We start from the raw sequence: 115,343 nt of genomic DNA, 5'->3' as shown, positions 1-115,343 counted from the left end.
GGCCGACTTGGCGGAGGCGGGTCTCGTCGCCGTGCACCAGCCGGGCGGCGACGAGACGACCGGCGCCCCGGACGTGACACTGCTCGAAAGGGTGCTCAGTGGACTTCGCAAGCTCTAGCGGCGGGACGGTCTCCGACAACCGTGCCACCACCTCGGCGAAGATCGTGGTGGCGGGTGGCTTCGGCGTGGGCAAGACCACGTTCGTCGGGGCCGTTTCGGAGATCAACCCGCTGCGCACGGAGGCCGTCATGACGTCTGCTTCGGCGGGCATCGACGACCTCACCCACACCGGGGACAAGACGACCACGACGGTCGCCATGGACTTCGGCCGCATCACCCTGGACCAGGACCTGATCCTGTACCTGTTCGGTACGCCCGGCCAGGACCGCTTCTGGTTCATGTGGGACGACCTGGTGCGCGGCGCCATCGGCGCGGTGGTCCTGGTGGACACCCGCCGACTGGCGGACTGCTTCCCGGCGGTGGACTACTTCGAGAACTCGGGTCTTCCCTTCGTGGTCGCCCTCAACGGGTTCGACGGGCAGCAGCCGTACCAGCCGGAAGAGGTGCGCGAGGCGCTGCAGATCGGACCCGACACCCCGATCATCACCACCGACGCGCGGCACCGCGCGGACGCGAAGAGCGCGCTGATCACCTTGGTCGAGCACGCCCTCATGGCGCGCCTCAGGTAGAACCGCACCAGAACGAGAAGCGGCGTACGGCGGTTGTCGTAGCCTCACCGGAGCCGGCTGTGTCCTTTGACACGGCCGGCCCCTGCGTTCATAACGTTTCGGCAGAGGAATCGAGGGAGGCCGACACGCGACGCGGTCGCGCGGTGCCGCTGCGCGCACGAACGGCCCGCCTTTTGCCAGTGCTCGCTCTGTATGACCGTTTTATCTGGGACTTACATCACTCGGATTTCCAGCCTTCCAATGTTTGGAAGAGCGTTGCTCGGCATGCTGGAATGCCTGAACTGCCCAATAGTCAAAGACGTAATCCTTGGTCGATGGCACACCGGGCTCTGAGACACAGCGGCACAACGATGGTGCCGACCGCCGAGAGGTTGTTGGTCGAGTGAGGCGAAGCAAGAGCAGTCCCGAGCCGTCGGCCCGGGGCAACTTCACGCCGCCGCCGCGCACAGCGGCGCCCGCCCCCGTGCCCGGTCCCGAGCCGACGGCCGCACCCGCCAAGAGCGGAGGTCGCCTTTCCCCGCGCAACTGGCGCGTGACGACCAGACTGAACGCGATCCTGCTCATACCCGTGCTGGTCGGCCTGGTCATGGGCGGCTTCCAGGTGAAGAGCTCGATCGACACCTGGAACGAGGCCGAGGACGCGGAGAACACCGCCCGCCTGGTCCAGGCCTCCCTCACCTACGCCAACGCCCTCTACAACGAGCGGGACGTCACCGCGGTCCCGCTGCTGCAGGGCAAGGGCGCGCGCGACCCGGACGTCACCAAGGCTCGCGCCGCGACCGACAAGGCCGCCGACGCCTTCGACGAGGCAGCGCAGAACATGCCGGACAAGCCCGGCCTGAAGCGCCGGATGGAGTTGTTCCGCAAGGCCGAGCCCCAGCTGACCTCGCTGCGCGCCGCGGCGTACACCTCCAAGCTCAAGGGTGTCGCGACCGAGGAGGGCTACGTCACCGTCGCCCACCCCCTGATGGAGTTCGCCAACGACCTCGGTCTCGGAACCGGCAACATCACCAGCTACGGACGTACGGTCTACGCGATCTCGCTGACCAAGTCGGCCCTGTCGCTGGAGCGTTCCATCGGCATGCACCTGCTGGTGAAGCCCGGCCCGACCGACAGCCAGCTCGCCAGCCAGCGCGTGGCCCTCTCCTCCTACGCCTACCTCGAGCGCATCGCCATCGAGGAGTACAGGGGCGGTGGCACCGAGGCCGACGCGGAGAAGCTGGAGCAGACGGCGCAGCGGATCCAGGCCGAGGGCACGGCCATGGCCCGGGAGGCCGAGCAGAGCGATCCGGACTACGTGGCGCCGCCCGCGAAGACGGAGACGATGATCTCCGAGCTGGGCCGGCTCCCCTCCACGGACGCGTCCGCGCGCGCCGACCTCGCCGCCCAGGGCATCACCCCCGCCAACTGGTGGACCGTGAACACCCTCAAGTTCGACGGTTACCGCGAGATCGAGTCCGACCTCACCGACACCGCGGTGAGCGAGGCCTCCCGGATCGCCGACGACGCCCAGCGCGACGCCCTCATCACCGGCGCCGCCGTCGTGGTCGCCCTGCTCGCCGCGTTCATCCTGGCCGGCATGGTGGCCCGCCAGATGAGCCGCTCCATGCGCCAGCTGCGCAACGCCGCCTTCGACGTCGCCGAGCAACGCCTTCCGATGCTGGTCGACCAGCTCTCCCGTACCGACCCCGGCCGGGTCGACGCCAAGGTCGCGCCGATCCCGATCTCCACCACCGACGAGATCGGCGAGGTCGCCCGCGCCTTCGACCAGGTCCACCGCGAGGCCGTCCGGCTCGCCGCCGAACAGGCCCTGCTGCGGGGCAACATCAACGCGATCTTCACCAACCTGTCGCGCCGCAACCAGTCGCTGATCGAGGGCCAGCTGAGCCTGATCACCGACCTCGAGAACAACGAGGCCGACCCGGACCAGCTGGAGAGCCTCTTCCGCCTGGACCACCTGGCCACCCGCATGCGCCGCAACGGCGAGAACCTCCTCGTCCTCGCCGGCGAGGAGCCCGGCCGCCGCTGGGACCAGCCGGTGCCGCTGGTCGACGTGCTGCGCGCCGCCTCCTCCGAGGTGGAGCAGTACGAGCGCATCGAACTGTCCGGCATCCCCGAGGCCGAGATCCACGGCCGCGCGGTGACCGACCTCGTGCACCTGCTCGCCGAGCTCCTGGAGAACGCCACCACGTTCTCCTCGCCCCAGACCAAGGTCCGCGTCACCGCGACCCGTCTCCCCGACGGCCGTGTGATGGTCGAGATCCACGACAAGGGCATCGGCCTCACCGCCGAGGACTTCGCCGACATCAACCACAAGCTGGCCAACCCGCCGACCGTGGACGTCGCGATCTCGCAGCGCATGGGCCTGTTCGTGGTCGGCCGACTGTCCGACCGGCACGGCATCCGGGTCCAGCTGCGCCCCTCGGGCGAGCAGGCCGGCACCACGTCGCTGGTCATGCTGCCCGATGCGATCACCCACGGTGGCGGCGGCGAGCAGCAGGTGGACCGCGACGAGTTCACGGTCTCGCAGATCATCCCGGAGCAGAACCTCCCGGGTGAGGACTTCGGCCGGCAGCCGCTGCGCACCGCCGCGGAGCTGGGCTTCGACGACAGCCGCTACTCCGAGGTCCCGGACGACATCCGCGGCCTGAACCCGGTCGGCCGTTCCCTGATGCGCGAGGAGCGCCGGGCGGCCCTGGAATCCCAGGCACAGCCCGAGCCGACCGCCGCGAACGCCCAGGAGACCCCCGAGGCGCCCGCCTACCCGGACGGGTTCGCCGCCCCGCAGGGCTACGGCGACGGCCAGGGCTACCGCGGCGACGGCCAGGGCTTCGACGGCGGTTACCAGGAGCAGCAGGCCGCCGGGTACGACCAGCAGGCGTACGACAACGGGCAGCAGAGGGCGTACGGGGAGCCGCAGCAGCAGACGTACGGCGAGGGGTTCTACGCGCCGGACGGCGGTCCGGCGCAGAACGACGGTTTCTCGTCCAACGGCGGCTACCCGGACCCCTCCTACGCGGAGCCGGTCCAGGACGGCGGCGCGGCGGCGGGTGCCGCCGACCCCTTCTCGTCCTTCGCCGGACGGCGCCAGGAGGACGACTGGCCGCAGCAGGACGGTTACCGCAACGGTCACCCGGACCAGTACCCTGCTCAGGCCCCGGAGTCGGAAAGTACGCAGGCCGCTGACGCGCGTGAGCAGGACAGCGTAGGCTTCGACCGTCCGGGAACGGCTGCCTCCGACGTCCACGCGCTGACCGACGCCGGCCTTCCCCGCCGCGGATCCACCGCGGGCGGCGCGAACGGCTCGGACGGCGCACGGCGCGTGAACCAGGAGTCGCCGGCTTCCACTCCGGAGGGCGAAAGCGACTGGCGTTCGGCGAACGACGAGCGCTGGCAGCAGGCATCATCGCTCCGGAAGCCCAAGGCGGGCGGAGTGACCTCCTCCGGCCTGCCGCGGCGGGTCCCCAAGGCCAACCTGGTCGAGGGAGCCGCCGAAACCACACCTCAGGGAGGCCCTCAGGTCTCCCGCGCCCCGGAAGACGTCCGGGGCAGGCTGAGCAACCTGCGACGCGGTGTCCAACGGGGCCGCGGCGCGGGCAGTGAAACGAACGGTCAGGGCTTCGGTTCTGACAGCACCTACAACCAGGAGCGTTAGTGTGAGCCCGATGAGCCAGGCGGCACAGAACCTGAACTGGTTGATCACCAACTTCGTGGACAACACCCCGGGGGTGTCCCACACGGTGGTGGTCTCCGCCGACGGACTCCTTCTGGCGATGTCCGAAGGCTTTCCCCGTGACCGCGCCGACCAGCTCGCGGCCGTCGCCTCCGGTCTGACGTCACTGACGGCAGGCGCCTCCCGGATCTTCGAGGGCGGCAGCGTGAACCAGACGGTTGTGGAGATGGAGCGGGGATTCCTGTTCATCATGTCCATTTCCGACGGTTCGTCGCTCGCGGTTCTCGCACATCCGGAGGCGGACATCGGCCTCATTGGGTACGAGATGGCCCTTCTGGTCGACCGGGCCGGTACGGTCCTGACGCCGGACCTTCGGGCGGAGCTCCAAGGGAGCCTTCTCAACTAAAGGACAGACAGTGCGTTTCGGCGTCCCGGGGCCGTAAGGTTTCGGGACGCGGCTCCACAGCGATGGATGCCAGGCACAGTCGGAGGAGGAGAAAGTGGCAACACCCCCAGGCGGTTCATCCGTGGGCGACTGGTCGTACGGTCCTGCGCAGGGCCAGAACGACGGCGTCCAGAGTGGGTACGGCTACCCCTCCGCCCCGCACCACCGGCAGCCGTACGCGCCGCAGGGCCCCGGCCCTTCGCCGTACGACCAGCCGCACGCCCCGCGCATCCAGCCGGTGCAGCCGCAACGCCGAGCACCCGAACCCGCGCCCGCCGGGGCGTCGAACAATCCCCTGGTGCGCCCGTACGCGATGACGGGCGGTCGCACCAGGCCTCGGTACCAGCTCGCCATCGAGGCGCTGGTGCACACCACCGCGCAGCCGCACCAGATGCAGGGCCAGCTGCCCGAGCATCAGCGGATCTGCAACCTCTGCCGGGAGATCAAGTCGGTGGCCGAGATCTCGGCCCTGCTGACCATCCCTCTCGGCGTGGCCAGGATCCTCGTCGCCGACTTGGCGGAGGCGGGACTGGTCGCCATCCATCAGCCCGGCGGCGACGAGAGCGCCGGCGGCCAGCCAGACGTGACACTGCTCGAAAGGGTGCTCAGTGGACTTCGCAAGCTCTAGCGGCGGTCCTTCCCGCTCCACCACCTCGGCGAAGATCGTGGTGGCGGGTGGCTTCGGCGTGGGCAAGACCACGTTCGTCGGGGCCGTTTCGGAGATCAACCCGCTGCGCACGGAGGCCGTCATGACGTCTGCTTCGGCGGGCATCGACGACCTCACCCACACCGGGGACAAGACGACCACGACGGTCGCCATGGACTTCGGCCGCATCACCCTGGACCAGGACCTGATCCTGTACCTGTTCGGTACGCCCGGCCAGGACCGCTTCTGGTTCATGTGGGACGACCTGGTGCGCGGCGCCATCGGCGCGATCGTGCTGGTGGACACCCGGCGTCTCGCCGACTGCTTCCCGGCGGTCGACTACTTCGAGAACTCGGGTCTTCCCTTCGTGATCGCCCTCAACGGCTTCGACGGGCAGCAGCCGTACCAGCCGGACGAGGTCCGGGAGGCGCTGCAGATCGGACCCGACACCCCGATCATCACCACCGACGCGCGGCACCGTGCCGACGCCAAGTCGGCGCTGATCACGCTCGTGGAGCACGCCCTGATGGCCCGCCTCCGCTAGTCGGTCGGCCTGCGGCGGCGTTCCGCGGCCTGCGGGCAGTCGTGTGCTGCCCCCTCCGGGGGAGGCACTGGCGCCGAGTCGCGCGACAGCCTCCTGCGGCCACTGGGCCGCCGGGGGCTGTCGCATGCCGGGTGCGGCAGGTCCATGGCTTGTCGCGCCCACGCGGCGGAGCCGCATGTCGTCACAGCCCCGCGCCCCTTGCGCACATGAAGAGGCCCCTCCTCGGAAGGAGGGGCCTCTTCATGTGCGCGTGAGGTCAGCGCCAGCTGTGCGGGGCCCGGAAGCCCGGTTCGCGTTCCAGACGGCGCCAGCCGGCCCTGGCGCGGCCTCGGTGGACCGGGGCCGCCGGCCGCGCGGCGGCCCTGGCCAGCAGGATCGCCGTGATCGCGGCGACCTCCTCCGGCTCGGCGTGCCCCTTCTCGACACGGATGTCAGGTGTGCTCATGGCTATCGGTCTCCCCGGGAGAGATGGCCGCCGGATCACTGCGGCGGGTTGCCGTGCTTGCGGGAGGGCAGGTCGGCGTGCTTGGTCTGCAGCATCGCCAGCGAACGGATCAGCACCTCACGCGTCTCGGCGGGGTCGATCACGTCGTCGACCAGGCCGCGCTCGGCCGCGTAGTAGGGGTGCATCAGCTCGGACCTGTACTCCTTGACCATGCGGGCGCGCATGGCGTCGGGGTCCTCGGCCTCGGCGATCTGCCGGCGGAAGATGACGTTGGCCGCGCCCTCCGCGCCCATCACCGCGATCTCGTTGGTGGGCCAGGCGTAGGTGAGGTCGGCGCCGATGGACTGGCTGTCCATGACGATGTAGGCGCCGCCGTAGGCCTTGCGCAGGATCAGCGAGATCCGCGGCACGGTGGCGTTGCAGTAGGCGTACAGCAGCTTCGCGCCGTGGCGGATGATGCCGCCGTGCTCCTGGTCGACGCCCGGCAGGAAGCCGGGGACGTCCAGGAAGGTGAGGATCGGGATGTTGAAGGCGTCGCACATCTGGACGAAGCGGGCGGCCTTCTCGGACGCCTCGATGTCCAGCACGCCCGCCAGCGACTGCGGCTGGTTGGCGACGATGCCGACGACCTGGCCGTCCATCCGGGCCAGGGCGCAGATGATGTTGCGCGCCCAGCGCTCGTGGACCTCCAGGTACTCGCCGTCGTCGACGATCTCCTCGATGACCTTGGCCATGTCGTAGGGCCGGTTGCCGTCGGCGGGGACCAGGTCCAGCAGGACCTCGCCGCGGCGCTCCGCCTCGTCGGTGCACTCCACGCGCGGCGGGTTCTCCCGGTTGTTCTGCGGGAGCAGGGAGAGGAGGTAGCGCACCTCGTGGATGCACGTCTCCTCGTCGTCGTAGGCGAAGTGGCACACCCCGGAGGTCTCGGCGTGCACGTCCGCGCCGCCCAGGCCGTTCTGGGTGATCTCCTCGCCGGTGACCGCCTTGACCACGTCCGGACCGGTGATGAACATCTGGGAGGTGTCGCGGACCATGAACACGAAGTCGGTGAGGGCGGGGCTGTAGGCCGCGCCGCCCGCACAGGGACCGAGCATCACGCTGATCTGCGGGATGACGCCGGACGCCCTGGTGTTGCGCTGGAAGATGCCGCCGTACCCGGCCAGGGCCGACACGCCCTCCTGGATGCGGGCGCCGGCGCCGTCGTTCAGCGACACCAGCGGCGCGCCGGCCGCGATGGCCATGTCCATGATCTTGTGGATCTTGGTGGCGTGGGCCTCGCCCAGCGCGCCGCCGAAGATCCGGAAGTCATGGGCGTAGACGAAGACCGTGCGGCCCTCCACCGTGCCCCAGCCGGTGATCACACCGTCCGTGTACGGCTTCTTCTCCTCCAGACCGAACCCGGTGGCCCGGTGCCGGCGCAACTGCTCGACCTCACGGAAGGACCCCGGGTCCAGCAGCAGCTCGATACGCTCCCGCGCGGTCAGCTTGCCCTTGGCGTGCTGCGCCCGGGTCGCCTTCTCGCTCGGGCCGGCCAGTGCCCGGGCACGGATCTCGTGCAGTTCGGCCACGCGTCCGCGCGCATCGGTCGGCTCACCCGGCGCCTCATCCAAAACGGTCATGTAGTGACCTTACGAAGCCCACCCGTAAATGCGAGCCGTTCACTCCTCACAGTCCTCGGGGTGTTTTCCTGGTACCCCTGAACAGAACTTGGGCGACATGCAGCCGTTCCGACTGCTCAGAGGGCATCCGGCTTGTAGGAGTCGCACAAAGAGGCCATCTGAGAGCCGCCTCACATTCATGGGTGGCACGTGCACCCGTTCGGGTCGGTCCGCTCCCTCGGAGCGTAGCGGTGGCGGCGGCCCGCTCCTCCCCGGGGTCTCAGCCGAAGCGGTTCAGGAGCTTGCGGTAGAGGCCGGGGGTGAGGGCGCGCACCCGGGAGGGGAGGGCGAGCCAGGTGGGGATGTAGGTGTCGTCGCGGCTCTGGGAGACGGCGCTCCAGACGGCGGCCGCGACCCGGCCGGGCGAGGTGGGGCGCGGGCGGGAGCGGTGGTACGGCGTGCCGCGGCGGGCGAAGAAGGCCGTCTCGACGGGGCCGGGCACGACGAGCGTCACCCCCACGCCCGTACCCCGCAGTTCCTGCCGGAGCGCCTCGGCGAACGCGGCGAGCCCGGCCTTGGCCGCGGAGTACACCGCCTCCTCCCGTACGCCCACCGAGCCGGCCACCGAGCCGACGAGCACCACCCGGCCGCCGCCGGCCTCCACCATCGCGGGCAGCACCTCCCGCACCAGGTGCAGTGTCGCGTTGAGGTCCAGGAACAGCACCCGGTCGATGTCGGTGTGCGGCATCGTCAGGAACGGTCCCGCCCAGCCGATGCCCGCCACGGCGACCAGCACGTCGATGCGTCCGGCCTCCCGCAGCGCCGCCTGTGCCAGCATCCTCGCCCCGTCCGGCGCGGCGAGGTCGGCGGGCAGCAGGACCGCCGAGGTGCCGGACGCCGTCTCCTCCAGCCGCCGCCGGTCCCGGCCGCTGAGCAGCAGCTGCCAGCCCCCGGCGGCGAAGCGCCGCGCGGTGGCCGCGCCGATGCCCGAGGAGGCGCCGGTGACGAGGGCGACGCGCCGGTCCGTGCGCGGCGGCCCGTGGCCGTGCGCTGCCGCCGGGGCGGAGGCGGCGGCACGGGCGGCGCCGTGTGCGGGGTCCGCCGGGGGGTCGTAGGTGGAACCGGAGCCGGTGGTGGTCACGAGTCGGTCTCCCATGTGCTGTCGCTGCGGGTCCTCGTCATCCAGGACACCCCCGCTCCGGCGCACCCCGCCAGTGCTGGAGTCCGCCCGCCCGGTCCCCTCCGGCCCCGGTCGGCGGGCGGTGTCCGGGCTCCCGGGGCCGGTGCGCCGCGCCGCGGGACCACTCCTGCGGGCCCCGGGATGCGGCCAGGCGGGCGTACGCCGGGGAAGCGGGCGGGCCGGGTCGAGGGGTGCCGCCGGAATCCGCCCCTCGCAGCGGCGCGATCGCGCCATCTTCGCCAGACATATTGAAACTTCAAAGGAACGGGTCTACGGTGGACCTTGTCAGGTTAGTTGAACGTTAAACGTAATCCCTTCGGAGGAACATCATGGGCATCTTCGGCCGCAAGGACGACGAGACCGCCACCGCGACCACCGGCTCCGCGGTGAACCCGGACCTGGCCGCGCTGACCGGCGAGTACACGATCGACCCCGCGCACTCCACGTTCGGCTTCGTCGCCCGGCACGCCATGGTCACCAACGTCAAGGGCAGCTTCCAGGACTTCACCGGCACGCTGCACCTGGACGGCGCCGATCCGTCCAAGTCCACGGCCACCATCGACGTGGTGATGGACAGCATCGAGACGGGCAACGCCGACCGTGACGGTCACCTGAAGAGCGCCGACTTCTTCAAGACGGACGAGTTCCCGACGATGACCTTCCGCACCACCAAGGCGGAGGCCCTCGGCGGCGACGACTACCGCGTCACCGGCGACCTGACCATCCTGGGCACCACCAAGCAGCTCAGCATCGACCTGGAGTTCAACGGCGCCGCGAAGGACCCCTTCGGCAACGAGCGCGTCGGCTTCGAGGGCAAGGCGGAGATCCTGCGCTCCGAGTGGGGCCTGACCTGGAACGCGGCGCTGGAGACGGGCGGCGTCCTGGTCTCCGACAAGATCAAGCTGAACTTCGACATCTCGGCGATCAAGCAGGCGTGAGCCTCGCGGGCCCCTCGGGGCACCCGAGTTCACCACGGTAACGGCCCGGAGCCCGACGGGGCGTCCGGGCCGACGCCTGTCCGGCCGGCCGACACCGGCGTCGAGGAGCGGGCCGCCCGCGCCGGGGCCGCCCGGCACCGAGGCGAAGACCAGGACCACCAGAGACACCGCCCGTCCCCGCTGCCGGGCGAGCCGACGGCCCGGCGCGGTGAACGCGGTGCGCGTCATCCTGCCCTGCCCGAACAGCCGCAGCAGGACGAAAGCCCCGGACAGCGTGAAGAGGCCCGCCGGCCGGCTCACCGCCACGGCTCCCAGCGCCGGCGGAGGAGAACCTGCTCCGTGCCGTTCGCGTCAGAACCCGCCGCCGAAGTCCCCGCCGCCCCCGCCGAAATCGCCGCCGCCGAAGCCGCCTCCGAAGTCTCCGCCGTCGAAGTCCGCGCCGGAGACGTCGCCCCCCTCGTAGCCGCCGAAGTCGCCGTAGCCGGCCCCGTAGGCGGGTCCGGCCATCATGCCGCCGAGCATGGTGCCGACGAGCAGGCCGGGCAGCAGGCCGCCGCCGAAGTAGCCGCCGGCCCAGGGGCCGTACGCGGGACCGGCGTCCCAGTAGGGGCGGCGCCCGTACTCGGTGTCGACCTCGCGGATGACGGGGTCGAGGCCGTCGGCGAGACGGGTCCGGTCGGCCGCGCAGACCGGGACCTCACGCTCGGCACCGCCCGGCGGCGTCCAGACCACGTCGGCGACCGAGGGGCCGTGACGCGGATCGAAGAAGCAGGGCGGACGGCGCTCCGGCAGCGGCCGTCCCTCCCGGCGGGCGGCGAGGGAGGCGAGGGCGAAGCGTCCGTCCTCCACGGCCTGGGTGACGGCCCGGACGTCCTCCGGTTTACGGGCCGCGGCCATGAACGACTTGGACCGCTCGTAGTCGTCCAGCGCGTGCGCGTAGTCCGCGCGCATCGCGTCGTCCGCACCGGGTTCGCCGGGGTGGAAGTCGAGGCGGTCGAGCTCCTCGCCGAACGCGGTGATGTCCTCGTCCACCACCACCCGCAACTTCTCCAGCGCGGCCCGCTGATCCTCCTCGCGGCGGCGCCGGTTGCGGCGGGACACGGCGTAGATGCCCGCGCCGCCGGCCGCCACCAGCGCACCGACGGTGATCAGCCCGCCGACGGGGACCTCGCTCGAACCGTCGCTCCACGAGTTCGGCGCGGAGCCGCCGGTGCTGCGCAGCGCGCTGTCGACGAAGTCGTTCAGCTGGGCCTTGGCGTCCCCGGCGCCCTGCACGGACATCACCAGGTTCCGCACGCCCTGACGGCTGAGCACACCGCTGTCGGCGCGCGCGTCGAACCGGTCGCCGAGGCGGACGCCGTACAGACCGGTGACGCCGGTCTCGGTGCGCAGGTTCTGGAAGAGGTTCTGCGTCGGATAGTCCGCCGGAAGGACCGCCACGAAGACGGGTTCGTCCGCGTCCTCGATCTTGTCGGCGAGCGCCTCGGCGTCGGACTCCGCCAGGATGTCCTGGGCCGCGGGATCGACGTAGACGGGGCTCTCGCGCAGCGCGCGGGCGATCTCCGAGACGTCGGTGGCCGCCTGCGCCCCCGGCGCACCGGCCGTCAGGACCGCCAGTACGGCGGCCACCGGCACGATCAGCAGGCGTACGAGGGTACGCATCGTCGCGTCCTTCATATACTCGAAGCTACCCGAATCCGTCCGTAAACGGACATCGGGGTCGGCAGGGGATCCGGAGACGCCCCTGCCGGGCGGGTCGTACGGGTCCCCTACGCGGCCGGTTCCACGCCTGCCCGCAGCAGCCCGTACGCGTAGGCGTCCTCCAGCGCCTGCCAGGACGCGGCGATGACGTTCTCGGCGACGCCCACCGTCGACCACTCCCCCGCCCCGTCGGACGTGGAGATCAGGACGCGGGTGATGGACTGGGTGCCGTGCTTGCCCTCGAGGATGCGGACCTTGTAGTCGACCAGCTCCAGCTTGGCGAGCTGCGGGTAGATCCTCTCCAGGGCGACGCGCAGGGCGCGGTCCAGGGCGTTGACCGGGCCGTTGCCCTCCGCGGTGGCGACGATGCGCTCGCTCTTGGCCCACAGCTTCACCGTGGCCTCGTTGGCGTGGGTGCCGTCGGGGCGGTCCTCGACGATCGCGCGCCAAGACTCGACGTCGAAGTACTTCAGCGGCCTGCCCTCGGCCTCCGCGCGCAGCAGCAGCTCGAAGGAGGCGTCGGCCGCCTCGTACGTGTAGCCCTTGAGCTCGCGCTCCTTGACCCGCTCGACGACCCGGCCGACCAGTTCGCGGTCGCCGCCGAGGTCGATGCCGAGCTCCTTGCCCTTGAGCTCGATGGAGGCGCGCCCGGCCATGTCGGAGACCAGCATCCGCATGGTGTTGCCGACCTGCTCGGGGTCGATGTGCTGGTAGAGGCCCGGGTCGACCCTGATCGCGGAGGCGTGCAGTCCGGCCTTGTGGGCGAAGGCGGAGACACCGACGTACGGCTGGTGCGTGGACGGGGTGAGGTTGACGACCTCGGCGATGGCGTGCGAGATGCGGGTCATCTCGCGCAGCCGGCCCTCGGGCAGGACCTGCTTGCCGTACTTCAGTTCCAGGGCCGCCACCACCGGGAACAGGTTGGCGTTGCCGACGCGCTCGCCGTAGCCGTTGGCGGTGCACTGGACGTGGGTGGCGCCCGCGTCGACGGCGGCGAGGGTGTTGGCGACCGCGCACCCGGTGTCGTCCTGGGCGTGGATGCCCAACCGGGCGCCGGTGTCGGCGAGCACGGTGGAGACCACGGCCTGGATCTGCGCCGGGAGCATGCCGCCGTTGGTGTCGCACAGGACGACGACGTCGGCGCCGGCCCCGGAGGCGGCGCGGACCACGGCCTTGGCGTACTCGGGGTTGGCGCGGTAGCCGTCGAAGAAGTGCTCGCAGTCGACGAAGACCCGGCGGCCCTGCTCCTTGAGGAAGGAGACCGTGTCGCGGACCATCTCGAGGTTCTCCTCGAGGGTGGTGCGCAGGGCGAGCTCGACATGGCGGTCATGGGACTTCGCGACCAGCGTGATCACCTGCGCGCCGGACTCGAGGAGTGCCCTGACCTGCGGGTCCTTCGCAGCGCTGGTGCCGGCGCGGCGGGTGGCGCCGAAGGCGACCAGCGTCGCGTGCCGGAACTCGATCTCCTGCCGGGCGCGGGCGAAGAACTCGGTGTCCCGCGGGTTCGCGCCGGGCCAGCCGCCCTCGATGAAACCCACGCCGAACTCGTCCAGGTGCCGGGCGATGGCGAGCTTGTCGGCGACCGTGAGGTTGATGCCCTCGCGCTGGGCGCCGTCGCGCAGGGTCGTGTCGAAGACGTGGAACGAGTCGTCGGGCTCGCTGGTTGCGGTCATGGTCTGAAGGCTCCTGAATTGATCTCGGTCTACCGGAATGACCGGTTCCGCCGTTCCCCCATGGTCCCCCACGCCCCGTTCCCCGGCTGTGGGTGGGCCAGGAAACAGAAAAACCTCTCGCGGGTGCGAGAGGTCTGCGCGCGGGTCGAGGACGACGGTGTCCGCCCGTACCGTGTCGTACGTGCGGTCACTGCGGACCGGCGCGCCTGCTGCCAATAATCGTGGCGAACGAGAGCACGGAGGCAGTCTGGCACAGTCCGCCCCCGCGCTCACGGTCCGTCTCAGGATGCGGGCGATGTGTGTTCACCCGCGGGACCCCGGTCTAGCCCAGCCGGTGCATCCAGCCGTGCTTGTCCTCGGCGGTGCCGCGCTGGATGTCGAGGAGGGCCTGGCGCAGCCGGAGGGTGACCTCGCCGGGCTCGCCGCCGCTCTGCCGCCACTCGGCGCCGGTCCGCTTCACCGTGCCGACCGGGGTGATGACCGCCGCCGTACCGCAGGCGAAGACCTCGGTGAGGGCGCCGTTCTCCGAGTCGCGCTGCCACTGCTCGAGGGAGACGCGCTCCTCGACGGCCTCGTAGCCGAGGTCGCGGGCGACGCCCAGCAGGGAGTCACGGGTGACGCCCTCCAGGATGGAGCCGCTGAGGGCGGGGGTGACGATCCTGTCGCCGTAGACGAAGTACAGGTTCATGCCGCCCAGTTCCTCGACCCACTGGTGCTCGACCGCGTCGAGGTAGCAGACCTGGTCGCAGCCCTTGACGGCGGCCTCGGCCTGGGCGAGCAGGGAGGCCGCGTAGTTGCCGCCGGTCTTGGCGTCGCCCATGCCGCCGGGGACGGCGCGGACGCGGTCCTCCGAGACCCAGATGGAGACCGGCTTCACACCGCCCGGGAAGTAGGCGCCGGCCGGGGAGGCGATGACCAGGAACAGGTACTCGTTGGCGGGCTTCACACCCAGCCCGACCTCGGTGGCGATCATGAAGGGGCGCAGGTAGAGGGACTCCTCGCCGCCGTGCGCCGGCACCCATGCCTTGTCCTGCGCGACGAGGGCGTCGCACGCCTCGATGAAGGTCTCGACCGGCAGTTCGGGCATCGCGAGGCGCCTGGCGGAGCGCTGGAAGCGCTCGGCGTTCTTCTCGGGGCGGAAGGTGGCGACGGAACCGTCGGGCTGGCGGTAGGCCTTCAGGCCCTCGAAGATCTCCTGCGCGTAGTGCAGGACGGTGGTCGCGGGGTCGAGGGGGATCGGCGCGTACGGGACGAGCTGGCCGTCGTGCCAGCCGCGGCCCTCGGTCCACTTGATCGTCACCATGTGATCGGTGAAGTGGCGGCCGAACCCGGGATTGGCCAGGATCGCCTCGCGCTCTGCGTCGCTGAGCGGGTGCGCCGAGGGCTTGAGCTCGATCGTGGGCGTCGTCATGAGTGGTTGTCCTTCACCGGTTGTAGTGACGGGCCGCGCACACGCCCGCACGGCCGGTGGCCAGTACTAGGACGTCCGAGCATTCCCTCATTCCGCGGCTCCGCGTCCGATTATCGCCCGGAGGCTGCGGCGGAAGGAACAGGGTGAGTGCGGCCCGGTGGTCGATGGTGGCACCCGGCGGGGACAGGAGGAAGCCGCCGGGTGCGGAGACGACCCGGCGGCTTCGAATGTTTTCGACAGGGCGCGCCGGGTCAGCCGGCTACTCGCGCGGCGAGCGCGTCGCCGATCTGAGAGGTGCTCCGGGCCGGCAGGGCGTCGCGCTCCGCGAGGTCGGCGGAGACGGCGTCCTCGATGCGGGCCGCCTCGGCGTCGTGACCGAGGTGACGCAGCAGGAGGGCGACGGACAGGACCGTGGCGCTGGGGTCGGCCTTGCCCTGGCCGGCGATGTCCGGGGCCGAGCCGTGCACGGGCTCGAACATGGACGGGAACTCGCGGCCCGGGTTGATGTTGCCGGAGGCCGCGACGCCGATGCCGCCGGAGACGGCCGCGGCGAGGTCGGTGATGATGTCGCCGAAGAGGTTGTCGGTGACGATGACGTCGAAGCGGGCCGGGTCGGTGACGAGGTAGATCGTCGCGGCGTCGACGTGGATGTAGTCGGTGGTGACCTCGGGGTACTCCTCGGCCACCTTGTCGAAGACGTTCGTCCACAGGTGGCCGGCGAAGGTCAGCACGTTGTTCTTGTGGACCAGCGTGAGCTTCTTGCGCGGGCGGGCCTGGGCGCGGGCGAAGGCGTCGCGGACCACGCGCTCGACGCCGAAGGCGGTGTTGACGGACACCTCGGTGGCGACCTCGTGCGGCGTGCCCTTGCGGATGGTGCCGCCGTTGCCCGTGTACGGCCCCTCGGTGCCCTCGCGGACCACGACGAAGTCGATCTCCGGCCGGCCGGCGAGCGGAGAGGCCACTCCGGGCTGGAGCTTGCTCGGACGCAGGTTGACGTGGTGGTCGAAGGCGAAGCGGAGCTTGAGCAGGAAGCCGCGCTCGAGGACGCCGGAGGGGACCGACGGGTCGCCGATGGCGCCGAGCAGGATGGCGTCGTGCCGCTTCAGCTCGTCGAGGTCGGCGTCGGTGAGGGTCTCACCGGTGGCGTGGTAGCGCTTGGCGCCGAAGTCGTACTCCTTGGTCTCCAGCTTCACATCCTGCGGGAGGACGGCGGAGAGGACCTTGAGACCTTCGGCCACGACCTCCTGGCCGATGCCGTCACCGGGGATCACTGCGAGATCGATGCTGCGAGACATGCGGGCACCCTACTCCTCGTCCCACGGGATGACATGCGGCGTCCGGCATGCGGACGCCGTCGGAGTGTCAGTGGCCGGTCGAGCCGCCGTTGTCCCTGCGGTCGAGGGCGCGCTGGAGCGCCGCGGCGGCGTTCTTGCGGTCGGATTCGCTGGTGCGGGTGGTGTGACGGACGCGGCGGCGGACGGTCGTCTCGGCCATGGGTCATCGACTCCTTCGGCATACGTGGAGTACGGAAAGGGGGTTGCGAGACACCGGAGGGGGCGGGGAGCGGCGGGCCGCAGGGATTGCCTGCACCGGGCCCGGCTCACGACCGCCGTTCGCTTGATCGAGCGAGTCGTTCGGCTCCTACAAAACTAGAGGAGCGGGCTGCGTCTGTCTGCACAATTACTCGGACTTCCTACTATCTGAGACGGTGGACCGCGTCACACCCTTCCGGTCCGTGCTTTCCCGACAGGACTCAGAGGACGTCGCCGTCCCGCCAGTCGAATACCAGTTCGCCCCCGACGTCGGCCGGCGCCGGCCACACATAGGTGGATCCCTCCTCGTCGGGCAGTCGGACGACGCCGTCGGGGCCGAGCGCGCGGATCCGCCCGCCCCAGGCCCGCCAGCCGCGGGCCGTGTAGAGCGCTGCGCCCTCGTCGCTCGCGGACAGCGCACCGAGGTCGTAGGCCCGCGTGATGACGCCCTCCAGGGCGGCCATGACCGCACCGCCGAGCCCCTGCCGCCGTACGTCGCGCCGGACGGCGACCCCCTCCACGTATCCGACGCGCAGCCAGCGCGTCCGGTACCGCACCCGCCGCATGACGACCGCGCCGTGCGCGGCGAGGCCCCGCTCGTCGTGGACCAGGGCGTGCATGCCGCCCAGCGTGTGGTCCCAGTCCTCGCGGGCGAAGTCGCCGTCGAAGGCGTCGTACAACAGGGAGCGGACAAAGGCCAGTTCGAGGGGGGCGAGGTCGGCGGTGTGGGCGGTGCGAACGGACGCGTCGGTGGTCATGCCCCCAGTATCCGGAGCGGCGGGCCCACGGAGACGGGAACGGGCCGGGTCGACGACCCGGCCCGTTCCCGTGCGGTGAGGTCAGCCCATGTGCGGGTAGCCGTAGTCGGTCGGCGGGACCAGCGTCTCCTTGATGGCGCGGGTCAGCGTCCAGCGCATCAGGTTCTGCGGGGCGCCGGCCTTGTCGTTGGTGCCGGAGGCACGGCCGCCGCCGAAGGGCTGCTGGCCGACGACGGCGCCGGTCGACTTGTCGTTGATGTAGAAGTTGCCGGCCGCGTAGCGCAGCTTCTCCATCGTGTACGCCGCCGCCGCGCGGTCGTTCGCGATGACCGAGCCGGTGAGGGCGTAGTCGGAGACCGACTCCATCTGGGTCAGCATCTCGTCGTACTTCTCGTCCTCGTAGACGTGCACGGCGAGGATCGGACCGAAGTACTCGGTGCGGAACACCTCGTTCTCCGGGTCGGTGCACTCGATGACGGTCGGGCGGACGAACCAGCCGACCGAGTCGTCGTAGGAGCCGCCCGCGACGATCGTGCAGGCCGGGTCCTCCTTGGCACGGTCGATGGCGGCCTTGTTCTTGGCGAAGGACCGCTCGTCGATGACGGCGCCGATGAAGTTCGACAGGTCGGTGACGTCACCCATGGTGATGTAGTCGACCTCGGCCGCGAACTCCTCCTTGAAGCCGGAGTTCCAGATCGACGCCGGGATGTACGCGCGCGAGGTGGCGCTGCACTTCTGGCCCTGGTACTCGAAGGCGCCGCGGGTCAGGGCGGTCTTCAGCACCGCGCGGTCGGCGCTCGGGTGGGCGACGAGGAAGTCCTTGCCGCCGGTCTCGCCGACCAGACGCGGGTAGGTGCGGTACTTCTCGATGTTCTGGCCGACCGTCTTCCACAGGTGCTGGAAGGTCTTGGTCGAACCGGTGAAGTGGATGCCGGCCAGGTCCCGGTGTTCCAGGGCGACCTCGGAGACCTCGATGCCGTCGCCGGTGACGAGGTTGATGACGCCCTTGGGCAGACCGGCCTCCTCCAGCAGCCGCATCAGCAGCACGGCGGCGTGGGTCTGGGTGGGGGACGGCTTCCAGACCACCACGTTGCCCATGAGGGCCGGCGCGGTGGGCAGGTTGGCGGCGATCGCGCTGAAGTTGAACGGCGTGATCGCGTAGACGAAGCCCTCCAGCGGGCGGTGGTCGAGGCGGTTCCACACGCCCGGCGAGTTGGCCGGGGGCTGCTCGGCGAGGATGCCCCGCGCGTAGTGGACGTTGAACCGCCAGAAGTCGACCAGCTCGCAGGGGCTGTCGATCTCCGCCTGCTGGGCGGTCTTGGACTGGCCCAGCATGGTGGAGGCGGCGATGGTCTCGCGCCAGGGTCCTGCCAGCAGCTCGGCGGCGCGCAGGATGATCGCCGCGCGGTCGTCGAAGGCCATCGCGCGCCAAGCGGGCGCGGCGGCGAGGGCCGCGTCGATGGCGTCCCGGGCGTCCTGCTGGGTGGCGTTGGCGTACGTGCCCAGGCGGGCCTTGTGGTTGTGCGGCTGCACGACGTCGAAGCGCTCGCCGCCGCCCATCCGCCGCTCGCCGCCGATGGTGCAGGGGAGGTCGATCGGGTTGTCGGCCAGCTCCTTGAGCTTGGCCTCCAGCCGGGCACGCTCGGGCGTCCCGGGGGCGTAGCCGTGCACCGGCTCGTTGACGGGGGTGGGGACCTGGGTCACAGCGTCCATGGGTGGCGTAACTCCTTGTCGTGAGCGGTGTGGGTCAGCCCTTGGTGATCATGCTGCGCGCGAAGAACCGCAGGTTGGCGGGCTTCTCCGCGAGCCGCCTCATGAAGTAGCCGTACCAGTCGGTGCCGTAGGCCGTGTAGACGCGCATGCGGTGGCCCTCGGCGGCCAGTCGCAGGTGCTCGTCGCCGCGGATGCCGTAGAGCATCTGGAACTCGTACTCGTCGAGCTTGCGTCCGGCGGTGCGGGCCAGTTCCTGGGCGATGGAGATCAGGCGCGGGTCGTGGGACCCGATCATCGGGTAGCCCTCGCCCTCCATCAGCGTCCGCAGGATGCGCACGTACGCCTTGTCGATCTCGTGCTTCTGCTGGTAGGCGACCTCTGCGGGCTCCTTGTAGGCGCCCTTCACCAACCGTACGCGACTGCCGGCCGCGGCGAGGCGGCGCGCGTCCTCCTCGGTGCGGAAGAGGTAGGCCTGGATGACGCAGCCGGTCTGCGGAACGTCCTTCCGCAGCTCCTCGTGGATGGCGAACATCGAGTCCAGGGTGGTGTGGTCCTCGGCGTCCAGCGTGACCGTGGTGCCGATCCCGGCGGCGGCCTCGACGACCGGGCGGACGTTGGCGAGCGCCAGCTCGTGGCCGCCGGGGAGGGCCTGCCCGAACATCGACAGCTTCACCGACATCTCGGCGCGGGCGCCGAGCTCCAGCGGCTTCAGCCGGTCGATCAGCTCCAGGTAGGCGTCCCGCGCGGCGGTGGCCTGCTCGGGGGTGGTGATGTCCTCGCCGACGACGTCCATCGTGAGTTCGAGGCCGTTGCCGGTGAGCTCCCGGACGATCGGCAGGACCTCGTCGACGGTCTCCCCGGGGATGAACCGGTCCACGACCTGTTTGGTCACCGGGGCCGCCGAGATCAGGCGTCGCATCCGGTCGCTGCGCGACGCGGCGAGAATCACGGGACCCAGCACGGGGCACCTCCACAAGCTGCACGAGGCCGTCACCCGACGCTTCGGGTACGGCACGGAGAACCACCGTGAAACCTACGGATGCCCCCGATCGTGGGCCATCGACAGCTGTCACGCATCCGTGCCGCGGATCTCAGACAGATGTATGAAGGTCCTGCGGTTCTGCGGCAGAATGCCCGGGTGACGCCGGAACGCAGGGACGACTACCAGGAGCTGGTGGACGAGATCTCGGAGCTGCTGGGCGCTCCGGCGACCCTGGAGAACCGCGACTTCGAGCTGATCGCCTTCGGGGCGTACGACAGTGAGGGCGATCTCGATCCCTCGGCGCTGGACCCGGTGCGCACCCGCTCGATCCTGACCCGCCGTTCGACGGCCGCCGTCCGCGCCTGGTTCGAGGGCTTCGGCATCACCCGCGCGACCGGTCCGGTCCGCATCCCGCGCACCCCCGAGGCGGGGGTCCACCGGGGACGCGTCTGTCTGCCGGTACGCCATCGGGGGGTCGTCCTCGGGTACGTCTGGCTGCTCGACTACGACCCGGGCCCCTCCGAGCGGCAGCTGGACGCGGCCATGCGGGTGACGGCCCGGATCGGGGCGCTGCTCGCGGACGAGGCGCAGCACGGCGCCGACCTCACGCGGGAGCTGCGGGCGGTGCTGACCGCGGAGCGGGACTGGCAGCGGGAGATGGCCGTCGCCGAGCTGCGCGCCGCCCTCGGCGGCCGCGCCGACGGTCCGCACACGGTGGTCTGTGTCGCCCCCTGGCCCTCCGTCGACCCGGACGACGCCCCGTCGGTCCGTACGGTGCCGGGGGCGACGGCGCTGTGCACCCTGCCGTGGGCGGCCGGAGGCGCCTCCCGCACCCTCGATGCAGGGGGGGACGGGCTGTCCCTGGCCCTGCTGCTGCGGCTGCGCTCGGCGGACGTACTGGCCCCGGCGACGACGGCGGCCTCACGGCTGCTGGAGCGGGCGGGTTCGAGCGGTTCCGGAAGCGGGGGCGGCCCGCCGGCGGCCGCGGGGATCGCCGCGCCCCGCGCGGGTCTCGCCGAACTGGGCGCGGCCTGGGCGGAGGCGTCGGCGTCGGCACGGGCGGCGCTGGCCGAGCCCCGGCTCGGACCGGTCGCCCGGTGGGCGTCGATCGGCCCCTTCCGCCTGCTGACCGCGCTGCCCCGGGGCGCCGCCCGCGATCCCGTCGTCGGCCCCCTGCTCTCCCCCGCGCACGCCGAACTGGCCCGCACCGCCGAGGTCTACCTCGACCTCGCGGGCCAGGCCGGCCGCACGGCGGCCGAGCTGGGCGTCCACCGCCAGACCCTCTACTACCGCCTGTCCCGGATCGAGCAGCTCACCGGCCTGGACCTGGACGACGGCGAGGACCGGCTGCTGCTGCACATGGCGCTCAAGGCCGCGCGTCTGTAGCGGCGGCCTCGATCACCCGGCGGAGACCGGCGGCCAGCTGTCCGCCCTCGGGCGCCGTCTTCGGGTCGAAGGTCCACTGGGCGATGAGGCCCGTCATCAGGGTCACGTAGAACATGCCGACGGTGTCCGCGGTCTCGTCGGACACGTCCTCCTCCCGGCCGCCCAGCAGCAGCGGGACCAGTCCGCGTCCGGCCTCGCGCTGGGCCGCCGCCAGATGGTCGCGGACCTCGGGGAGGCGGTCCCCGAGGGCCAGGACCTCCATGCTGAGCCGCCACACCGAGCCGGGGTCCTTCATGGTGCCGATGATGTTCGACCACACCCGCTCGAACCGCTCCAGGGAACCGGGCTCGGTCTCCTCCACGCCGCCGTCACCGTCGAAGGCGTCCCCCATCCCCTCGATCAGTGAGACGTAGGCACGGGCGAGCAGCTCGTCCTTCGACCCGTAGTGGTAGCCGATGGACGCCAGGTTGGTCCCCGACTCCTTGACGACGTCCCGCGCCGTCGTGCGCACGAAGCCCTTGGCGAGCAGGCAGCGCTTGGCGCCCTCGAGCAGATCCTCACGGTGTCCCATGACACCACCCTACCCGCCCGTCCATACATGCGTCTTATACAAGCGTTCTAGACATACGTATAATACATGCGTACAGTCACCGGCATGACACCGAACCCGACCCGCGCCGGCCGACGCGAGTGGACCGCGCTCGCCGTGCTGATGCTCCCGCTGCTGCTGGTCTCGATGGACGTCTCCGTCCTCTACTTCGCGATCCCCGAGATCAGCGCCGACCTGGAACCGAGCGGCACCCAGCAGCTGTGGATCTTCGACGTCTACGCCTTCGCCGTGGCCGGCCTCCTGATGACCATGGGCTCGGTGGGCGACCGGATCGGCCGCCGCAGGCTGCTGCTGATCGGCGCCGCCGCCTTCGGCGCCGCCTCCCTGCTCGCGGCCTACGCGCACACCGCCGAGACGCTGATCGCGGCCCGCGCGGTCCTCGGCATCGGTGGTGCCACCCTGATGCCCTCCACACTGGCCCTGGTGCGCTCGCTCTTCACGGATCCCGCGCAGCGGGCGAAGGCGATCGCGATCTGGTCCGCCGTGATGACGGCGGGCGTGGCGCTCGGCTCGGTGCTGAGCGGATTGCTGGTGGAGTTCTTCTGGTGGGGCTCGGTCTTCCTGGTGAACCTGCCGGCGATGGCTCTGCTGCTGGCCCTCGGCCCGGTCCTGCTGCCGGAGTCCAGGGATCCCGATCCGGGCCGCTTCGACTGGCCGAGCGTCCCGCTGTCCATGGCCGCCGTGTTGCCGGTCATCTACGGCTTGAAGGAGATCCCGTCCGAGGGATGGAACGTGCGGTACGTCGTGTCGGTCACCGTCGGCCTGCTCTTCGCGGCCCTGTTCGTGTACCGGCAGCGGACGGCCGCCTCCCCGATGATCCCCCCGGTCCTGTTCCGCGGTCGCGGCTTCGGCCCCGCCGCCGTCCTCAACCTGGTCACCATGTTCGGGATGATGGGCTCGGCGTTCTTCACCACGCAGTACATCCAGTCGGTGCTCGACAAGAGCGCTCTGGAGGCGGCCCTGTGGGCGCTGGTGCCGTCGGTTCCCATCGGCTTCGCGGCACCGTTCGCCACCCATCTGGTGCAGAAGGGCGTCAACCGCGCCCATGTGGTGACGGCGGGCTTCGCCACCGCCGCGTGCGGTTACGCGCTGCTGTCGTCCGTGGACACGGACGACCTGGTACTCGTCCTGGTCGCCTGCGGTGTGCTCGCCATGGGCGTCACCGCGGTGATGTCCCAGATCATGGACCTCGCGCTGGGCGCCGCTCCGGTGGAACGGGCGGGCTCCGCCTCCTCCCTGATGGAGACCGGCACCGAGTTCGGCGGGGCGCTGGGCATGGCGTTCCTCGGCTCCGTCGGCACCGCCGTCTACCGGGACGGGGTGCCGGACTCCGCTCCCGCGGCGGCCCACGAGACACTGGGCGGCGCGCTCGCCGTCGCCGAACGTCTGCCGGGGCAGGCGGGAGACGCCCTCGCGGCGGCGGCTCGGGAGGCCTTCACGCGGGGGATGAACGCGGCGGCGATCGCGGGTGCCGCGGTGTTCGCCGGTGCGGCGGTCCTGGCGTCGGCGGCGCTGCGCCGGGTGCGGGTGCGGGAGGAAGCGGACGCGGAAAACGCCGGACGGGCTGACCGGGTCAGCCCGTCCGGCGTGTGAGGACGAGTCCGTTCAGGACGGACGGGGCCCGGGGGGCAGAACCCCCGGTGGCGTCAGACCAGGTTGACCGACCGGGCGGAGGTCGCCCCGATCTCCGCCGACAGCTCGGCCAGGACCCCGGCGGCCACCGTGTCGTCGACGGTCAGCACCGCGAGCGCCTCGCCGCCGACCGTCGCGCGGGCGACCTGCATGCCGGCGATGTTGATGCCGGCCTCGCCGAGGATGCGGCCCACGGTGCCGACGACGCCCGGACGGTCCTCGTAGCGCAGTACGACCATGTGGTCGGCGAGTGCGAGGTCCACGTCGTAGTCGCCGACCGCGACGATCTTCTGGACGTGCTTGGGGCCGGCCAGCGTGCCGGAGACCGAGACCTCCTCGCCGCCGGAGAGGGTGCCGCGCACGGTGACGACGTTGCGGTGGTCGGCCGACTCCGAGCTGGTGGTCAGCCGTACCTCGACACCGCGTTCCTGGGCGAACAGCGGGGCGTTGACGTAGGAGACCGTCTCGTCGACGACGTCCTCGAAGACGCCCTTGAGCGCGGACAGCTCCAGCACCTTCACGTCGTGCTGGGTGATCTCGCCGTACACCTCGACGTCGAGGCGGGCCGCGACCTCACCGGCGAGCGCGGTGAAGATCCGGCCCAGGCGCTCGGCGAGCGGCAGGCCCGGCTTGACGTCCTCGGCGATGACACCGCCCTGCACGTTCACCGCGTCCGGGACCAGCTCGCCGGCGAGGGCGAGGCGCACCGAGCGGGCGACGGCGATGCCGGCCTTCTCCTGCGCCTCGTCGGTGGAGGCGCCGAGGTGCGGGGTGCAGACGACCTGGTCGAACTCGAACAGCGGGGAGTCCGTGCAGGGTTCCTTCGCGTACACGTCGAGGCCGGCGCCGGCGACCCGGCCCTCCTTGAGCGCCGAGTACAGCGCCTCCTCGTCGACGATGCCGCCGCGCGCGGCGTTGACGATGCGCACGCTCGGCTTGACCTTGCGCAGCGCCTCGTCGCCGATGAGGCCGACGGTCTCGGGGGTCTTGGGCAGGTGGACGGTGATGAAGTCGGAGACCTCGAGCAGCTCGTCCAGCGACAGGACCTTGACGCCCATCTGCGCGGCCCGCGCGGGCTGGATGTAGGGGTCGTAGGCGACGACCTTCATGCCGAAGCCGGACATGCGCTGGGCGACCAGCGCACCGATGCGGCCCAGGCCCACGACGCCGAGGGTCTTCTCGGCCAGCTCGACGCCCGTGTACTTGCTGCGCTTCCACTCGCCGTTCTTCAGCGCGGCGTTGGCCTGCGGGATGTGACGGGCGGTGGCGACGATCAGACCGCAGGCGAGCTCGGCGGCGGTCACGATGTTCGAGGTGGGGGCGTTGACGACCATCACGCCGGCCTTGGTGGCGGCGGAGACGTCGACGTTGTCCAGGCCGACGCCGGCGCGGGCGACGACCTTGAGCCTGTTCGCGGCGCCGATCGCCTCGGCGTCGACCTTGGTGGCCGAGCGGATCAGGATCGCGTCCACCTCGGCGATGGCCGGGAGCAGCTCGGCACGGTCCGCACCGTTGCAGTGGCGGATCTCGAAGTCCGGACCGAGTGCGTCGACGGTGGCGGGCGACAGCTCTTCAGCGATGAGTACGACGGGTTTCGAGCTCACGTGAGTCCTCACAAGTCCAATGCGGACGGCCGTCCCGACGGCCGCAGGCGGTGAAGAAGTGCTAGCCGCGTGGAAGACGCACGACGCTGTGGGCCTGACGCGTTTGTTGTGCAGCAGTCTAGTGGCGCGGGGCGGGGCGTCTTGCGCCTCTGCGGATCGATCACCCGGAAGTGGCTGTACGGACTGGCCAACTGGTTCCAGTCCCTCCGGAGGGGTCCGGGGCACAAGCCCCGCGACGGCGCCCGTCACGCACGGCGCCGTCGCGGGGAGCGGGGCTCACGCCTCCTCGTCGACCCAGCTCATGAGCTTGCGCAGCTCCTTGCCGGTGGTCTCCAGCAGGTGCTCGGAGTCCTGCTGCTTGTACTCGTTGTACTTCTTCAGACCGCCGTGGTACTCGTCCATCCAGTTCTTGGCGAAGGTGCCGTCCTGGATCTCGGCGAGGACCTTCTTCATCTCGGCCTTGGTGGCGTCGGTGATGATCCGCGGACCGGTGACGTAGTCGCCCCACTCGGCGGTCTCGGAGATCGACCAGCGCATCTTCTCCAGGCCGCCCTCGTACATGAGGTCCACGATCAGCTTCAGCTCGTGCAGGCACTCGAAGTAGGCGATCTCCGGCTGGTAGCCGGCCTCGGTCAGGGTCTCGAAGCCCGCCTTGACCAGCGCCGCGGTGCCACCGCAGAGGACGGCCTGCTCGCCGAACAGGTCGGTCTCGGTCTCCTCGGTGAAGGTGGTCTTGATGACGCCGGCGCGGGTGCCGCCGATGCCCTTGGCGTACGACAGGGCCAGCGCGAAGGCGTTGCCGCTGGCGTCCTGCTCGACGGCGGCGATGCAGGGAACGCCGCGGCCCTCCTCGTACTGACGGCGCACCAGGTGGCCCGGGCCCTTGGGAGCGACCATGCAGACGTCCACGCCGGCCGGGGGCTTGATGAAGCCGTAGCGGATGTTCAGGCCGTGGCCGAAGAACAGGGCGTCGCCGTCCTTCAGGTTGTCCTTGACGTGCTCCTCGTAGACCTGGGCCTGGATCGGGTCCGGGACGAGGATCATGATGACGTCGGCCTCGGCGGCGGCCTCGGACGGGCTCACCACGCGCAGGCCCTGCTCCTCGGCCTTGGCCTTGGACTTGGAGCCCTCGTGCAGGCCGACGCGGACGTCGACACCCGAGTCACGGAGCGACAGGGCGTGGGCGTGGCCCTGGCTGCCGTAACCGATGACCGCGACCTTGCGGCCCTGGATGATGGACAGGTCGGCGTCGGCGTCGTAGAACAGCTCGGCCACTGGGTTCTCTCCTTGTGTGCAGGTGTTGCGTCCCACCGTATGACGATGGGGGAGGGGGAAGGTTGCGGGTCTCGCGATACGGGCGGCCGGTCGTGTCCCGGCCGCCCGTTTCAGGTGCTACGCCGACCGGTCCAGGGCGCGCAGCGACCGGTCCGTGATGGAGCGGGCGCCGCGTCCGATCGCGATCGTGCCGGACTGGACGAGCTCCTTGATGCCGAACGGCTCCAGCATCTTGAGCATGGCGGACAGCTTGTCGCTGCTGCCGGTGGCCTCGATGGTCACGGCCTCCGGGGAGACGTCCACGGTCTTGGCGCGGAACAGCTGGACGATCTCGACGATCTGGGAGCGCGTCTCGTTGTCGGCACGCACCTTCACCAGGACGAGTTCGCGCTGGACGGCCTGCCCGGGTTCGAGCTCGACGATCTTCAGCACGTTGACGAGTTTGTTGAGCTGCTTGGTGACCTGCTCCAGCGGGAACTCCTCGACGCTCACCACGATGGTGATGCGGGAGATGTCGGGGTGCTCGGTGACGCCGACGGCGAGCGAGTCGATGTTGAAGCCGCGGCGGGAGAACAGGGCGGCGATCCGGGCCAGGATGCCCGGGGTGTTCTCCACCAGGACGGAGAGCGTGTGCTTGGACATGATCTGCTTCCTCTGCTTGAAAGTCCTGACGGCTCTCAGTCGTCTTCGTTGTCGCCGAAGTCGGGGCGGACGTCCCGGGCGGCCATGATCTCGTCGTTGGATGTGCCGGCGGCGACCATCGGCCACACCATCGCGTCCTCGTGGACGATGAAGTCCACGACGACCGGGCGGTCGTTGATCGAGTTCGCCTCCTCGATGACCTTGTCGAGGTCGGCCGGGTCCTCGCAGCGGATCGCGTAGCAGCCCATGGCCTCCGACAGCTTCACGAAGTCGGGGACGCGGGTGCCGGCGCTCTTCTCGGCGGTGTCCGCGCCGGGGCCGGAGTGCAGCACCGTGTTGGAGTACCGCTGGTTGTAGAAGAGGGTCTGCCACTGGCGGACCATCCCGAGGGCGCCGTTGTTGATGATGGCGACCTTGATCGGGATGTTGTTCAGGGCGCAGGTGGTGAGCTCCTGGTTGGTCATCTGGAAGCAGCCGTCGCCGTCGATCGCCCAGACCGCCCGGTCGGGGACGCCGGCCTTGGCTCCCATGGCGGCCGGGACCGCGTAGCCCATCGTCCCGGCGCCGCCGGAGTTCAGCCAGGTGGCGGGCCGGTCGTACTGGATGAAGTGCGAGGCCCACATCTGGTGCTGGCCGACGCCCGCCGCGAAGATCGTGCCCTCGGGCGCCAGCTGCCCGATGCGCTCGATGACCTGCTGCGGGGAGAGCGAGCCGTCCTCGGGCAGGTCGTAGCCGAGCGGGTAGGTCTCGCGCCAGCGGTTCAGGTCCTTCCACCAGGCGGTGCAGTCGCCGCGGTTGCCCTCGGCGTGCTCCTTCTGGACGGCCTGGACGAGGTCGGCGAGGACCTCGCGGGCGTCGCCGACGATCGGCACGTCGGCGGCGCGGTTCTTGCCGATCTCGGCCGGGTCGATGTCGGCGTGGACGATCTTGGCGTACGGGGCGAAGCTGTCCAGCTTGCCGGTGACGCGGTCGTCGAAGCGGGCTCCGAGGGCGACGATCAGGTCGGCCTTCTGCAGCGCGGTGACGGCGGTGACCGAACCGTGCATGCCCGGCATCCCCACGTGCAGCTCGTGGCTGTCGGGGAACGCGCCGAGTCCCATCAGGGTGGTGGTGACGGGAGCTCCGGTGAGTTCGGCGAGGACCTTCAGCTCGGCGGTGGCGCGGGCCTTGAGGACGCCGCCGCCGACGTAGAGGACCGGCCGCTTCGCGGCGGTGATCAGCTTGGCGGCCTCGCGGATCTGCTTGGCGTGCGGCTTGGTGACGGGCCGGTAGCCGGGCAGGTCCATGGTGGGCGGCCAGGAGAAGGTGGTCTTCGCCTGGAGGGCGTCCTTGGCGATGTCGACCAGCACCGGGCCGGGGCGGCCGGTGGAGGCGATGTGGAACGCCTGGGCGATCACCCGGGGGATGTCCTCGGCTTTGGTGACCAGGAAGTTGTGCTTGGTGATCGGCATGGTGATGCCGACGATGTCCGCCTCCTGGAAGGCGTCCGTGCCGATCGCCTTGGAGGCGACCTGGCCGGTGATCGCGACCATCGGCACCGAGTCCATGTGCGCGTCGGCGATCGGGGTGACCAGGTTGGTGGCGCCGGGACCCGAGGTCGCCATGCAGACGCCCACCTTGCCGGTGGCCTGCGCGTAGCCCGTGGCCGCGTGACCGGCGCCCTGCTCGTGCCGGACCAGGACGTGGCGCACCCGGGTGGAGTCCATCAGCGGGTCGTAGGCGGGAAGGATCGCACCGCCCGGAATGCCGAATACCGTGTCGGCGCCGACCTCCTCGAGAGAGCGAATGAGGGACTGTGCGCCCGTGACGTGCTCGACGGGGGCGGACTGTCCTCCGGATCGGGGCCGGGGCTGCGGGTGATGGGCCCCGGTGGCCTGCTCGGTCATCGGCATTCTCTTCTCGATGCTGAGGGTTTTTGCGAAGTTCGTGCGGGTCACGCGTACTGCTGGACAGGTGCCTGTGCAACAAAAAACCCCTCGTGCCGTAAGGCAAGCGAGGGGAGCGCGCCGGGTGGTGAGTCGCTGAGCGGTGGAGGCTCAGCGTCAGCCGACGCGCTTTCCAAGTACGAGAATTCGGGTGCGCATGGCATTGACCCTCCACCCGGCGCGCACCCAGTGTCAAGCGGGTGGGACGGGAGTCTCATTATGTGAGCGTAGTGCCGTACCGCCCTGGAGGACGGCGGTCACTCCGGTGGAGTACACCCCGGAGCCCCCGCCGACGAACACCGGCTCGGCCGGTCCGGGCGGCACCGGGTAGTGCCCGGCGGCCAGCGCCCTGCGCAGCCGGTACTCGTCCAGCGGCCCGGAGAAGGCCTTGCCCTGCCCGTGCGTGCAGCCCATCATGCGCAGGGCCGCGACCTGCTCGGGGAGGTCCACGCCGTCGGCCACGGTCTGCATCCCGAGGTCGGAGGCGATCCGCAGCAGACCGCTGGTGATCTTGTACAGCCGTGCGGACTCCACCACGCCGTCGACCAGGCTCCGGTCGAGCTTCAGTATGTCGACGGGGAGCCGCCGCAAGGCCGTGATCGCCGCGGGACCGCTGCCGAAGCCATCGAGCGCGATCCGGACGCCGATCCGCTTGAGCACGGTCAACCGGCGCTCCAGCTCGTCGAGCGACACCCTGGGGTCGGTGTCGGCCAGTTCGACGACCAGGGAGCCGGACGGCAGCCCGTGCCGGGTCAGCAGGGCCTCGATCGAGCCCAGGGGCAGCGACCGGTCCAGCAGCCGGTGGGCGCTCAGCCGGACGGCCACCGGGACGGGCAGACCGGTCGCGTGCCGTTCGGCGGCCTGCTCGACGGCCTCCTCCAGCACCCAGCGGCCCAGCTCGGCGGTCTTCTCACCGTCCTCTGCCACGCGCAGGAACTCCGCGGGGGTGAACAGCACCCCCTGGGAGGAGCGCCAGCGCGCCTGGGCGCAGACCGAGGTGATCCGGCCGTCCTCCAGGCACACCACCGGCTGGTGCAGCAGGGCGAACTCGCCGTGGTGCAGCGCCGCTCGCAGCCGGGTGGCCAGCTCCGCCTTGCGCACCACGTCCTGCTGCATCTGCGGCTTGTACAGCTCCACACGGCCCTTGCCGGCCGCCTTCGCCCGGTACATGGCGAGGTCGGCGTTGCGCAGCAGTTCGCCCGCGCCGAGGCCGGGTTCGGCGAAGGCCACGCCGATGGAGGCGTTGACCCGGACATCGTTGCCGTCGATGGCGTAGGGCTGGGAGAGGGTCGCTCTCAGGCGGTCGGCGAGCTCCAGGATGTGCCGCTCACGGGCGTCCCGGTCGCGGACGCCGTCCCCGACGATCAGGGCCGCGAACTCGTCGCCGCCCAGCCGGGAGGCGGTGTCGCCCTTGCGGACCGCGTCCTGGAGTCTGCGGGCGGCCTGGACGAGCAGTTCGTCCCCGGCCTGGTGCCCGATGGTGTCGTTGACGCCCTTGAAGCCGTCGAGGTCGATGAAGAGCACCGCCGTGCCCCTGAGGGCGGCCCCGCGGTCCGAGGCCCGGCGGCCGGACAGCGCCTGTTGGACGCGCCGGGTGAACAGTGCGCGGTTGGGCAGGTCGGTGAGCGGATCGTGCTCCGCGTTGTGCTGGAGCTGCGCCTGGAGCCGCACCCTCTCGGTCACGTCACGGCTGTTGAAGATCAGGCCGCCGTAGTGCCGGTTGACGGTCGACTCGACGTTCAGCCAGCCGCCGTCGCCGGAGCGGAAGCGGCACTCGATGCGGGTGGTGGGTTCCTCGACCGGGCTGGCGGCGAGGAAGCGGCGCACCTCGTGCACCACACAGCCCAGGTCCTCGGGGTGGATGAGACCGGCCAGTTCGGTCCCCTCCAACTCCTCCGCGGGCCTGCCGTACACCCCGGCGGCGGCCGGGGAGACGTAGCGGAGGATGCCGCTGGGCGCGGCGATCATGATGACGTCGCTGGAGCCCTGCACCAGGGAGCGGAAGTGGTTCTCCTTCTGCGCCAGTTCCTGGGTGAGGGTGATGTTGTCGAGCAGCATGATGCCCTGGCGCACGACGAGCGCGAGCACCACGGTGCCCCCGGTGAGCAGCACGACGCGGTCGACGCTGCGGCCGCTGAGGACGTTGTAGAGGATCCCCAGGGTGCACACGGCCGCGGCGAGGTACGGCGTGAGCGCGGCGAGGGAGCCGGTGATGGGCCGGGAGAGCGGATGCCGGGTGTGCTCGCCGGGCGGCGGTCCGTGGTGGTGGTCCGGCACGCCGTGCCGCCCGGGCAGGTGCTCGCGGACCACCCGCGTGTGCCCCTCCCGCTCGGGCCGCCCACCGCGGGGCGCGGTCCAGGGGGCGTACGCCAGGAGCAGCGAGCCGGCGAACCAGCCCGCGTCGAGCAGCTGTCCGGAGCGGTAGCCGGCGTGCAGCAGCGGGGAGGTGAACAGGGCGTCGCACATCACGGTCAGCGCGAGCGCGCCGATCGCGGTGTTGACCGCGGACCGGTTGACCGCAGAGCGCCGGAAGTGCAGCGCGAGCACCATGCTGACCAGGGCGATGTCGAGCAGCGGGTACGCCAGGGACAGCGCGGTGCGCGCGACGCCCGGCCCCTCGGCCCGCGCGGCCTGGGCGAGCGCGAGGCTCCACGCGAGGGTGAGCAGGGAACCGCCGATCAGCCAGGCGTCCAGGGCGAGACAGACCCAGCCGGCCTTGTTCGCGGGCCGTTTGGCGAGCACCAGCAGTCCCACGATGGCGGGCGGCGCGAAGCACAGGAAGAACAGGTCGGCGTAGCTGGGGCTGGGTACGGGAAGCCCGAGGACGACCTCGTACCACCCCCAGATCAGATTGCCCAGGGAGGCCATGGACGAGGAGAGGCCGAACATCAGCCAGGCGGGCCGGAAGGGGGTACGGGGGCTGCGGGCGTAGACGAAACAGGACACGGCGGCGGCGCCGGCCGCGGCGCTCAGCCCGAAGTCGCCCATGATCAGCGCGAGGTGCTCCGAGCCCCAGCCGAGCGCGGCGCCGACGGCGTAGGCCGCGCAGACCAGGGCCAGCACGAGTTGGGCGACCGGACCGGGTCGGCGGCCGACGGCCGGCGCACCCGGCAGCGGTGTCGTCGGCGAGGGCTGCTGCCGCGGTGCTCCGTCCAGCGTGGAGGTGGGGGTGGGGGCGCTCACCGGCGCCTCCCGGTCCGCTCCGCTCCCGGGTCGCCCGGCCTCCGGAGCACCGGGTGGTCCTGCCGTCCGCGGCTGCCGCGCGCGGGGCGGCGACGGCCGGGACCGCCATGAGGGCCGCTGTGCCGGGTGCGGTGGCCACCCTCGTGACCACGGCCGCGCGCGGCCGTGCGCCACGGTCGTCGCCGACGGCTCCGCCGCGTCGGATCGCTCGTCCACAGGCCGTGCATCGTCCGTCGCCCCCCTCACTGTCCGCAGTGTCCTGCCCCCGCGCCGTCGGTCAGCGGCGCGGCCCCTGTCGGGACGATACACCAGTGTCGTCACTCAGGGACATAGGTTCTCTACGCTGCGTAACGGCCAATTGATGTATGAGTACCCACCGCGCCCGGATAAACGCGGACGGTGCTCGAAGCGGACTACAGATCTTCCGCTCCCGTCACCAGGATCACGTTGCCGAGCTCCTCCTGGTTCAGGTAACGGCGCAACTGACGGACCAGCAATCGCTCGGCGCGCGGCCGGAAGGCGGAGGTGGGTCCGCCGACGTGCGGACTGATGAGGACGCCCGGCGCCCGCCACAGGGGGTGTTCCGAGGGCAGCGGTTCGGGATCGGTGACGTCGAGGGCCGCGGTGATGCGACCGCTCTCCAGCTCGGTGAGCAGCGCCTTGGTGTCGACGACGCCGCCGCGGGCCACGTTCACCAGCAGGGCGCCGTCCTTCATCCGGGCCAGGAACCCGGCGTCCACGAGGTGCCGGGTGGTCTCGGTCAGCGGTGTGGAGAGGACGACGACGTCCGCCTCCGGGAGCAGGGCGGGCAGTTCGGCGAGCGGATGCACCGGCCCGCGCTCCGTGGTGCGTGCGGAGCGCGCGACGCGCACCACCCGCGCGAGCTCGAACGGAACGAGCCGGTCCTCGATGGCCGCGCCGATCGCGCCGTACCCCACGATGAGCACGTTCTTGTCGGCGAGCGCGGGCCGGAACCCGCCGCGCCACTCCCCCTCGTCCTGTGCCCGCACGAAGTCGGGGATGCCTCGCAGGGAGGCCAGGATCAGCGCGAGCGTGAGCTCGGCGGTGCTGGCCTCGTGCACACCGCGCGCGTTGCACAGCCGTACGCCGGGGGGCAGGTCCTTCAGACCGGGCTCCACGTGGTCGGTGCCGGCCGACAGGGTCTGTACGACGCGGACGGAGCGCATCAGCGGCAGCGGGCGCACACCGACCCCGGCGGGCTTCATGTAGGGCACGACGTAGAAGCCGCAGTCGGCCGGGTCGGCGGGGAACTCCTGGTCACCGTCCCAGAAGAGGTAGCGCGGCCCTTCGGGAAGGCCCTCGATCTCGTCCGGCGGGATGGGAAGCCATACGTCAGCAGTGGTCATGGTCCGGAGGCTAGTTCAGAGGCCGGGAAGGGCGCGGGTTAGGTTGGAGGGCCGGAGAGGGAGGGTCACGACCAGGTGGAGCGCAGGACGATCGGCGCGGGGGCGCTCGCGGTGGGGGCCGTCGGACTCGGGTGCATGCCGATGAGCTGGGCCTACAGCACCTCCCGGCAGCGCGGCGAGGAGTCGCTCAGGACGGTGCACCGGGCGCTGGACGCGGGCTCGACGCTCCTCGACACCGCCGACATGTACGGCCCGTTCACCAACGAGCTGCTGCTCGGGCGGGTGTTGAAGGAGCGGCGCTCCGACGCCTTCGTGTCGACGAAGGTCGGGCTGCTGGTGGGCGATCAGCACATCGTGGCCAACGGTCGTCCCGGGTACGTGAGAAGGGCCTGTGACGCGTCGCTGCGCCGTCTCCAGACCGATGTCATCGACCTCTACCAGCTGCACCGCGCCGACCCGGAGGTCCCGGTCGAGGAGACCTGGGGTGCGATGGCCGAGCTCGTACGGGCGGGAAAGGTGCGGGCGTTGGGGTGGTGCGCGGTGGGGGCTCGCTCGGCGCGGCGGCCGGGGGCGCGGTTGCACGACGCGACGATCCGCCAACTGGAGCGGGTGCAGCAGGTCTTCCCGGTGAGCGCGGTGGAGGCGGAGCTGTCGGTGTGGTCGCCGGAGGCTCTCCGGGCGCTGCTGCCGTGGTGCGCGTCGCGGGGCATCGGGTTCCTGGCGGCGATGCCGCTGGGCAACGGCTTCCTGACCGGGACGCTGACGCCCGGCGTGGGCTTCGAGGCGGACGACCTGCGCGCCCGGCACCCCCGCTTCACGGCCGAGATGATGGCCGCGAACCAGCCGATCGTGGTCGGCCTGCGCCGCGTCGCCCGCCGGCACGGCGAGCACGTCACCCCGGCGCAGGTGGCGCTGGCCTGGGTGCTGAGCCGGGGCCGCCAGGTGATCCCGGTCCCCGGCGCCAAGCGGGAGCGGTGGGTCGTGGAGAACGCGGCCGCGGTGGACCTGCGCCTGACGGAACGCGACCTCGCGGAGATCGCGGAACTGCCCGCCGCACAGGGGTCGTGGGACTGAGCGACGGACCCGCGGCGGCGATCCGGTGGTTCGGGGTTCGGCGATCGGGAACTTCGGGAGCACGAGCGGTGTATGACAGGTAGGACCCCGCCGCGTCGAAGGGACGAGATCGTGCAACGACGAGCCGTGACGGCCGTACTGGCCGCCGCCGCGCTCCTGCTGACCGCCGGCTGCTCCTCCGACGACGGAGGACCGCCGGGCGGAGACGGCAGCGCCTCCCCGACCGGTACGGCGGCGACGTCGTCCTCGTCGCCGGAGGAGAGCGCGGAGGAGACACCGCCCGCGAAGGGCTCGGTGAAGGTGGTCCGCACGGTGGCCACGGGCCTGAGCTCCCCCTGGGGCCTGGCCCCGCTGGCAGACGGCGACCTGCTGGTCTCCTCCCGCGACGAGGCGACGATCACCCGGGTCGACGGGAGGACCGGTGAGAAGACCGAGGTGGGCGAGGTGCCCGGGGTGTCGCCGTCCGGCGAGGGCGGCCTGCTCGGCATCGCCCTCTCCCCCGAGTACGCCTCGGACCGCATGATCTACGCGTACTTCACCTCGGCCTCCGACAATCGCATCGTCCGCATGGTCTACGACGAGGGGAAGCCGGCCGGTGAGCAGCTGGGCGCGCCGGACACGGTCTTCCGGGGCATCCCCAAGGGCGAGATCCACAACGGCGGCCGGATCGCCTTCGGCCCGGACGGGATGCTGTACGCAGGCACGGGCGAGAGCGGCGACACGGGTCTGTCCCAGGACAAGGAGTCCCTGGGCGGCAAGATCCTGCGGCTGACCTCGGAGGGCGAGCCGGCCCCGGGCAATCCGTTCCCCGGCTCCGCGGTGTACTCGTACGGCCACCGCAATGTGCAGGGCCTGGCGTGGGACGGCAGGCAGCGGCTGTTCGCCTCGGAGTTCGGCCAGAGCACCTGGGACGAGCTGAACGCGATCGAGCCGGGCGACAACTACGGCTGGCCGGAGGCGGAGGGCGAGTCGGACGACGGCGGTTTCCACGACCCGGTCGACCAGTGGAGCACGGACGAGGCCTCCCCCAGCGGCATCGCTCACGCCCAGGGCTCGATCTGGATGGCGGGCCTGCAGGGCCGGCGGCTGTGGCGCATACCGCTGAAGGGCACGGAGACCTCGGCGGACCCGCAGGCCTTCCTGGAGGACGACTACGGCCGGCTGCGCACGGTGGCGGCGGCGGGCGGCGACAAGCTGTGGCTGGTCACCAGCAACACGGACGGACGCGGCAACCCGGAGGAGGTGGACGACCGGATCCTGGAGCTGGAGGTGAGCTAGCCGCTCATTCCGCCTCGGTCTCCTCCCCCGGCGCCGTCGGCGGGCGTACGGTGACCTTCCCGGAGGCGAGGTCTATCGGTCCTCGTCCGGGGTCGGCGTCGCCGACGTCCTCCCGAGTCAGTTCCAGTCGGTTCTGCTCGTCGCGGGTGTGTTTACGGCCGGGGGCGAACAGTTCCTCGAAGGCGTTGAACACCGCTCCCCTTCCCGAGGGCGAATGGGTCGTACGCCTATTGTCCCGCCGCCGGCCGTGCACCCGTCTCCGTCGCGAACAGACCGAGCCGATGCGCCACCGCCGCCGCCTCTCCCCGTCCGGAGACGCCCAGCTTGGCGAGGATGTTGGAGACGTGGACGCTGGCCGTCTTCGGGGAGATGAACAGCTCCTCGGCGATACGGCGGTTGGTGCGGCCGGCGGTCACCAGGCGCAGCACGTCGCGCTCCCGGCTGGTGAGGCCGAGCGCGTCGGCCGGATCCGCGGAGGCCCGGTCGCGGGTGACGGGGACCAGTGCGAGCCGGGCGCGCTGCGCCAGCAGGCCGGCGGACCGGGCCAGCGGTGCGGCGCCGAGGTGGTCGGCGGCGGCGGTCACCAGCCTCAGCAGTTCCGTGGCGCGGGCGCGCTCGTCGTCGCCCGCTCCGGTGACGAGCAGCGCTTCGGCGAGCCGGAACCGGACGCGTGCGAGGTCATAGGGCCGTCCCAGTGGCTCGACCGCCGCGACGACCGCGGACCACTCGTCCGGTGCGGGCCTGCCCTCGGCGCGCAGCAGCTCGGCGCGCAGCCACAGGTCGTACGTCTTCCATACGGGTACGCCGGTCGCCAGCGTCCTGGCCGCCGTGCGGATCCGGTCCAGGATCTCCGGGCGGCCGGGCTCGGTCGCCGGGTCGCCGTGGGCGTCGGCCTCCGCGGTGGTGACGGCGAGCAACAGGGGCCAGCCGTAGCGCTGGGTGCCGGGCGGGAGTCCGGTGTCGAGCACGGCGAGCAGTTCGGCGCGGGCGTCGGCCAGGCGGCCCTCCGCGGCGGCGATGCCGACGGCGACCCACTTCATGGGGAGGGCGTACTGCGGCATCGGGTCGTGGGTGCCGAAGAAGGTGCGGGCGTCGGCGAGCCGGCGGGCCGCCTCGGCCATGTCCCCCCGGTCGTACGCGAGGTACGCCAGACGCATCGAGCCCCCGGCGCGGGGCTTGGCGCTCTGCTCGAAACGCTGGGCGTTGGCCGCGGCGCGGGCCGCCTCGTCCCAGCGGCCGAGCGAGTGGAGGGACTCGGCGAGGTTGCCCCACACCCAGCCCTCGGAGTCCAGCAGTCCGAGCCTGCGGGTGACGTGGACGCCTTCGTGGAGGAGTGCCGCGGCCTCCTCGGAGCGGCCGACGCCTTCGAGGACGGACGGGAGGTTCACATGGGCGCGGGCCACCACCATGTCCACACCCAGTTCGGTCGCCCTGTCCTTGACCTCGTACATCTCGGCGAGTCCGGTGTCGATGTCACCGGCGTCGACCATGAGGCCGCCGAGGGTGAGCCGGGCGTTGAGCTCGATGTCGTGGGCGCCGACCATACGGGCGTACTCGACGGCGCGTTCGGCGGCGGCCATGGCCTCCGGGCCGGGTTCGTGCAGCATGGACCAGCTGGCGGCGGAGGCGAGGACCTCGGCGTGCACCTCGGACGGGGGCAGTCCGCGCACCAGGTCCTGTGCGGTGCCGAGTTCGGCCCAGCCGTCGCCTCGGGCGAGGGCCTGGGTGAGCCGGGAACGCTGCACCCAGAACCAGGCGGCGCGCAGGGGGTCCGGGTCCTCGTCGAGGAGGCGCAGCGCCCGCTTGGTGATCTTCATCGAGCGTTCGCGTTCCCCGCAGAGGCGGCCGGCGACGGCGGCCTCGGCCATCAGGTCGAGATAGCGCAGCGGCGTCGTCCCGGGGTCACAGCCACTGGGGGTGCCCCCACGCCCTTCAGGCAGTGGGGGAGGAGGGTAGACCTCGGCGTGGTCGAGGGGGCGCAGGGTGTCCCGTACGGCGTCGGGGACGGCGTCCCACAGCTCCATCGCCCGCTCCAGCAGGCCCAGTTGTTCGGAGTAGGCGTGGCGTCGGCGGGCCTCGACGGAGGCGTCGAGGACGGCGGGCAGGGCCTTGGCCGCGTCGTGGGCGTGGTACCAGTAGCTGGCCAGGCGGGTCACCCGCTCGTCGGCGGGGACGAGGGTGGGGTCGGCTTCCAGGGCCTCGGCGTAGCGGCGGTTGAGGCGGGAGCGTTCGCCGGGCAGTAGATCGTCGCTGACGGCCTCGCGGACCAGGGAGTGGCGGAAGCGGTAGCCGTCGCGGTCGGGGGCGGGGGCGAGGATGCTGGCGTTGACGCCGGCCCGCAGGGCCTCGATGAGGTCGTCCTCGGTGAGCCGGGCGACGGCGGCCAGCAGCCGGTCCTCGACGGTGGAGCCGCCTTCGGCGACGATCCGGGCGACCCGCTGGGCGCTCTCCGGCAGCCCTTCGACCCGGACCAGGAGGAGGTCGCGCAGGGAGTCGGTGAGGCCGGTACAGCAGCCCTCGTCGGCGGCGACGGCGAGTTCCTCGACGAAGAAGGCGTTTCCGTCGGAGCGTTCGAAGATGTCGTCGACGCGGTCGGGGTCGGGTTCGCGGGCGAGGATGCCGGCGATCTGCCGGTGGACCTCCTCACGGTTGAAGCGGCCGAGTTCGACGCGCTGGACCGTGCGGAGCCGGTCGAGCTCGGCGAGAAGGGGGCGCAGGGGGTGGCGGCGGTGGATGTCGTCGGAGCGGTAGGTGGCGAGGACGACGAGACGGCCGGTGCGCAGGGTGCGGAACAGGTAGGCGAGCAGGTGGCGGGTGGAGGCGTCGGCCCAGTGCAGGTCCTCCAGGGCGAGGACGACGGTGTGGTCGGTGGCGACGCGCTCCAGCAGACGGGCGGTGAGCTCGAAGAGGCGGGCCACGCCCTGTTCGTCGCGGCGGGCCTCACGGGCGGCGGCGGTGCCGATCTCGGGGAGCAGACGGGCGAGCTCCTCCTCCTGCCCGGAGGCGGCGGCGGCGAGCTGGTCGGGCAGCTCGCGGCGGAGTTGGCGCAGGGCGGTGGAGAAGGGGGCGAAGGGGAGGCCGTCGGCGCCGATCTCCACGCAGCCGCCGAGGGCGACGATCGCGCCGCGGCGGCGGGCGGCGGCGGCGAACTCCTCCACGAGGCGGGTTTTCCCCACGCCTGCCTCGCCCCCGACGAGCAGTGCCTGGGGCTCGGCGGCGGCGCGGGCGAGGGCGGTGTTCAGCGTGTCGAGTTCGGTGCTGCGGCCCACGAACACGGGACTGACGGACTTGGTCTCCACGCGCCTGAGCATCGCATGACCTTCCGTCAACGGGTCACCGGTTTTCGTCATGGGGCGGGACGAGCCCGCGGACGGGCGCCTGCGGGGCGCCTCCCGGGCCTTTGAGGCGCTGGGGGAGGCACGACCGCCCGCGGAAACGGCGGCACGTGGCGGACCTCGGGTACGGGCGGGCGGCGGCCGACCCCCGTGCGGCCGCCGCCCGGGGTGAGGTTCATGCGGCTCGGGCGAGACGGATCCGGTGGCGGGGATGGCTCTCGGACTCGGCGCCCCGTTCAGCGGCTTCGCGGCGCACGGAACGGCGGAGGCGCAGGGCCGCCCGGACCTGGCGCTCGTGCTCCGCGCTGCGGAGGAGGTCGTCGTGACGGAGCTGATGGAGTGCGTGCTCGGACATGGGGCGCTCCCTCGGAGGAGTCGGTGTCGGCCATCGCGTTTCGCGATGCCTCCACCTTCGTCTCCAAGGCGGGCCCACCACATCGGGAGGGTTCCGTATCTTGCGGCCGGTCCGGGGCCTTAGAAGGTACTCAGGCCTCCTAAGGCCTCGGTCGCCGTGCCCCCAGCGCCGCCGCGCCGACGACCGCGAGGACCGTGGCCGCCGGACGCGTGTGCCGCGCGTTCGGCCGACGGGTCAGCGGACCGGCGGGCAGCACGTCGGCGACCACCGCCGGCGCGACCGGGCTCATCAGCGGGCCCCCCGGGAAGAACGCGCTCGTCGTGGCCCGCGGCCGCGGCCCGCTCGGTCCCTGCCGCACCATCGCCCTCGGCGGCCCCGACGGGGGTCGCCGTGCCCATCGGCCGCGCTCGCCCCGGTGCCGAGGCCCGCCCATTGACACCACCCCACCCCGCTGTCTACAAATGAGAACGCCGACTACATATGGGGATGGCATTCATGGTTCGGACCTCAGAGCGGATCGTCTGCGCCACCGCCGTCCCCGTGGCCTTCCGGGACCGTCCCTTGCTGGACACGGCCGGCGCCGGTGAGGTCTGCGGCGGCACGGTGCACCCGGAGCGGCTGCGGCGCGCCCCCGACGAACCGGTCGGCAGGGACGTGTGGAGCCTCGACGAGCCGATCGCCAGCACCACCCGCGCGCCGGACGTGCCGGCACCACGGGCGGCGACGGCACGTCCGGCATGGTCACGGGCGGCACCACCGAGGAGGCGCTCCACGAGGCGCTCGTCCCCGGCGCGGGCGCCGCGCCGGACGGGTGGGGGTCAGGACCGCCCGGCGCACCGGGCCGGCCCCCTTCCACGACCTGCCGAACGCCCTGATGGCCCCGCACGACCCGGGCCGCGCGGCCCGTGCCGGTTCTCCCTTCCCCGGCCCCTGGCCCCACCGCTCCCGTCCCTCACCCAGAGTAGGAAGCCACCCATGCTCGAAGGCGTTCTCTTCTTCCCCGTCACCCCGTTCACCGCGACCGGCGACGTCGACCTCGACGCCCTGCGCCGGCACGTCGCGGCCCGGGTCGACGCCGGCCCGGGCGGAGTCTTCGTCGCCTGCGGCACCGGCGAGTTCCACGCCCTGGACCACGAGGAGTACACCGCCGTCGTCCGCACCGCGGTCGAGGCGGTGGGCGGGCGCGTCCCGGTGTACGCCGGGGCCGGCGGCGCCGTCGGCCAGGCTCGCCGGCTCGCACGGGTGGCAGCTCGGGCCGGTGCGGACGGTCTGCTGCTCATGCCGCCCTACCTGGTCGAGGCTCCTGCCGACGGGCTCGTCGCCTACACCCGCGCCGTGGCCGGCGAGACCGCCCTGCCGCTGATCGTCTACAACCGGGCGAACGCCCGCTTCGACGAGCGCTCGGCGGCCGAGGTCGCCCGGCTGCCCCACGTGGTGGGCCTCAAGGACGGCACCGGTGACCTCGACCTGCTCGCACGGATCGTCCCCGCCGTACGGGAGGCGCTCGACGGGACCGGCAAGGAGTTCCAGTTCTTCAACGGCATGCCCACGGCCGAGGCGAGCCAGCTCGCGTACCGGGCACTGGGCGTGGAGCTGTACTCGTCGGCCGCCTTCGCCTTCGCCCCCGACGTCTCCCTCGCCTTCCACCGCGCGGTGGAGGAGGGCGACCGGAAGCGGGTCGACGCGCTGCAGCGCGCCTTCTTCCACCCCCTGGCCCGGCTGCGCAAGCGGGTCCCGGGGTACGCGGTGTCGCTGGTGAAGGCCGGGGTCACTCTGGAGGGCCTGGAGGCCGGACCGGTCCGCCCGCCGCTGACGTCCCTCACCGCGTCCGAGACCGAGGAGCTGGCGGCCATCATCGCCGAGGCGCGCGCCGTACTCGCCTCCTGAGCCCTCTGAACCCGCGCAGGGGTCCTCCGGGCCGCCCGGAGGACCCCTGCGGCACCGTACGGACGCCGTCCGAGAGTCCGCTCAACGGTTCAGCGGTCGTCCTGCGCCGCGCGCCACTCCGGGGCGAGCACGGACCACACCTCCAGATCGTGGCGCACCCCGTGGTGGAGGTGGGCCTCGCGGCGGACGCCGTCCCGGGTCATGCCGAGCCGGCGGGCGACGTCGATGCTCGGCCCGTTGCCGGCCGCCGCGACCCATTCGACCCGGTGGATGCCGCGCCGCTCGACCGCCCAGTCGATGAGCACCCGCATGGCGCGGGTGACGAGCCCGCGCCCGGTGGCGGCGGGCTCCAGCCAGCAGCCCACCTCGCAGCTGCCGTTCGCGGCGTCGAAGTTCAGGGTGAGCACCCCGCCCACGAGCGTGCCGTCCAGCCACAACCCGTGCAGCGAGGCCGTGTCGGCGGCGCGCCGGTCGGCGTACCGCTGGAGCACCTCCCGGGCGCCTGCCACGTCCGTGGCCTTGGCGCCGAAGGGGACGTACCGGTTGATGAACTCCCGGCCCCGGTCCAGATGGGCCAGGAACTCCTCGGCGTGCCAGGGCTCCAGGGGGCGCAGTTCCGCTCCGTCGTCACCCAGTGGTATCGCGTACATCCCGCTGCTGCCCCTTCCCGGCCAGCACGTCCGCCGCCTCGGCGTCCGTGGCGGCGGCCAGCTTCTCATGGGCGGCACGGACCTCGGGCGGTTCGATGCTGACGCGCGGCATGATCCGGTCCAGCGAACGCGGCAGCCACCAGTTGGCACCGCCGAGGAGGTGCATGAGGGCGGGCACGAGCAGGGTGCGCAGGACGAAGGCGTCGAGGGCGACGGCCACGGCGAGCGCGATGCCGAACATGGCGATCACCCGGTCGCCGGTGAGGACGAAGGCGAGGAAGACCGAGATCATGATCACGGCGGCGGAGTTGATCACCCGGCTGGTCTCGGCGAGGCCGACCCGGACGGCGCGCCGGTTGTCGCCGGTCTCCAGCCATTCCTCGTACATCCGGCTCACCAGGAAGACCTGGTAGTCCATGGAGAGCCCGAAGAGCACGGAGACCATGATCACGGGCAGGAAGGGCTCGATCGGGCCTCCCGTGCCCAGGCCCAGCACGTCGCTGCCCCAGCCCCACTGGAAGATCGCGACGACGACGCCGAACGTGGCGGCGACGGCGGCCACGTTCATCAGCGCGGCCTTGAGCGGGATGGCGAGCGAGCGGAAGCCCACCAGGAGCAGCAGACAGCCCAGTCCGATCACGACACCGACGAAGAGGGGCAGCTTGTCGACGATGACGTCGGCGAAGTCGTCGTACCCGGCCGTCACGCCGCCGACGTGCACGTCGAGCGAGGTGCCCGACTCGGCCCGCGGCAGCACGTCCTCGCGCAGCCGGTCGACCAGGTCGCTGGTCTGCTTCGACTGCGGGGACGACTCCGGTACGACGGTGAGGTACGCGGTGTCGCCACCCGTGCCGTAGGTCGCGGGCGACGCCGACGCGACGCCCTCGGTGGCGCGCAGGGTGGTGTCGAGGTTGTCCAGGGCGAGCCGGTCCTGAGCGCCGTCGACGTGGGTGACGAGGGTGAGGGGGCCGTTCACACCGGGTCCGAAGCCGTCGGCGAGGAGGTCGTAGGCCTGGCGGGTGGTGGACGTCCTGGGGTCGTTGCCCTGGTCGGAGGTGCCCAGGTGGAGGGAGAGGGTGGGCAGCGCGAGGACCGCCATGACGACGACCGCGACCGCGCCGAGCAGCTTGGGGTGGCGCTCCACGAACGCCGACCAGCGGGCGGCGAACCCGGTCGGCACCTCCGGCTCTGGCCCGTGCTCCGCCAGCCGGCGCCGCTCCCGGCGGCTGAGCGCGCGCGTGCCGATGAGCGACAGCAGGGCGGGCAGCAGGGTGACGGAGGCGGCGACGGTCAGGACGACGGTGAGCGAGGCCGCTATGGCGACGCCGTTGAGGAAGTTCAGCCGGAGGATCAGCATGCCCAGCAGGGCGATGCAGACGGTGGCGCCCGCGAAGACGACCGCCCGTCCGGTGGTGGCGACGGCGTTGACGGCGGCCTCGGGGACGGTGAGGCCGCGCTTCAGTCCGCGCCGGTGCCGGGTCACGATGAACAGCGCGTAGTCGATGCCGACGCCGAGCCCGATCAGCGTGCCGAGCATGGGGGCGAAGTCGGCGACGGTCATGACGTGCCCGAGGAGCCCGATCCCGGCGTAGGCGGTGCCGACGCCGACCAGGGCGGTGGCTATGGGAAGCAGCGAGGCGGCGAGCGAGCCGAAGGCGAGGAACAGGACGACGGCGGCGACCAGCACGCCGACGATCTCGGCGGTGTGTCCGCCGGCGGCATCGCCGAGCTCGACGGCGCTGCCGCTCAGCTCGACCTGGAGTCCGTCGGTCTGAGCGGACCTGGCCGTCTCCACCACGGCGGCGGCCTCGCCCGCGTCGATGTCCTTGGCCTGGTCGTCGAAGGTGACCGTGGCGTAGGCGGTGCGGCCGTCCGCGCTGATCCGGCCGGCGCCCTGGTCGTCGTACGGACCGCTCACGGCGGCCACGCCGGGCAGGTCACCGATCCGTTCCAGGGTGCGGGTCATGGTCTGCTCGACGCCGGTGTCCCGGACGCTGCCGGACGAGGTGTGCCAGACCACGTTGTCGCTGTCGCCGCCGCCGAGGGCCGGGAAGCCCTCCTGCAGCAGCTGGGTGGCCCGCCCTGACTCGGTGCCGGGCACCTGGTAGTCGTTCGAGTAGGCGGAACCGGCGGCGAAGGCGCCGGCGGAGACCCCGCCGAGGGCGAGGAGCCAGAGCAGGACGGTGATCAGACGGCGTTGGACACACCAGCGTGCGAGGGCTGCCACGAATGTGCTCCCGTGGTGACTCGGTGTGGATCTTTGACCGGGAGCAGTCGAACGTGAACCGAACAGCCCGCAAAGAACGCATGAGCAATGCAGTGACCACTCTTGCAGGCATGAATGATCGTTTGTCGCTTTCGTGTACTAATTCACATTTCACGGACCGCTCGGTCGAACCGGTTCCCGACGCCATGACCATGACCCCCGCGACCAGCGGCACCGGCGCTCCGCGGGCCCGGCGCGCCTCCCGCGCGGCGCCTTCCGCCCGAGCGTCCGGGGCGTTTCGGAATCGACGCGTCCGCTCATGGCGCGCGAGCGTGGCGTCCGCGGACCGGAAATCCGGATGCGGGGACGCGGGGACGGCTGCTAGCGTCCGCCGGTCCGACGTTCCGCGGCAGTCCGCCGCCGGCCGAAGCAGGTGCTTTGATGCTTGTCCGCCCGATCTCCGACGCGCCCCCTTCCCTCTTCACGGCCCCGAGGAGCCCGTTCACCGATGTCGGACATCACACCGAACACCCCGCACGACGACCTCGCTAGCCGCCTGACCCTGCCCCGGTACCCCCGCAGCAGCGCCTACGACGCCCGCTGGACCATCGACAACGGGATGGGCCCGCACGCCCTGTGGCTGCTGGAGTGGCTCGCCCCGGCCCTCGGCCTCGACACCCTGCGCCCCGGCGCACGCGTGCTCGACCTGGGCTGCGGACGCGCCATGACGTCGGTCTTCCTGGCCAGGGAGTACGACGTCCAGGTCACCGCGGCCGATCTGTGGATCAAGCCGGACGACAACGCGCGCCGGATCGCCGAGGCGGGCGTCGCCGACCGGGTCCTCCCGGTCCTCGCCGAAGCGCACGACCTGCCCTTCGGGGAGGAGAGCTTCGACGCGATCGTCTCCGTCGACGCGTACCAGTACTTCGGTACCGACGACCTGTACCTGCCGACGCTGACCCGCCTGCTGAAGCCCGGCGGGCGGATCGGGGTCGTCGTCCCGGCGCTGACCGGGGAGATCGAGGGCACCGAACCGCCGGAGCACCTGAAGCCCTTCTGGGACCCCGCGTTCTGGTGCTTCCACAGCCCCGCCTGGTGGCGCCGCCACTGGACCCGCAGCGGGGCCGTGGAGGTCGAGACGGCCGACTGGCTGGAGGACGGCTGGCGGGAGTGGCTGCTCTGGTGCGACGTCGTCCACGAGGAGAGCACGGAGGAGTTCCACGTGCGGACGAGCCGGGAGTGCGCGGAGATGCTCCGCGCGGACCGGGGCCGCACGCTGGGCTTCACACGCGTGGTGGGCCGCCGTCCCTGACCGCGTGACCGCATGGAGGAGGGGGCGCATCGGACCCGATGCGCCCCCTCCCGCACTCTTCGGCGATCAGCCCTCGGCGACGCCCAGCTTCTCCAGGATCAGCTCCTTGACGCGGGCCGCGTCCGCCTGTCCGCGCGTGGCCTTCATGACCGCGCCGACCAGGGCGCCGGCCGCGGCCACCTTGCCACCGCGGATCTTGTCCGCGATGCCCGGGTTGCCGGCGATGGCCTCGTCGACGGCGGTGCCCAGGGCGCCCTCGTCGGAGACGACCTTCAGACCGCGCTGGTCGACCACCTCGTCCGGGGTGCCCTCACCGGCGAGTACGCCCTCGATGACCTGGCGGGCCAGCTTGTCGTTCAGATCGCCCTTGACGACCAGCTCGGCCACCCGGGCCACCTGCTCCGGGGTGATCGCCAGTTCGTCCAGCGCCGTGCCGGACTCGTTGGCGGCGCGGGCCAGCTCGCCCATCCACCACTTGCGGGCGGAGGCCGCGTCGGCGCCGGCGTCGATCGTGGCGACGATCGGGTCCAGCGCACCGGCGTTGAGGATGGACTGCATGTCCGTGGCGGAGATCCCCCACTCCTCGCGGAGCCGGTTACGGCGCACCAGCGGCAGCTCGGGCAGCTGGGAGCGGATCTCCTCGACCCACTCACGCGGGGGCGCCACGGGCACCAGGTCGGGCTCCGGGAAGTACCGGTAGTCCTCGGCCTCCTCCTTCACGCGGCCCGAGGTCGTGGACCCCGTGTCCTCGTGGAAGTGGCGGGTCTCCTGGACGATCGTGCCGCCGCCGCTCAGCACGGCGGCGTGCCGCTGGATCTCGAAGCGGGCCGCGCGCTCCACGGACCGCAGCGAGTTGACGTTCTTCGTCTCCGAGCGGGTGCCGAACTTCTCGGTGCCGTGGGGGCGCAGCGACAGGTTGACGTCGCAGCGCATCTGCCCCATCTCCATGCGGGCCTCGGACACGCCGAGCGCCCGGATGAGCTCGCGCAGCTCACGGACGTAGGCCCGCGCGACCTCTGGGGCACGCTCGCCCGCCCCCTCGATCGGCTTGGTGACGATCTCGATCAGCGGGATGCCGGCGCGGTTGTAGTCCAGCAGCGAGTGGGACGCGCCGTGGATGCGGCCGGTGGCGCCGCCGACGTGCGTCGACTTGCCGGTGTCCTCCTCCATGTGGGCGCGCTCGATCCGCACCCGGAAGGTCTCCCCGTCCTCCAGCTGCACGTCGAGGTAGCCGTCGAAGGCGATCGGCTCGTCGTACTGGGAGGTCTGGAAGTTCTTCGGCATGTCCGGATAGAAGTAGTTCTTCCGGGCGAAGCGGCACCACTCGGCGATCTCGCAGTTCAGCGCGAGACCGATCTTGATCGCCGACTCGACGCCGGTCGCGTTGACGACCGGGAGCGCGCCGGGCATGCCGAGGCAGACGGGGCAGGTCTGGGTGTTCGGGTCGGCGCCGAGCGCCGTCGAGCAGCCGCAGAACATCTTGGTGGCGGTGCCGAGTTCGACATGGACCTCTAGGCCCATGACGGGGTCGTACGACGCCAGCGCGTCCTCGTACGACACCAGGTCAGTCGTGGTGGTCACGGTGAAACTTCCCTCTCAGCCCAGCAGGACGTCGTCGTCGCCGAGGCTCTTCAGCTCGCGGTAGAGGATGGCGAGGTTGGTGACGACCGCGGCGCCGGTGACGACGGCGTCGAGCAGCCGCAGCGTGTCGTTCTCGCCACGCGCCTTCTTGATCTGCTTGTACACACCGACGGCGCCGAACGCCGAGGTGGCCATGGAGACGTACAGACCGGACTTGGACTTCTTGAATCCCTTGGCCTTGGACAGTGCGCTCACAGCGACGGTGCCTCCTCGATCAGCGGGTGGCCCCACTTTTCCACGAAGGCGGCCTCGACGGCGGCGCCGACCTTGTAGAGCCGGTCGTCCTTCATGGCGGGGGCGATGATCTGCAGACCCACCGGCAGGTTGTCCTCCGGGGCGAGGCCGCAGGGCAGCGACATGGCCGCGTTGCCGGCCAGGTTGGTGGGGATGGTGCACAGGTCGGCGAGGTACATCGCCATCGGGTCGTCGGCGCGCTCACCGATCGGGAAGGCGGTGGTCGGGGTCGTCGGGGAGACGATCACGTCGACCTGCTCGAACGCCCGCTCGAACTCCTGCTTGATGAGGGTGCGGACCTTCTGGGCGCTGCCGTAGTACGCGTCGTAGTAGCCGGAGCTGAGCGCGTACGTGCCGAGCATGATGCGACGCTTGACCTCGTCGCCGAAGCCGGCCTCACGGGTCAGCGAGGTGACCTCCTCGGCGGAGCGCGTGCCGTCGTCGCCGGCCCGCAGGCCGTAGCGCAGGCCGTCGAAGCGGGCGAGGTTGGAGGAGCACTCGGAGGGCGCGATCAGGTAGTACGCGGAGAGCGCCAGGTCGAAGGAGGGGCAGTCCAGCTCGACGACCTCGGCGCCCAGCTCCTTGAGCAGCTCGACGGACTCGTCGAACCGCTGGACGACACCGGCCTGGTACCCCTCGCCGCGGAACTGCTTGACGACGCCGACGCGCATGCCGGCGACGCTGCCGTTGCGGGCGGCCTCGACGACCGGCGGGACCGGGGCGTCGATGGAGGTGGAGTCCATCGGGTCGTGCCCGGCGATCACCTCGTGCAGCAGGGCCGCGTCCAGGACCGTGCGGGCGCAGGGGCCGCCCTGGTCCAGGGAGCTGGAGAAGGCGACCATGCCGTACCGGGAGACGGCGCCGTACGTCGGCTTCACCCCGACGGTGCCGGTGACGGCGGCCGGCTGGCGGATGGAGCCGCCGGTGTCGGTGCCGATGGCGAGCGGGGCCTGGAAGGAGGCGAGCGCGGCGGAGGAACCGCCGCCGGACCCGCCCGGGATCCTGGTCAGGTCCCACGGGTTGCCGGTCGGCCCGTAGGCGCTGTTCTCGGTGCTGGACCCCATGGCGAACTCGTCCATGTTGGTCTTGCCCAGGATGACGACGTCGGCGGCCTTCAGCCGCTTGGTGAGCGTCGCGTCGTACGGCGGGATCCAGCCCTCGAGGATCTTGGAACCGACGGTGGTCGGGATGCCCTCGGTGGTGAAGATGTCCTTGAGCGCGAGCGGGACGCCGGCCAGCGGGCCGAGCTTCTCGCCGCGGGCCCGCTTCTCGTCGACGGCGCGCGCCTGGGCGAGGGCGCCCTCGCGGTCGACGTGCAGGAAGGCGTGCACCTTCTCGTCGACGGCCTCGATCCGGGCCAGGTGCGCCTCGGTGACCTCCACGGCCGTGAGCTCACCGGAGGCGATCTTCTCGGCGGTCTCGGCGGCGGTGAGCCTGATGATGTGATCGCTCATGGCGGGTTACTCCTCCCCCAGGATCTGCGGCACCTTGAAACGCTGCTGCTCCTGGGCCGGGGCGCCGGAGAGCGCCTGCTCGGGGGTGAGCGAGGGACGGACCTCGTCCGCGCGCATGACGTTCGTCAGCGGGAGCGGGTGCGAGGTCGGCGGTACGTCTTGGTCGGCGACCTCGCTGACGCGGGCGACCGCGCCGATGATGTCGTCGAGCTGGCCCGCGAAGTGGTCGAGCTCTTCGGGCTTCAGCTCCAGACGCGCCAGCCGGGCGAGGTGGGCGACCTCCTCGCGCGTAATGCCAGGCATGCAGCGATCCTCTGGGGTGAGTGTGTGTGGTTTGGGGCCAATCCTATGGGGCGGCGGGCCGTGCCCGTGAAACCCTTTCCGGGGACCCGCCCTGTCGGACGCCGTGCGGCGTTTCCCCACCCGTGGCGGAAGGACGGGCAGCGCCCCTCGCTGCCGCCCAGTGGGGTGGCTTCGCAGCCCGGCTCCTCACTGAGTGCCCCGCGTGGGTGTGGGCCGGAAAGTGTTCGCGCGGCCCGGCGCTTGCGAGGTGCCGTCGCGCCCACCCGTGCCGCCCTGGGGGCACCTCCCAGGCCCTTGAGGCACTGGGGGAGGCACGACTGCCCGCGGCCGACGCCACATGCGACTGCCGGCGGGAACGGCTGACGCGGTATGCGACTGCAGGCGGGAGCGGCTGACGCGGTATGCGACTGCCGGCGGGAGCGGCGGTACGGGCTGCCGGCGGAGGGCGGGGGTGACGGGCTGCCGGCGGAGGGCGGGGGCGACGGCGGGCGGCCGCGTACGGCGCGGAGGGGTCGGGGCGGGGGTGGCCGCCCGCAGTGGCCGGCGCGTCCGCGCCCCGGCCTCACCGGGAGACCTCATCGCGCCGGTCCGAGGACGGACACCCCCGACGCGGCCCGACCCGCCCACCGGCATCAGGCGCTGCGCCCGCCCCCACCGGACCGAACGCGGCGCCGCAGGCATCCCACCCGCCCGGCGCGGACTACTCGTCGGCCGTGGTCGTCGCGGCCGGGAGCGCGGCGGCCGGACGCTGCCACCCCCGGGAACCGCGGGCCAGCAGCCAGGCCGTCGTCTCCTCGGGCGGCATCGCCGCGGCCACCAGCCAGCCCTGCACCGCGTCGCAGCGGAGATCGCGCAGCCGCTCCCACGTCTCGTCGTCCTCCACCCCCTCGGCGACGACGAGCAGCCCCAGGGAGTGCGCCAGATCGATGGTGCAGCGCACGATCTCCGCGTCCTCGGCGTCCAGGGCCAGCCGGGCCACGAACGACCGGTCGATCTTCAGCTCGCTCACCGGCAGCCGCCGCAGATGCACCAACGACGAGTACCCCGTGCCGAAGTCGTCCAGCGACATCTTCACCCCGTGCCCGGTCAACGCGTTCAGCGTGTCGGCCGCACGCTGCGGATCCTCCAGCAGCACGTGCTCGGTGATCTCCAACTGCAGCGCCCCCGCCGGCACCCCGTGCCGGGCCAGCCGCGCCGCCACGGAGCCCGCGAAACCGGGCGTGTGCACATCGCGCGGGGACACGTTCACGGCGACCGGCACGAACAGCCCCTGGGCACGCCACTGCGCGACCTGCCCCAGCGCGGTCTCCAGCACGTACTCGGTGAGGTGCGGCATCAGCCCGGACGACTCGGCGATCGCTATGAACTCGTCCGGCGGCACCTTCCCCCGCTCCGGATGCACCCACCGCACCAGCGCCTCGAGCCCCGCGACCTGTCCGTCGAAGCGGACCTTCGGCTGGTAGTGCAGCTGCACCTCACGGGCGTCCAGCGCCCGCCGCAGATCCCCCAGCAGCCCCAGCCGGTCAGGGGTGTTGGAGTCCCGCTTGGACTCGTACGCCTCGACCCCCGTGCGGTCCCGCTTGGCCTGGTACATCGCCACGTCCGCCCGCCGCAACAGCCCCTCCGCGTCGTCCGCGTGGTCGGGAAAGACGGCGACCCCCGCACTCGCCTCCAGGACGAGGGTGAGCCCGTCGAGGTCGAGCGGGGAGCTGAGGGCGGCGACGAGGGAGCGGGCGACGCGGGTGGCGGACGTCGTGGAGTCGGCGACGGGCAGTAAGACGGCGAACTCGTCACCGCCGAGCCGCGCGGCCTCCGCCCCGCGCGGCAGGGCGAGTCTGAGCCGGTCGGCTATCTGCAGCAGCAGCCTGTCACCGGCGAGATGACCGAGGGTGTCGTTGACCGACCGGAACCGGTCCAGGTCGATCAGCATGAGCGCGGCACGGGCGTCGATCCGCTCGGCGTCGTCCAGCGCGGTCCAGATGCGTTCCAGCAGCCACTGCCGGTTGGGCAGTCCGGTCAGCGGGTCGCGCAACTGCTCCTCGGCCCGCGCACGGGCTATCCACAGGGTGGAGTCGAGGGCGATCAGCGGAATGGAGAAGAGCGGCAGCAGCACCGGCTCGGCGACCGCGACCACGCACACCAGGGGCGCTATGCCGAGCAGGGCGACCGCGACGAGCCCCTGCCTGACCAGGGCGGTGCGGGCCACGGTGGGCAGCCCCGCGCGCGGGGTGTGCAGATACCAGAGCAGCGTGCGCGTGACCACGAGATACGTGACGGCGACCAGCACCACACCCGGCGCGGTGTACAGCGTCCAGGTGTCCGGGGTCGACGGCGACTCGACGGACGGCACCCGGCCGAACGCGGCCAGCACCAGCGCGCCGGCGCCGATGCCGAGCAGGTCCACCGCACCGTGCAGCACGCCCTGCCGCCAGCGGCCCCGCCGGGCCACGCCGACCAGCACGACGACCGTGAGGCTGACCATCCCGGCCGGGAGCCAGCCGTACAGCAGCAGTACCGCGAGGGTGAGGGCGGCGCCGGAACCCGTGCCGCCCCACCACCGGGAGCGGCCCAGCATCACCAGATGGCCGACGATGATTCCGGTCAGCACGGCCAGGGACCAGCCGACGGCCCCGGACGGGAAGAGCGCGTGCCCTCCGGTGAACGCCCGCAGGAAGCCGACGCCCAGCACGAACCCGGCGGCGGCGACGACCGCCGTGGGCAACGCGGGCCAGGAGGGGTGCCGTTCCGCGTCCGACTCGGACAGCTCGGCCAGCCCGGGACCGTGCCCGGGGGCCGGCTGCCCGGCACCGCGCAGGTCCGCACCGCGCGCACCCGTCCCGCGCGCGTCCGCGGTACGCGCCCCGGCAGCCCCCGGCGCGCCCGGTCGCCCCGCGGGCCGCCCGTCCTCACGGCCGCGCCGCCATGCGGCCGTCACACGACGCAGACGCGGCCGTGAGCCCGGGGCGGCGCTCTCGGTCGGTTCCATTCCCGTCCCTCTCCCAGCCGGCGGTGCCCACGCCACGCGGCCCGATGCCCGACGACCCTCAGCGGCTCCGCGGTGGAAAGCCCTTACCCCCGACCCTTCGCGGGTACGGGGTCGCCCCGACCGCAGCTGGGCACGGCAGGCGCACATCTCAACAGTAGGCCGCACGGGGCCTGTACGGGCACCGGTCGCCGACGGTTGCCCGAATGCGCCCCAGCCACCCGTATGCATCTGGTATGCGCCGATCGGGCGGTCTTCAACCGCTATTCCTCGGCCGAAAGAGCGACCTCCGCCGCTGCCTCCGGGCCCTGTTCGAGGAGGACGGTGAAGCCGTCCTCGTTCAGAACCGGCACCTTGAGCTGCATCGCCTTGTCATATTTCGTCCCGGGGCTGTCCCCCACGACGACGAACGACGTCTTCTTGGAGACGGATCCGGTCACCTTCGCCCCCCGGCTCTGCAGCGCCTCCTTCGCGGCGTCCCGGGTGAAGCCCTCCAGGGTCCCGGTCACCACGACGGTGAGCCCTTCCAGCGGACGCGGTCCCTCGTCCTCCCCCGACCCCTCCTCCTCCATCCGTACGCCGGCCGCCTTCCACTTGCGGATGATCTCGCGGTGCCAGTCCTCGGCGAACCACTCCTTCACGGAGGCGGCGATGATGTCGCCGACCCCCGCGGTCTCCGCCAGCTCCTTCTCGGTGGCCTGCTCGATGCGGTCGACGGAGCGGAACTCACGGGCCAGCGCCTCCGCCGCGACCGGCCCGACATGACGGATCGACAGACCGGTCAGCACGCGCGCCAGCGGACGGTCCTTGGCCGCCGCGATGTTCGCCAGCATCGCGACCGCGTTCTTCCTCGGCTCGCCCTCCTGGTTGGCGAAGACGGTGGCGATCTTCTCCTCGCCGGTCTTCGGGTCCCGTTTGGGCAGCCCGCTGTCCTGGTCGAGGACGTACGCCTTGATGGGCAGCAGCTGCTCGACGGTGAGGTCGAACAGATCGCCCTCGTCCCGCAGCGGCGGGTCCTTCGGCTCCAGCGGCCCGGTCAGCGCCGTCGCGGCGACATAGCCGAAGTGCTCGATGTCCAGCGCCTTGCGCCCGGCCAGGTAGAACAGCCGCTCCCGCAACTGGGCGGGGCACGTGCGGGCGTTGGGACAGCGCAGGTCGACGTCGCCCTCCTTCATCGGCCTGAGCGGCGTACCGCACTCGGGGCACTCGGCCGGCATCACGAACTCCCGCTCGCTGCCGTCCCGCAGGTCGGCGACCGGGCCGAGGATCTCGGGGATGACGTCACCGGCCTTGCGCAGCACCACCGTGTCGCCGATGAGGACGCCCTTGGCCTTGACCACGTCCTGGTTGTGCAGCGTGGCGAACTCGACCTCGGACCCGGCCACCGTGACCGGTTCGACCTGGGCGTACGGCGTGACCCTGCCCGTACGGCCCACGCCCACACGGATGTTGATCAGCTTGGTGTTGACCTCCTCGGGCGCGTACTTGTACGCGATGGCCCAGCGCGGGGCGCGCGAGGTGGTGCCGAGGCGGCCCTGGAGCGGGATCTCGTCGAGCTTGACGACGACGCCGTCGATCTCGTGCGCCACGGAGTGCCGGTTCTCGCCGTAGTGGGCGATGAACTCCCGTACGCCTTCCAGGCCGCCGACCACCCTGTTGTGCGGGGAGGTCGGAAGCCCCCAGGTCCTCAGCAGGTCGTAGCCCTGGGAGAGACGGGTCATGCCCTTGTAGCCCTCCAGGACGCCGATGCCGTGCACCACCATGTGCAGCGGGCGGGTGGCGGTGACCCGTGGGTCCTTCTGCCGCAGCGAACCGGCTGCCGCGTTGCGCGGGTTGGCGAACGGCTTGTCACCGGCCGCGTTCAACCGCGCGTTGAGCTCCTGGAACTTCTCCATCGGGAAGTAGACCTCGCCGCGGATCTCCACGACGTCGGGCACCTCGTCGCCCTTCAGCCGGTCCGGGATCTCGGCGATGGTGCGCACGTTGGGCGTGATGTCCTCACCGGTGCGGCCGTCGCCGCGGGTCGCCGCGCGGACCAGCCGGCCCTTCTCGTAGGTGAGGTTGACGGCGAGGCCGTCGACCTTCAGCTCGCACAGGAAGTGGTACTTCTGCGTGCCCAGTTCCCGGTGGATGCGGTCCGCCCAGGCGGCGAGGTCGTCGTCGTTGAAGGTGTTGTCGAGGGAGAGCATGCGCGAGCGGTGCTCGACGGAGGTGAACTCCGTCTCGTACGCCCCGGCGACCTTCTGGGTCGGCGAGTCCGGTGTGCGCAGCTCCGGGTGCTCCTCCTCCAGCGCCTCCAACTCGCGCAGCAGCCGGTCGAAGTCGGCGTCGCTGATGACGGGGGCGTCGTTCACGTAGTACCGGAAGCGGTGCTCCTCGATCTGCTCAGCGAGCCTGGCGTGCTTCTCCCGTGCCTCGGCGGGCACGCTCGTCGTCTCCGCTTGCTTGTCGCCGGCCACCGTGTGTCCTCCCGTTACTCTGGGTTGTCCGCGAGTGATCTCGCCGCCCGGACGCAGTGGGCGAGGGCCCTGCGCGCGTACTCCGGGGAAGCCCCCGCGAGTCCGCACGCCGGGGTGAGCGTGACCGCTTCCGGGAGGAGTCCCGGCCGCAGCCCCAGCCTGCGCCAGAGCGTCCTGACCCCCATGACGCTACCGCCCGGGTCCGACAACGGGCCGTCCGCGCCCGGGACGACACCGGCGAAGAGCCTGGTCCCGCTCTCCACCGCTTCCCCGATCACCTCGTCGTCACGCTCGGTGAGGAGGGAGAAGTCGAAGGAGACCGCCCCCGCGCCCGCCCGGCGCAGCAGGGCGAACGGGACGTCCGGCGCGCACGAGTGGACCACGACGGGCCCGCCGTCGTGCGTCCCGACGACGTCCCGCAGCGTGGCCTCGACGATCTGCCGGTCCACCGCGCGGTGGGTGCGGTAACCGCTGGCGGTCCTCACCTGTCCGCGCAGCACGGCGGTGAGGGAGGGCTCGTCGAGCTGCAGGACGAGCTGCGCGCCGGGGACGCGCCGCCGGACCTCGGCGAGGTGCAGGCGCAGCCCCTCGGCGAGCGAGGCGGCGAGGTCGCGGCAGGCGCCGGGATCGGAGAGGGCGGCCTCGCCGTTCCTCAGTTCCAGGGCGGCGGCGAGCGTCCACGGGCCGACCGCCTGGACCTTCAGCGGGCCCTGGTACTCCTGGGTGAACTCCTCCAGCGCGTCGAGGTCCTCGCGGAGCCAGGAACGGGCGCGCCTGGTGTCGCGGCCGGGGCGGTCGCCGAGGCGCCAGCCGCTGGGCTCGACGCGGGCGTAGAGCTCGACGAGCAGGCCGGCGGTGCGGCCGATCATGTCCGCGCCGGGGCCGCGGGCGGGGAGTTCGGGGAGGTGGGGGAAGGTCTCGAAGCTGCCGGTGACCGTTTTGGCGGCCTCGCGGGCGTCCCCGCCCGGCATGGAGCCGATGCCGGTGGCGGGGCCGAAACTGAACTGGCTGTTTTCGCTCACCCGTAGAGCGTACGGAGGTTTTCCGCCCCCGCCGCCCCCACCCGTCCCGCACGGGGGAACTCCGCCCCGGGCCCCCGCCCCTCGAACGCCGGAAGGGCCGGAGGACGCCGGGCGGGCGGGAGGGCGCGGGCGGGGTGCGACTACCGTCCCGGCCGGACCGTCAGGTCGTTGATCTCCGCGTCGGTCGGCAGGTCCAGGGCCGTCAGGATCGTCGTGGCGACCGACTCGGGGTCGATCCACCTGGCCGGGTCGTACTCCTTGCCCTCCTGCTGGTGGACCTTGGCCTGCATGGGGCTGGCCGTGCGGCCGGGGTAGACCGAGGTGACGCGCACCCCGCCCGCGTGCTCCTCGTGGCGCAGGGAGTCGGCGAGGGCCTTCAGGCCGTGCTTGGAGGCGGCATAGGCGGACCAGTCGGCGTGGGCGCTCAGGCCGGCGCCGGAGTTGACGAAGATCACATGGCCCCGGCTCGCGCGGAGCTGGGGCAGGAAGTGGCGGGTCAGCTCGGCGGGGGCGATCAGGTTGACGTTGAGCTGGTGCCGCCAGGTCTTCGGGGTCAGCTCGCCGACCGGACCGAGGTCGACCACGCCGGCGACGTGGAGGAGGGAGTCCACCCGGTCCGGGAGCGACTGGTGGGAGAAGGCCCAGGAGAGCTTGTCCGGGTCCGCCAGGTCGCCGACGAGGGTACGGGCGCCGGGGAAAGCGGCCGCCAGCTCCTTCGCCCGGCCCGCGTCGCGCGCGTGCAGGACGAGTTCGTCCCCGCGCTCGTGCAGGCGGCGGGCGACGGCCGCGCCGATGCCGGAACCCGCTCCGGTGATCACATGTGTAGCCATGCCCGCCATGCTCGCATCACCGGGCGCTCACTCCACGCCCAGGCTCTCCTCCAGATGGGCCAGCGCGCCCACCGGCTCCTCGGCGAAGAACACCAGGTCGGTCAGCGGGCGGGGCAGGAAGCCCTCGTCCTCCATGCGGCGGAACTGCTCCTTGAGGCCGTCGTAGAAGCCCGCGGTGTTGAGCAGGACCACCGGCTTCTCGGTGTGCCCGTGCTTCTTCAGCTCCAGGATCTCGGTCGCCTCGTCGAGGGTGCCGGTGCCGCCGACCATGACGACGACCGCGTCGGCCCTCTCCAGCAGCAACCGCTTGCGCTCGGCGAGGTCGCGCGCGATCACCATCTCGTCGACGCCGTCGCGGGCCTTCGCCGCGAGGAACTCCACGGAGACGCCGCAGAGCCGGCCGCCCGCCTCCTCCACGCCGTCGGCGACGACCTTCATCAGGCCGGTGTCCGAACCGCCCCATACGAGCGTGTGACCGCCCTTGCCGAGCAGCCGCCCGAACTCCCGCGCGGGGCGTGTGTAGCGTTCGTCGAGGTCGGCGGCGGAGAGAAAGACACAGATGTTCACGGGCCCACCGTACGGGCCCGGTCGGACATCGCGGTCAGCCGCATCTTCGACTGCCGGTGCGGCAGCCTCTCCCAGTCGTCCATGAACCGGGCGGCGAGGCCGTGGCCGGCGGCCAGTTCCACCAGCGTCTGGGTCCGGTAGTAGAAGTCCTCGTGCAGCACCTGGTGCTCCTCGCCCTCCGTGCGGTCGAAGGTGAAGTCGAAGAACCCGCCGGGCGCGAGCACCCTCCCGACGTGCGCGAAGCACTCCTCGATGACGTGCCGGGGCGAGTGCGAGAAGACGCTGTGCGCGTGGACGACGTCGAAGTGCCCGCCGGGCAGGAAGTCGAGGGTGAGGTCGTCCACGAGGGCGAGGTACGGCATCTTGGCCTGGAGCCCGTCGCGCACGAGGGTGTCCTGGGCGGCGAGCAGGATGTGCGGCGAGATGTCGATGCCGTAGTAGTGGCCGGGTTCCAGGTGGTCGATGAAGAGGCGCCCCGCGCGGAGGTTGCCGCAGCCGATCTCCAGCATCCGGTGGTGCGGCTCCAGGCCGTGCCGCAGCAGGTAGTCGAACTGCATCCGGCCGACGCGCGCCCACTGCTCGCGCGAGGGGTTGTGGCCGACCGCCGCCTCGGCGCTGCGGGCCGCGTCGGAGGCCATCACCGCGCGGTAGTAGGCGACGTGGTCGTGGCTGCGCAGCCGCAGCCAGGTGTCGCGCAGCGCGCGCCGTGCGTGGGCGGGGACGCGCCGCGGGTGGCGCAGGGCGTAGCCGGCCCGGTGGCCGAGGGTGCCGCGGTTTCGGCCGGTGTCCTTGGCTCCCATGGGTCCTCCTCCAGGTCCTCCTCGGGAAGAAGTCCGCTCCAGAGTGCGCTGTACCCGTGGAGTCGGCTACCCGAGGAGGACGATCGTGACCGCAGGCCACCGCATCACCATCGAGGCCAGTGACCGGCGCGTGCGCGTGGTGCACGGCGGGCAGGTGCTGGCGGAGAGCGAAGGGGCACTGCTGCTGAAGGAGACGGGCTGTCCCGACCGGTACTACATCCCGCCGGCGGACGTCCGGCTCGACCTGCTGACCCCCTCCGGGACGCACACGCACTGCCCCTTCAAGGGCACCGCGTCCTACTGGTCGCTGCCGGACGCGGCGGATCTGGTCTGGGCGTACCCGGAGCCGAAGCCGGACGTCGCGCGGATCAAGGACCACCTCTGCTTCTATGAGGTGGAAGTCGGCTGATCAGGTAAACGGGTAGTGATGGGCGAACGCGCCGCCCGCCTCACCGGCGAATGCCGTGCCGTGCGGCAGTCTGGGGTGACATGGACAAGAACACCTCTTCGCGTGACGGCACCCTTCTGGCGTACGAGAGCGCCGGGCGGGGCGCCACGATCGTCCTCGTCAGCGGCGCGATGTCGACGGGCGGCACGGTGGCCCCGCTGGCGGCCCGCCTCTCGGAGGGGTTCCGGGTGGTCGTGTACGACCGCCGGGGCCGGGGCGGCAGCGGGGACACGGCGCCGTACGCGGTGGAGCGCGAGGTCGAGGACCTGGCGGCGCTGATCGGGGCGGTGGGCGGCGAGGCCGCGCTGTACGGCGTCTCCTCGGGCGGCGCGCTGGCGCTCAGGGCGGCGGCGAGCGGACTCCCGGTGCGCCGCGTCGCCGTGTACGAGACGCCGTACGCGATGTCGTCCGACGCACTGGAGGAACGCGCGCGGTACACCGAGCGGCTGACCGCGGCGCTCGCCGAGGGGCGGCGCGGGGACGCGGTGGAGCTCTTCCTGCGGCTGACCGGGCTCGGCGAGGAGGTCATCGGGAGCGCGCGGCAGTCACCGATGTGGGCCGGGATGGAGTCGATGGCGCCGAGCCTCGCCTACGACGACGCCGTGATGGGCGACGGGAGCGTGCCGCGCGAGCTGCTGGCGTCGATCCGGGTGCCGGTGCTGTCGATCGCGGGCGACGCGAGCCCTGCGTGGATGCGCGAGGCCGCGCGGGCGATCGCGGAGTCCGTCCCCCGGGGCGCGTACCGCACCCTGGGGGGCCAGACCCACATGGTGGAGCCGGACGTCCTGGCGCCGGTCCTGGCGGAGTTCTTCGCCCGGTGAGCGCCCCGCCGGGTCCGCGGGGGGCGCCGTCAGGCCACGCCGGCCGTCGCCCGCACGGTGGACGCGATCGTCGCCGAGCCGACCACGCGGGTGCCGTCGTACAGGACGATCGCCTGGCCGGGGGCGACGCCGCGGACCGGCTCGGTGAACGACACCTCGAGGGATCCGTCGACGAGTTCCGCCGTCACCCCGGTCTCGCCGCCGTGGGCGCGCAGCTGGGCCGTGTAGGCGCCGGGACCGGTGGGTGCGGCGCCGCACCAGCGGGGCTTGATCGCGGTGAGGGCGGTGACGTCGAGGGCCGCCGCGGGGCCGACGGTGACGGTGTTGGTCACCGGGGAGATGTCGAGGACGTAGCGGGGCTTGCCGTCGGGGGCGGGGGTGCCGATCCGCAGGCCCTTGCGCTGGCCGATGGTGAAGCCGTACGCGCCCTCGTGGGTGCCGACCTTGGCGCCGGACTCGTCGACGATGTCGCCCTCGGCCCTGCCGAGGCGGCCGGCGAGGAAGCCCTGGGTGTCGCCGTCGGCGATGAAGCAGATGTCGTGCGAGTCGGGCTTCTTGGCGACGGCGAGTCCGCGCCGCTCGGCCTCCGCGCGGATCTCCTCCTTGGTGGTGACCGTGTCGCCGAGGGGGAACATGGCGTGGGCGAGCTGGCGGTCGTCGAGCACGCCGAGGACGTAGCTCTGGTCCTTGGCCATGTCGGAGGCGCGGTGCAGTTCGCGGGTGCCGTCCTCGCGCAGGATCACCTTGGCGTAGTGGCCGGTGCAGACCGCGTCGAAGCCGAGCGCCAGCGCCTTGTCCAGCAGGGCGGCGAACTTGATCTTCTCGTTGCAGCGCAGGCACGGGTTGGGGGTGCGGCCGGCCTCGTACTCGGCGACGAAGTCCTCGACGACGTCCTCGCGGAAGCGGTCGGCGAGGTCCCACACGTAGAACGGGATGCCGATGACGTCGGCGGCGCGGCGGGCGTCGCGCGAGTCCTCGATGGTGCAGCAGCCCCGCGCGCCGGTACGGAACGACTGCGGGTTCGCGGAGAGCGCGAGGTGGACGCCGGTCACGTCGTGGCCCGCTTCGGCCGCGCGGGCGGCGGCGACGGCGGAGTCGACTCCGCCGGACATGGCGGCCAGGACGCGGAGGGGGCGGGAGCGCTGCGAGGTGTCAGTCATAACCCCTCCAGGGTACGGGGCCCGGGAACCACGGGCGCCGGGTATCCGTTCACGATCATGTGGGGACAAGAGGAGCATCCAAGGACGGGGACCGGCGCATCGGGCGGCGGGCCCTGATCGTGGGCGGGGCGGCGGCAGCGGCGGGCACGGCGGTGCTGGCGCGGGACGAGCTGGCGCGGCTGTGGTGGCGCGTGCCCGGGATCGAGAAACCGCGTGAGCAGGGCGCCGTCGACTACGCGGGCGCCCGCTGGGTGGCGGCCTCGGACGCCAACTGGCGGCGCGCGGACCGGCCGGACGACTTCGGCGTCGACATGGTGATCGTCCATGTCACCCAGGGCAGCTTCGACAGTGCGGTGCGGGCGTTCCAGAACCCGGAGCACAAGGCCGCCTCGCACTACATCGTGGGCCAGGACGGTCGCGTCGCCCAGATGATCCGCGAGCTGGACGTGGCGTACCACGCGGGCAACCGCGACTACAACGAGCGCAGTGTCGGCATCGAGCACGAGGGCTTCGTGGACCGCCCCGAGGACTTCACGGACGAGATGTACGAGGCCTCGGCCCGCCTCACGGCCCGCATATGCGCCCGCTACGACATACCCGTCGACCGCGACCACGTCATCGGCCACGTCGAGGTCCCGGGCACGGACCACACCGACCCGGGCCCGCACTGGGACTGGGACCGCTACATGGAGCTGGTCCGGCGGGCCCGCACGGAGCAGGCCCGGCCCAGCCCCTCGGGCTCCCCTTCGGCCGCGAAGGGCTAGCTCAGTCCGGCCGCGCGGGCCCGTTCCACCGCAGGGCCGATGGCCTTGGCCACGGCCTCCACGTCGGCCTCCGTGGAGGTGTGGCCCAGGGAGAAGCGCAGGGTGCCGCGGGCGAGATCGGGATCCACCCCGGTGGCCAGGAGGACGTGGCTGGGCTGGGCGACGCCGGCGGTGCAGGCGGAGCCGGTGGAGCACTCGATGCCCTGGGCGTCCAGGAGGAGCAGCAGGGAGTCGCCCTCGCAGCCGGGGAAGGTGAAGTGCGCGTTGGCCGGAAGACGCCCCCCGGGGGCGGGGTCGCCGCCGAGGACGGCGTCCGGTACGGCCTCGCGGACCGCGGCGACCAGGTCGTCGCGCAGCCTCCCGATCTCGCGGGCGAACCGCTCCTGCTGCTCGGCGGCGAGCCGTCCGGCCGTCGCGAAGGCGGCGATGGCGGGGACGTCGAGGGTGCCGGAGCGGACGTGGCGTTCCTGGCCGCCGCCGTGCAGGACGGGCACGGGGGTGTGTTCGCGGCCCAGGAGCAGCGCGCCGATGCCGTACGGACCACCGATCTTGTGACCGGACACGGCCATCGCGGCGAGCCCCGACGCGGCGAAGTCCACCGGGACCTGCCCGAAGGCCTGGACCGCGTCGGAGTGCAGCGGCACACCGAACTCGGCGGCGGCCTCGGCGAGTCCGCGGACCGGCAGGATCGTCCCGATCTCGTTGTTGGCCCACATGACGGTGGCGAGGGCGACGTCGTCGGGGTTGCGGGCGATGGCCTCGCGCAGGGCGTCCGGATGGACCCGGCCGTGGGGGTCGACCGGCAGGTACTCGATGGTGGCGCCCTCGTGTTCGCCGAGCCAGTGGACGGCGTCGAGGACGGCGTGGTGTTCGACGGGGCTGGCGAGGACCCGGGTGCGGGCCGGGTCCGCGTCGCGGCGGGACCAGTACAGGCCCTTCACCGCGAGGTTGTCGGCCTCGGTTCCGCCGGAGGTGAAGACGATCTCGCTGGGCCGGGCGCCGAGCGCCTCGGCGAGGGCTTCGCGGGCCTCCTCGACGGTGCGCCGGGCGCGGCGGCCGGCCGCGTGGAGGGAGGAGGCGTTGCCGGTGACGCCCAGGTGCGCGGCGAGTGCCTCGACTGCCTCCGGAAGCATCGGGGTGGTCGCGGCGTGGTCGAGGTAAGCCATGGTGGGGCCGATTCTACGGGGCCCCGTGCGGCGACCACGGAGCGCGGTCGGCCGGGATGCGCCGCCCGCTCGGAAGCCCGACGGGAGCATGTCGTCCGCCTGCACGAGTCCGAGGTGCGGAGCGGGACGGGAGGGGTGGGGGTGGGGTTTGTCTCGCCCCCGCCGCCCCTGCCCGTCCCGTACCCGGGGGCGCCGCCCCCGGACCCCCGCTCCTCAGGCGCCGGAGGGGCTGATTCCTACAGGCGGGCCCGTGCCAGCTGTCGGGACTGGGCCACCAGGCGGTCGGCGCTGTCCCAGACCTCGGCGTCCTCCTCCAGGAAGCCGCCGGCGAGGTTGCGGGTGGTGATCGAGACGCGCAGCGGGCCCGGAGCCGGACGGCAGCGGACGTGGACGGTCAGCTCCACCGTCGGGACCCAGCCGGACAGGCCCAGCTCGAAGGCGGTTGGCGGCAGGGCGTCCACCGCGAGGAGCAGCGAGAGCGGGTCGGGGTCCCGGCCGTCGGCGAGGCCGAACCAGGCCCGCATCTCCCCCTTGCCGGAGGGCTGTCCGAGCGCCCATCCCAGGGTCGAGGGGTCCAGCTTGAGCATCAGGCGCTCGGTGATGGCGGAACTGCCGTCGACCGGGGTGGGAGCGTCTTCGGGCCCGAAGCACTGCTCCATCGGCGGTATCGCGGGCGGTTCGGCCGTCGTACGGACGTCGTCGGGAAGGGAGTCCAGGTCTCCGTAGGAGGCGAGGACGCGGATGCGCTCCACCTCCCGGCCCTCCCCGTCGACCTGGAAGAGGGAGGCCTGGCCGGTCGACAGCGTCCGTCCGGTGCGCACGGTCTGGGTACGGACGACCGCCGGGCCCGGCCGGGAGGCGGTCAGGTAGTGCGCGGAGACGGTGAACGGGTCGGCGTGCGGCAGGGCGTCCGCGAGCGCGCGGCCGAGGACGGCCAGCAGGTAGCCGCCGTTGACGGCGTTGATGATCGTCCAGCCGGCGGAGAGGTCGATGTCGTAGACGCCGGGCGCACGCGGGGTGAGTGCGGTGTCGCGGTCGAACTCACTGGCGCCGATGGCGGCCCGGGTGGACTGGGCGGAGGCTGCTTCTGGCATGGCTGAACAGTACAAGAAGACAATACTAAGCGGTAGCTTTGTTCGTGCGTCCCGAGGGGCTACTCCTCCTGGACCGTCGAACGGCGGTGCCACGCGCGGGGAGCCCGCCAGTGGTAGCGCATCGCGAGCAGCCGCAGCACGAAGGCCGTGACCACGGCGAGGCCGCTGGTCCCCGCGTTCAGCACGTCGTAGCGGATGCACAGCGCGGTCAGGGCGGCGCCGACGACGGCCGGGACGGCGTACAGGTCGCGGTCCCAGCGCAGCAGCGACGGCACCTCGTTGGCGAGCACGTCGCGCAGCACACCGCCGCCGACCGCGGTGGCCAGACCCAGACAGGCGGAGGCGGTCAGGCCGAGGCCGTGGTCGTACGCCTTGGTCGTGCCGACGACGCAGAACAGACCGAGGCCGGCCGCGTCGAACACGTTGACACCGGCCTGGATGCGCTCCACGTGCGGGTGGAGGAAGAACACCAGGACCGTGGCGAGCAGCGGGGTGACGAAGTACCCCAGGTCCGTGAAGGCGGCGGGCGGTACGGCGCCGATGACCAGGTCGCGGAAGAGTCCGCCGCCGAGCGCGGTGACCTCGGCGAGCACGGCGATGCCGAAGACGTCGAAGTTCTTGCGGACGGCCAGCAGGGCGCCGGAGATCGCGAAGACGAAGATGCCGATCAGGTCGAGCGTGTGCAGGACGGACGGACTGAACAGTTGCTGGAGCACCCCCACATTCTCACCCAGCAAGAACCCCTCGCCTTGCAAACCAAGGCGAGGGGTGGTGTGAACTTGCTGTCCGCAAACCGTTCAGCGGGCCTTACGGGCCCCGGGAAGGGCGGCGGTCCGTCAGCCGGTCTTGTCCTGCTCCTTGTCGGACGCGTCCGGTCCCGCGGCCTCGGGGTCCTTCGCGACGGCGTCGGCCGTCCGGTCGCCCGGGGCCTCGGCCGAGGGCACCTTCTCCTTGACCGCCGCGGCGTCCGGCTTGGTCGTCGAGTCGGCCGGCAGGAGCGCGGCGGGAACCTTCGCCTCGTCCTCGGTCCGCTCGGCCACCGCGCCTTCGCCCTCCGTGACGGCCTCGATGCCGGTGGGCCGGGTCAGCGCCAGCTTCCCCGACGCGATGTCCTCGGCGAAGTGGCAGGCCACCCGGTGACCGTCGCCGAGGTCCCGCAGCTGCGGCCGCTCCGTCGCGCACCGCTCGGCCTGGGCCCAGGGGCAGCGCGTGTGGAAGCGGCAGCCGCTGGGCGGGTTGGCCGGGGAGGGCAGGTCGCCGGTGAGCAGGATGCGCTCGCGCCTGTCCTCCACCTCCGGGTCCGGCACCGGCACGGCCGACATCAGGGCCTTGGTGTAGGGGTGCTTCGGCTCGGCGTACAGCGTGTCGCTCGGCGCCTCCTCGACCAGCGCCCCCAGGTACATCACGCCGATCGTGTCGGAGATGTGCCGGACTACCGCGAGGTCGTGGGCGATCACCACGTAGGTCAGGCCGAGTTCCTCCTGGAGCTCGTCCAGCAGGTTGATGACCTGGGCCTGGACCGACACGTCGAGCGCGGAGACCGGCTCGTCGCAGATGATCACGTCCGGTTCGAGGACCAGCGCGCGGGCGATGCCGATGCGCTGGCGCTGGCCGCCGGAGAACTCGTGCGGGTAGCGGGAGAGCGCGTTGGAGGGCAGACCGACCTTGTCCAGGATCGCCTTGATCTTCTCCCGGCGCTCCTCCTGGTCCTTGCCGATGCCGTGGGCGATCATGCCCTCGGACAGGATGGACTCGATGTTCTGCCGGGGGTTGAGCGAGCCCAGCGGGTCCTGGAAGACCATCTGGAGCCGGCGCCGGAAGCGGCGCATCTCCTCGCCGGGCAGCTTCGCCAGGTCGGTGCCGTCGAGGACGACGGAGCCCTCGGTGATGTCCACCAGCCGCAGCACCGACCGCCCGAGGGTGGTCTTGCCGCAGCCGGACTCGCCGACCAGACCGTAGGTCTCGCCGGCCTCGACCTTCAGGGAGACCCCGTCCACGGCGTAGACGTGACCGACCGTGCGGTCGACGAAGACGCCCTTCTTGATGGGGAAGTGGACCTTGACGCCGTCCAGTTCGAGCAGGCTCATGCGGTGACCTCCTCGGCCTTCGCGTCGTCGAGTACGGGGTTGACGCACCGCACCTGGTGACCGGCCGCGCGCGGCTCGGTGAGTTCCGGGGTGCCGGTCAGGCAGCCCATCTCGTACCGGTCGCAGCGGGGCGCGAAGGCGCAGCCGTCGGCCCAGGCGATGCGGTCGTTGATGGAGCCCCGGATGGGCTTGAGGGGCTCGCCCCGGGGAGCGTCCAGACGCGGGATGGAGCCCAGCAGTCCGTGCGCGTAGGGGTGGGTCGGGTGGGCGAACAGCTCGCGGCGCCCGGCGGACTCCACGGTCTTGCCCGCGTAGAGCACGTTGACCTGGTCGCAGAGGCCGGCGACCACGCCGAGGTCGTGGGTGATCATCAGCAGGGCGGTGCCCTCCTGGTCCACGAGCTCCTTGAGCAGCTCCAGGATCTGCGCCTGGATGGTCACGTCGAGGGCCGTGGTGGGCTCGTCGGCGATGAGCATGCGCGGGGCGCAGGCCACCGCCATGGCGATCAGCGCGCGCTGGCGCATGCCGCCGGAGAGCTGGTGCGGGTACTCCTTGAGCCGCCGGGTCGGGTCGGGGATGCCGACCCGGTCCAGCAGGTGGGCGGCCTCCTTGCGGGCGGCCTCGCCCTTGAGCCCGCGGTGGCGCTCCAGGATCTCGGTGACCTGCACGCCGATCGGCACGACCGGGTTGAGCGAGGACAGCGGGTCCTGGAAGATCATCGCCATTTCGCTGCCGCGCAGGTCGCGGCGGGCGGACGGGCTCATCGTGAACAGGTCCGTGCCGTCGAACTCGGCACGGCCGCCGATGGTGACGCCCTTGCTCGGGAGCAGGCCCATCAGGGCCAGGGAGGTGACGGACTTTCCGCAGCCGGACTCGCCGACCAGGCCCACGACCTGGCCCTGGTCGACCTCGAAGGAGACGCCGTCGACCGCCCGGGACTCCTTGCGGCCGCGGCCGCCGAAGGTGATGGTCAGTTCGTCGACAGTGAGCAGAGACATGGTGGTTCAGCCCCTCAGCTTCGGGTCGAGGGCTTCCCGCATGGCCTCGCCGAGGAGGGTGAAGCCGAGGGCGGTGATGATGATGCCGACGGCGGGATAGACCGCCATCATCGGCGCGTTGTCGAAGAACCGCTGCGCCTGGGTGAGCATGACGCCCCACTCGGGAATGGCCGGGTCGGGGTTGCCGAGGCCCAGGTAGGACAGGGCGGCCGCCTCGATGATCGCGGTGGCCAGGGAGAGCGTGGCCTGCACGATCACCGGGCTGAGCGAGTTGGGGATGATCTGCGAGAGGACGATGCGCCGCTTGCGCACACCGAGGGACCTGGCCGCGAGCACGTACTCCGCGCTGCCCTGGGCCAGCATGGAGCCGCGCAGCAGCCGGGCGAACACCGGGATCTGCACCACACCCACGGCGATCATCACGGTGGTCAGCGACTGACCCATGACCGCGGCGATGGACACCGCCAGCAGCAGCGAGGGCATCGCCAGCATGATGTCGATGAAGCGCATGATGACGGAGTCGATCCGCCTGCCGGTGTCGCCGCCGAGGGTGGCGAAGGCGCCGGCGAGGCCGCCGATCACGAAGCCGATGATCAGACCGATCATCGTGGCGACGACGCCGACGAGCAGCGTCTGGCGGGCGCCCACCAGCATGCGGGAGAACATGTCCCGGCCGAGGTGGTCGAGGCCGAACCAGTTCTCACCGCGCATGCCGACGAACTCGCCCCGGTTGGGGAAGACCTCGCCGCGCCAGGTCTGGGCGGTCGGGGAGTGCGGGGCGATGAAGGGCCCGATGATCGCGAGGACGACGAACAGGGCGATGACGACCGCGCCGATGATCGCCATCTTGCTGCGCTTGAGGCGTCGGAACGCCTCCCGCCACAGGCTGGCGCCGGTGCTGGTCTCCTTGGTCGCGGCCAGCTCGGCGAGGCGCTGGATCTTGTCGGTCTTGGTGGCGACGCTCATTAGTGCACCCGCACTCTCGGGTCGATGAGGCTGTACGCCAGGTCCACCAGCAAGTTGATCAGGACGTATATCAGCGCGATGAACATGATGAACCCGACGAGCACGGGATAGTCACGGCCGTCGATGGCGGTCCGGATGAAGGAGCCGATGCCGCCGAAGGAGAACACGGACTCGGTCAGGACCGCGCCGGACAGCAGGGAGCCCGTGAGCAGGCCGACCGCGGTCACCACGGGGAGCATCGCGTTGCGCAGCACGTGCCGGCTCCGGATGACGCTCCGCTTGAGGCCCTTGGCCTCGGCGGTGCGGACGTAGTCCTCGTCCTGCACCTCGAGAACGCTGGCGCGGGTCATGCGCACGATGACCGCGAGCGGGATGGAGGCCAGGGCGATGGAGGGCAGGACCAGGTGCGTGATCGCGTCCCAGGAGGCGTCGAACTCCCCGGTGAGAATGCCGTCCAGGACGGCGAAGCCGGTCACGTCCGTGGCGTTGATGCCGGTGTCCTGGCGTCCGTAGCTGGGGAAGATGCCGAGCTGGACGGCGAAGACCTGCTTGAGGATCAGAGCCAGGAAGAAGACCGGGATGCAGATGCCGACGAGCGATCCGGAGACCGCGCTGACGTCGAGCCAGCCGCCGCGGTTGCGGGCCGCGAAGTAGCCGAGCGGGACGCCGACGGCCACGGCGATGAGGATCGCGAGGAGGGAGAGCTCCACGGTCGCGGGGAAGCGCAGGACGAACTCGTCCCACACCGGCTGTCCGGTCTGGGTGGAGGTGCCCAGGTCGAGTTCGGCGATGCGCTTCAGGAAACGCCAGTACTGGACGTAGACGGGCTGGTCCAGCCCGAGCGCGCGGTTGATGCGCGCCACTTCGGCCTCGGTGGCCTTCTCCCCCAGGATCGCTGAGGCGGGTCCACCGGGCAGACGGTCGAGCCACAGGAAGAGCAGAACCGACAGGCCGAGCAGCGTGGGTATGAGCTGGAGCAGTCTTCGTACGACGAGACGCAGCACCCCGCATGCCCCTTTCTTACGTGATGTCTTACATGAATGGACCCGCCCGGCCGCCGAGTTGCGACGACCGGGCGGACCCCCCGTTTTGGTTTCCTACCGCTGCTCGCCTACTTGAAGGAGGTCTGGGCGAAGACTTCCTGCGTCAGCGGGGAGACGTCCGGCGGGTTCACGTTCTTGGCGAAGGCGATGGCCGGCGGGGAGGACGAGATCGGGACACCCGGGAGGTAGTCCATGATGATCTCGTTGGCCTTCTCGTACGCGGCGGTGCGCTCGTCGGCCTTGCCCAGCTTCGAGCCGGCGTTCACGGCGTCGAAGACCTTCTTGTCCTTGAAGCCCCACTGCTTGTCGTACCCGGCGAACCAGGTGCCGATGAAGTTGTAGCCGTCGTTGAAGTCACCGGTCCAGCCGAGCATGTGCAGGGCGCAGGAGCCGGCCTCGGTGGCGTCCAGGTAGTCCGGGGCCCACTTCATGGCCTTGGCCTTGACGGTGATGCCGGCCTTCTCCAGGTCGGCCTTCATCAGCTCGAACAGGTCCTGCGGGGCGGGCATGTACGGACGGGTGACCTCGGTCGGGTAGCAGAACTCGATCTGGAGCTTCTCCTCACCGGCCTTCTTGAGGAGTCCCTTGGCCGCGGCGGTGTCGTACGGGTACTTCTTGGCGTTCTTGGAGTAGCCCGCGATGGTGTCCGGCATGAACTGGTCGGCGACCTTGCCGCCCTCGGGCAGCTGGGTCTTGACCAGGTTCTCCTTGTCGATCGCCTGCGCGATCGCCTGGCGGACTTCCTTCTTCTTGAGGGCCGGGTTCGCCGACTGGCTCATGCCCACGTAGAAGAGGTTGAAGACGCCACGGGTCGGGACGACGTAGCCCTGGTCCTCGAGGGTCTTGACGTCGGCCGGGGCGACGAGGTCGTAGCCGTCGATGTCACCGGCCTGGAGCGCCTGGCGGCGGCCCTCTTCGGTGTCGATGGTGCGGAAGACCAGGTTCTTGATCTTCGCCTTCTCGCCCCAGTAGTCGTCGAAGCGCTCAAGGGTGACTTCCTTGTTGCCCTTGTTCCACTTCGTGATCCTGTACGGGCCGGTACCGGCGACCTTGCCGGCCTTCTGGCTGTACTCGGGGTACGTGATGGCGTCGCCCTTGGCGGTCGCCTTCTCCTTCGCGTACTCCTTGAGGGCCTTCGGCGAGTGGATCGCCAGGGCCTGGAGGGAGAAGCCGCCGGGGAGGTTGGCGGAGGGCTTCTTGACCTCGATGACGGCGGTGCTCTCGTCCTTCGCGGTGCAGGACTTGTAGTTCGACTCGGGCGTCTCCGGGTCCTCGTTCTTCGCGAACCCGTCCATGATGGCCTGCCAGTAGTAGGAGACCGCGCTGGACTGGTAGGTGCCCGTCCAGTTGAACCAGTGGTCGTAGTTGGCGCAGACGGCCGCGGCGTTGAGCGTCTCGCCGTCGTGGAACTTCACGCCCTTGCGGAGGTTGAAGGTCCAGACGGTGCCCTGGTCGTTGCTCGACCAGGTCTCGGCGAGGCCGCCGACCAGCTTGGTGCCGCCGGACTCGTGCTCGAGCAGGGCCTCGAACGCCTGGCGCGTCACACGGAAGGTTTCACCGTCGCTCGCGAGGGCAGGGTCCAGGGAACCAGGGTCAGCCGCACCGGCGAACACGAAGGTGTCCTTGTCACCGCTGCTTTCGTTGTCAGCGTCCCGTTCGCTGGAGCAGCCCGTGGCGATCAAACCGACCGCCACCGCGGCCGTGATCGCCCGAGCGGCTCGGGACTTGAATATGCGCATACTGGGGCCACTCCGGGTCCGCTATGTGGATGCATCTTGACCGGCCGAACACTACAGACGTTCACAGTCGGTCAGGAACAGTCCGGATAGCGGTGATACCTACCTGAGATCTGAACAGTTGACATAAGGGACGGTTCAGGCGTCCCTCCGTCAAGATTTAACCTGGCGGACACAGAAGTGCCGTTCCGACGGCCGCCCAGGTGGCGCCGGTTCGCGTGAAGAACGGGTGAAACCGCAGGTGACAGGCGGTCAGCGGGCTGTCGCTGAGTGCGCATGGCCGAAAATCTGGCGCGAAGTCAGCGGTGCGCGGCGAACACGGGCGGACGCATCGGTTCCGGCTCGCCCTCCCCGTCCACGTGCCGGACGGTCACGCTCCGTCACCGCGTCGGCGTCCGGGCCGGTCAGCCCCGGTGCGCGGGCGGGTAGCCGTAGGCCGCCGCGGGGGACGGCACGGCGCCGTGGGCCTCGCGGTCGTAGAACGGGCGGGAGTTGACGCGCAGCCACATCACGACCGGGTCGTGCTCGTCGGACATCACGACGGTCGACACGGGCAGTCCGTCCGGGACCGCGCCGAGGGACTGCTGCATCATCGCGCGCACGGCGTCCACGGCGGGCGGGGAGGTGTCGTACACGTCCAGACCGATGGCGAGGTACGGGGCGCCCAGCGCGGGCTGCACCCAGGCGCGGCGCAGGGTGCGGACGGCCGGGGTGCGGTGGGCGTTCTGCGCGAGGAGGGCGTAGAACTGAGGGATCTCGATGGCCGGTTCGGACAGCCGCAGCGGTCCGGCGGGCTGGCGGTCCAGGCCGCCGGCGATCCGGCGCAGGTCCGGCCAGGGGATGCCGACGCCGCCGCCGGGGGCGTGCGGATTGAGCCAGAGCCCGTAGTGGCCGGGGTAGAGCGCACGGGCCACCTCGAGGCCGTCGACCACCTCGTACGACCGGTTCCAGCCGCTGGCGGAGAGCTCCTGGGCGGAGGTGACGCAGGGCGCGTAGCCGAGGCCGTCGACCTCCATGTTCCCGTACTGGGCGTCCGGGGAGCCGGCCTGGCCGTGCCAGAGCAGCATCCAGACCTGGCCGGAGGCGGGGGTCGCGAGGGCGCGCAGCAACGCCTCGTACGCGTCGTAACGCCCGGGCGTCACCTGGCGCAGCATGTGCTCGACCTGTCCGGTCGCCGCGGTGCCAGCGCTCACTTGTATCGCCCCTCCGTACCTCGCCAGCGGATGAACCTAGCTTAAGCCGACACCGTGCAGCAGGCTGCTGTACGGCGAGCGCGGATGGGCCGGGGCTTCGCGCCGTCCGGCGGGTGCGGGTTCGTCGTGGCTTGTCGCGCCCGCGCGGCGGAGCCGCACGTCGATGCAGTCCCGCGCCCCCGGGGGGTTACCGCCGGCGTTCGTAGAAGGGGTTGACCCTGGTGCGGAGCCAGTCGCCGACCGGGTCCTGGGCCAGGTCCAGGACGATGAGGTTGACCGGCCAGGGAGCGGAGGTCCGGCCGAGGGCCCGGCCCAGGGCGTTCAGCGGGAGGGTGCGGGCGTCGTCCTCCCACCTGGAGAGTTCCACGCCGACGAAGAGGACCGGGTCGGCCGTCTCGATCGCGGCGAGACAGCGGCGGGCGGTGGTCACCACGCCGAGGGCGTCGAACTCCGCCGAGGCGGCGGCGAGGAAGTCCAGCGGGTCGTCCTGCCAGTCGGGCTCGAACAGCCGGACCCGGCCGCCGGACGCCGGGCCGTCCAGCGGGCTGCGTCCGGCCCGGCACAGTTCGGCGACGGCGGGCGGCGGCAGCGGGATGCCGACCACGCCGCCGGGGTTCACCGCGATCCCGGCCTGCGGCGGCAGACCGCGGGCGAACTCCACGGCGGGCGCGACCGTGTACGACAGGTGGGAGCCGACGACCTGGCGGAACTGCTCCTCGGAACTGAAGACGGGGACGTAGGCCTGGCCGTCGAGCTCCAGGGTGGGCAGGTCCAGCGGTCCGCTGTCCGGGCCGCCGCCGTTCGGCAGCGGGACCCAGACGAAGCTGCGGCCCAGCACCTCGACGATCCTGCCGCCCGCTGAGGGGACGCCCAGGGAGGCGGAGAGCACCTCCTCCAGCTCGTTGCCGGGCCATCCGCCGTGCGGGTGGGGGTGCGCCTGCGCCGGGAAGTCCGCCGGGAAGTCCATCTGCCTACCGCCTGCTGCCTGGAACACTGCTGTGGCTGGAAAGGCTATCCGGTCAGCCCGTGAAGCCGACCCGGCGCAGTGTGTCCGCCGCGTCCCGGTCGATCAGGACCGCCGAACCGCAGCCGGCCGGCAGGGCGCCCCGCTCCACCGCGCGCAGCAGCCGCTCGCTCGCCGCGCGGTGGCGCAGGAACGCGTAGCGGGAGACGCCGCGCCCGCGTTCGCGCTGGCCGTCCAGGGCCTGCTGCGGGGTGACGTCGAGCAGCAGCAGATGCAGGCTCGCGCCCCGGCGGCGGGCCTCGCGGGCCAGCCAGCGGCGTACCCAGGCCTGCGTACCGCAGTCGTGCACGACGACCGGTCCCCCGGCCCGCAGCACGCGGCGCAGCCCGGCGTAGTGGGCGAGGCGGACCAGCGGGCGGTAGACCGCGTACGGCAGGAGGCGCGGCACGCGGCGGTCCCAGCGGTCCCGGGTGTCCTGGGAGTCGACGCGGGTGCCGCGCACCGTGCGCCGCATCAGCGTGGACTTGCCGCTGCCGGGCAGCCCGGTGACCACGACGAGGTCCCGGGGCCCGAAGAGCAGGGCGCGCGGGCTGCGGCCGGCCCGCGCGCGCAGATCGCGGACGACGGGCGCCGGCAGCGCGCCGCGGGCCTGTCGGGCCCGGGCGGCCGGCTGCGGAGGCAGCGTGACGCCCGTGGCGGCGGCGCACGCCGTGGTCCTGTTCACCGTGATCGTCCTCCCCTGGGGCCGGGTACGAGTACCGATCCCCGCCGAGTGTAAAGAGAAGGTAATGCCGGGTGTCCGTCGTTTCCGTCCGTTTTCTGGAACAGGCGTGTCACAGCTCCCTGTGACAGTGCCCGCACACCCTGTGCATCCCCTGGGAAGGGTCCCCCTGCCGCGCCTCCGCGATGCGTGCAATGATGTGCGCGCCAACTGCATACCGGCCGTTTGAATCCGCGCGGGAGAGTCCCCGGCACCGTTTGCCGCCGGGGCGCCGAAGGAGCAAGTCCCTCCCTTGAATCTCTCAGGCCCCGTTACCGCGCGGGCGAGGCACATCTGAAAAGCGGGCCGCCGAAGGGCATCAAGCAGTGCTCCGGCGGCTCCACCCAAGGTGCAAGCCAGGACCGTCCCCGCGTGGGCGTCGTGGCGAACCTCTCAGGTTCCGATGACAGATGGGGAGGAACGTCCTCGCCCTCCCTCACGCTCGAACGAACTCGCGCGGGAGGGACCCCCATCGCCCTGGGAGACCGACCGATGAGCAGTACCGAACCCCGCCGGACCGCGCTCGACGCCCTGCACCGTTCGCTCGGCGCGACGATGACCGACTTCGCCGGCTGGGACATGCCCCTGCGCTACGGCTCCGAGCGCGACGAGCACAACGCCGTGCGCACGAAGGCCGGCCTCTTCGACCTCTCGCACATGGGCGAGATCACGGTCGTCGGCCCGGGGGCCGCCGCGCTCCTCGACTTCGCCCTGGTCGGCAACATCGGGAGCGTCAAGCCCGGCCGCGCCCGCTACACGATGATCTGCCGCGAGGACGGCGGCATCCTGGACGACCTGATCGTCTACCGGCTGGACGACACCGCGTACCTGGTGGTCGCCAACGCCTCCAACGCCCAGGTGGTCCTGGACGCCCTGCGGGAGCGCTCGGCCGGCTTCGACGCCGAGGTCCGCGACGACCGCGACGCGTACGCGCTGCTCGCCGTGCAGGGCCCCGAGTCCCCGGCGATCCTCGCGTCGCTCACCGACGCCGACCTGGACGGCCTGAAGTACTACGCCGGTCTGCCCGGCACGGTCGCCGGCGTCCCCGCGCTCATCGCCCGTACCGGCTACACCGGCGAGGACGGCTTCGAGCTGTTCGTGAAGCCCGAGCACGCGGTGGAGCTGTGGCAGGCGCTGACCAAGGCCGGCGAGGGCGCGGGCCTGGTCCCGTGCGGGCTGTCCTGCCGGGACACGCTGCGCCTGGAGGCGGGCATGCCGCTGTACGGGAACGAGCTGAGCACCGCCCTCACGCCCTTCGACGCCGGTCTCGGCCGGGTGGTGAAGTTCGAGAAGGAGGGCGACTTCGTGGGCCGCGCGGCGTTGGCCGAGGCCGCCGAGCGGGCCGCCGCGCAGCCGCCCCGCGTCCTGGTCGGCCTGGTCGCCGAGGGCCGCCGGATCCCGCGCGCCGGGTACGCGGTCGTGGCCGGCGGCGAGGTGGTCGGCGAGGTCACCTCCGGCGCCCCCTCCCCCACCCTGGGCAGGCCGATCGCCATGGCGTACGTCGACCCGGCGCACGCGGCGCCCGGCGCCGAGGGCGTCGGCGTGGACATCCGCGGCAGCCACGAGCCGCACGAGGTCGTGGCGCTGCCGTTCTACAAGCGGCGGAAGTGACACCGTCGGCAGACGGCTCCCCGCACGTGAGCTGAGCAGGTCGTGCCCGCTCACGGGCGCCGTACGCAGTCCCCTCAGTCATCCGCAGTCCCCCCGTACAGGAGAATCCAGGCCATGAGCAACCCCACGCAGCTGCGTTACAGCAAGGAGCACGAGTGGCTGTCGGCCGCCGAGGACGGCGTGTCGACGGTCGGCATCACGGAGCACGCGGCCAACGCGCTCGGCGACGTGGTCTTCGTCCAGCTCCCCGAGGTCGGTGACAGCGTGACCGCGGGCGAGACCTGCGGCGAGCTGGAGTCGACCAAGTCGGTCAGCGATCTGTACTCCCCGGTCAGCGGTGAGATCACCGAGGTCAACGAGGACGTGGTGAACGACCCGTCGCTGGTGAACTCGGCCCCCTTCGAGGGCGGCTGGCTGTTCAAGGTGCGGGTCACCGACGAGCCCGCCGACCTGCTGACCGCCGCCGAGTACGACGCCGAGATCGCCGGCTGAGGAGCCTGTAGCCGCATGTCCGTTCTGAACACGCCCCTGCACGAGCTCGACCCGGCGGTGGCCGCCGCGGTCGACGCCGAGCTGCACCGCCAGCAGTCCACCCTCGAGATGATCGCCTCGGAGAACTTCGCCCCGGTCGCGGTCATGGAGGCCCAGGGCTCGGTCCTCACCAACAAGTACGCCGAGGGCTACCCCGGCCGCCGCTACTACGGCGGCTGCGAGCACGTCGACGTGATCGAGCAGATCGCCATCGACCGGGTCAAGGAGCTCTTCGGCGCCGAGCACGCCAACGTGCAGCCGCACTCGGGCGCGCAGGCCAACGCCGCCGCGATGTTCGCGCTGCTCAAGCCCGGTGACACGATCATGGGTCTGAACCTCGCGCACGGCGGGCACCTGACCCACGGCATGAAGATCAACTTCTCCGGCAAGCTCTACGACGTGGTCGCGTACCACGTCGGCGACGACGGCCGGGTCGACATGGCCGAGGTCGAGCGGCTGGCCAAGGAGAGCAGGCCGAAGCTGATCGTCGCCGGCTGGTCGGCGTACCCGCGTCAGCTGGACTTCGCCGCGTTCCGCCGGATCGCGGACGAGGTCGGCGCGTACCTGATGGTCGACATGGCGCACTTCGCCGGTCTGGTGGCCGCGGGCCTGCACCCGAACCCGGTGCCGCACGCCCACGTCGTGACGACCACCACGCACAAGACCCTCGGCGGTCCGCGCGGCGGTGTGATCCTGTCCACGGCCGAGCTGGCCAAGAAGATCAACTCCGCGGTCTTCCCGGGCCAGCAGGGCGGTCCGCTGGAGCACGTGGTCGCCGCCAAGGCGGTCGCGTTCAAGGTGTGCGCCTCCGAGGAGTTCAAGGAGCGCCAGCGCCGTACCCTGGAGGGCGCCCGCATCCTGGCCGAGCGGCTGGTCGAGGACGACGTGAAGGCCGTGGGCGTGGACGTGCTGTCCGGCGGCACGGACGTGCACCTGGTCCTGGTCGACCTGCGGAACTCGGAGCTGGACGGACAGCAGGCCGAGGACCGGCTGCACGAGGTCGGCATCACGGTCAACCGCAACGCGATCCCGAACGACCCGCGTCCGCCGATGGTCACCTCGGGTCTGCGCATCGGCACGCCGGCCCTGGCCACCCGCGGCTTCACCGCCGAGGACTTCACCGAGGTCGCGGACGTGATCGCCGAGGCGCTGAAGCCGTCCTTCGACGTGGAGGCGCTCCGGGCCCGGGTCACGGCACTCGCCGCGAAGCACCCGCTGTACCCCGGTCTGCAGTAATTTCGTACGCTTTCACCCGTACGGACATCAGGGGCATCGCGCACACTGGGTCAGTGGGCGCGGTGCCCCGCACCATGCACCCCGCACGAACGTTTCCTCTTCGGTGAACCACCCCCTTCCCCGGCGGACAGCGTCGTCCGCCGAACCCTTAGGAGTCCTCCCGTGGCCATCTCGGTCTTCGATCTGTTCTCGATCGGCATCGGCCCCTCCAGCTCGCACACGGTCGGCCCGATGCGGGCGGCCCGGATGTTCGCCCGGCGGCTGCGCAACGAGGACCTGCTGGACTCCGTCGCCTCGGTCCGGGCCGAGCTGTACGGCTCCCTGGGCGCCACCGGTCACGGCCACGGCACGCCCAAGGCGGTGCTGCTGGGCCTGGAGGGCGACTCGCCCCGCACGGTGGACGTGGAGTCGGCCGACGAACGGGTGGAGAAGATCAAGGACGGCGGCCGGATCCGGCTGCTCGGCGAGCACGAGATCGCGTTCTCCTTCGACGACGACCTGGTGCTGCACCGCCGCAAGACGCTCCCGTACCACGCCAACGGCATGGCCCTGTGGGCGTACGACGCCTCCGGCGCGGAGCTGCTGACCAAGACGTACTACTCGGTGGGCGGCGGTTTCGTCGTCGACGAGGACGCGGTGGGCGCGGACCGCATCGTGCTGGACGACACGGTCCTGAAGTACCCCTTCCGCACCGGCGACGAGCTGCTGCGCCTCACCGGGGAGACCGGCCTGTCGATCTCCGCGCTGATGCTGGAGAACGAGCGCGCCTGGCGGAGCGAGGAGGAGATCCGCGAGGGGCTGCTGGAGATCTGGCGCGTGATGAGGGCCTGCGTGGACCGGGGCATGTCCCGCGAGGGCATCCTGCCGGGCGGTCTGAAGGTGCGCCGCCGCGCCGCGAACACCGCGCGCAAGCTGCGCTCGGAGGGCGATCCGCAGGCGCTCGCCATGGAGTGGATCACCCTGTACGCCATGGCCGTGAACGAGGAGAACGCGGCCGGCGGCCGGGTCGTCACGGCGCCCACGAACGGCGCGGCGGGCATCATCCCGGCCGTCCTGCACTACTACATGAACTTCGTCCCCGGCGCCGACGAGGAGGGCGTGGTCCGCTTCCTGCTGGCGGCCGGCGCGATCGGCATGCTCTTCAAGGAGAACGCCTCCATCTCCGGCGCCGAGGTCGGCTGCCAGGGCGAGGTCGGCTCCGCCTGCTCGATGGCGGCGGGCGCCCTCGCGGAGGTGCTGGGCGGCTCCCCCGAGCAGGTGGAGAACGCGGCCGAGATCGGCATGGAGCACAACCTCGGCCTGACCTGCGACCCCGTCGGCGGCCTGGTCCAGATCCCGTGCATCGAGCGCAACGGCATGGCCGCGGTGAAGGCGGTCACGGCGGCCCGGATGGCGATGCGCGGCGACGGCTCGCACAAGGTGTCCCTGGACAAGGTCATCAAGACGATGAAGGAGACCGGCGCGGACATGTCGGTCAAGTACAAGGAGACGGCCCGGGGCGGGCTCGCGGTGAACATCATCGAGTGCTGAGGGACCAGGCCCCGGCCGGCACGTCCGCACCCGGTCGCCGGCGGGACCGGGCCGGCCCCCCGCCGTGGACGTCCACGACGGCGCCCCTCCTGGCGGAAGGCGCCCGTCCGGTCGACGGTGACCGCCGAAGCCGTCGGGCAGTCCGCACCACACGGTCCTGCCCTGCGCGTTCCGCGTCACGCCCCGGCGCGCGGTCACGGTGTCGAGACCACGCCGCGGGGCGTGATCCCTCGCCACAACGCCGCCCTGCACGTGTCGCTCCGAGGAACGGGAGCATCTCGGCTTCCCTGTTCACACTCCGCTCCTTTGAGCGCGTGAGTTGCATCCGCCCGCCGGATGCTCACTCTTCTCGGCGGAGTGAGGGGTCATGAGCCCTCGGCGAGATCGACGTGCCGGGCGTGAAGTCCGGCAGGGTGAGGGCCGAGTGGGCCGGGCGTCCCTCGGCGGAGGGGAGGGCGCCGAGTCCGCGCAGCCTGTCGTTGCGTTCCTCCAGGGCCCGGGGGGTGGCCGGGAAGAGCGTGGCGCCGCCCTTGCCGACCAGCCCCTGGTTCAGGGTCACGAACGCGCGGGTGCCGTGCTCGTAGGCGGCGAAGCCCGTGGTGTGGTCCCGGTGGGCCAGGGAGCCGGCGAGCATGTAGGCGCCGACGAGGGCGAGGCTGGTGCCCTGTCCGGTGAGGAACGAGGGCGCGTACGCGGCGTCGCCCACCAGTGCGGCCCGGCCGCTGGACCAGCGGGGCATACGGATCTGGCCGACCGCGTCGAAGAACAGGTCGTCCGCGTCGCGCAGGGCGGCCAGCATCCCCGGGACCTCCCATCCCGCGTCGGCGAAGACCGAGGCGACCAGGTCCCGTTGGGCTTCCGGGTCGCGGAACGCGTGCCACGGGGGGTCCCGGCGGGCGAAGTCCAGGAAGGCGTGCACGTCGCCGTCGTCCCCCACGGCGTAGAGCGCCGCGGCCCTGCCCGGAGCGTTCCACATCACGGTCTCGTGGGAGAGACCGAGGGTGTTGGGCATGGTGAACACGGCGAAGCAGTGGCCGAGGTAGTGGTGGAACCGCTCCTCGGGGCCGAACAGCGCCTCCCGGGTGGACGAGTGCAGACCGTCCGCGCCGAACACCATGTCGAACGTGCGTCGGCCGCCCCCGTGGAAGGTGACGTCGACCCCGTGGCCGGACTGCTCGAGGGTGTCGGCGGAGTCGTCGAACACGAACTCCACGTCGTCACGGACCGCCGCGTACAGGGCGTCGGCCAGATCACCGCGCCGCACCTCCAGGTCCCGCCCCGTGACACCGCCGGTGACGTGGTGCGGGTGGAGCGAGGCCACTTCGTCGCCGTCGCCCTCGAGGAAGGTCAGTCGGCGCAGGTCGATGTGCGCGTCCCGCAGCCGCGGCAGGACGCCCATCCTGCGGACGACGTCCAGTGCGGTGCCGCGCACGTCGACGGGGTAGCCACCGCCACGGAGCGTGGGCGCCCTCTCGACCACCGTGACCGCGTATCCGTGGCGGTTCAGCCAGAACGCCAGGGCGCAGCCCGCGACACCGGCCCCCGATATCAGGACCTCGCGCCTCGGCGCGGTACGGGCGCCCGTCGGTCGGTCGGTGCGGTTCATCCGGTGACTCCTTTGCGCAGGGTGCGGGTGACGAGGAGGGCCGACGCCGTGACGGCGCCGGCCATGACGAAGCCGGTGACGTAGGCCGATTCGGCCGCGACGTCCGACCCGGAAGGAGTTCCGGCGGTGAGGAGCGCGCCACCGAGCTGCCCGCCCACGGCGTAGCCGAGCACGCGCGTCACCAGGATCAGGCCGGTGGCGATGCCGGTATCGCCCTGGTCGGCGGAGGTGGCGGTGCTGGTCATCATCGCCGTGACGCACAGGCCGTTGGCCAGCGCGATCAGCGCCTTGCCGACGACGAGGTGCCAGACCTCGGTGTGCACGGCCGCCAGGGTGAGCAGGGAGGCGGCCATGAGGACGACTCCGGCGGTGACCACGGCACGCGGGCCGAAACGCCGGTCCCCGATCCCGCCGAGCGGCCCGGCCAGCGACGCGGCCACGGCGCCGGGCAGCAGGTAGAGGCCGATCTCGGTGGCGCCGGCGCCGAATCCGTACCCGTCGCCGGTCTCGTCGAACAACTGCGGAACGAGGTAGACCGCCATCGAGGTACCGGCGCAGATCACGAACGTCAGCACGCACGCCTTCCACATCGCGGGCCGTGCCAGCATGCGCAGGTCGATCATCGGTGCGGCCGCGCGCCGTTCGACGGCCACCCAGCCGGTGACGAAGGCGGCCAGGACCAGGACGAGGGCGCAGAGCACGAGCGGCTGCGAGGCGAGGTCGGGCGCCAGTGCGAGGGCGAGCATGAGCGTGACCAGCGTCCCGCTCAACAGGAGCAGGCCGGGCCAGTCGATCCCGGCGTCGCCCGGCCGGCCCGGTGGGTCGTCCGGCATCAGCCGGTTCACCAGCAGGGTGGCCCCGGCGACCGCGATCGTCGGCAGCGCGAACATCCAGTGCCGGGAGAGCTGCTCCGCCACGGGGCCGGCCGACAGCATGCCCACCATCCCGCCCCCGACGAACAGTCCGCCGACCGTCCCGATGGCCACCTTGGACTCACCCGCGGAAAGGTGCGCGCGCACCACGACGAACGACAGGGGCAGCGCGCCCACCATCACCCCCTGCAGTACCTGGCCGAGCAGCAGCACGGGCAGGTTCGGCGCCAGGGCGGACACCAGGCCCCCGGCGCAGACCACCGCCATCAGCCGGACCAGGACCCGTTTGCCGCCGTAGCGGTCGCCGAACCTGCCCGCCAGCGGTGTGACGAGCGCGCCGGTGACGAGGAGCACGATGCTCAGCAACGCCCCTTCGGCCGGACTCATGTCCAGCTCGCGTTGCAGGAGCGGGAGCGTCGGCGTCACCACCGACTCCAGGGCGCCGGTGGAGAGTGCCAGGAGGCCGAGAGCCCCGACAGCGGCCTTCCCGCGGGCCACCACCGAAGGAGCCTGGGTTGCGGTCATGAACGTCCCTTTCTTCGTTGCCGGGTGGGTGGGGGGAGCCGGTGCGGTGCCGGCTCCCGCTTCCTGGGGACGCGCTACGGCCTGCGGCGCAGCGCCGCTCGCGCCGGCAGGGTGACCGCGAGCAGTGCCAGGCCGACGCCCGCGGCCGCGAAGGAGCCGTAGAGCAGCGGGGGCACGTGGGGGGACTCGCCCGTCAGGCCGCGCACCATCGGGATCAGCGTGATCATGGCGATGGCCGTGCCCAGGGCCACGCCCGCCACCGACACCAGCAGGCTCTCCCAGCCGAGCATGCGCAGCACCTGGCGGCGGGTGGAGCCGACGAGGCGGAGCACGGCCAGTTCGCGGCGGCGTTCCAGGACCGTCATCACCAGGGTGTTGACGGCGGCGACGGCGGCGAAGCCGCCCAGGACGGCGGCCATCGTGTGGTTGGCCCAGGCGCCGAGTTCGCGGTCCGCGTTCCGCGCGACGGTGTGGTCCGAGACGTCGGTGACCTCGCCGAGCGCGGCGAGCGGCCCGGCGTCGCCGCCGCGTACCAGCAGCGTGCTGTCGAACTCCGACGTGACGTGCCCGGCCAGGAACGCGCGGTCCGTGGTCACCGCGGGCAGGCCCAGACCGCGGCCGTAGACCGCGACGACTTCCGGGCGGGCCCTCGTGCCGTCGGGGAGGTACAGCGGCAGCTCGTCGCCGACCTCGACCTTCGCCGCGGTGGCGAGGATCGCGTCGACGGCGATGCGGTCCGCGCCCACGCGGTCCAGGCTGCCGCCGCGCACGTCCAGGTCCTGCACCTCGGCGAGCCGGGCGCCGGAGCCCGAGATGCCCTGGACCGCCGCCGCCTGCAACGACGTCTCGCCGCCGCCCTCGACGGGCACCAGCACCTGTGTGTCGAGCAGGCCCACGGCCGCCTCGACGCCGGGGGTGCGGGCGGCCCGGTCGACGGCGCCGGTGGGCAGACCCGCCGGGTGGGTGACGACGTGGTCCGCCGTGAGGCCGTCGCGCAGCTGTGCCGCGGCGACGTGGCTCTCGCTCGTGTGCAGGAAGACGAGCGTCGAGGCGAAGGCCATGGCGAGGACGATCGGGGTGATCGCGGAGGCCGTCCTGCGGGCGTTGGCCCGGGAGTTGGCGGCGGCCAGCGACGCCGGGGCGCCGCCGCCGCGCAGCAGCAGGCCGAAGAGGGCCGCGCACGACCGGGCCAGCAGCGGGCCGAGCAGCGCGACGGCGAGCATGAAGAGCATGACGACGCCGAGGGAGGCGTTGGCCGCGTCGGCACCGGCGGCGGAGGAGGCGACACCGGCGAGCACCGAGCCGCCGACGACGGCGCCCAGCCCGAGGGCGATGCGGACGACGCCCGGACGCAGCCGCTCCACCGAGGCCTCGGCGAGCGCCTGACCCGGCTTGATCCTCGCCGGCCTGCGCCCGGCGGCCCAGCCGGCGACGAGCGCCGTGAGCAGCCCGAGCCCGACGGCGGCGAGCAACGGAATGCCCGAGACGTGCAGTTCGACCGCCTGCGGGACGGCCCCGCGGTCCTTCAACTGCCCGAACCACCAGCTCGCCAGCCCGATCCCCGGCAGGGAGCCGAGCAGCCCGGCGGGGGGCGCGACCAGCAGCGCCTCGGCGGCGACCGCTCGGCGGATCTGCCGCGGGGTGGCGCCGACGGCGCGCAGCAGGGCGAACTCGCGGCTGCGCTGGCCGACGGAGAGGGCGACCGTGCCGGCCGTGGTGAGGACGGCGACCAGGGTGGCGATCCCGCCGAAGGAACCGCCGAGCCCGAAGAGCGTCTCCCGGGCGTACGCCAGGCCGCGGTCCTCGACCTCGCCGCGGTCGTCCCCGGTGAGCACCCGCGCGCCGGAGCCGGCGAGGGACTTCTCGACGGCGGCGGCGAGGGCGCCGGTGTCGACGCCGTCCTCGGCCATGACGGCGATGGCGTCGGCCCTGCCGGGATGCCCGGCCAGCACGGGTGCCTCGGCGTCGGCGAACCAGGCCGTGGCCGTGCCACCGGCCGCCGCGGCGTCCCCCGCCCCGGCTCCGGCCAGCCCGGACACCCGGAAGTCCGCGCGTCCTGCGGCCGTCTCGAGCGCGACGGCGTCGCCGACGCCGGCCTTCGCGGTACGGGCCGCGGCGGCGTCGAGCACGACCTCGCCCGCGCCCGGCGCGGCGCCCGCGGACAGCGCGGTGCCGGTGAGGACGTGCGCGCCCCAGCCGTGGCCGGTGAGCGCGCCGTCACCCCGCCGGACCGGGAAGGTGAAGTCCGGCACCGCGGCCGCGGCGCCCGGCGCCCGGGCGGCCTTCGCCGCGAGGCCCGCGTCCACGCGGGCGGTGTCCGGCAGCGGGTACGCGGTCTCCTCGGGGCCGTCGACGGTGTCGGCGACGAGTCGCGCGGACTGGTCGGCCGCCGCGACGACCGGCGCCTTCGCGTACCGCTCCGGCGGCACCGAGGCGCGGACCCCGGTCTCCAGCAGGACGCCGCAGGCCGTGACGATCAGCGCGGACATCATCAGTGCGACGAACGTGCCGACGAACGAGGCGGGTTTGAAGCGTACGGCCGCGCGGGCGAGGCCGTTCGGGGCGAGGCTCCTCATGCCGCGACCCCCGCCGTCGCGCCCGTGCGGCCGGTGAGCAACGCCATCCGCTCCGCGATCCGCTCCGCCGAACCGCGCTCCAGGTCGTCGGCGAAGGCGCCGTCGGCGAGGAACAGCACGCGGTCGGCCCAGGTGGCCGCGGTCGGGTCGTGGGTGACCATGACGACGGTGGCGCCGAGGGTGTCCACCGCGTGCCGGAGCAGGCCCAGTACCTCGGCGGCGGTTCCGGTGTCGAGGGCTCCGGTGGGCTCGTCCGCGAACACCACGTCGGGGCCGGTGACCAGGGCGCGGGCGACGGCCACGCGCTGCTGCTGGCCGCCGGAGAGCTCGCCGGGCCGGCGCCGCGCCTTGTCGGCGAGGCCGACCTGCGCGAGGACCCGGGCCGCACGGCCGCGGTCCTGGCGCTGCCCGGCGAGGCGCAGGGGCAGCAGGACGTTCTGCTCCACGGTCAGCGACGGCAGCAGGTTGAACGCCTGGAAGACGAAGCCGAGACGGTTGCGGCGGAGCTCGGTGAGCTCGTTCTCGCTCATGCCGGTGATCTCCGTGCCGCCGAGCCGTACGGATCCCGCCGACGGCCGGTCGAGCCCGGCGGCGCACTGCAGGAAGGTGGACTTGCCGGACCCGGACGGGCCCATGACCGCGGTGAACGTGCCGCGCGGAAGGGCGAGGTCGACGCCCGCGAGGGCCTGCACGGCGCCCGCGCCGCGGCCGTACCGTCTCCGGACACCCCGCAGTTCGACGGCGGGACCGGGTGTGGCGCCCGGCGCCTCCGGCCGTTCTTCCGTCTTCTGCCGCTTGCCGCTGCGTAGCCTCATGGTCCGCCCTCTCGCGTCGCTCTCCTGCCGATGGGGGGAGAGTGCGGGGACGGCTGCACACCGGGCGTCATACCCGGGAGCCAAGGTGGAGGTGCTACCGCGGTAGGGGGTGGAGGAGGGCAGGCCCTCCGCCGGGGGATCCCGTCCGGGGCCGCGGACGGCGGCCCGGGCCCGAGCCGCAAACGGACCGGTCCGGCTGCCGCCGCCGCGGCGCGCACGGGGCCTCGCTCCGTCACCCCCTGTGCCGTGCCCCGGCAGGGCAGTCGCCTTCCCGGGCGAGGGGGCGGCCCGCCCAGCGCTCCCGCCCGGGACCCCGGGGCGGCGGCACCCGGCCCGCGCGGGCACGGCGGGGAGCGGGGCCTCGCTCCGTCACCCCCTGTGCCGTGCCCCGGCAGGGCAGTCGCCTTCCCGGGCGAGGGGGCGGCCCGCCGAGCGCTCCCGCCCGGGACCCCGGGGCGGCGGCACCCGGCCCGCGCGGGCACGGCGGGGAGCGGGGCCTCGCTCCGTCGCCGCGCTGTGCCGAGGGGGGCGGGTGCGGGGCCGGTGAGAGTGCCAGCCGTGCCGTTCGGGACGTGGAGGGGGCCGCTCCCGGTGCCGTGCGCGGCTCGGGGGCGTCCTACTCGCCGGGGGCCACCAGCCCCGATTCGTACGCGAAGACCACCGCCTGGGCGCGGTCGCGCAGGTCGAGCTTGGTGAGGACGCGGCTCACGTGCGTCTTCACCGTCTGCTCGGCCAGCACCAGCGCCGCCGCGATCTCCGCGTTGGACCGGCCGCGGGCCACCAGGGTGAGGACCTCGGTCTCACGCTCCGTCAGGGCCTTGAGCCGCAGCGCGGGCCTGCCCCGGCCGGCGGGACGCTGCCGGGCGAAGTCCGCGATGAGGCGGCGCGTCACGGAAGGGGCGAGCAGCGCGTCGCCCGAGGCGACGACGCGTACCGCCGTGATGAGGTCGGCCGGCGGCGCGTCCTTCAGCAGGAAGCCGCTCGCGCCGGCCCGCAGCGCCTCGTAGACGTAGTCGTCGACGTCGAACGTGGTGAGCATCAGCACGCGCGGCAGGTGCGTCACGTCCTTCGGGGGCGCGAGGATGCGGCGCGCGGCCTCGAGGCCGTCCATCTCGGGCATGCGGACGTCCATCAGCACGACGTCGGGACGGGTGCGCCGGCTCAGCTCGACGCCCTGCGCGCCGTCGGGGGCCTCGCCCACCACGTCGATGTCGCTCTGGGCGGCCAGCAGCGCGGCGAAGCCGGCCCGCACCATGGCCTGGTCGTCGACGATGATGACGCGCGTCGTCACGTGAAGTTCCTTTCGGTGAAGGGGAGTCGGGCGGCCACCCGGAAGCCGCCGTCCGGCAGCGGCCCCACGTCGAGGGTGCCGCCGGCGAGCCGCACCCGCTCGCGCATGCCGACGAGGCCGTGCCCGGTGCCGCCCTCCTCGAGCGGCGCGGCGGGCGGCTCGGGCGGCGGCCCGTTGACGACGAGGACGGTGAGCCGCGCGCCGTCCTCCTCGTCGGCGGACTCCGACACCGACACCTGGGTCGGGGCGCCCGGCGCGTGCCGTACGACGTTCGCGAGGGCCTCCTGGACGATGCGGTACGCGGAGAGGCCCACCGCCTCGGGCACACGGGCGTCGCAGGGGGTGAACTCCACCGGCATGCCCGCCCGCACCGTCGCCTCCACCAGCTGCCCGATCCGTGTCAGGCCCGGCTGGGGCGCGAGCTCGCCGCCCGCCTCCTCGTTGCGCAGCACGCCGAGGAGCCGTCGCATCTCGCCGAGCGACTCGCGCGCGGTCGCCGCGATGGACGTGAACTCCTCCCGCACGTCCGGCGGCAGCCCGTCGAGGCGGTACGCCGCGGTGTCCGCCTGGACCGTGATGACGGACATGTGGTGCGCCACCACGTCGTGCAGCTCGCGTGCGATGCGGGCGCGTTCCTCCAGCAGCGTCCGCCGGCCGCGCTCGGCCTCGCTGATCGTCTCCTGCTCGGCCAGCCTGCGCTGGGCCTCGTACCGCTCGCGGAGCGCGGCGGCGAGCAGGAGCGCGACGCCGCTGAGGATGGTGAGCAGCAGCTCCCTGGCGCTCGTGCCGTGGGGTGCGACGAACCCCACCAGGCCGGTGTTCGCGCCCGCCGTCGCCAGCCACACCAGCAGCAGCGTCCGGCGCCGCTCGCGCAGGCCGAGGGCGAGGCAGAGGCCGAGGTACCCGACGATCCCCATGGGCGGGAACGGCCACAGCAGCCGTTCCTCGAAGTCGACGGTGAGCAGGGCGAGCGCCCCGGCCACGTCCGCGGCGAAGACCACGCACCAGGCCCGCAGCGGGCGGACGACGGCGAGCAACAGGGGCGCCGCCTGGGCGACGGCCAGCGCGCTCGCGACGCCGCCGTTCAGGCCGTAGTCGGCGGTGAGCACCTGGATGGTGGTGGGCAGCAGGGCGACGCTCAGCACGAACGCCACGCCCCACGGCAGCAGCCGTACCCACCGGCGTGAAGCCCCCGCGAGCAGCGCGCGCGGGGGCTTCTCCTCCACCGGTGTCATGGGCCCCAGCTTAGACACGGCGGGACGGTGTCAGGAGGCGTGCGCCGGGACGGCCGCGGTGGCGGTCGTCTCCGCGAGCCGGTCGGGCTCCAGCACGGTGCCCGCGGGGCCGGCCGGGTTGACGTACAGCGCGTGGCCGGCCGGCAGGCGGTCCAGGAGGGCCGGGACGGTGACGCGTTCGAAGGCGAAGGCGCCCACACTGTCGAGGTGGGGCGCGGCGGTGAAGACCGGGACGACGAGCCTGCCGCCCTCCACCGCGGCGGTCACCGGGGAGCCGTCCGGCAGGGTCAGCACCGCCACCTCGGCGGTGGCCAGGGCGCGCAGGGCGTCCTCGACCGGCCCGTAACCGGTGACCGCGAGCTGGAGGGCGTGGTCGACGTCGTCGGTGGGCTCGGGCCAGCCGAGCGCTTCCGGGGAGGGCCGGTACGCCTCGTTGTCCTCCCACTCCTCGATCTCGCCGGTCGTTCCCGTGCGCCAGCGGCCGACCACGACCCGGTCCGGCGGCACGCCCTCGCCGTCCCAGCCGGGGTCGATCATGCTGATCCAGTGGTCCGGCGCGAGCCGTGCGGCCTCGACGATGTCATCGGGGGGTGTGGGCGTCACCGTCCCGCCGCGCTCGGTCGTCCCGTTCATCCGCGTGCACTCTCCCTGACGTCCATGACGGTCACTCCTCGCTCCACTCGTCCACCGGTCCGAGGATCTCCCGGAACCGGGCGGCGAGGCGCTCGACCGTCCGGGGGTCCGTTCCTTCCGCCGCCAGCAGGCCGGCGAGGCGGCGCACCGCGTCGCGGTACGCCTCCGCGGCGTACCGCCAGTCCGCGAGCACGGAGTCCGCATCACCCGGCAGGAGCAGCCCGAGGGCCGTCTCCCACGTCCGGGCGGCGTCGGGGCCCGGGGTCGCGGCCTCGAAGTCCGTGAGGGCCGAGCGCCAGATGCGGCGCGACACCGCGGCCGCGACGGCGTCGAGGGCGTCCGGCCACGGGCCGGGGCGGGCCAGCAGCAGCCTCACCTGGTCGAGCGGCGCCAGTCCGCTGCCCCGGACGCCTCCGCCGAGCTGTGCCTCGACGTCCATTCCGGGGGTGATGCCGATGCCCGCGTCCCTCAGTTCGGCCAGGGTGACGAGCTCGGCGCCGGTGAACCCCGGCGGGTTGCCGGGCAGGTCCTCCTCGCTCACCTGACCGGCGATCCACCGGCGCCGGTCCGCCTCGGACGGCGGCGCCTGCAGCGGGGCGGCGCCGCCGACCGTGATGACGTCGGGGGCGGGTCCGGAGGGCTGAGGCACGGGTCCGGACTCGGGCGCGGGCGGACTGGTCTGCGACCAGTGGGCTCCCGTGTCGTCCTGGGGTGAGGTCAGCACGAGGAGGCTCTCGTTCACCGCCGGCCGCCGGTCGAGGAGCCGGAGGGGGCGCGTCGGCAGCCACACCGTCCGGGCGGCCCCCGTCCGCGCGGCGACCGCCTCGGCCAGGCCGGCGGCCCCCGTCCCCGCTCCGACGGGGACGACCGTGACGTCCCGGTCCAGTTGCGCCAGGACGGGGTCGTGGGAGAGCAGTTCGGCGATCTCGTCGTAGGGCACCGGGCGGGTGGCGCCGTCCGGCCAGGGCATGTCGACCTGTCCCGGGGTGGTGCCGGTCATGTCCAGTACGTATGCGCCGGGATGGGCGCCCTTCGCGGTGTCCCTCCGGTACCAGGGCGCCAGGGCCCCGCGGCTGTTGCCCAGGCCGCCGTCGGGTGAGATCACGTACCGGTCCGCCCACACGCGACCCGGGGCGGGCTTCCCCGTCCAACTGCGGCCGGTCTTCGCCCCGTTCACGGAGGTGATGAGGGTGCGGTCGTCCAGCGCGCCGTGGCGTTCGAGGTCGTACGCGGCGAGCGCGGTGGGGTCGTAGGCGTCGCGGCCGAGGGCCGCCGCCGTGGCAGCCGTCCGGAGGAGTTCCGTCCGCAGGACCTCGTCCCGCGGGTCCTCGCCGGTGGGCAGGTGGAGCGCCTTCGCCGTCAGGGCATCGGGGTCGGGGTGGTTCTCCACGCTCTCCACGGCCTTGACCGTGGCCCACAGCGCGTGCTGCCGGTCGGTCGCGGTGACGGGGGCCGACGTGCGCAGTCCCAGCACCTGGCGGGTCCACCGCTCCGGATCGTGCCGGCCGATCAGTTCGCGGGCCCGGTCCACGGAGGGCAGGGGGACGAAGTCCGGCAGCGCGGACTCCGGGTGGGTGGACAGGTGGGCCGACGCGGCGTCGAGCATCGTCCGTACGGCGTCGGGGTCCGGCGGCGCGGGCCGGGTGCCGGGGGCGGTCGTCAGGCCGTGGTGCGCGCGGGTGACCCGGTCGAGCAGGTCGAGCGTCAGCTCCCCGTACTCCCGCAGGTTCCCGTCCCCGCGGCGCATGACCTCCAGGGCGCCGATGCCGCGCAGCAGTCGGCGGTACGTGCCGGCCGGGTCGTCCCCGTCCTTCTCCACGTCGACGCCGAACGTCATGCGCAGGGCGCGGACCAGCCGCAGTGCCGTCTCCCGGGCCGTGGCCGGGGTGAAGTCCGGGGAGGTCTCCAGGCCGGCCTGCGCGGCCAGGGTGTCGAGTTCCTCGGGGAGCGGTTCGGGGCGCAGCCTCGCCATGTCCACCGGGTCGTTCGCCGGGGTGGCGCCGATGCCGTGGTCGTACAGCTTTCCCTGCTTTCCCTTCACGTAACGGCTCAGGTGCTCCCTGTCCGGGGCGTAGACGTCGCGCCGTGTCACGTTGGAGACGTCCTGGGCCGCCGACGAGACGGCGAGCGGGTCGGGGACGAACGGGCGGCTCCGCTTCAGGGCGGCGGCGGTGTACCCCTCCGGTCCGCTCCCCCAGCAGGACAGGAACACGATGGGGGTGTCCCGGTCCAGCCGGGACACGCTGGGGCGCCGCCGGAGGTAGCCGCCGGTCTCCGTGCCCCGGACCGGAACGTTGTTCTGGAGCATGTTCTCGACCATGAGGGTCTGCCCCGGCAGGCCGTGGACGAGGAAGAAGTAGGGCTTGCGGCCCTTCCACGGCACCGGCCGGGGCTTCCCGACCGGCTCGCCGGTGACCGGGTCGTAGACGGACCACTCCGTCGACCGGACCAGGTCCTGGAGCCACGACTCGCGCCGGAGCAGGTCGGCGCCGTCGACCACCGCGCGGCCGACGGGCCGGCCCTCGTCGGTGAGGGTGACCGACTTGACGTCCGCGTCCCGGAGTGTCCTCCCGTCGATCGTGCGCAGGACGCCTTCGCCGGGTTCCGGCCGTCCCTCGTCCGGACCCAGGTCGTCGGGGTCGCTGGCGATCCACTCGCCCATCGGCTCGCCCATCAGGTCGTCCGCCGACTCGCCCATCGACTCGTCGCCGAGGGCCCGGTCGTCGGTCACCTCGATGCGGTGCCGGCCGGTGCCGGGGTGCGGCTTCAGGGCGACCTCGCCGCTGTGCGACCACAGCGTCCTGCCCGACCGGGCCGCGGCCCTGCGCGGCAGGTCCAGTCCCATGTCGCCGGCGTTCGGCGAGACGAGCACCACCTCGGCGGCGTCCTCACGGCCCGCCAGTTCCCCGTCCTGCGCCAGCAGTTCGGCGAACTCCTCCGGCGACAGCCGCCACCGCTTGCTGCCGTCCGGCAGGGACAGCCTGACCTTGGTGTGGTCGCCGTCCTTCGTCCCGATCACGTACGGGAGGGGAGCACCGGGCGGGCGTGCCCACGGTGACGGCCGGGGGTCCCGGTCGGCGCCGTCCACCACGTCGTACGAGGAGACGTCCAGGTCCTGGGCGGGCCGGCCCGTCCAGTTGCGGCCCAGTGGGGTGCCGTCGGGTGCGGTCAGGCGGGTGGCGTCGGACAGCAGGCCCTGCTTGCCGAGGTGGTACGCGGTCAGTGACGCCGTGCTGGTCGCCCGGCCGGCGGCCATCGCCTCGGCCGTCAGCTCGTACAGCCGGCGCACGCGGTGCGACAGGTCGTCGACGTCGAAGCGCACCGGGACGGGAGCGGTGTCCGTGGACTCGCCGTCCACGTCGCTGTCCGAGTCGTCGTCCGAGTCGCTGTCCGAGTCGGGGTCGTCCCCGGGGTTGTCGTCGAGGTGCAGGAGGTTCCCGGCGAGCCGGTCCGGGCCGGTGAAGTAGTCCGGTCGGCCGAAGTCCTCCGGGCTCAGTTCCGCCAGCCGGGCGACGGCCTCCGACAGGGGGGAGCGGTCGACCGTGACGACCGCCTGCCGCCGTGCCGCCCGTCCGGTGGCGCCGTCGACCGGGCCGACGGAGCCGATGTCCCGGCCGCCGCTCTCCGTGACGACCGTGAAGTCCTCGGCCCGGACCGTGCCGCCGCGTACCTCCGCGACGTCGCGCACGGCCTGCTCGTTGAGCTCCAGCTGACGCCGGATCTCGTCGAGGAGGAGGTCGCGCACGGCCTCCGCCCGCTGCCGGCCGACCGTCCCGGCGTGCTCGACGGCCTCACCGGACAGCGCGAAGCGCGGGCCGTTGCTGTAGCCGGTGACCGTGATCGTGGGGAGGCGGAGACCTGCCCTGAGGTCCCGCAGGCCGGACAGCACGATCCGCTCGGCCAGTTCGGCGAGCCGCCGGCGCTGGTCCGGGTCGGTGATGTCCCGGTGGCGGTGCTCGAAGACGACCCGGGACGGGGACGGGGGAGGCGCCGGGGCGGGTCCGTCGTCGTCCGGCACCGCCACGCCCCCGGCCTCGTCGACGAGGCCGGGGCCGGTGTCCGGCAGCGCTCCCGGGCCCGCCTGCCCCGACACCCCGTCCGCCGGGGCCAGGGTGACGGTGGAGACCGGCGGCGCGGCGGCGGCGGTGGGTCCCACGGCGTCGGAGGGCGACAGCCGGCCGGCGCGTGCGGCGTGCAGGAGGTGTGCCAGGGAGCCGGCGGTCAGCGACCGGTCCCAGCCCTGCCGGGCGGCGTACCGGCCGACGATGTGCCGGAGGCCGCCCCAGGTGAGCAGGCCGGGGTCGGTGTTGCCGGCCGCCTGGAACCGCAGCCTCTCGAGGGCGCCGAAGCCCTCGATCAGCTCGTGGAACTCCTCCTCGCGGGCCGGGTCGGAGTCGATGCGCACGCCGTGGGTCTGACGCAGGGCCCGCACCCAGTGCCGGGCGCGGTCCGCGCGGTCCGGCAGCCGGTCGGGCAGTCCGCCCAGGTCGGCGAGCGCGCCGAGGGCGACGGTCCTGGGCTCGGGGAGGAACTCCTCGATGTGACCCACGGGGTTGTCGGGGTCGTCGTCCAGGACCAGGCGCGGCGGCAGGCCGCCCTCGGCCTCGCTCGGCGAGATCTGCCGGTCCACGGTGAAGACGGTGCGGCGGGTCTCGTTGGCCACGTACTGGGCGGAGGAGGGATGGGCGAGCAGGTCCTGGTCGGCGCGCGTCATGGACATCTCGCAGATCAGCAACCACACCGGCTGCTCGGGAGGCAGTGCCCGCAGGCTCCTGCGCCGTGCCAGCATCCGGCCCAGCTGCCGGGGGTGGACCGCCTGGTTGGCGCGGGTGCTGCGGCGGGGCACGGTCGTGCGTCCGCTGTCGCCGTGGCCGACGAAGACGTAGGAGTCGGCCAGGCCGCGCGGCAGGGGCAGCAGGCCGCCCTGCCGCCCGGCGTACACACCGGGCAGTCCTTCCACTTCGTTGGTGTAGTGCTGGATGGCGGACACCACCCGCAGGGCCTCCTCCCGCATCGCCATGTCGTGCGCGTCGAGGAACGCCCGCCCGGTCAGCGTCTGCCCGTCGACCGTGACCAGCGGGTACGAGTGGATGTCGGCGTCGGGGAAGACGGTGCCGTTCGCGGCCCTGACGGTGGCCGCCGGGTCGTCCGGGACCAGTCCCGGGTCGGCGGGGACCCAGGTCCCGACCGGATCGCTCCCGGGGGTCGGCGCGGCCAGGACCGGCACCCGACGGCCGTCCGGAGCCCTTTCGAGTCGCAGGTCGCCGTAGGTGAACCAGACGCGGGCGCCGGTGCGGTCGGCGATCACCCGGGCGAGGGCCTCGTTGCGGCCGTCCTCCTCCCCGATCAGGAGCACCACGGGCTCGTTCGGCCGCCGCTCGGGGTCGTGCAGCACCAGTTCGGCGAACTCCGCGTCCGACACCGGTCGTCCGTCCGCCACCACCGCTCCCTCGGCGTTCCGTTCGGCCACCAGCGCGTGGGCGGCGGGTCCCCAGGGCGCGGGGTGGACGCCCCGGGAATCGGCGACCATGTTCAGGTGCAGCTGGACACCGGAACGTCCGGTCCAGTTCCTGCCGTGCGGCGTGCCGTCGTCCCCGCTGAGCACGGACTGCTCCGGGTGACCCTGCCGGGTCAGCCCGTAGGCGGCGATGGCGTCCAGGCTGCCGCTCCGGCCCCGGCGATGGGCACTGCTCACGAGGGTGAGGGCTTCGTAGTGCCGGGCCGCGTCCACCGGTTCGTCCGGCGCCAGATGCAACAACATCCGGGTGATGCCGTCGAGGTCCAGGCCGGCGCCGAAGCGGGGGTGCCCGGCGCGCACCACCTCGATCACGCGCAGTGAGTTGAACAGCCCGTTGCGCAGCTCCGGCGGGAGCGGCTGGGAGCCGAAGGTGGCGTCGACGAGTGCCCACAGTTCCTGAAGACGCTGCTGGGCCGCATTGTCGGCGGGCGGCGGTGCGGCGGCGGACCGCGCCGCCGGCAGCGGAGTGGGGTGCGGCAGCGGCAGCGGCAGCGGCGCGGGGGTGTGCGGCTGCGGCGCGTGCGCGCCGGCGGTGCCGTCCCACAGGGCGCGGACGGCCACGTAGGCGTCGCCGCCGTCGCCCGGGCCGCCCTCGGCGACGTCCCACAGCGCACGGGCACGGGCCAGCGCCTCGTTCTCGACGTCGGTGGCCTCGACGGGGTTGACGTCCGCGGGACGCACTCCGCGGGGACGGGCGGGTGCGGCGCTGCGCGGGTGGCGGGGCCGGGGCGGGGGGCCCTCGCCGTACAGCCGGCGCAGCAGGGGGTACAGGTCCGGCTGGTGCGCGCGCACCCACTCCGGGCCGTCGTTGTTGCGCGGCAGTCCGGTGTACGGGTCGGTCCCGCCGTTGGCCCTGAGGTAGACGTTGGTGAGCTGGGCGAAGAACTCGCGCTCGTCGCGGCTGCTGTAGTTGGGGGCGCTGCGACGGCCGTCGGCGTCGTGGCCGTGGAGGGGGCCGTCGGGCCAGGAGCCCGCCTCGCCGGCCCGCGCGGTGGCCCGGTAGGCGTCGGTGACGCGCTGCCGGTCGTCGGGGTCCAGGCCGTGGAGGTGCACGACGTGGGCGACCTCGTGCACGGTGGTCGAGTAGCCGTCGGCCTGGGCGGACTCACCGTCGGGGACCGTGGTGCGCTCACCCAGCAGGTTCTCCTCGGTGACGGCCGCGCTGCGCAGGCCGGCGCCGCGGACGGTCTCCCAGGGACGGCCGTCGTCGGTGACGCCGCCCCGCAGGTGGCGGAAGGCGTCCAGGGACGTCATGGCCTCGCTCCTGGGCACCACCACGACCCGCGAACCGCCCTTGAGCAGCCGGGCCGCGACGTCGGGGTCCTGCAGCAGCCGTGCGACCTGGGCACGGGCCCGGTCGCCGGCGGAGACGGGCTGCTCGACCCCGTCGGGCACCTGCGTCATGAGGCGCGCCACGACCGAGGCGAACTCGGCCGGGGTGATCCCGGTCGGGGTGATCCCGGTCGGGGTGATCCCGGTCGGGGTGATCCCGGTCGGGGTGACCCTGGCGCGCAGGGCGTCCACGAGCGCGGGGTCGGAGGCCAGCCGCTCACGGTGCGCGGGCGGCAGCGACGCCAGAGCCGCGTCGCGGTCGGCGGCGGACAGGCCGGGCAGCCGGGCGGCGAGCGCCCGGACCGGGTCCGCGGTCACCTCCGGGCGGACCCGCAGCCCGTCGGCGAGCGCGGTCAGCTCGGCGCTCAGCGCGGACAGGTCGGCGTCGGTGACGCCGAGGGCGCTCCAGGTCTCCTCGTGGCGGGCGAGGGCCTCGGGGTCCCGGGCGGCGGAGTCGAGCAGTTCGCTGAGCCGTACGGCGAGGGAGCCGGCGCCGGCGGGCCGCGCGGCGCGGTAGGCGTCCTCGCGCGCGAGGACCGGCGTGACCGTGCGGGGGTCGTCGGCGGGGGTGCGGTGCAGCGCCCACAGCAGGTCGAGGAGGTCGCGGCCGCGCAGCTCCGGGTCGGTGCCGACGGCCAGGGCGAGGGCGGCGTCGGCCAGGGAGTCCGCGGGAGCCGGCACGGTGAAGCCGTCGGCCGTGACCGTGCCGGAGGCGGGCCGGTCCACCGCCGTGACCGTGATGCCGACGCCGTTCACCGACAGGCCGAGGACCCGGCCGCCGTCCGTGCCGGGCAGGACCCGTACCGACGCCCCGGGCATCTCCCGCTCCAGCGCCGCGCGGATCCCGTCGACGGCGGGCAGGGTGGCCGCGGGCAGCTGGAACTCCACGGCGCCCAGCGGCCGGGGCTGGCCGAACTGCACCCGGCCGCGGGCCGCTCCGGCCAGCACCACCGGGTGGCCGAGGCCGTGCAGCACGGCGCCGACCCGGCGCGCGACGTCCAGCTTGCCGGTGTCGTCACCGGACGGCGTGCCCGGTGGGTCCGAGGGGGCCGGGACGCTCCGGCCGGCCGGAGTGGCGGTGGGCGCCGACGGCGGGGGCGGTGCGGGTGCCGTCGGCGGGGCCGGGGGCGGTGCGGGGACGGGCGCGGCCGTCTTCACCTGGTCGGTCCGGACGGCGACGCCCAGCCGGGCGCTGAACAGGGCCGCCACGTTGGTCAGCCAGTCGGCGGCCTCCGCCGCGTCCAGACCCGGGCGGACCGACTCGCTCATGTAACGGCCCGACTTGTCGTTCACCACCCAGGAACGCAGCTTCTCGTTCCAGCGGAACTCGCCGGACACCCGGCTGCGGCCCGGCAGCGTCCGGCCGGCCGTCTCCCCTCCGTCGTCGACGAAACCGGCGGCGATGCCGGTGTGGCCCAGCCCGTCCAGCGTCCCGCGCAGCGCCTGGGCCGTCAGACCGGGGTCCTTCTCCCTCATCCCCGCCAGCAGCGCGTCGAACTGCTCGGGCGTGATGATGCCGCTCAGGTGCTCCGTGCCCAGGATCACCCGCCCGTCATCGGTGACCGTGTACAGCCACACCGCGTCGCGGTTGCCGGTGATCAGCAGGTCGGGATCGACCTCGTCCAACGGCACCCACAGGGGGTTGAGCCGTACGTCGCCGTCCTGGTCGCGTTCCTCGTCCTTGATCCGCTTCGGGAGGACCGGGTCGCCGAACCGGTCGCGGGCTGCGGCGTCGCTGCCGTCGTAGTGGTCGACGCCGTTGTAGTAGACCTCCGTCTGCCGCGTGGCGTTGTCGGGACCGGCACCGCTGATCCGTCGGGGGCCCGTCGGGAAGGACCGCACCACGTCGACCCGAAGGTCGAACGCGTGCGCGGCGAGGGGCAGGAAGGCCTCCCCCTCCGGCGTACCCCAGCTGTCCTCCCAGCGGACGACGGCGTCCAGGAGCGCGGGCAGTTCCGTGTCGTCCAGCGGTGCGGTGCTCTGCGTGTAGGCGGTGGTGAGCAGCCGGCCCAGTGCGGTGTCGTCGAGGTCGCGGGGCGCCGGCAGCAGGCCGTGCTGCCCGAGGTGCTCGAACAGCCGGCGCGGACCCAGGTCCTCGGCCTCCGCCTCCAGTACGGTCCGGGCGTCCTGCGGGGAGACGCCCGGGGCGGCGGGGCCCGACGCCATGCGGGCGTCGACGTACCGCCTCAGCAGATCGGCGGGGTCGAGGGCCTCGGGGACGGGGACCTGCCGGACGCCGTGGTGAGCGAGGAGGGAGAGCATCCCGGCCCGGTTCATTCCCCGGACCCGTGCGGCGAAGGCGTCGGCGGCGGTCTGCCGGAACTGGCCGACGATCTGCGGATGCAGCCGCCCCGCGCTGCGGCGCACGTAGTCCTCGAGGTAGGACCGCATGGCACGGAGCGCGGTCCGCGACGGGCCGTCCACGGTGCCGGACCCGGCCTGCCGGCGCAGGTCGGCGCGGACCGCGTCGGGGTCCCCGAGCCAGTCGTACGCGGCGCGGTCGGTGGTGGCGAGGCCGGACAGACGGCTGCGGAGGTGCACGGGGTCGCCGGCCATGAGGGAGTACAGGAGGCACTCGCCCGTGCCGGGCACCGGCACCCGGCGGCCCGGCGCCCGACCGCTGTCACCCTTCGACCCGGCGCCCTTCTCGCCGTCCCCTTGGGGCGGCTCCGGCTTCGGTTCCGGCTCCGGTTCCGGCTTCGGTTCCGGCTCCGGCTCCGGCTCCGGCTCTGGCTTCGGGTCCGGGTCCGGCTTCGGCTCTGGCTTCGGTTCCGGCTCCGGCTCTGGCTTCGGTTCCGGCTTCGGCTCCGACTCCGGGATCGGGCTGGTCGGCAGGGCCGGTCGGTAGTGGCGGTCGTCGAGGCTCAGGACCACGTGGGCGCCGGAGTGGGGGGAGGTGCCGACGAGTGCCTGGAGATCGCCGGCGCCCGCCGGGTCCCCGGGAGCGAAGTCCTGGAAGGTGCCGTCGCTCCCGACCACCGTGACGCGCACGCCGAAGGTGCGGGCGGCGAGCAGCGGGAGCAGGTCCGCCGCACCGTGGTTCCAGCCGGCCTCCGACGGGGCGTCGCCCCGGCGGAGGAGCTGGGTGATCGCCAGATTGGCCCTCACCTCGGGGGGCAGGTCGGCGATGTGCGGGATCAGACCGCCGAGGCCGTCGAACTCACGGCGCGCGGGGGTGTCCGTCCCGAGGTCCAGGCCCGCCGCGGCGATCTCCTCCGCGCTGAAGGCGTCGGTGTGGTCGGGTGTGACGGCCGCCAGCAGGTCCTCGTCGGCGTGGTCGGTGAGCCAGGAGGCCATCCTCCGGCGCAGGTCGGACATCGCCCCCGGATCGGTGAGGTCGATGCCCTGCGCGGCCAGCAGTCCCGGGGCGACGTGTTCGAGGCCCTGGGCGAGTGCGCGGAAGAAGGCGTCGCCGTCCCTCGGCACGTCCTGGAGCGTGTACGTCTCGCTCGTGGGGGACGTGAGGACGGTGCCCGGTCCCTCGGCCCTCCTGGTGTAGCGGGGCGGGGCCGGTGGCTTGGCCGCGGGCGCCTTGGGCGGGGCCTGGTAGGTCACCTCGGGCGGCTCGGCGAGACCGTCGAGCTCCTCGCGGCCCTCCGCGGTGGCCGCGAGCCGGTGCCAGCGGGTGAGCTGGTCCGCCCCGGACCGCACCCGGTGGTACTCCGCCGCGGCCTTCTCCGCCGCGTCCCTGAGCGCGTCCAGCTCGGCGCGCCGGGCGTCGAAGGCGTCGCGTGCCGCGTCCCGGCGGGCGGTGGCCTCGTCGAGGTCCCGGCCGGGCGCCCGCGCGGACAGCAGGACCGCGTCCAGCCGCGCGTCGGCCGCCGCCTTCTCGGTGCGCGCGGTCTCCAGCCGCAGATCGGCCGCCTCCCGCAGTTTCCCTGCGGCCTCCCGCGCGGCGGCCAGGCGGGCCAGGGCGGCGTCCTCCTCCTCCCGCAGGACCTCCGCCCAGCCGTCGTGCTCGGGTGCAAAGCCGTACGCGTTCTCGGTGAACGCGTCGACCTCTGCCTGTGCGGCGGCCACGGACCGGTCCGCGAGGCCGTGGTCGCGGCGCGCGTCGCTCTCGGCCTGCCGCAGGGCGGTCTCCGCGGCGTCGACACCGGCCCGGGCCAGGTCGACCGGGCGCGTGGCCGCGCGGGCGATCCCGGCGGCCTTGTCGAGGGCGGCCTGCGCGGCGTCGAGGTCCGCGCGCAGCCCACCGGAGGCGCGCCGCTTCTTCCAGTAGGCCTTGTCGGCGTCGACCCACGCCTTGCTCGCCTTCCCGACCGCGTCCCACGCCTTCGAGACGCGTTCGGGGAAGTTCGCGTCGGTGATGATCCGCAGGTCGCGGGCGACGTCCTCCCGGATCCAGGTGACGACGTACGCTTCGGTCCTCATCGCCTGCGGACCCGATCTGTCCTTGGCGAGAGTCCAGCCCCGGACCCAGTTCGCGAGCTTCGAGTCCACGATGCCCCGGTGCACGTCGCCGACGCCGATCCAGGTGGCCGGGACGGCGAAGAGGAAGGACCGGCCCGTCGCGGGCTTGAGGTTGCGCGAGGTCAGGTGGTCGTCCCCGACCGGCATGCCGTCGCCGTCGAGGTCGTTGGGGCCGGGACCGAAGGCTCCGATCTGGTTGAGTCCGGCGTCGGGAGAGTTGTACAGGAAGCCGCCGCCGAAGCCCGAGGACTGGCTGTGCTCGACGGACGAAGACGTGCCGGCGTTGTCCCCGTACCGTCTGAGCACCTCCAGCTTCTTGCCGTCGGCGACCGTCAGCAGCCGCGCGCGGCTGAAGTCGGGCGCCGAGCGCAGTGACAGCTGTCCGGTGTCGGTGCCCAGGAGGGACTTCTCGGTCAGTCCCGCCACCTGGTAGCCGCCCGGCTCGGTGGTGCGCGGGAAGAACGCCGTGACCGCCGTGGAGCTGGTGCCGTCCTCCAGCGCCTGCGCCGAGCCGGTGCCGAGGCGGGTCAGCCCGGTCTCCCTGGTCCTGCGGAGGAGTTCGGTGAGGGCGGTGGCGCCGGAGCCGTCCTCGGCCTCCAGCCTCTGGAGGGGGAAGCCGACGTCGTACGCCTTCGTGAGGAGGAGCTCGCCGGCCGTGCGGATGTTCTCGATGCCGATGATCCCGCGGGGGTGCATGCCGTTCTCGGGGAAGGTGAACGGCCGTACGACGCCGTCCCCGTCCCGGACCTCCAGTTCCTCCACCGCCCGGGAAAGGGGTATCGGCCGGGGCGGACCGGCCAGGGCGGGGTCGGCCGCCGGGTCGGGCGCGGGCAGCAGCCGACCGGACCCCTCGTCCTCCCGCGACCGCACCGGTTCCATCAGGCTGAGCGGCACGTGCTCGCGCAGCTCGCCGACGTCGCCCTCCTCGACGATGCGCAGCCGGCCCCGGAAGCGGGCGAGGGCCGTGGACTTCGCCTCCGCCGGCTTCGTCCCGGCCGGTGCGCCGGTGTTCGGGGTGTCGTCGGCCTCCAGGGTGATGCGCATCCGGTACGGGGTGACGATCTCCGCGTGCGGTTCGGTGGACGCCGCCCGGTAGATCGTGACGGTGGTGACCGTGTGACTGGACGAGACCGTCTTCCGGCTCGAGCCGCCTTCGGTGTACGTGGGTCCGGAGGCCGGGACCTGCGCGTTGCCGGTGTACACCATCTGGCCGGTCATCAGGCCCATGTCCGCCCCGGAGGAGGACTCCGAGTTCTGCTGGGCGGTCTCGATGGCCCGCCGGTTCTCCTCCAGCTCCGCGCTGTGGTCGAGTCCCTCGAACACGGGTGTCCCGGGGATCAGCTCGACGCGCGCCCGCACCTGCCGGCTGCCGATCCGGATGCTGTCCCAGCCCCAGCCTCCGGCCTTGACCAGCGTCGACGGGGCGGTGGTCGTCATCTCCCCCTTCAGCGCCCGCGTGGCGCGGGCCGTCACCAGCTGCCGGATCCGCTCCCGGCTCTCGTCGTCGAGCCCCAGTTTCCCGATCCGCCTGTCGAACGCGAGCAGTGCGTCGGTGGGGTCCAGCGGGTTCACCGCGTACGTGCCGAAGGCGGTGCCGCGCATCCAGGGCTGCGGCGCCCAGAGCTGGTCCGTGTAGCGGGGGACGTCGCCCATGCCGTCGTCGATCAGCCCCATCCGGTGGGCGCTCTTCTCCGGCAGGTGCCCCAGCAGTCCGCCCTGGCTGGTCAGTTCGGTCCCCGCCGCTCCGGCGAGGAGGTTCGGCACGAAGGTCCTGGCCGCCGCGGCCGTTCCGGTCCGGCCCGTGCCCAGCCGGCTGGTGAACAGCGCGAACCAGTGCTGCACGTCGCCGGCCACCAGCACCTGGTGGGTGAACCCCTTGCGGTTCATGTCCGCGACGACCGTGCGCACGACGCTGCGGCTCTGCGTGTGGGACGTCGACACGGGGTTGGCGACGAGGCCGTACGCGCCCATGAGGCCGTGGCCCGGGTTCTGGGCGACGGAGTAGACGAGCTGGCCGCCGAAGACGAAGCTGGTGCTGTTGCTGACCTTGCCGGCCGCCTGCCGGGTCCCGCCGAGCGTCATCTCGGTGTCCATGGACATCGACGGGGTGAGGGCCCGCAGGTTCCCGGCCGCCGTGGCGTACCGGAAGGTGCCCCACAGTTCGCCGTACGGCCCCTTGCCCAGCAGGCCGCTGCCCACTAGGCCCAGTGGCCCCGAGCTCTGGTCGAAGCCCGACGCCAGGGACTGGGGGGTGAAGGAGCGGACGATCGCCTCCCGGGTGGCGGCGCCCTCCTTCATCAGCTGCCAGGCGTTGCCCGACGCCTCCCCCAGGACCCGGTCCACCTCCGCGAGGAGTGCGGGTGACACCACCATGTTCACGATGACGAACGGGTGCTGCCGGAAGTCCCTGAACTGTTCCGTCCCGCGGTCGGCGAGCCGGCCGGCGGGCCGGCCCGCACCGGGGTCCGCGGGCAGCACGAGGTCGCCCTTGGCCAGGGCGAGGGCCCGCCTGGTGGCCATGTGCGTGGGGGCGGGCTCGTCGGACAGGTAGGGGTTGAGCGCCCCGTCCGCGTGCGGGTCCGCGTCGGGGGTGTGCTGGACGGGAACGCCGATGAGCACCTGCCCGGTCCTCGGACCGCCGCCCCGCAGGTGGCCCAGCGGCGTCCGGCCGAAGAGCACATTGACCGGCTCGTCCAGGACCGCCAGGCCCGGCAGCCCGAGGCCGAGAGCGCGGAGCATGCCGCGGGGCCGCCAGTAGCCGCTCATGGCCGCGGCGAGGGACAGGTCGTAGCGGTACAGGTGGGTGGGCTGGTTGCTCACCGACATCGGCTCGTTGGTGACGGTCGAGCCGAAGCCGGTCTCCGTCTCCCACTGCCAGCCCCCGCGTGCGCCCAGGGTCAGCCCGAGCGTGTTCCGGGGCAGGCCCGCGAGGTCGTCGACGTTGTTGTCACGGCCCGAGAACGTGCCCTCGAAGCCCAGTTCCAGGCCTCGTTTCGCGCTCGCCTGGCCGTCGATCCGGTCGACGCCCTGGGCGCTGAAGCGTATGCCCTCGCTGTCGTCCCTGCCCTCGTAGCGCCGTCCGGTCAGCGTTCCGTGGACCAGGACGGTGTAGTAGGTCTGTCCGGCGGTGCCGGGGTCGGTGAGTCTGATCGGCAGGCCGACCGTGGTCAGCCCCTCCAGGGTCGCGGTGACGTTCTGCTGGGACAGCACGCCGAGGATCTGCAGGGTGTTCTGGAGCGCGATCCGGTACTTGACGGGGTCGGTCCACCGGGGCGGCATGGGCAGGCTCTGGGCCGCCTGGAGCACCCGGTCGGGATCGCGTTCGAGCATCTCGCCCAGGCGGGCGCGCCAGCCCTTCGGCAGGTTCGGCGGCAGCAGCTGGTCGAGGGGCACCACCAGGCCTTGGCGCAGGTTCGAGATGGCGTCGACCAGGCCGTCGGCGAACGCGTCCAGCAGGGTACGGCCGATGCCGTCCGCCGCGTCCGGTGTGACACGGGTGCGCCGGCCGTCGTCGAAGGCGAACTCCTTCACCCGGTGCATGCCCAGGGTGCGCGGCCGGTCCACGGTCAGGTAGGCGGGCACGAACGGCGGGGCGACGCCGTGGCGCAGGGCGAACGTGGTCCCGTCGTCCCATCCGGCCAGCCGCCGCGCCTCGGAGCTGGTCATCCGGTCCAGGCTCCAGGTGAGGAAGCGCGTCGGCGGTGTGCTGTCACCGGACCGTCGCACCCGCACCGACTTCATGACCAGGTAGAGGGCGGTCTTGGGGCCCTTCACCTGTCCGGCGGACTTCAGGGTGCCGGCCGCGCCGAGCCCCATCGACCAGGTCTTCGCGAACGAGGCCTGGAGGGTCGGTCCGAACTGGAGCCGCAGGTCGAAGGGGGCCGTGCCGGGGTCGTGGAAGTTGAAGGCGGGCCCGGCGACGGCCTGCAGCAGCAGGCTCCTGCCGTGGGCCCGGCTCCGTTCGCTGCGGACCGTCGAGGTGTTGATGTCCCGCATCTCGGCCTGGTCGGTCTCCCCGACGAGCACCGCCGACATCGGGATCAGTTCCTCCACCACGAAGGTGCCCAGCGGTGACTTCTTCTTGTCGTCGGCGAACAGCTGCGGGGTGGTGATGCGGCCGCGCGCCATCGTGCCGCCGTGCCGCTGGAAGCTGTCGCCGGAGAAGAAGCTGTCCAGCTCGGTGTAGGCCGAACTGCCGGGCAGGGCTCCGATCCGGGCGGCCGCCCAGTCGCGGATCGCCGCGACGGGGCCGAAGCCCTCGATGCGGACGAAGCGGTACTGGGAGTCGCGGTCCAGGGTCATCGTCCGGGGGATTCGGCCCGGCTCCGGGATCTTGGTCACGCTGTCGGGCAGGCGCACGCGGAGACCGTTGCGGATGCCGAAGGCGAACCGGACGGGCGGGACCGGTTCGGTCCCGGTGTCGGTGTTGCTCTTGGTCTTGTCCGTACGGGTGTCGGTGCCCGTGATGTCCTGTCCGGCGGCGTCCGTGACGCGCATCTCGTAGTGGATGTCGTCCAGGTACGCCCGCGACTTGTCCAGCGTGCGGGTCTCCATCTGGTTCATGCGCTGGTCGGTGAGGGTGTAGCCGACCTTGTCGATGAAGCCGAACCGCACGGCGATCCGGCCGAAGCCGCCGAACGCCGCGCTGCCCGCCGGGCCGATCGGCCCGCCGAGCCCGTACTGGGAGTTGGCCTGCATGTTCTTGGTCAGTCCGAAGAGCGCGGCCGCCCGGTGCATGCTGTCGATCTTCGTCGAGTCGCCGACGCCGTCGTCGAACGGGGTCCAGTTGCCGTAGTGGCGCGCCCTGACCCACAGGACGCGCTTCTTCCCGTCCGCGTTGACGTACGGGAAGGGGCGTCCCTTGCCGTCCGCCAGCGTCTTCGGCTTGTCCCGGAGCGTCTGCCGGACGTCGTCCAGCAGTCGTGCGCCGTCCTCGGGCCGGGCCTCCGGCCGGATCCCCAGTTCGCGGCCGATGGCGTCCAGGGCCTGCTCGTAGCCCCGCAGGACGACCGTGCTCTGGCCGAACGTGCTCGGGTTGGCGAGGAGTTGTTCGAGCTCGGCGGGGGTCAGGTCGGACGGCAGCAGCGACCGGAGGTCGTCGACGTACGCGGGCATCCGCCTGCCGTCCTCGAACCGGGCCGGGGTGCGGCGTACCGGCGGGGGCTCCATGGCGGGGTCGAGGCGCGGGGCGTTCGGAGACGGCGGATCCGGCTCCGGGGGCGGCGGCGGGCCGGGAGGAGTGCCGGTTCCGTCCCCGGTCGTGGCCGTGGTGGGTGACAGGCGGGTGTCCGCCGGGGACGCGGGGGCCTGCCGGACGGCCGACCAGTCGTCGGCCTGCTGGCGCCGGCCGTCCGCCTTGGGAAGCAGGGAGAGGACGTGCGGCTTCGACGGGTCGCTCTGGGCGAGCAGGCCCACGGGCCCCGGTGAGGTCCACACCCCGCGGCCGGTCCCGGCGCCGACGAGGGCCCGCCGGTCGGTGGCCTGCGGGTCTGTCGGGGCCTGGGTCGCGGTCGTGGAGGCGAGGACGATGTCGGCCGTGCGCGGGAAGTCGTTCAGCGCCGGGTCCACCGCGAGCAGTTCGGCGACCTCCTCGTAGGGGACCGCGACGCGGAGTCCGCCGGGCAGCTCCATGGTGAGGTGGTCCGGCCCGGCCTCGCCCCGCACCAGGTACGGGGCGGGCTTTGCGGTGTCGGTGGTCCACGGCATCTTCGCCTGGCGCAGCGGACGGTGGCCGCCGTCCGGGGTCGTCGCCATGACGAGGGCGGACTTGACGTCCACCGCCGCGCCCGGGGGACCCGGTGTCCAGCTCCGGCCGGCCGGGGCGCCCGAGCCGTCGAACAGCAGGGTGTCCGGCATGAGGGCGCCCAGGGTCTCCAGGTGGAACGCGCCCAGCGCGACCGGGTCGTCCACGTCGACGCCGAAGGCCGCCGCCTGCGCCACCAGGTCCAGGAGGTCGGGCAGCCGGGACGGGTCGGGCCGGCCCAGGTGCAGCACCCTGCCGGTGAGGGCGACCGGGTCGGGCGTCCTGCTCTCCCACTCCAGGGCCTTCACGGTCGCCCAGAAGAACCGGGCCCGCTCGGGCGCCCCGATGAGCAGCTGGTCCGGGTCGAGCCCCAGGAACCGGGCCGCCTCTTCGTTCACCTCCTCGTCCGTGAGGCCGTCCAGTCCTTCGGCCACGGTGGTCACGTGCGGCAGGGTCACGAAGTCGGTGAGCACCGCGTCGGGGTCCCGGCGCACGGCGTCGGCGGCCCTGGCCAGCAGGTCCCGGTAGGCGTCGGGCCCCAACGCGCCGTCCGGGTCGCCGTGCTCCGTCGCCCGGATCTCGCGGGCCGCGCGCTCGAACAGGTCCAGGCTGAACGGAATGGCGTCGCGCAGCACCGGGTCGGCGGCGCGCATGGACTCCAGCGCGCCGATGCCCGCGAGGAGCTCGCCGTAGCGGCTGTCGTCCTCGATCGCCACCCCGAACGTCTGCCGCAGCGCGCGCACCAGCCGCATCGTCCGCTCGCGGACCTCCTCCGAAGCCGGTCCCACCGGGTCGGGGTGCAGGCCCGCCGCGCGGGCGCGGTCGTCGAGCGCGGCGTCGCCGGGCTCCGGCCGGTGCTCCACCCACTTCCCGCGCCGGCCCCGCGAATCCATGACGATGTAGTGGGAGACCCGGCCGTCCTTCTCGAACTTGAAGCCGATCTCCTGGGTGGCGCTGTAGACGGTCCGGCCGGCCTCGTTGGCGACGTGCTGGCTCTGGCTGATGTCGGCCAGCGGGTCGGGGACGAACGTGTCCGTGACCAGCTTGCGCACGCGGTTGATGCTCGGCGGTGTCGCGGTGAAGCAGCCCTGCATCACGATGGCGTGGTCCTTGGGGAGCCGCGCCACGCTCGGACGGCGCCTGAGCATGCCGCCCACCGCCCGGTCCCGTCTCTGGTGGCGGGGGTTCGCCCGGGTCGGCAGCGCCGTCCCTCCGGGATAGCTGTGCGCGGCGAAGACGTACACCGGCTTGCCGGCGAACGGGACGGGCTCGTCGTCCTTGGTCCAGGTCCCGTCCTGCCGGTTGATGTGGTAGAGCTCGGTCGCCGTCGTCGTGTGCCGGATCCCCCGCAGCAGCCGCACGCGTTCGCCGTCCTGGAACACGGCCCTGCCGATCGGTCCCTGGTCGGTGACGATGGTGTGGGACTGCAGGTCCTGTTCCCAGAAGGGGGCGCGGGCGGACTCCGCGGGGTCGGGCAGCAGGCCGGGGGAGCTGCGGATCCAGTCGGTGCGGTCACTGCCCCGGCCGCTCCGCAGGGGCACGACGTACGGGTGGGAGGCGTTCCCGTCCGGACCTTCGGCGACGTCCACGACCCCGTTGGCCGCCCAGACGTCCCTGCCGATCCGGTCCGCCGCCCGCCGCGGCAGCTCCAGGCCGCCCCCGCCGGCGTCGGAGACGAGCAGCAGCACCGGCACGTCCGCCGGGAGTCCGCTCAGCTCGGCGTCCAGAGCGAGCAGTTCGGCGAACACGTCGAGGGGCACCTCGCGCGGGGCGCCGTCGTGGCCACGGACGACGATCTGGTCACGGTCGCCGTCCGCCCGTACGACGTAGGGGTCCGGGCCGCCGGGCCGGTGCCAGGGCGCGGTCCCCACGTCGTCGCGTGACAGGCCGCCGTCGGCCCGGGGCCCGGTCCTTCCGGTACGGGTGAGGTCCAGGTCGTCGAGCCCGTCCCTGCCCCGGGTCCAGTCGCGGCCGCGGGGGCGCCCGTCGAGGCCGGTGGTCAGGGCGTGGGTGGGCGACAGCACGCCCTGGCGCTGGAGGTGGAGCGCGGCGAGGGCGGCCAGACCGCCCGCCTCCCGTGCCTCCGGTGCCGTGGCCAGCCCCAGCAGTCGGCTGCGCTGCACGTTGCTCACCGGGTCGGCGGGGTGCAGGAGCAGCACCCGGCGGGCCACGGCGTCCAGGTCGAGCGGGCCGAAGTCCAGCAGGGGGTCGGTCCTGCGGAGCCGGTCGAGGCGCGCGAGCCCGTCGCGGATGTCCGGGTACAGGGGGCTCGACATGACGTCGGGGCCGTAGACGTCCGCCAGCAGTTCCCGGTGCCGGGCCTCCTCCGGGGTCGGCTCCTTCGCCCGGTCCCCGTCCGTGTCGTCGTCCTGGTGGTCCGCCAACGGGGTGTCGAAGCCGTCCAGCACACCGTCCAGGCTCGGCAACGAAGTGTCGAGGCCCTCCAACACGCCGTCCAGGCTCGGCAACGGAGTGTCGAGGCCCCCGGCCGGTCCGGGATCGAGAAGGTCGGCGAGGGCGGCGGGCGGCTCGGACGGGACCTCGCTCCCGTGACGGTCCGCGAAGGTGACGTCGTCCACTCCGGTGTCGCCGGGCGCGGTGGGGTCGCCGGGCCGCACGGCCGCCCAGTCGGCCGCCGGGGGACGCCCCGGCGCGCTGAGCAGGACGGAGGGGACGTACGGCCGTGACGGCCCGGTCGGGGCCAGGCCCACACTGCCCTGCGAGGCCCATACGGTACGGCCGGTCCCGGCACTGACGACGGCCCGCGGATCGGTGTCCGGGGTGCCGCCGCCGGTCGGCCCGGTGGGCGCCGCAGGGGCTGCCCTCGGGACGGCCAGGACGATGTCCGTGGTGTCCTCCGGGCGGGTGTTGAGCACCGGGTCGCGGGCCAGCAGCTCGGCGACCTCGTCGTAGGGGACCCGGGCGCGGAAGCCGCCGGGCAGGGCCATGAGGAGGTGGTCCCGGCCGCCGCCCGCCCACACCAGGTAGGCCGGCGTTCTGCCGGGAGCGCTCCACGGCGGGCTCTCCTGGCCCACGGCCTGGTAGCCGCCGCCCGGTTGCGGGGCGGCGACGACGACACGGTCGGTGAGCGTGGTCGTGGCCGCGTCGGGCGGGGCCGGGGACCAGCGCCGTCCGGTCGGCACGCCGTTCAGGTCGAGCAGCTGGGTCTGCGGCGCGAGGGCGCCCAGGGTCTCCAGGTGGAACGCGCCCAGCTCGGTCGGGTTGTCCACGTCGGCGCCGACCGCCGCCGCCTGTGCGACCAGGCGGAGCAACTCGGGCCGCCGGGCCGGGTCGGGCCCGTCCAGGTGCAGGACCCTGCCGGTGAGGGCGTCCGGGTCGGGGGTCCGGCTCTCCCACTCCAGGGCCTTGACCGTCGCCCAGAGCAGCCGGGCCCGCTCGGGCTCCCCGACGGCCGCGGGGCCGTCGTCCAGACGCAGGACGCGGGCGGTCTCGGTGTCCAGCTCCTGGTCCGTCAGGCCGCCAAGACGCTGTGCGGCGGCGGTGACGTGGGGCAGGGTGACGAAGTCGGAGAGCACGATGCCCGGCTGTCGGCGTACGGCGTCGGCGGCGTCGGTGAGCAGGCCCCGGTAGGCGTCGGGGCCGGTGTCACCCGGCCGGCCCGCGTGGGCCGCGCGTTCGAACAGGTCCATGGAGAACGGGCCGAGGTCGCGCAGGACCGGGTCGGCCGCCCGCATGGTCTCCAGCGCTCCGATCCCGGCGAGGAGGTCGCCGTACCGGCTGTCGTCCTCGATCGCCGCGCCGAAGGCCAGCCGCAGCGCGCGCACCAGCCGCAGGGTCCGTTCGCGGGTGGCGTCCGTGACGGGCTGCTCGGGGTCCGTGTGCAGGCCGGCCGCACGGGCGCGGTCGTCGAGCAGGTCGCCGACGGGTTCCGGCCGGTGCTCCACCCACTTCCCGCGCCGCCCCCGCGAGTCCGTGTAGATGCGGTGGACGAACTTCCCGTCCGGCAGCGTCGCGAAGCTGACCATGTGGGTGCCGCCGTACGCCGTGCGTCCGGTCTCGTTGGCAACGTGCTGGCTCTCGCTGACGACCGCCAGCGGGTCGGGGACGAAGGTGTCGTCGATGCCCCTGCGGGTGCGGACCACACCCGGCGGCTTGGCGCTCGAGCACGCCTCCATCAGCACGGCGTGGTCCTTGGGGAGCTGGGCCAGGCTCGGACGCCGTCTGAGCATCCGGCCGGTCTCCCGCTGGTGGGTGTGGTGCCTCGGGTCCGTCGTGGTCGGCACCCGGGTCGCGCCCGGCCGGGCGTGGCCGCTGAAGACGTACGTCGGCTTGCCGGCGAACGGTACCGGCTCGTCGTCCTTGACCGTCTCCTTGGTGACCGGGTTGTAGTGCCACAGCTCCGACGACTGAGTCGCGAGCTTCAGCACCGCGATCCGGCGCGGGGCCTCGGCGTCCTCGAACACGCCTCTGCCGATGGTCATGCCCCCGTCGCCGACGACGCTGTGCGACAGCATCTCGCGCTCCCACTCCGGCGCGTCCTCGCGCTCCGCCGGGTCGAGCACCTGGCCGGGGGTGCTGCGGATCCAGTCGGCGCGCGGCAGCCCCTCCCCGAAGAGCAGGGAGACGACGTACGGCCGCGACGGGTCCTGCTGCGGGGACACCTTCACGGTGCCGTTGGCCGACCAGACGTCCCTGCCGATCCGGTCCGCCGCCTGACGCGGCAGGTCCAGGCCGCGGGAACCGGCGCCGGGGACCAGCAGCACCACGGGGGTGCCCGGGGGCAGCGCCGCGAGCCGGGGGTCGCGGGCCAGCAGTTCGGCGAACACGTCGATCGGCACCTGGCGCGGGGCGCCGTCGTGGCCGCGCACGACGATCCGCCGGTGGTCGCCCTCCGCCATGACGACGTACGGCTCCGGCTCACCGGGCCGGTGCCAGGGCGCGGGCTGCACGTCGCCGCGGCCCAGGGTGCCGTCGGGCTGCCGGACCACCTTCCCCACCTCGGTGAGGTCGAGGGCGGGGATCGTGGCGTTCGTCCAGTTGCGGCCCCACACGCCGCCGTCGTCGGCGGTCAGCGCCTGGGTGGGGGACAGCACGCCGCGGAGTTCCAGGTGGAAGGCGGCCAGGGCGGCCAGGCTGCCCGCCGACTCCACCTCCGGGGCCATCGCCACCCGGAACAGTTCGCCGCGCTGCGCGTCGGTCACCGGGTGGGCGGGGTCCAGGAGCAGCACCTGGCGGGTCAGGGCGTCCAGGTCGAGCGGGCCGCCGCGGAGCGCGGGGACGGCCTGCCGGAGCTGGTCGAGGTGCGCGAGGGTGTCGCGGAGGGCGGGGTGGAGGGGGCTCGTCCCGATCGCGGGACCGAACACGTCCGCCAGCAGCCGGTCGTACAGCGCCTCGGTGGCCGGGTCCGCCCCGGGCTCGGAACCGAACTCGGATTCGGACGCGTCCCGGCCCTCCTCCCAGTCCATGATCATGTCGATCGAGTCCGGGGAGCCGGGCGCGGAGGACTCCCCGGTCGGGATCCCGTCCGGCGCCCGGGAGCTGAGCGGCGTCTCGTCGACGGCGACGGGCTGGGCGGGCGGCACCTCGCGGGAGACGACCGGGGCGGGCTCCACCGTGGAGCCGGCGGTGGCCGGCGGTTCCTCGGACTCGGTCCGCACCGGCCGGTAGGGCTCCGGGTCGTCGGACGTGGTCCGGGTCTCGACCTTCGGCACCGCGGAGGACGGGCGGGACTGCCCGGACTCCTCGGGCGCAGGGGTACGGACGTCGTCCGGGGCGAGCGGGTCCGGGGTCGACGACTCGGCGGTGACCGCCGGGTCGCCGGACGGTGTGGTCTGGGGCCGCGACTGCGGAGTGGCGTTCGGCGCGGCGTGGCCCGGGGACGTGGTGGCCGACGGGGTGGGCGCGGTGGGGGTCGCGAGGGGCGCCTGTGCGTTCGGCTGCGGCTGTTGCCGTTGTCCGTCGGAGGTGAACCGGGTCGTGCCGTCGTCCGTCGACCGCTGTCGCTCGGTCCCGTCCGGCGTGAAGCCGCTGCCGCCCGTCCGGGCCGACGGCAGGTCCGGGGCGGAGGAGCCGACGGTGGCGGGCCTGTCGACCGGCAGGGTGTTCTCCGTGCCGGCGGTCCAGTCGGTCCCCGGGGTCCTGGTCACCGACGGGTTGAGGGCGGAGAAGACGGTGTCGGTGTCCGGGGCGTCCACGGAGGAGTCCCGGTAGGGGTCCTCGTAAGTGCTCGGCGAGGGAGTGGAGTACGACGGCTTGACCGCGCCCGCCGCTCCCGGGAGGCCGTACGCGCCGGCATCGTTGCCGACACCGTGGACCGTGCCGTGGTCCGGGAGGGACGAGGAGGAGGACACGGAGGAGACCGACGAGACGTCGCTGGTGTCGCTGAAGACCGACGCGGTGTCGCTGACGTCGCCGACGGAGGAGACGGAGTCGTCGCCGTACGTGTCGTCGTAGGTGCTCCGGTACGCGCCGCTGCTCGTGTACGGGGCGTCGTACGCGCCGCTGGACGTGTACGGGGCGTCGTACGTGCCGCTGGACGTGTCGTCGTGGAGGTCCTGGTACGTGTTTCCGCCGTCGTACGCGTCGTCGTACCGGTTCTCGTACTCGTACCGGTCGTCGCTCGCGCCCGTGCCGCCGTTCCCGCTGCCGCCGCCCGGCAGATCGTTGACGTCGCCGGAGCCGAAGCCGTTGTTCTGGAAGTAGTTCTTGTAGACGAACTTCCCGCCGAACTCCGCCCCGGTGGAGGCCGCTTCGAAGATCAGGCCGCTGAGGCCGGCGCTCAGGAACGTACCGGGGTTGAGGGTGAACGTGCCCAGGAAGATCAGGCCGGTGAAGGCCTCGGCGAAGGTCTCCGCCTGTCCCTCGTTGATGAAGCTGAACGGGAGCTCGGAGGCCTCCTTCCAGAAGTTGTTGTTCTTGAAGTACTTGTTGATGAACCTGCCGCCGACCTCGCCGAAGATGCCTCCGAAGAGTCCCGCGAACGCGCCGGCGACCGTCGACTGGCCGATGTCCTCCCAGTCGAACTTGGTGCGCCGGCGCTCCGGGTCGTCCGGCGCGGTCATGGAGATCAGCTGCGAGGCGAACGCGACGAACGCCTCCTGGATCGCCTCCAGCAGCACCGACAGCGGCGTGGGGATGGCGCGTCCCAGCCGCTGGAGGATCAGCAGGATGGTGAGCGCGGTGCGCGCCTTCTGGATGGCGATCTCGGTGAGCGACGTACCGCCGGTGAAGACCGCCAGCGCGGCGATCAGTGCCAGCTCGATGTTCATCAGGATGAACTCGATGAGGATCTGGTACTTCGCCTCGGACAGCTTGATGGAGCGGTTCACCTGCTGGGCGCCCAGGTCCCGGAGTTCGTCGGAGAACTTCTGCAGGTGGTTCTGGCCGTTGTCGTCGACGAAGAGCTTCATCGCGGCGATGAACTCTCCGGCGATCCGCGGGGGGAGCGAGTTCCCGGCGGTGGAGATCGCTCCCTTCATCGCGTCGGAGAGGTCCCTGACGTCGTCCGCCAGCCGTTTGTAGGGGTTACGGCTGTCGAAGCCCCGGTCCTCGTTGCCGGTGGCGACGTTCGCGCCCACGTAGACCTCGATGAACTCCCGCAGCCCCGGCGGGAACATGATGGCCATTCAGCGCCTGTTCTCGCTCTCCGAGCCGTGCGTCTCGATGTCCTCCACCGCCTGGACCTGCGGCCGCTGCACGTGGTCGGCCTCCGCGGCGACCGCGTCGACCAGGGCCATGAACCCGCCGGTGATGGACAGGACGGTGTCCCTCACCTGCTCCTGTTCCCGCCGGACCTGCTCGCCGACCGCGTTGGCGAACTCGTCGTCGCCGCCCTCGTCGCCCCACCAGCCCGCGTACTCGGCGCAGCCGGTCTCGAACCGGGGCAGCATCTCGTCGCCGTAGCGCACGGCGTCGGCGAGGTGCCGGGAACCCTGCAGGATCGCCTGGATGTCGGCGGAGTAGTTGCCGGCCATGATCACGCGCCCCCCTGTCGTCCCCGTCGTCCGTCGTCCGCGGCGCGGGCCGCCCCGGGCGGGGCCGCGGCTTCCTCGTCGTCCTCGACGATCTCGTCGCGGAGCCTGCTCATCGCCGTGGGCCCCTTCGCCACGGCGGTCTCGCTGAGCAGCGAGCCGAAGACCGAACCCCAGTCGACGCCCATCCGGTCCGGGGCGGCGCCGCGCGCGGTCATCCGGGTGAGCGGGTCGAGCACGTCGACGACCCGGCGGGCCATCTCGGCCCGCGCCGTGTTCGCGGCCTCCAGCACCGCCGCGGAGAGCTGGGCGGCGGCCATGGTCCGGTACTTGCCGTCGAGGAACTCCAGACTGGTCAGCTCCCCCTTCGCGCCGACGGACACCCGCACCGAGCGGTCCGCCGAACGCGCGGTGGCCGACGCCGCGTCCAGTTCGGCCCGTGCCGAGGCCGCGGCCTCCTCCGCCGCCTTGAGGTGGGCCATCGCCTGGGCCACCCGGTCCTCCATCGGCTGACTCATCCCGTTCCCCTTCCCCTCAGCGTCCCAGGGCCTGCGGCGCGCCGCCCTCGTCGGTGCCCCAGACGTCCTCGTCCTCGGCCAGCCATGTGGTCCGTTCCCGGTCCCCGCTCTCCGTCTGCGGCCTGTCCCCCGCTCCGCCCATGCCTCCCATGGGCGGCATGAAGGGCGTGCTGCTGCTGGTCTGCGTGGTCCTGGGGACGACGCGGTGCTCCTCGTCGTCGACGGTCTGCGCGGCGACGGCCGCCCGGCCGGAACGGCCGACCGAGGGTTCGATGACCGTCCTGGTGCGCTCGCCCGAGCTGCCGCCGGCCTCACCGCCGGCGCCGCGCATCATCGGCGGGTACATCCCCGGTGAGCCCGAACCCGTGCCGGTGCCGTCGGCGGAGGCGCCCGCCAGGGCGCCGCTGCCCTGCGGACGCCCGAGCGCCGAGGAGAGGTCGTCCTGGTTGTAGAGGTTGTCGTTGAACGCGGAGGAATAGGCGGAACCGGCGGAGCCCGGGGAGCCGACCCCGTTGTAGGCGGAGAGGTCGGGGGGCTGGGGGAGGTCGGCGATGCGCTGTCGGATCAGCTCGTCGATGTTCTTCTGATCGGCGTTGATCCGGTCGTACTCGGCCTGGATGTCGCGCATGCGCCGGTCGTACTCGGACTTGGCGTCCTTGCGCGCCTGCTCGGCCTCGGTGCGCGCCTCTTCCCGTTCCGCCTGGGCGTCGGCCTTCACCCGGTCGTACTCGCGCCTGGCCTCGGCCTCGGCGGCGTCCGCCCGTTCGACTGCCTCCCGTTCGGCGGCGTCGATCTCCGCGATGCGCCGGTCGTACTCCTCGCGGGCCTCCTTCTCGTCGGTGCCGGCGGCGATCTCCCGCTCGTACTCCCGGCGTGCCTCGGCGCGTTCCTGCTCGGCGTCCTGGCGCGCCTGGTCCCGCTGCTCCTGGGCCTCGGCCTTCTCCCGCTCGTACTCCCGGCGTGCCTCCGCCTCCTGGCGGTCGGCCTCCTGGAGGGCGGCGTCGCGCTCGGCGCGGGCCTCGGCCTTCTGCTGCTCGTAGTCGGCCTGCGCCTCGGCCTTGGCGTTCTCGGCGTCCAGCCGGGCCTGCTGCTTCTCCTGCAGGGCCTCGCGGCGGGCTTCCTCCTGCTGGGCCTCCGCCCTGGACTGCGCGTCGGCCTGTTCCCGCTTGGCGGCTTCCCGCTCGGCGTCGGCCTCCGCCTTCGCGGCTTCCTGCTCGCGCTCCGCCTCGGCCCGGGCGGCCGCCTGTTCCCGCTTCGCCTCGGCCTGCGCGGCTTCCTGTTCCGCCTTGGCCTCGGCCTTCTCCTGCTCGGCCGCCGCCTTGGCCGCCTCCTGCTCGGCCTTCGCCTCGGCCCGCGCGGCCTCCTGCTCGGCCTTGGCCTCGGCCTTCTCCTGCTCGGCCGCCGCCTTGGCCGCCTCCTGCTCGGCCTTCGCCTCGGCCCGCGCGGCCTCCTGCTCGGCCTTGGCCTCCGCCTTCTCCTGCTCGGCCGCCGCCTTGGCCGCCTCCTGCTCTCGCTTGGCCTCGGCCTTCGCGGCCTCCTGCTCGGCCTTGGCCTCCGCCTTCTCCTTCGCCGCCTCTTCCTTGGCGGCCTCCTGCTCGGCCTTGGCCTCGGCTCGGTCGGCTTCGGCCTGGGCCGCGGCCCGTTCCCGTTCCTTCTTCGCCTCGTCCTGCGCCTTCTGGTTCTGCGCGAGGACGAACGCCTGTTGCTCGGCGGCCGCCTGCTTGGCTTCCGCCTTCTCCTTCTGGGCCTCTTCCTTGGCGGCGGCCTGCTCGGCCTTGGCTTCGGCCTTCTCCTTCTCCGCCGCCGCCTTCGCCGCCTCCTGCTCGGCCTTGGCCTCCGCCTTCTCCTTCTCCGCCGCCGCCTTGGCCTCGGCCTTCTCCTTCTCGGCCTCCGCCCTGGCGGCTTCCTGCTGGGCCTTGGCCTCCGCCTTCTCGCGGTCCCGCTCGGCCTTGGCCTCGGCCTTCTCCTTATCGGCCTCCGCCTTCTCGCGGTCCCGCTCGGCCTTGGCCTCGGCCTTCTCCTTCTCGGCCGCCGCCTTCGCCTCGGCCTTCTCCTTCTCCGCCGCCGCCTTGGCCTCGGCCTTCTCCTTATCGGCCTCCGCCTTCTCGCGGTCCCGCTCGGCCTTGGCCTCGGCCTTCTCCTTCTCGGCCGCCGCCTTCGCCTCGGCCTTCTCCTTCTCCGCCGCCGCCTTGGCGGCGGCCGCTTCGGCCTCCGCCTTCTTCTTCTCGGCGGCGGCCTCTTCCTTGGCGGAGATCTCGGAGAGGGAACGGTCGTCCTTGTCGGTG

At 72.6% G+C, this 115,343-nt stretch carries 77 protein-coding genes and 2 riboswitches (2 of these 79 cut by a window edge); of the genes, 20 read left to right on the top strand and 57 right to left on the bottom strand.

Annotated features, from left to right (window positions below; all coding sequences use genetic code 11):
- The 6 genes from ACZ8ZB_RS24245 to ACZ8ZB_RS24220 all read left to right on the top strand — a co-directional run.
- Window positions 1-118, top strand: the final stretch of a protein-coding gene (locus tag ACZ8ZB_RS24245; protein WP_004924977.1) for a DUF742 domain-containing protein. It extends 278 nt beyond the left edge of the window; only the last 118 of its 396 coding nucleotides appear in the window; its start codon lies beyond the left edge, outside the window; the stop codon is at window positions 116-118.
- Complete coding sequence (locus ACZ8ZB_RS24240) at window positions 99-689, top strand: GTP-binding protein (protein WP_468432429.1); 591 nt, start codon at window positions 99-101, stop codon at window positions 687-689. The genes ACZ8ZB_RS24245 and ACZ8ZB_RS24240 overlap by 20 nt, the downstream gene beginning before the upstream one ends.
- A gap of 382 nt (window positions 690-1,071) precedes the next feature.
- Window positions 1,072-4,344 carry a nitrate- and nitrite sensing domain-containing protein gene (locus tag ACZ8ZB_RS24235; protein ID WP_470739753.1) on the top strand — a complete coding sequence of 1,091 codons (3,273 nt, stop codon included), beginning with the start codon at window positions 1,072-1,074 and terminating at the stop codon, window positions 4,342-4,344.
- A 10-nt stretch (window positions 4,345-4,354) separates the two neighbouring features.
- On the top strand, window positions 4,355-4,768 hold the full coding sequence (locus ACZ8ZB_RS24230; RefSeq protein ID WP_004983065.1) for a roadblock/LC7 domain-containing protein: 414 nt from the start codon (window positions 4,355-4,357) through the stop codon (window positions 4,766-4,768).
- 94 nt (window positions 4,769-4,862) lie between these two features.
- Window positions 4,863-5,435 carry a DUF742 domain-containing protein gene (locus ACZ8ZB_RS24225; RefSeq protein WP_470739752.1) on the top strand — a complete coding sequence of 191 codons (573 nt, stop codon included), beginning with the start codon at window positions 4,863-4,865 and terminating at the stop codon, window positions 5,433-5,435.
- The gene (locus ACZ8ZB_RS24220; RefSeq protein ID WP_030216560.1) at window positions 5,416-5,997 is read left to right on the top strand and encodes a GTP-binding protein; all 582 of its coding nucleotides are present in this window, start codon (window positions 5,416-5,418) and stop codon (window positions 5,995-5,997) included. The genes ACZ8ZB_RS24225 and ACZ8ZB_RS24220 overlap by 20 nt, the downstream gene beginning before the upstream one ends.
- A 256-nt stretch (window positions 5,998-6,253) precedes the next feature.
- Here ACZ8ZB_RS24220 and ACZ8ZB_RS24215 read toward each other — a convergent pair whose 3' ends face one another.
- The 3 genes from ACZ8ZB_RS24215 to ACZ8ZB_RS24205 all read right to left on the bottom strand — a co-directional run bounded on the left by ACZ8ZB_RS24215 (window position 6,254) and on the right by ACZ8ZB_RS24205 (window position 9,181).
- A complete protein-coding gene (locus ACZ8ZB_RS24215) occupies window positions 6,254-6,442 on the bottom strand; it encodes an acyl-CoA carboxylase epsilon subunit (RefSeq protein WP_470739751.1) in 189 nt (62 codons plus the stop codon).
- Window positions 6,443-6,477: 35 nt separating this feature from the next.
- Window positions 6,478-8,061, bottom strand: coding sequence for an acyl-CoA carboxylase subunit beta (locus tag ACZ8ZB_RS24210; protein ID WP_470739750.1), 1,584 nt, complete (start codon window positions 8,059-8,061; stop codon window positions 6,478-6,480).
- 259 nt (window positions 8,062-8,320) lie between these two features.
- A complete protein-coding gene (locus ACZ8ZB_RS24205) occupies window positions 8,321-9,181 on the bottom strand; it encodes an SDR family NAD(P)-dependent oxidoreductase (protein WP_470741569.1) in 861 nt (286 codons plus the stop codon).
- Between the two features lie 368 nt (window positions 9,182-9,549).
- Here ACZ8ZB_RS24205 and ACZ8ZB_RS24200 point away from each other — a divergent pair, with 368 nt between their 5' ends.
- Window positions 9,550-10,158, top strand: coding sequence for a YceI family protein (locus ACZ8ZB_RS24200; RefSeq protein ID WP_470739749.1), 609 nt, complete (start codon window positions 9,550-9,552; stop codon window positions 10,156-10,158).
- Window positions 10,159-10,509: 351 nt separating this feature from the next.
- Here ACZ8ZB_RS24200 and ACZ8ZB_RS24195 read toward each other — a convergent pair whose 3' ends face one another.
- From ACZ8ZB_RS24195 to ACZ8ZB_RS24160, 8 genes are all read right to left on the bottom strand, one after another.
- The gene (locus ACZ8ZB_RS24195) at window positions 10,510-11,835 is read right to left on the bottom strand and encodes a hypothetical protein (protein WP_470739748.1); all 1,326 of its coding nucleotides are present in this window, start codon (window positions 11,833-11,835) and stop codon (window positions 10,510-10,512) included.
- A gap of 92 nt (window positions 11,836-11,927) precedes the next feature.
- Entirely contained in the window at window positions 11,928-13,532 is a 1,605-nt protein-coding gene (gene cimA / locus ACZ8ZB_RS24190) for a citramalate synthase (protein WP_470739747.1), read from the bottom strand.
- Window positions 13,533-13,854: 322 nt separating this feature from the next.
- Window positions 13,855-14,943, bottom strand: a complete 1,089-nt coding sequence (locus ACZ8ZB_RS24185; RefSeq protein ID WP_470739746.1) for a branched-chain amino acid aminotransferase — start codon at window positions 14,941-14,943, stop codon at window positions 13,855-13,857.
- Between the two features lie 251 nt (window positions 14,944-15,194).
- On the bottom strand, window positions 15,195-16,238 hold the full coding sequence (locus ACZ8ZB_RS24180; protein WP_470739745.1) for a 3-isopropylmalate dehydrogenase: 1,044 nt from the start codon (window positions 16,236-16,238) through the stop codon (window positions 15,195-15,197).
- Between the two features lie 67 nt (window positions 16,239-16,305).
- Window positions 16,306-16,437, bottom strand: coding sequence for a hypothetical protein (locus ACZ8ZB_RS24175; protein ID WP_470739744.1), 132 nt, complete (start codon window positions 16,435-16,437; stop codon window positions 16,306-16,308).
- A gap of 259 nt (window positions 16,438-16,696) precedes the next feature.
- Complete coding sequence (locus ACZ8ZB_RS24170; protein ID WP_470739743.1) at window positions 16,697-17,233, bottom strand: GNAT family N-acetyltransferase; 537 nt, start codon at window positions 17,231-17,233, stop codon at window positions 16,697-16,699.
- Window positions 17,234-17,314: 81 nt separating this feature from the next.
- On the bottom strand, window positions 17,315-18,946 hold the full coding sequence (pruA, locus tag ACZ8ZB_RS24165) for an L-glutamate gamma-semialdehyde dehydrogenase (RefSeq protein ID WP_470739742.1): 1,632 nt from the start codon (window positions 18,944-18,946) through the stop codon (window positions 17,315-17,317).
- A gap of 34 nt (window positions 18,947-18,980) precedes the next feature.
- Window positions 18,981-19,907 (bottom strand): proline dehydrogenase family protein, encoded by a 927-nt coding sequence (locus tag ACZ8ZB_RS24160; RefSeq protein WP_470739741.1) that lies wholly within the window; start codon window positions 19,905-19,907, stop codon window positions 18,981-18,983.
- A gap of 138 nt (window positions 19,908-20,045) precedes the next feature.
- Here ACZ8ZB_RS24160 and ACZ8ZB_RS24155 point away from each other — a divergent pair, with 138 nt between their 5' ends.
- Window positions 20,046-21,314, top strand: a complete 1,269-nt coding sequence (locus ACZ8ZB_RS24155; protein ID WP_470739740.1) for a helix-turn-helix domain-containing protein — start codon at window positions 20,046-20,048, stop codon at window positions 21,312-21,314.
- Here the strand turns inward: ACZ8ZB_RS24155 and ACZ8ZB_RS24150 are convergent.
- Window positions 21,295-21,885 (bottom strand): TetR/AcrR family transcriptional regulator, encoded by a 591-nt coding sequence (locus tag ACZ8ZB_RS24150; protein WP_470739739.1) that lies wholly within the window; start codon window positions 21,883-21,885, stop codon window positions 21,295-21,297. The two genes, ACZ8ZB_RS24155 and ACZ8ZB_RS24150, sit on opposite strands and share 20 nt — an antisense overlap.
- Before the next feature lie 66 nt (window positions 21,886-21,951).
- Between ACZ8ZB_RS24150 and ACZ8ZB_RS24145 the strand changes: the two genes are divergently transcribed.
- A complete protein-coding gene (locus ACZ8ZB_RS24145; RefSeq protein ID WP_470739738.1) occupies window positions 21,952-23,517 on the top strand; it encodes an MFS transporter in 1,566 nt (521 codons plus the stop codon).
- 53 nt (window positions 23,518-23,570) lie between these two features.
- On the opposite strand, the gene serA is transcribed toward ACZ8ZB_RS24145, so the two are convergent.
- From serA to ACZ8ZB_RS24115, 6 genes are all read right to left on the bottom strand, one after another.
- Complete coding sequence (gene serA, locus ACZ8ZB_RS24140; protein WP_470739737.1) at window positions 23,571-25,160, bottom strand: phosphoglycerate dehydrogenase; 1,590 nt, start codon at window positions 25,158-25,160, stop codon at window positions 23,571-23,573.
- Window positions 25,161-25,436: 276 nt separating this feature from the next.
- On the bottom strand, window positions 25,437-26,435 hold the full coding sequence (ilvC, locus tag ACZ8ZB_RS24135; protein ID WP_369179888.1) for a ketol-acid reductoisomerase: 999 nt from the start codon (window positions 26,433-26,435) through the stop codon (window positions 25,437-25,439).
- Between the two features lie 117 nt (window positions 26,436-26,552).
- Entirely contained in the window at window positions 26,553-27,077 is a 525-nt protein-coding gene (gene ilvN, locus ACZ8ZB_RS24130) for an acetolactate synthase small subunit (protein WP_030216544.1), read from the bottom strand.
- 35 nt (window positions 27,078-27,112) lie between these two features.
- The gene (locus ACZ8ZB_RS24125; RefSeq protein WP_470739736.1) at window positions 27,113-28,963 is read right to left on the bottom strand and encodes an acetolactate synthase large subunit; all 1,851 of its coding nucleotides are present in this window, start codon (window positions 28,961-28,963) and stop codon (window positions 27,113-27,115) included.
- Between the two features lie 231 nt (window positions 28,964-29,194).
- Entirely contained in the window at window positions 29,195-32,185 is a 2,991-nt protein-coding gene (locus tag ACZ8ZB_RS24120) for a putative bifunctional diguanylate cyclase/phosphodiesterase (protein WP_470739735.1), read from the bottom strand.
- Between the two features lie 413 nt (window positions 32,186-32,598).
- Window positions 32,599-33,552 carry a 2-hydroxyacid dehydrogenase gene (locus ACZ8ZB_RS24115; RefSeq protein WP_470739734.1) on the bottom strand — a complete coding sequence of 318 codons (954 nt, stop codon included), beginning with the start codon at window positions 33,550-33,552 and terminating at the stop codon, window positions 32,599-32,601.
- Window positions 33,553-33,627: 75 nt separating this feature from the next.
- On the opposite strand from ACZ8ZB_RS24115, the gene ACZ8ZB_RS24110 reads away from it, so the two are divergent.
- Window positions 33,628-34,626, top strand: coding sequence for an aldo/keto reductase (locus tag ACZ8ZB_RS24110; RefSeq protein WP_470739733.1), 999 nt, complete (start codon window positions 33,628-33,630; stop codon window positions 34,624-34,626).
- 72 nt (window positions 34,627-34,698) lie between these two features.
- A complete protein-coding gene (locus ACZ8ZB_RS24105; protein WP_470739732.1) occupies window positions 34,699-35,904 on the top strand; it encodes a PQQ-dependent sugar dehydrogenase in 1,206 nt (401 codons plus the stop codon).
- Window positions 35,905-35,908: 4 nt separating this feature from the next.
- Here ACZ8ZB_RS24105 and ACZ8ZB_RS24100 read toward each other — a convergent pair whose 3' ends face one another.
- The 4 genes from ACZ8ZB_RS24100 to ACZ8ZB_RS24085 all read right to left on the bottom strand — a co-directional run bounded on the left by ACZ8ZB_RS24100 (window position 35,909) and on the right by ACZ8ZB_RS24085 (window position 39,883).
- Window positions 35,909-36,097, bottom strand: coding sequence for a DUF6191 domain-containing protein (locus tag ACZ8ZB_RS24100; RefSeq protein WP_470739731.1), 189 nt, complete (start codon window positions 36,095-36,097; stop codon window positions 35,909-35,911).
- Between the two features lie 34 nt (window positions 36,098-36,131).
- Entirely contained in the window at window positions 36,132-39,215 is a 3,084-nt protein-coding gene (locus ACZ8ZB_RS24095) for a helix-turn-helix transcriptional regulator (protein ID WP_470739730.1), read from the bottom strand.
- A gap of 199 nt (window positions 39,216-39,414) precedes the next feature.
- Complete coding sequence (locus ACZ8ZB_RS24090) at window positions 39,415-39,594, bottom strand: hypothetical protein (RefSeq protein ID WP_470739729.1); 180 nt, start codon at window positions 39,592-39,594, stop codon at window positions 39,415-39,417.
- A gap of 139 nt (window positions 39,595-39,733) precedes the next feature.
- Window positions 39,734-39,883: a hypothetical protein gene (locus ACZ8ZB_RS24085; protein ID WP_470739728.1), complete on the bottom strand. Its 150-nt coding sequence runs from the start codon at window positions 39,881-39,883 to the stop codon at window positions 39,734-39,736.
- Between the two features lie 641 nt (window positions 39,884-40,524).
- Between ACZ8ZB_RS24085 and ACZ8ZB_RS24080 the strand changes: the two genes are divergently transcribed.
- On the top strand, window positions 40,525-41,481 hold the full coding sequence (locus tag ACZ8ZB_RS24080; RefSeq protein ID WP_470741568.1) for a 5-dehydro-4-deoxyglucarate dehydratase: 957 nt from the start codon (window positions 40,525-40,527) through the stop codon (window positions 41,479-41,481).
- A gap of 89 nt (window positions 41,482-41,570) precedes the next feature.
- Here ACZ8ZB_RS24080 and ACZ8ZB_RS24075 read toward each other — a convergent pair whose 3' ends face one another.
- Complete coding sequence (locus ACZ8ZB_RS24075) at window positions 41,571-42,131, bottom strand: GNAT family N-acetyltransferase (protein WP_470739727.1); 561 nt, start codon at window positions 42,129-42,131, stop codon at window positions 41,571-41,573.
- Window positions 42,109-44,358, bottom strand: a complete 2,250-nt coding sequence (locus ACZ8ZB_RS24070; protein ID WP_470739726.1) for an MMPL family transporter — start codon at window positions 44,356-44,358, stop codon at window positions 42,109-42,111. The genes ACZ8ZB_RS24075 and ACZ8ZB_RS24070 overlap by 23 nt, the downstream gene beginning before the upstream one ends.
- Before the next feature lie 487 nt (window positions 44,359-44,845).
- On the opposite strand from ACZ8ZB_RS24070, the gene ACZ8ZB_RS24065 reads away from it, so the two are divergent.
- Window positions 44,846-45,649 (top strand): SAM-dependent methyltransferase, encoded by an 804-nt coding sequence (locus ACZ8ZB_RS24065; protein WP_470739725.1) that lies wholly within the window; start codon window positions 44,846-44,848, stop codon window positions 45,647-45,649.
- 66 nt (window positions 45,650-45,715) lie between these two features.
- Here the strand turns inward: ACZ8ZB_RS24065 and gatB are convergent, their stop codons facing one another.
- From gatB to ACZ8ZB_RS24015, 10 genes are all read right to left on the bottom strand, one after another.
- Window positions 45,716-47,230, bottom strand: a complete 1,515-nt coding sequence (gene gatB / locus ACZ8ZB_RS24060; protein WP_470739724.1) for an Asp-tRNA(Asn)/Glu-tRNA(Gln) amidotransferase subunit GatB — start codon at window positions 47,228-47,230, stop codon at window positions 45,716-45,718.
- A gap of 15 nt (window positions 47,231-47,245) precedes the next feature.
- Complete coding sequence (locus ACZ8ZB_RS24055) at window positions 47,246-47,485, bottom strand: hypothetical protein (RefSeq protein WP_398367417.1); 240 nt, start codon at window positions 47,483-47,485, stop codon at window positions 47,246-47,248.
- Entirely contained in the window at window positions 47,482-48,978 is a 1,497-nt protein-coding gene (gene gatA / locus ACZ8ZB_RS24050; RefSeq protein WP_470739723.1) for an Asp-tRNA(Asn)/Glu-tRNA(Gln) amidotransferase subunit GatA, read from the bottom strand. The genes ACZ8ZB_RS24055 and gatA overlap by 4 nt, the downstream gene beginning before the upstream one ends.
- Window positions 48,979-48,984: 6 nt before the next feature.
- Window positions 48,985-49,281 carry an Asp-tRNA(Asn)/Glu-tRNA(Gln) amidotransferase subunit GatC gene (gene gatC, locus ACZ8ZB_RS24045; protein ID WP_006130840.1) on the bottom strand — a complete coding sequence of 99 codons (297 nt, stop codon included), beginning with the start codon at window positions 49,279-49,281 and terminating at the stop codon, window positions 48,985-48,987.
- A gap of 700 nt (window positions 49,282-49,981) precedes the next feature.
- On the bottom strand, window positions 49,982-52,267 hold the full coding sequence (locus ACZ8ZB_RS24040; protein ID WP_470739722.1) for a putative bifunctional diguanylate cyclase/phosphodiesterase: 2,286 nt from the start codon (window positions 52,265-52,267) through the stop codon (window positions 49,982-49,984).
- Between the two features lie 260 nt (window positions 52,268-52,527).
- Window positions 52,528-54,723: an NAD-dependent DNA ligase LigA gene (gene ligA, locus ACZ8ZB_RS24035; RefSeq protein WP_470739721.1), complete on the bottom strand. Its 2,196-nt coding sequence runs from the start codon at window positions 54,721-54,723 to the stop codon at window positions 52,528-52,530.
- Between the two features lie 14 nt (window positions 54,724-54,737).
- Window positions 54,738-55,745: a methionine synthase gene (locus tag ACZ8ZB_RS24030; protein WP_470739720.1), complete on the bottom strand. Its 1,008-nt coding sequence runs from the start codon at window positions 55,743-55,745 to the stop codon at window positions 54,738-54,740.
- A 140-nt stretch (window positions 55,746-55,885) separates the two neighbouring features.
- The gene (locus ACZ8ZB_RS24025; RefSeq protein ID WP_470739719.1) at window positions 55,886-56,584 is read right to left on the bottom strand and encodes an SDR family oxidoreductase; all 699 of its coding nucleotides are present in this window, start codon (window positions 56,582-56,584) and stop codon (window positions 55,886-55,888) included.
- An 18-nt stretch (window positions 56,585-56,602) separates the two neighbouring features.
- On the bottom strand, window positions 56,603-57,142 hold the full coding sequence (locus tag ACZ8ZB_RS24020; protein ID WP_470739718.1) for an LOG family protein: 540 nt from the start codon (window positions 57,140-57,142) through the stop codon (window positions 56,603-56,605).
- Window positions 57,139-57,942, bottom strand: a complete 804-nt coding sequence (locus ACZ8ZB_RS24015) for a class I SAM-dependent methyltransferase (RefSeq protein WP_470739717.1) — start codon at window positions 57,940-57,942, stop codon at window positions 57,139-57,141. Before ACZ8ZB_RS24015 ends, ACZ8ZB_RS24020 begins: the two co-directional genes overlap by 4 nt.
- An 85-nt stretch (window positions 57,943-58,027) precedes the next feature.
- Here ACZ8ZB_RS24015 and ACZ8ZB_RS24010 point away from each other — a divergent pair, with 85 nt between their 5' ends.
- Both ACZ8ZB_RS24010 and ACZ8ZB_RS24005 read left to right on the top strand, forming a co-directional pair.
- The gene (locus ACZ8ZB_RS24010) at window positions 58,028-58,351 is read left to right on the top strand and encodes a DUF427 domain-containing protein (RefSeq protein ID WP_470739716.1); all 324 of its coding nucleotides are present in this window, start codon (window positions 58,028-58,030) and stop codon (window positions 58,349-58,351) included.
- Between the two features lie 80 nt (window positions 58,352-58,431).
- A complete protein-coding gene (locus ACZ8ZB_RS24005) occupies window positions 58,432-59,211 on the top strand; it encodes an alpha/beta fold hydrolase (protein WP_470739715.1) in 780 nt (259 codons plus the stop codon).
- A 29-nt stretch (window positions 59,212-59,240) separates the two neighbouring features.
- Here the strand turns inward: ACZ8ZB_RS24005 and mnmA are convergent, their stop codons facing one another.
- A complete protein-coding gene (gene mnmA / locus ACZ8ZB_RS24000; RefSeq protein WP_470739714.1) occupies window positions 59,241-60,371 on the bottom strand; it encodes a tRNA 2-thiouridine(34) synthase MnmA in 1,131 nt (376 codons plus the stop codon).
- 59 nt (window positions 60,372-60,430) lie between these two features.
- Here mnmA and ACZ8ZB_RS23995 point away from each other — a divergent pair, with 59 nt between their 5' ends.
- Complete coding sequence (locus ACZ8ZB_RS23995) at window positions 60,431-61,135, top strand: N-acetylmuramoyl-L-alanine amidase (RefSeq protein ID WP_470739713.1); 705 nt, start codon at window positions 60,431-60,433, stop codon at window positions 61,133-61,135.
- Here the strand turns inward: ACZ8ZB_RS23995 and ACZ8ZB_RS23990 are convergent.
- From ACZ8ZB_RS23990 to ACZ8ZB_RS23940, 11 genes are all read right to left on the bottom strand, one after another.
- Entirely contained in the window at window positions 61,132-62,301 is a 1,170-nt protein-coding gene (locus ACZ8ZB_RS23990) for a cysteine desulfurase family protein (protein ID WP_470739712.1), read from the bottom strand. The two genes, ACZ8ZB_RS23995 and ACZ8ZB_RS23990, sit on opposite strands and share 4 nt — an antisense overlap.
- A gap of 236 nt (window positions 62,302-62,537) precedes the next feature.
- The gene (locus ACZ8ZB_RS23985) at window positions 62,538-63,395 is read right to left on the bottom strand and encodes a thioesterase family protein (protein ID WP_470739711.1); all 858 of its coding nucleotides are present in this window, start codon (window positions 63,393-63,395) and stop codon (window positions 62,538-62,540) included.
- 59 nt (window positions 63,396-63,454) lie between these two features.
- Window positions 63,455-64,111: a trimeric intracellular cation channel family protein gene (locus tag ACZ8ZB_RS23980; protein ID WP_361738728.1), complete on the bottom strand. Its 657-nt coding sequence runs from the start codon at window positions 64,109-64,111 to the stop codon at window positions 63,455-63,457.
- Between the two features lie 120 nt (window positions 64,112-64,231).
- Complete coding sequence (locus ACZ8ZB_RS23975) at window positions 64,232-65,482, bottom strand: ABC transporter ATP-binding protein (protein ID WP_470739710.1); 1,251 nt, start codon at window positions 65,480-65,482, stop codon at window positions 64,232-64,234.
- Entirely contained in the window at window positions 65,479-66,480 is a 1,002-nt protein-coding gene (locus ACZ8ZB_RS23970; protein ID WP_470739709.1) for an ABC transporter ATP-binding protein, read from the bottom strand. Before ACZ8ZB_RS23970 ends, ACZ8ZB_RS23975 begins: the two co-directional genes overlap by 4 nt.
- Before the next feature lie 6 nt (window positions 66,481-66,486).
- Window positions 66,487-67,446, bottom strand: coding sequence for an ABC transporter permease (locus ACZ8ZB_RS23965; RefSeq protein WP_470739708.1), 960 nt, complete (start codon window positions 67,444-67,446; stop codon window positions 66,487-66,489).
- Window positions 67,446-68,450 carry an ABC transporter permease gene (locus ACZ8ZB_RS23960; protein ID WP_470739707.1) on the bottom strand — a complete coding sequence of 335 codons (1,005 nt, stop codon included), beginning with the start codon at window positions 68,448-68,450 and terminating at the stop codon, window positions 67,446-67,448. Before ACZ8ZB_RS23960 ends, ACZ8ZB_RS23965 begins: the two co-directional genes overlap by 1 nt.
- A 107-nt stretch (window positions 68,451-68,557) precedes the next feature.
- The gene (locus ACZ8ZB_RS23955) at window positions 68,558-70,228 is read right to left on the bottom strand and encodes an ABC transporter substrate-binding protein (RefSeq protein WP_470739706.1); all 1,671 of its coding nucleotides are present in this window, start codon (window positions 70,226-70,228) and stop codon (window positions 68,558-68,560) included.
- 401 nt (window positions 70,229-70,629) lie between these two features.
- On the bottom strand, window positions 70,630-71,379 hold the full coding sequence (locus tag ACZ8ZB_RS23950; protein WP_470741567.1) for an enhanced serine sensitivity protein SseB C-terminal domain-containing protein: 750 nt from the start codon (window positions 71,377-71,379) through the stop codon (window positions 70,630-70,632).
- Between the two features lie 226 nt (window positions 71,380-71,605).
- A complete protein-coding gene (locus ACZ8ZB_RS23945; protein WP_470739705.1) occupies window positions 71,606-72,385 on the bottom strand; it encodes an enhanced serine sensitivity protein SseB in 780 nt (259 codons plus the stop codon).
- A gap of 52 nt (window positions 72,386-72,437) precedes the next feature.
- On the bottom strand, window positions 72,438-73,106 hold the full coding sequence (locus ACZ8ZB_RS23940) for an AAA family ATPase (protein WP_470739704.1): 669 nt from the start codon (window positions 73,104-73,106) through the stop codon (window positions 72,438-72,440).
- A gap of 223 nt (window positions 73,107-73,329) precedes the next feature.
- A riboswitch (glycine riboswitch) is annotated at window positions 73,330-73,430 on the top strand.
- Window positions 73,431-73,562: riboswitch (glycine riboswitch) on the top strand.
- 72 nt (window positions 73,563-73,634) lie between these two features.
- On the opposite strand from ACZ8ZB_RS23940, the gene gcvT reads away from it, so the two are divergent.
- The 4 genes from gcvT to ACZ8ZB_RS23920 all read left to right on the top strand — a co-directional run bounded on the left by gcvT (window position 73,635) and on the right by ACZ8ZB_RS23920 (window position 78,050).
- A complete protein-coding gene (gene gcvT / locus ACZ8ZB_RS23935) occupies window positions 73,635-74,753 on the top strand; it encodes a glycine cleavage system aminomethyltransferase GcvT (RefSeq protein ID WP_470739703.1) in 1,119 nt (372 codons plus the stop codon).
- Between the two features lie 114 nt (window positions 74,754-74,867).
- Entirely contained in the window at window positions 74,868-75,245 is a 378-nt protein-coding gene (gene gcvH / locus ACZ8ZB_RS23930; RefSeq protein ID WP_470739702.1) for a glycine cleavage system protein GcvH, read from the top strand.
- A 15-nt stretch (window positions 75,246-75,260) separates the two neighbouring features.
- Window positions 75,261-76,520 carry a serine hydroxymethyltransferase gene (gene glyA, locus ACZ8ZB_RS23925; RefSeq protein ID WP_470739701.1) on the top strand — a complete coding sequence of 420 codons (1,260 nt, stop codon included), beginning with the start codon at window positions 75,261-75,263 and terminating at the stop codon, window positions 76,518-76,520.
- Between the two features lie 162 nt (window positions 76,521-76,682).
- Window positions 76,683-78,050, top strand: a complete 1,368-nt coding sequence (locus tag ACZ8ZB_RS23920) for an L-serine ammonia-lyase (RefSeq protein WP_470739700.1) — start codon at window positions 76,683-76,685, stop codon at window positions 78,048-78,050.
- Between the two features lie 340 nt (window positions 78,051-78,390).
- Here the strand turns inward: ACZ8ZB_RS23920 and ACZ8ZB_RS23915 are convergent, their stop codons facing one another.
- The 11 genes from ACZ8ZB_RS23915 to ACZ8ZB_RS23865 form a co-directional block, all read right to left on the bottom strand.
- A complete protein-coding gene (locus ACZ8ZB_RS23915; protein WP_470739699.1) occupies window positions 78,391-79,656 on the bottom strand; it encodes an FAD-dependent monooxygenase in 1,266 nt (421 codons plus the stop codon).
- On the bottom strand, window positions 79,653-81,053 hold the full coding sequence (locus tag ACZ8ZB_RS23910) for an MFS transporter (RefSeq protein ID WP_470739698.1): 1,401 nt from the start codon (window positions 81,051-81,053) through the stop codon (window positions 79,653-79,655). The genes ACZ8ZB_RS23915 and ACZ8ZB_RS23910 overlap by 4 nt, the downstream gene beginning before the upstream one ends.
- Before the next feature lie 74 nt (window positions 81,054-81,127).
- Window positions 81,128-83,629 (bottom strand): ABC transporter permease, encoded by a 2,502-nt coding sequence (locus tag ACZ8ZB_RS23905; RefSeq protein ID WP_470739697.1) that lies wholly within the window; start codon window positions 83,627-83,629, stop codon window positions 81,128-81,130.
- Window positions 83,626-84,444: an ABC transporter ATP-binding protein gene (locus ACZ8ZB_RS23900; RefSeq protein ID WP_470739696.1), complete on the bottom strand. Its 819-nt coding sequence runs from the start codon at window positions 84,442-84,444 to the stop codon at window positions 83,626-83,628. Before ACZ8ZB_RS23900 ends, ACZ8ZB_RS23905 begins: the two co-directional genes overlap by 4 nt.
- A gap of 616 nt (window positions 84,445-85,060) precedes the next feature.
- The gene (locus ACZ8ZB_RS23895; protein ID WP_470739695.1) at window positions 85,061-85,735 is read right to left on the bottom strand and encodes a response regulator; all 675 of its coding nucleotides are present in this window, start codon (window positions 85,733-85,735) and stop codon (window positions 85,061-85,063) included.
- A complete protein-coding gene (locus ACZ8ZB_RS23890; RefSeq protein WP_470739694.1) occupies window positions 85,732-86,970 on the bottom strand; it encodes a sensor histidine kinase in 1,239 nt (412 codons plus the stop codon). Before ACZ8ZB_RS23890 ends, ACZ8ZB_RS23895 begins: the two co-directional genes overlap by 4 nt.
- A gap of 30 nt (window positions 86,971-87,000) precedes the next feature.
- Window positions 87,001-87,603: a type VII secretion system-associated protein gene (locus tag ACZ8ZB_RS23885; RefSeq protein ID WP_470739693.1), complete on the bottom strand. Its 603-nt coding sequence runs from the start codon at window positions 87,601-87,603 to the stop codon at window positions 87,001-87,003.
- 31 nt (window positions 87,604-87,634) lie between these two features.
- Complete coding sequence (locus ACZ8ZB_RS23880; RefSeq protein WP_470739692.1) at window positions 87,635-112,195, bottom strand: lonely Cys domain-containing protein; 24,561 nt, start codon at window positions 112,193-112,195, stop codon at window positions 87,635-87,637.
- Window positions 112,196-112,543 carry a hypothetical protein gene (locus tag ACZ8ZB_RS23875; RefSeq protein ID WP_470739691.1) on the bottom strand — a complete coding sequence of 116 codons (348 nt, stop codon included), beginning with the start codon at window positions 112,541-112,543 and terminating at the stop codon, window positions 112,196-112,198.
- Between the two features lie 2 nt (window positions 112,544-112,545).
- Window positions 112,546-113,058 carry a YbaB/EbfC family nucleoid-associated protein gene (locus ACZ8ZB_RS23870; protein ID WP_470739690.1) on the bottom strand — a complete coding sequence of 171 codons (513 nt, stop codon included), beginning with the start codon at window positions 113,056-113,058 and terminating at the stop codon, window positions 112,546-112,548.
- Window positions 113,059-113,074: 16 nt separating this feature from the next.
- Window positions 113,075-115,343, bottom strand: partial view of an AAWKG family protein gene (locus tag ACZ8ZB_RS23865; protein ID WP_470739689.1) — the 3' portion only. Its footprint extends 1,244 nt past the window's final position; the window shows 2,269 of its 3,513 coding nt (coding positions 1,245-3,513); its start codon lies beyond the right edge, outside the window — the gene reads right to left on this strand; it ends in the stop codon at window positions 113,075-113,077.

It is taken from the genome of Streptomyces sp. 12E (genome assembly GCF_055633275.1).
The sequence above is the reverse complement of the archived record's forward strand: the minus strand, read 5'-3'. Positions and strand labels throughout refer to the sequence as shown.

Bases quoted from the DNA above. Each gene is read 5' to 3' on its own strand.
- ACZ8ZB_RS24025 (WP_470739719.1), bottom strand. From the start codon at position 56,584: ATGGCGGGCATGGCTACACATGTGATCACCGGAGCGGGTTCCGGCATC.
- glyA (WP_470739701.1), top strand. From the start codon at position 75,261: ATGTCCGTTCTGAACACGCCCCTGCACGAGCTCGACCCGGCGGTGGCC.
- ACZ8ZB_RS24095 (WP_470739730.1), bottom strand. From the start codon at position 39,215: ATGCTCAGGCGCGTGGAGACCAAGTCCGTCAGTCCCGTGTTCGTGGGC.
- ACZ8ZB_RS23950 (WP_470741567.1), bottom strand. From the start codon at position 71,379: ATGCTGCGCCAGGTGACGCCCGGGCGTTACGACGCGTACGAGGCGTTG.
- ACZ8ZB_RS23945 (WP_470739705.1), bottom strand. From the start codon at position 72,385: ATGGACTTCCCGGCGGACTTCCCGGCGCAGGCGCACCCCCACCCGCAC.
- ACZ8ZB_RS23890 (WP_470739694.1), bottom strand. From the start codon at position 86,970: ATGACACCGGTGGAGGAGAAGCCCCCGCGCGCGCTGCTCGCGGGGGCT.
- cimA (WP_470739747.1), bottom strand. From the start codon at position 13,532: ATGACCGCAACCAGCGAGCCCGACGACTCGTTCCACGTCTTCGACACG.
- ACZ8ZB_RS24115 (WP_470739734.1), bottom strand. From the start codon at position 33,552: ATGACCACTGCTGACGTATGGCTTCCCATCCCGCCGGACGAGATCGAG.
- ACZ8ZB_RS23985 (WP_470739711.1), bottom strand. From the start codon at position 63,395: ATGCCAGAAGCAGCCTCCGCCCAGTCCACCCGGGCCGCCATCGGCGCC.
- ACZ8ZB_RS24150 (WP_470739739.1), bottom strand. From the start codon at position 21,885: ATGGGACACCGTGAGGATCTGCTCGAGGGCGCCAAGCGCTGCCTGCTC.
- ACZ8ZB_RS23955 (WP_470739706.1), bottom strand. From the start codon at position 70,228: ATGCGCATATTCAAGTCCCGAGCCGCTCGGGCGATCACGGCCGCGGTG.
- ACZ8ZB_RS24180 (WP_470739745.1), bottom strand. From the start codon at position 16,238: ATGTCTCGCAGCATCGATCTCGCAGTGATCCCCGGTGACGGCATCGGC.
- ACZ8ZB_RS23990 (WP_470739712.1), bottom strand. From the start codon at position 62,301: ATGGCTTACCTCGACCACGCCGCGACCACCCCGATGCTTCCGGAGGCA.
- gatC (WP_006130840.1), bottom strand. From the start codon at position 49,281: ATGCCTGGCATTACGCGCGAGGAGGTCGCCCACCTCGCCCGGCTGGCG.
- ACZ8ZB_RS24170 (WP_470739743.1), bottom strand. From the start codon at position 17,233: ATGACCACCGACGCGTCCGTTCGCACCGCCCACACCGCCGACCTCGCC.
- ACZ8ZB_RS23915 (WP_470739699.1), bottom strand. From the start codon at position 79,656: ATGAACCGCACCGACCGACCGACGGGCGCCCGTACCGCGCCGAGGCGC.
- ACZ8ZB_RS24125 (WP_470739736.1), bottom strand. From the start codon at position 28,963: ATGACCGAGCAGGCCACCGGGGCCCATCACCCGCAGCCCCGGCCCCGA.
- ACZ8ZB_RS24230 (WP_004983065.1), top strand. From the start codon at position 4,355: ATGAGCCAGGCGGCACAGAACCTGAACTGGTTGATCACCAACTTCGTG.
- ACZ8ZB_RS24195 (WP_470739748.1), bottom strand. From the start codon at position 11,835: ATGAAGGACGCGACGATGCGTACCCTCGTACGCCTGCTGATCGTGCCG.
- ACZ8ZB_RS23875 (WP_470739691.1), bottom strand. From the start codon at position 112,543: ATGGCCGGCAACTACTCCGCCGACATCCAGGCGATCCTGCAGGGTTCC.
- ACZ8ZB_RS24215 (WP_470739751.1), bottom strand. From the start codon at position 6,442: ATGAGCACACCTGACATCCGTGTCGAGAAGGGGCACGCCGAGCCGGAG.
- ACZ8ZB_RS24185 (WP_470739746.1), bottom strand. From the start codon at position 14,943: ATGACGACGCCCACGATCGAGCTCAAGCCCTCGGCGCACCCGCTCAGC.
- ACZ8ZB_RS24210 (WP_470739750.1), bottom strand. From the start codon at position 8,061: ATGACCGTTTTGGATGAGGCGCCGGGTGAGCCGACCGATGCGCGCGGA.
- gcvT (WP_470739703.1), top strand. From the start codon at position 73,635: ATGAGCAGTACCGAACCCCGCCGGACCGCGCTCGACGCCCTGCACCGT.
- ACZ8ZB_RS24105 (WP_470739732.1), top strand. From the start codon at position 34,699: ATGACAGGTAGGACCCCGCCGCGTCGAAGGGACGAGATCGTGCAACGA.
- ACZ8ZB_RS24145 (WP_470739738.1), top strand. From the start codon at position 21,952: ATGCGTACAGTCACCGGCATGACACCGAACCCGACCCGCGCCGGCCGA.
- ACZ8ZB_RS23900 (WP_470739696.1), bottom strand. From the start codon at position 84,444: ATGAGGCTACGCAGCGGCAAGCGGCAGAAGACGGAAGAACGGCCGGAG.
- ACZ8ZB_RS23885 (WP_470739693.1), bottom strand. From the start codon at position 87,603: ATGAACGGGACGACCGAGCGCGGCGGGACGGTGACGCCCACACCCCCC.
- ACZ8ZB_RS24200 (WP_470739749.1), top strand. From the start codon at position 9,550: ATGGGCATCTTCGGCCGCAAGGACGACGAGACCGCCACCGCGACCACC.
- ACZ8ZB_RS24085 (WP_470739728.1), bottom strand. From the start codon at position 39,883: ATGAGCCCGGTCGCGCCGGCGGTGGTCGCCGACGTGCTGCCCGCCGGT.
- mnmA (WP_470739714.1), bottom strand. From the start codon at position 60,371: ATGACTGACACCTCGCAGCGCTCCCGCCCCCTCCGCGTCCTGGCCGCC.
- ACZ8ZB_RS24040 (WP_470739722.1), bottom strand. From the start codon at position 52,267: ATGGAACCGACCGAGAGCGCCGCCCCGGGCTCACGGCCGCGTCTGCGT.
- ilvN (WP_030216544.1), bottom strand. From the start codon at position 27,077: ATGTCCAAGCACACGCTCTCCGTCCTGGTGGAGAACACCCCGGGCATC.
- ACZ8ZB_RS23975 (WP_470739710.1), bottom strand. From the start codon at position 65,482: ATGAGCCTGCTCGAACTGGACGGCGTCAAGGTCCACTTCCCCATCAAG.
- ACZ8ZB_RS24005 (WP_470739715.1), top strand. From the start codon at position 58,432: ATGGACAAGAACACCTCTTCGCGTGACGGCACCCTTCTGGCGTACGAG.
- ACZ8ZB_RS23910 (WP_470739698.1), bottom strand. From the start codon at position 81,053: ATGACCGCAACCCAGGCTCCTTCGGTGGTGGCCCGCGGGAAGGCCGCT.
- ACZ8ZB_RS23870 (WP_470739690.1), bottom strand. From the start codon at position 113,058: ATGAGTCAGCCGATGGAGGACCGGGTGGCCCAGGCGATGGCCCACCTC.
- ACZ8ZB_RS23965 (WP_470739708.1), bottom strand. From the start codon at position 67,446: ATGAGCGTCGCCACCAAGACCGACAAGATCCAGCGCCTCGCCGAGCTG.
- pruA (WP_470739742.1), bottom strand. From the start codon at position 18,946: ATGGACGCTGTGACCCAGGTCCCCACCCCCGTCAACGAGCCGGTGCAC.
- ACZ8ZB_RS23970 (WP_470739709.1), bottom strand. From the start codon at position 66,480: ATGTCTCTGCTCACTGTCGACGAACTGACCATCACCTTCGGCGGCCGC.
- ACZ8ZB_RS24065 (WP_470739725.1), top strand. From the start codon at position 44,846: ATGTCGGACATCACACCGAACACCCCGCACGACGACCTCGCTAGCCGC.
- ACZ8ZB_RS24155 (WP_470739740.1), top strand. From the start codon at position 20,046: ATGTATGAAGGTCCTGCGGTTCTGCGGCAGAATGCCCGGGTGACGCCG.
- gatA (WP_470739723.1), bottom strand. From the start codon at position 48,978: ATGAGCGATCACATCATCAGGCTCACCGCCGCCGAGACCGCCGAGAAG.
- ACZ8ZB_RS23905 (WP_470739697.1), bottom strand. From the start codon at position 83,629: ATGAGGAGCCTCGCCCCGAACGGCCTCGCCCGCGCGGCCGTACGCTTC.
- ACZ8ZB_RS24015 (WP_470739717.1), bottom strand. From the start codon at position 57,942: ATGGGAGCCAAGGACACCGGCCGAAACCGCGGCACCCTCGGCCACCGG.
- ACZ8ZB_RS24090 (WP_470739729.1), bottom strand. From the start codon at position 39,594: ATGTCCGAGCACGCACTCCATCAGCTCCGTCACGACGACCTCCTCCGC.
- ACZ8ZB_RS24075 (WP_470739727.1), bottom strand. From the start codon at position 42,131: ATGTACGCGATACCACTGGGTGACGACGGAGCGGAACTGCGCCCCCTG.
- ACZ8ZB_RS24175 (WP_470739744.1), bottom strand. From the start codon at position 16,437: ATGGCCGAGACGACCGTCCGCCGCCGCGTCCGTCACACCACCCGCACC.
- ACZ8ZB_RS23880 (WP_470739692.1), bottom strand. From the start codon at position 112,195: ATGGCCATCATGTTCCCGCCGGGGCTGCGGGAGTTCATCGAGGTCTAC.
- gcvH (WP_470739702.1), top strand. From the start codon at position 74,868: ATGAGCAACCCCACGCAGCTGCGTTACAGCAAGGAGCACGAGTGGCTG.